At 58.0% G+C, this 115343-nt stretch carries 109 protein-coding genes, 3 tRNA genes and 1 riboswitch (1 of these 113 running past the window's edge); of the genes, 59 read left to right on the forward strand and 53 right to left on the reverse strand.

Features of this window, described 5'->3' with window-relative positions:
- The first annotated feature begins 743 nt into the window (after positions 1-743).
- From ACR0AG_RS12015 to ACR0AG_RS12035, 5 genes are all read left to right on the forward strand, one after another.
- On the forward strand, positions 744-1769 hold the full coding sequence (locus ACR0AG_RS12015) for a glycosyltransferase family 2 protein (RefSeq protein ID WP_480839122.1): 1026 nt from the start codon (positions 744-746) through the stop codon (positions 1767-1769).
- Entirely contained in the window at positions 1756-2772 is a 1017-nt protein-coding gene (locus tag ACR0AG_RS12020) for a lysylphosphatidylglycerol synthase transmembrane domain-containing protein (protein ID WP_480839124.1), read from the forward strand. Before ACR0AG_RS12015 ends, ACR0AG_RS12020 begins: the two co-directional genes overlap by 14 nt.
- Entirely contained in the window at positions 2769-4115 is a 1347-nt protein-coding gene (locus ACR0AG_RS12025; RefSeq protein ID WP_480839126.1) for an NAD(P)/FAD-dependent oxidoreductase, read from the forward strand. The genes ACR0AG_RS12020 and ACR0AG_RS12025 overlap by 4 nt, the downstream gene beginning before the upstream one ends.
- Complete coding sequence (locus tag ACR0AG_RS12030) at positions 4102-5937, forward strand: ArnT family glycosyltransferase (RefSeq protein ID WP_480839128.1); 1836 nt, start codon at positions 4102-4104, stop codon at positions 5935-5937. Before ACR0AG_RS12025 ends, ACR0AG_RS12030 begins: the two co-directional genes overlap by 14 nt.
- Before the next feature lie 189 nt (positions 5938-6126).
- Positions 6127-6249 (forward strand): hypothetical protein, encoded by a 123-nt coding sequence (locus tag ACR0AG_RS12035; protein ID WP_480839130.1) that lies wholly within the window; start codon positions 6127-6129, stop codon positions 6247-6249.
- Positions 6250-6532: 283 nt separating this feature from the next.
- Here the strand turns inward: ACR0AG_RS12035 and ACR0AG_RS12040 are convergent, their stop codons facing one another.
- Positions 6533-6994 (reverse strand): MarR family winged helix-turn-helix transcriptional regulator, encoded by a 462-nt coding sequence (locus ACR0AG_RS12040; RefSeq protein WP_480839132.1) that lies wholly within the window; start codon positions 6992-6994, stop codon positions 6533-6535.
- A gap of 103 nt (positions 6995-7097) precedes the next feature.
- On the opposite strand from ACR0AG_RS12040, the gene ACR0AG_RS12045 reads away from it, so the two are divergent.
- Both ACR0AG_RS12045 and ACR0AG_RS12050 read left to right on the forward strand, forming a co-directional pair.
- The gene (locus ACR0AG_RS12045; RefSeq protein ID WP_480839134.1) at positions 7098-7466 is read left to right on the forward strand and encodes an antibiotic biosynthesis monooxygenase family protein; all 369 of its coding nucleotides are present in this window, start codon (positions 7098-7100) and stop codon (positions 7464-7466) included.
- Between the two features lie 37 nt (positions 7467-7503).
- Positions 7504-7947: a hypothetical protein gene (locus ACR0AG_RS12050; protein WP_480839136.1), complete on the forward strand. Its 444-nt coding sequence runs from the start codon at positions 7504-7506 to the stop codon at positions 7945-7947.
- 245 nt (positions 7948-8192) lie between these two features.
- Here the strand turns inward: ACR0AG_RS12050 and ACR0AG_RS12055 are convergent.
- A tRNA-Lys gene (locus ACR0AG_RS12055) sits at positions 8193-8268 on the reverse strand.
- Positions 8269-8475: 207 nt separating this feature from the next.
- On the opposite strand from ACR0AG_RS12055, the gene dapF reads away from it, so the two are divergent.
- The gene (gene dapF, locus ACR0AG_RS12060) at positions 8476-9318 is read left to right on the forward strand and encodes a diaminopimelate epimerase (RefSeq protein WP_480839138.1); all 843 of its coding nucleotides are present in this window, start codon (positions 8476-8478) and stop codon (positions 9316-9318) included.
- The gene (mtaB, locus tag ACR0AG_RS12065) at positions 9315-10571 is read left to right on the forward strand and encodes a tRNA (N(6)-L-threonylcarbamoyladenosine(37)-C(2))-methylthiotransferase MtaB (RefSeq protein ID WP_480839140.1); all 1257 of its coding nucleotides are present in this window, start codon (positions 9315-9317) and stop codon (positions 10569-10571) included. The genes dapF and mtaB overlap by 4 nt, the downstream gene beginning before the upstream one ends.
- 108 nt (positions 10572-10679) lie before the next feature.
- On the opposite strand, the gene ACR0AG_RS12070 is transcribed toward mtaB, so the two are convergent.
- From ACR0AG_RS12070 to petA, 3 genes are read right to left on the reverse strand one after another with little or no spacing between them, the layout of a single operon-like run.
- Positions 10680-11471, reverse strand: a complete 792-nt coding sequence (locus ACR0AG_RS12070; RefSeq protein ID WP_480839142.1) for a cytochrome c1 — start codon at positions 11469-11471, stop codon at positions 10680-10682.
- Positions 11472-11488: 17 nt separating this feature from the next.
- On the reverse strand, positions 11489-12820 hold the full coding sequence (gene petB, locus ACR0AG_RS12075; protein ID WP_480839144.1) for a cytochrome b: 1332 nt from the start codon (positions 12818-12820) through the stop codon (positions 11489-11491).
- Positions 12821-12831: 11 nt separating this feature from the next.
- Complete coding sequence (gene petA / locus ACR0AG_RS12080) at positions 12832-13416, reverse strand: ubiquinol-cytochrome c reductase iron-sulfur subunit (RefSeq protein WP_170568561.1); 585 nt, start codon at positions 13414-13416, stop codon at positions 12832-12834.
- A gap of 453 nt (positions 13417-13869) precedes the next feature.
- On the opposite strand from petA, the gene ACR0AG_RS12085 reads away from it, so the two are divergent.
- Positions 13870-14313 (forward strand): c-type cytochrome, encoded by a 444-nt coding sequence (locus ACR0AG_RS12085; protein ID WP_480839147.1) that lies wholly within the window; start codon positions 13870-13872, stop codon positions 14311-14313.
- A 46-nt stretch (positions 14314-14359) separates the two neighbouring features.
- Here ACR0AG_RS12085 and ACR0AG_RS12090 read toward each other — a convergent pair whose 3' ends face one another.
- Both ACR0AG_RS12090 and ACR0AG_RS12095 read right to left on the reverse strand, forming a co-directional pair.
- Complete coding sequence (locus ACR0AG_RS12090) at positions 14360-14971, reverse strand: glutathione S-transferase (RefSeq protein WP_480839149.1); 612 nt, start codon at positions 14969-14971, stop codon at positions 14360-14362.
- 34 nt (positions 14972-15005) lie between these two features.
- Positions 15006-15629: an FMN-binding negative transcriptional regulator gene (locus ACR0AG_RS12095; RefSeq protein WP_480839151.1), complete on the reverse strand. Its 624-nt coding sequence runs from the start codon at positions 15627-15629 to the stop codon at positions 15006-15008.
- A 55-nt stretch (positions 15630-15684) separates the two neighbouring features.
- Positions 15685-15839: riboswitch (FMN riboswitch) on the forward strand.
- Positions 15840-15912: 73 nt separating this feature from the next.
- On the opposite strand from ACR0AG_RS12095, the gene ACR0AG_RS12100 reads away from it, so the two are divergent.
- From ACR0AG_RS12100 to cobO, 5 genes are all read left to right on the forward strand, one after another.
- Positions 15913-16353, forward strand: a complete 441-nt coding sequence (locus ACR0AG_RS12100) for a 6,7-dimethyl-8-ribityllumazine synthase (RefSeq protein WP_480839152.1) — start codon at positions 15913-15915, stop codon at positions 16351-16353.
- A gap of 127 nt (positions 16354-16480) precedes the next feature.
- Positions 16481-17581: a chorismate synthase gene (gene aroC, locus ACR0AG_RS12105; RefSeq protein WP_480839154.1), complete on the forward strand. Its 1101-nt coding sequence runs from the start codon at positions 16481-16483 to the stop codon at positions 17579-17581.
- Positions 17565-18227, forward strand: coding sequence for an HD domain-containing protein (locus ACR0AG_RS12110; protein ID WP_480839156.1), 663 nt, complete (start codon positions 17565-17567; stop codon positions 18225-18227). The genes aroC and ACR0AG_RS12110 overlap by 17 nt, the downstream gene beginning before the upstream one ends.
- Before the next feature lie 54 nt (positions 18228-18281).
- On the forward strand, positions 18282-19217 hold the full coding sequence (locus tag ACR0AG_RS12115; protein WP_480839158.1) for a DMT family transporter: 936 nt from the start codon (positions 18282-18284) through the stop codon (positions 19215-19217).
- Between the two features lie 57 nt (positions 19218-19274).
- On the forward strand, positions 19275-19874 hold the full coding sequence (gene cobO / locus ACR0AG_RS12120; protein WP_480839161.1) for a cob(I)yrinic acid a,c-diamide adenosyltransferase: 600 nt from the start codon (positions 19275-19277) through the stop codon (positions 19872-19874).
- On the opposite strand, the gene ACR0AG_RS12125 is transcribed toward cobO, so the two are convergent.
- From ACR0AG_RS12125 to ACR0AG_RS12140, 4 genes are all read right to left on the reverse strand, one after another.
- Positions 19871-20107: a hypothetical protein gene (locus ACR0AG_RS12125; RefSeq protein ID WP_480839163.1), complete on the reverse strand. Its 237-nt coding sequence runs from the start codon at positions 20105-20107 to the stop codon at positions 19871-19873. The genes cobO and ACR0AG_RS12125 overlap by 4 nt on opposite strands.
- Before the next feature lie 252 nt (positions 20108-20359).
- Positions 20360-20725, reverse strand: a complete 366-nt coding sequence (locus ACR0AG_RS12130) for an SPW repeat domain-containing protein (RefSeq protein ID WP_480839165.1) — start codon at positions 20723-20725, stop codon at positions 20360-20362.
- A gap of 109 nt (positions 20726-20834) precedes the next feature.
- On the reverse strand, positions 20835-21785 hold the full coding sequence (locus tag ACR0AG_RS12135) for an AraC family transcriptional regulator (RefSeq protein ID WP_480839167.1): 951 nt from the start codon (positions 21783-21785) through the stop codon (positions 20835-20837).
- A gap of 106 nt (positions 21786-21891) precedes the next feature.
- Positions 21892-22758 (reverse strand): branched-chain amino acid aminotransferase, encoded by an 867-nt coding sequence (locus ACR0AG_RS12140; protein WP_480839169.1) that lies wholly within the window; start codon positions 22756-22758, stop codon positions 21892-21894.
- Positions 22759-22915: 157 nt separating this feature from the next.
- Here ACR0AG_RS12140 and ACR0AG_RS12145 point away from each other — a divergent pair, with 157 nt between their 5' ends.
- From ACR0AG_RS12145 to ACR0AG_RS12200, 12 genes are all read left to right on the forward strand, one after another.
- Positions 22916-23428 carry a MarR family winged helix-turn-helix transcriptional regulator gene (locus tag ACR0AG_RS12145; protein ID WP_480839171.1) on the forward strand — a complete coding sequence of 171 codons (513 nt, stop codon included), beginning with the start codon at positions 22916-22918 and terminating at the stop codon, positions 23426-23428.
- Complete coding sequence (locus ACR0AG_RS12150) at positions 23425-24126, forward strand: response regulator (protein ID WP_480839173.1); 702 nt, start codon at positions 23425-23427, stop codon at positions 24124-24126. Before ACR0AG_RS12145 ends, ACR0AG_RS12150 begins: the two co-directional genes overlap by 4 nt.
- 67 nt (positions 24127-24193) lie before the next feature.
- Positions 24194-25120 carry a histone deacetylase family protein gene (locus ACR0AG_RS12155; protein ID WP_480839175.1) on the forward strand — a complete coding sequence of 309 codons (927 nt, stop codon included), beginning with the start codon at positions 24194-24196 and terminating at the stop codon, positions 25118-25120.
- Positions 25117-25359 carry an exodeoxyribonuclease VII small subunit gene (locus ACR0AG_RS12160; RefSeq protein ID WP_170521075.1) on the forward strand — a complete coding sequence of 81 codons (243 nt, stop codon included), beginning with the start codon at positions 25117-25119 and terminating at the stop codon, positions 25357-25359. Before ACR0AG_RS12155 ends, ACR0AG_RS12160 begins: the two co-directional genes overlap by 4 nt.
- The gene (locus ACR0AG_RS12165) at positions 25360-26226 is read left to right on the forward strand and encodes a polyprenyl synthetase family protein (protein ID WP_480839177.1); all 867 of its coding nucleotides are present in this window, start codon (positions 25360-25362) and stop codon (positions 26224-26226) included.
- Between the two features lie 22 nt (positions 26227-26248).
- Positions 26249-28150 (forward strand): 1-deoxy-D-xylulose-5-phosphate synthase, encoded by a 1902-nt coding sequence (dxs, locus tag ACR0AG_RS12170; protein ID WP_480839179.1) that lies wholly within the window; start codon positions 26249-26251, stop codon positions 28148-28150.
- A gap of 222 nt (positions 28151-28372) precedes the next feature.
- Positions 28373-28885, forward strand: a complete 513-nt coding sequence (gene napF / locus ACR0AG_RS12175; RefSeq protein ID WP_480839181.1) for a ferredoxin-type protein NapF — start codon at positions 28373-28375, stop codon at positions 28883-28885.
- Positions 28882-29175, forward strand: a complete 294-nt coding sequence (locus ACR0AG_RS12180) for a chaperone NapD (RefSeq protein WP_480839183.1) — start codon at positions 28882-28884, stop codon at positions 29173-29175. The genes napF and ACR0AG_RS12180 overlap by 4 nt, the downstream gene beginning before the upstream one ends.
- A complete protein-coding gene (gene napA, locus ACR0AG_RS12185; RefSeq protein ID WP_480839185.1) occupies positions 29172-31664 on the forward strand; it encodes a nitrate reductase catalytic subunit NapA in 2493 nt (830 codons plus the stop codon). The genes ACR0AG_RS12180 and napA overlap by 4 nt, the downstream gene beginning before the upstream one ends.
- A gap of 24 nt (positions 31665-31688) precedes the next feature.
- A complete protein-coding gene (locus ACR0AG_RS12190) occupies positions 31689-32117 on the forward strand; it encodes a nitrate reductase cytochrome c-type subunit (protein WP_480839187.1) in 429 nt (142 codons plus the stop codon).
- Between the two features lie 23 nt (positions 32118-32140).
- The gene (locus ACR0AG_RS12195) at positions 32141-32839 is read left to right on the forward strand and encodes a NapC/NirT family cytochrome c (protein ID WP_480839189.1); all 699 of its coding nucleotides are present in this window, start codon (positions 32141-32143) and stop codon (positions 32837-32839) included.
- A gap of 12 nt (positions 32840-32851) precedes the next feature.
- Positions 32852-33109: a hypothetical protein gene (locus ACR0AG_RS12200; RefSeq protein ID WP_170793838.1), complete on the forward strand. Its 258-nt coding sequence runs from the start codon at positions 32852-32854 to the stop codon at positions 33107-33109.
- Between the two features lie 15 nt (positions 33110-33124).
- On the opposite strand, the gene ACR0AG_RS12205 is transcribed toward ACR0AG_RS12200, so the two are convergent.
- The gene (locus tag ACR0AG_RS12205) at positions 33125-34072 is read right to left on the reverse strand and encodes a hypothetical protein (protein ID WP_480839191.1); all 948 of its coding nucleotides are present in this window, start codon (positions 34070-34072) and stop codon (positions 33125-33127) included.
- A 111-nt stretch (positions 34073-34183) separates the two neighbouring features.
- Positions 34184-34259 (reverse strand) — tRNA-Thr (locus tag ACR0AG_RS12210).
- A gap of 209 nt (positions 34260-34468) precedes the next feature.
- On the opposite strand from ACR0AG_RS12210, the gene ACR0AG_RS12215 reads away from it, so the two are divergent.
- From ACR0AG_RS12215 to ACR0AG_RS12230, 4 genes are all read left to right on the forward strand, one after another.
- Positions 34469-35671 (forward strand): YcaO-like family protein, encoded by a 1203-nt coding sequence (locus ACR0AG_RS12215; RefSeq protein WP_480839193.1) that lies wholly within the window; start codon positions 34469-34471, stop codon positions 35669-35671.
- Positions 35671-36993 carry a TfuA-like protein gene (locus ACR0AG_RS12220; protein WP_480839195.1) on the forward strand — a complete coding sequence of 441 codons (1323 nt, stop codon included), beginning with the start codon at positions 35671-35673 and terminating at the stop codon, positions 36991-36993. The genes ACR0AG_RS12215 and ACR0AG_RS12220 overlap by 1 nt, the downstream gene beginning before the upstream one ends.
- Positions 36994-37037: 44 nt before the next feature.
- Positions 37038-38333, forward strand: a complete 1296-nt coding sequence (locus tag ACR0AG_RS12225) for a gluzincin family metallopeptidase (RefSeq protein WP_480839197.1) — start codon at positions 37038-37040, stop codon at positions 38331-38333.
- 149 nt (positions 38334-38482) lie between these two features.
- Positions 38483-39412: a hypothetical protein gene (locus ACR0AG_RS12230; protein ID WP_480839199.1), complete on the forward strand. Its 930-nt coding sequence runs from the start codon at positions 38483-38485 to the stop codon at positions 39410-39412.
- A 53-nt stretch (positions 39413-39465) separates the two neighbouring features.
- Here ACR0AG_RS12230 and ACR0AG_RS12235 read toward each other — a convergent pair whose 3' ends face one another.
- From ACR0AG_RS12235 to ACR0AG_RS12265, 7 genes are all read right to left on the reverse strand, one after another.
- Entirely contained in the window at positions 39466-41244 is a 1779-nt protein-coding gene (locus tag ACR0AG_RS12235) for an adenylate/guanylate cyclase domain-containing protein (RefSeq protein WP_480839201.1), read from the reverse strand.
- A gap of 78 nt (positions 41245-41322) precedes the next feature.
- A complete protein-coding gene (locus tag ACR0AG_RS12240; RefSeq protein WP_480839203.1) occupies positions 41323-41967 on the reverse strand; it encodes a GNAT family N-acetyltransferase in 645 nt (214 codons plus the stop codon).
- Positions 41968-42136: 169 nt separating this feature from the next.
- The gene (locus ACR0AG_RS12245) at positions 42137-43138 is read right to left on the reverse strand and encodes a glycosyltransferase family 2 protein (protein WP_480839205.1); all 1002 of its coding nucleotides are present in this window, start codon (positions 43136-43138) and stop codon (positions 42137-42139) included.
- Complete coding sequence (locus ACR0AG_RS12250) at positions 43131-45500, reverse strand: sulfatase-like hydrolase/transferase (protein WP_480839207.1); 2370 nt, start codon at positions 45498-45500, stop codon at positions 43131-43133. Before ACR0AG_RS12250 ends, ACR0AG_RS12245 begins: the two co-directional genes overlap by 8 nt.
- Positions 45490-46281, reverse strand: a complete 792-nt coding sequence (locus tag ACR0AG_RS12255; RefSeq protein WP_480839209.1) for a hypothetical protein — start codon at positions 46279-46281, stop codon at positions 45490-45492. Before ACR0AG_RS12255 ends, ACR0AG_RS12250 begins: the two co-directional genes overlap by 11 nt.
- Positions 46281-47687 carry a hypothetical protein gene (locus ACR0AG_RS12260; protein ID WP_480839211.1) on the reverse strand — a complete coding sequence of 469 codons (1407 nt, stop codon included), beginning with the start codon at positions 47685-47687 and terminating at the stop codon, positions 46281-46283. Before ACR0AG_RS12260 ends, ACR0AG_RS12255 begins: the two co-directional genes overlap by 1 nt.
- 200 nt (positions 47688-47887) lie before the next feature.
- Positions 47888-48697: a hypothetical protein gene (locus ACR0AG_RS12265; RefSeq protein WP_480839213.1), complete on the reverse strand. Its 810-nt coding sequence runs from the start codon at positions 48695-48697 to the stop codon at positions 47888-47890.
- Positions 48698-49020: 323 nt separating this feature from the next.
- On the opposite strand from ACR0AG_RS12265, the gene ACR0AG_RS12270 reads away from it, so the two are divergent.
- Both ACR0AG_RS12270 and ACR0AG_RS12275 read left to right on the forward strand, forming a co-directional pair.
- Entirely contained in the window at positions 49021-50151 is a 1131-nt protein-coding gene (locus ACR0AG_RS12270; protein WP_480839215.1) for a glycosyltransferase 61 family protein, read from the forward strand.
- A gap of 192 nt (positions 50152-50343) precedes the next feature.
- Entirely contained in the window at positions 50344-50751 is a 408-nt protein-coding gene (locus ACR0AG_RS12275; RefSeq protein WP_480839217.1) for a hypothetical protein, read from the forward strand.
- 307 nt (positions 50752-51058) lie between these two features.
- Here ACR0AG_RS12275 and ACR0AG_RS12280 read toward each other — a convergent pair.
- A tRNA-Arg gene (locus ACR0AG_RS12280) sits at positions 51059-51135 on the reverse strand.
- A 100-nt stretch (positions 51136-51235) separates the two neighbouring features.
- Between ACR0AG_RS12280 and ACR0AG_RS12285 the strand changes: the two genes are divergently transcribed.
- On the forward strand, positions 51236-52276 hold the full coding sequence (locus ACR0AG_RS12285) for a LacI family DNA-binding transcriptional regulator (protein ID WP_480839219.1): 1041 nt from the start codon (positions 51236-51238) through the stop codon (positions 52274-52276).
- A gap of 2 nt (positions 52277-52278) precedes the next feature.
- Positions 52279-53493 carry a winged helix-turn-helix domain-containing protein gene (locus ACR0AG_RS12290; protein WP_480839221.1) on the forward strand — a complete coding sequence of 405 codons (1215 nt, stop codon included), beginning with the start codon at positions 52279-52281 and terminating at the stop codon, positions 53491-53493.
- Positions 53494-53507: 14 nt separating this feature from the next.
- Here ACR0AG_RS12290 and hpaR read toward each other — a convergent pair whose 3' ends face one another.
- Together hpaR and ACR0AG_RS12300 are read right to left on the reverse strand one after the other, a co-directional pair.
- Positions 53508-53942 (reverse strand): homoprotocatechuate degradation operon regulator HpaR, encoded by a 435-nt coding sequence (gene hpaR, locus ACR0AG_RS12295; RefSeq protein WP_480839223.1) that lies wholly within the window; start codon positions 53940-53942, stop codon positions 53508-53510.
- Positions 53943-54005: 63 nt separating this feature from the next.
- Complete coding sequence (locus ACR0AG_RS12300) at positions 54006-55154, reverse strand: DUF3095 domain-containing protein (protein WP_480839225.1); 1149 nt, start codon at positions 55152-55154, stop codon at positions 54006-54008.
- A gap of 129 nt (positions 55155-55283) precedes the next feature.
- On the opposite strand from ACR0AG_RS12300, the gene ACR0AG_RS12305 reads away from it, so the two are divergent.
- The 5 genes from ACR0AG_RS12305 to ACR0AG_RS12325 all read left to right on the forward strand — a co-directional run bounded on the left by ACR0AG_RS12305 (position 55284) and on the right by ACR0AG_RS12325 (position 61431).
- On the forward strand, positions 55284-56456 hold the full coding sequence (locus tag ACR0AG_RS12305) for an MFS transporter (RefSeq protein WP_480839227.1): 1173 nt from the start codon (positions 55284-55286) through the stop codon (positions 56454-56456).
- Positions 56457-56477: 21 nt separating this feature from the next.
- Positions 56478-57509 (forward strand): glycosyltransferase family 4 protein, encoded by a 1032-nt coding sequence (locus ACR0AG_RS12310; protein WP_480839229.1) that lies wholly within the window; start codon positions 56478-56480, stop codon positions 57507-57509.
- 105 nt (positions 57510-57614) lie between these two features.
- Complete coding sequence (locus ACR0AG_RS12315; RefSeq protein ID WP_480839231.1) at positions 57615-58637, forward strand: aspartate-semialdehyde dehydrogenase; 1023 nt, start codon at positions 57615-57617, stop codon at positions 58635-58637.
- Positions 58638-58764: 127 nt separating this feature from the next.
- The gene (locus tag ACR0AG_RS12320) at positions 58765-60399 is read left to right on the forward strand and encodes a DUF4139 domain-containing protein (protein WP_480839233.1); all 1635 of its coding nucleotides are present in this window, start codon (positions 58765-58767) and stop codon (positions 60397-60399) included.
- A 114-nt stretch (positions 60400-60513) separates the two neighbouring features.
- Positions 60514-61431, forward strand: a complete 918-nt coding sequence (locus ACR0AG_RS12325) for an endonuclease/exonuclease/phosphatase family protein (protein ID WP_480839235.1) — start codon at positions 60514-60516, stop codon at positions 61429-61431.
- A gap of 9 nt (positions 61432-61440) precedes the next feature.
- Here the strand turns inward: ACR0AG_RS12325 and ACR0AG_RS12330 are convergent, their stop codons facing one another.
- Both ACR0AG_RS12330 and ACR0AG_RS12335 read right to left on the reverse strand, forming a co-directional pair.
- Positions 61441-61977: an SRPBCC family protein gene (locus ACR0AG_RS12330; protein WP_480839237.1), complete on the reverse strand. Its 537-nt coding sequence runs from the start codon at positions 61975-61977 to the stop codon at positions 61441-61443.
- A 98-nt stretch (positions 61978-62075) separates the two neighbouring features.
- The gene (locus tag ACR0AG_RS12335; RefSeq protein WP_480839239.1) at positions 62076-62726 is read right to left on the reverse strand and encodes a carbonic anhydrase; all 651 of its coding nucleotides are present in this window, start codon (positions 62724-62726) and stop codon (positions 62076-62078) included.
- 144 nt (positions 62727-62870) lie between these two features.
- On the opposite strand from ACR0AG_RS12335, the gene ACR0AG_RS12340 reads away from it, so the two are divergent.
- The 3 genes from ACR0AG_RS12340 to ACR0AG_RS12350 all read left to right on the forward strand — a co-directional run bounded on the left by ACR0AG_RS12340 (position 62871) and on the right by ACR0AG_RS12350 (position 65440).
- Positions 62871-63260, forward strand: coding sequence for a hypothetical protein (locus tag ACR0AG_RS12340; RefSeq protein ID WP_480839241.1), 390 nt, complete (start codon positions 62871-62873; stop codon positions 63258-63260).
- Between the two features lie 63 nt (positions 63261-63323).
- Positions 63324-64706, forward strand: a complete 1383-nt coding sequence (locus tag ACR0AG_RS12345; protein ID WP_480839243.1) for a leucyl aminopeptidase family protein — start codon at positions 63324-63326, stop codon at positions 64704-64706.
- The gene (locus tag ACR0AG_RS12350; RefSeq protein WP_480839245.1) at positions 64703-65440 is read left to right on the forward strand and encodes a C40 family peptidase; all 738 of its coding nucleotides are present in this window, start codon (positions 64703-64705) and stop codon (positions 65438-65440) included. Before ACR0AG_RS12345 ends, ACR0AG_RS12350 begins: the two co-directional genes overlap by 4 nt.
- On the opposite strand, the gene ACR0AG_RS12355 is transcribed toward ACR0AG_RS12350, so the two are convergent.
- The 10 genes from ACR0AG_RS12355 to ACR0AG_RS12400 form a co-directional block, all read right to left on the reverse strand.
- The gene (locus tag ACR0AG_RS12355) at positions 65437-65787 is read right to left on the reverse strand and encodes a DUF2794 domain-containing protein (protein ID WP_480839247.1); all 351 of its coding nucleotides are present in this window, start codon (positions 65785-65787) and stop codon (positions 65437-65439) included. The genes ACR0AG_RS12350 and ACR0AG_RS12355 overlap by 4 nt on opposite strands.
- Positions 65788-65861: 74 nt before the next feature.
- Positions 65862-67526: an ABC transporter permease gene (locus ACR0AG_RS12360; protein WP_480839249.1), complete on the reverse strand. Its 1665-nt coding sequence runs from the start codon at positions 67524-67526 to the stop codon at positions 65862-65864.
- Positions 67527-67630: 104 nt separating this feature from the next.
- Complete coding sequence (locus ACR0AG_RS12365) at positions 67631-68866, reverse strand: phenylacetate--CoA ligase family protein (protein WP_480839486.1); 1236 nt, start codon at positions 68864-68866, stop codon at positions 67631-67633.
- A 4-nt stretch (positions 68867-68870) separates the two neighbouring features.
- Positions 68871-69704 (reverse strand): ABC transporter ATP-binding protein, encoded by an 834-nt coding sequence (locus tag ACR0AG_RS12370; protein ID WP_480839251.1) that lies wholly within the window; start codon positions 69702-69704, stop codon positions 68871-68873.
- 110 nt (positions 69705-69814) lie between these two features.
- Positions 69815-71098, reverse strand: coding sequence for an ABC transporter substrate-binding protein (locus ACR0AG_RS12375; RefSeq protein ID WP_480839253.1), 1284 nt, complete (start codon positions 71096-71098; stop codon positions 69815-69817).
- Positions 71099-71174: 76 nt separating this feature from the next.
- Positions 71175-72251 (reverse strand): branched-chain amino acid ABC transporter permease, encoded by a 1077-nt coding sequence (locus ACR0AG_RS12380; protein WP_480839255.1) that lies wholly within the window; start codon positions 72249-72251, stop codon positions 71175-71177.
- Positions 72252-72254: 3 nt separating this feature from the next.
- Positions 72255-72512, reverse strand: a complete 258-nt coding sequence (locus ACR0AG_RS12385; protein WP_480839257.1) for a hypothetical protein — start codon at positions 72510-72512, stop codon at positions 72255-72257.
- 1 nt (position 72513) lies between these two features.
- On the reverse strand, positions 72514-73500 hold the full coding sequence (locus tag ACR0AG_RS12390) for a branched-chain amino acid ABC transporter permease (RefSeq protein WP_480839259.1): 987 nt from the start codon (positions 73498-73500) through the stop codon (positions 72514-72516).
- A 29-nt stretch (positions 73501-73529) separates the two neighbouring features.
- Positions 73530-74348: an ABC transporter ATP-binding protein gene (locus ACR0AG_RS12395; RefSeq protein WP_480839261.1), complete on the reverse strand. Its 819-nt coding sequence runs from the start codon at positions 74346-74348 to the stop codon at positions 73530-73532.
- A gap of 79 nt (positions 74349-74427) precedes the next feature.
- Entirely contained in the window at positions 74428-76371 is a 1944-nt protein-coding gene (locus ACR0AG_RS12400) for an AMP-binding protein (protein ID WP_480839488.1), read from the reverse strand.
- Positions 76372-76605: 234 nt separating this feature from the next.
- Between ACR0AG_RS12400 and ACR0AG_RS12405 the strand changes: the two genes are divergently transcribed.
- On the forward strand, positions 76606-77715 hold the full coding sequence (locus tag ACR0AG_RS12405) for a sterol desaturase family protein (RefSeq protein ID WP_480839263.1): 1110 nt from the start codon (positions 76606-76608) through the stop codon (positions 77713-77715).
- 58 nt (positions 77716-77773) lie between these two features.
- On the opposite strand, the gene mutT is transcribed toward ACR0AG_RS12405, so the two are convergent.
- The 3 genes from mutT to ACR0AG_RS12420 are packed head-to-tail and all read right to left on the reverse strand — an operon-like array spanning position 77774 to position 80249.
- Positions 77774-78172: an 8-oxo-dGTP diphosphatase MutT gene (mutT, locus tag ACR0AG_RS12410; RefSeq protein WP_171171438.1), complete on the reverse strand. Its 399-nt coding sequence runs from the start codon at positions 78170-78172 to the stop codon at positions 77774-77776.
- Positions 78169-79395: a bifunctional glutamate N-acetyltransferase/amino-acid acetyltransferase ArgJ gene (gene argJ / locus ACR0AG_RS12415; RefSeq protein ID WP_480839265.1), complete on the reverse strand. Its 1227-nt coding sequence runs from the start codon at positions 79393-79395 to the stop codon at positions 78169-78171. The genes mutT and argJ overlap by 4 nt, the downstream gene beginning before the upstream one ends.
- 5 nt (positions 79396-79400) lie before the next feature.
- A complete protein-coding gene (locus ACR0AG_RS12420) occupies positions 79401-80249 on the reverse strand; it encodes a peptidylprolyl isomerase (protein ID WP_480839267.1) in 849 nt (282 codons plus the stop codon).
- Between the two features lie 176 nt (positions 80250-80425).
- On the opposite strand from ACR0AG_RS12420, the gene secA reads away from it, so the two are divergent.
- The 3 genes from secA (at position 80426) to ACR0AG_RS12435 (ending at position 85754) form a co-directional block, all read left to right on the forward strand.
- Positions 80426-83143 carry a preprotein translocase subunit SecA gene (gene secA, locus ACR0AG_RS12425; RefSeq protein WP_480839269.1) on the forward strand — a complete coding sequence of 906 codons (2718 nt, stop codon included), beginning with the start codon at positions 80426-80428 and terminating at the stop codon, positions 83141-83143.
- 183 nt (positions 83144-83326) lie between these two features.
- Positions 83327-84172, forward strand: a complete 846-nt coding sequence (locus tag ACR0AG_RS12430) for a hypothetical protein (protein ID WP_480839271.1) — start codon at positions 83327-83329, stop codon at positions 84170-84172.
- A 25-nt stretch (positions 84173-84197) separates the two neighbouring features.
- Positions 84198-85754: a phosphate ABC transporter substrate-binding/OmpA family protein gene (locus ACR0AG_RS12435; protein ID WP_480839273.1), complete on the forward strand. Its 1557-nt coding sequence runs from the start codon at positions 84198-84200 to the stop codon at positions 85752-85754.
- A gap of 19 nt (positions 85755-85773) precedes the next feature.
- Here the strand turns inward: ACR0AG_RS12435 and radC are convergent, their stop codons facing one another.
- The 3 genes from radC to dnaK all read right to left on the reverse strand — a co-directional run bounded on the left by radC (position 85774) and on the right by dnaK (position 89785).
- Complete coding sequence (gene radC, locus ACR0AG_RS12440) at positions 85774-86529, reverse strand: RadC family protein (protein WP_480839275.1); 756 nt, start codon at positions 86527-86529, stop codon at positions 85774-85776.
- 125 nt (positions 86530-86654) lie between these two features.
- Positions 86655-87803 carry a molecular chaperone DnaJ gene (dnaJ, locus tag ACR0AG_RS12445; RefSeq protein WP_170793760.1) on the reverse strand — a complete coding sequence of 383 codons (1149 nt, stop codon included), beginning with the start codon at positions 87801-87803 and terminating at the stop codon, positions 86655-86657.
- 74 nt (positions 87804-87877) lie between these two features.
- Positions 87878-89785 (reverse strand): molecular chaperone DnaK, encoded by a 1908-nt coding sequence (gene dnaK / locus ACR0AG_RS12450; protein WP_480839277.1) that lies wholly within the window; start codon positions 89783-89785, stop codon positions 87878-87880.
- Positions 89786-90001: 216 nt separating this feature from the next.
- On the opposite strand from dnaK, the gene ACR0AG_RS12455 reads away from it, so the two are divergent.
- A complete protein-coding gene (locus ACR0AG_RS12455) occupies positions 90002-90604 on the forward strand; it encodes an alpha-ketoglutarate-dependent dioxygenase AlkB family protein (RefSeq protein ID WP_480839279.1) in 603 nt (200 codons plus the stop codon).
- Here the strand turns inward: ACR0AG_RS12455 and ACR0AG_RS12460 are convergent.
- The gene (locus ACR0AG_RS12460) at positions 90601-91431 is read right to left on the reverse strand and encodes an ABC transporter permease (protein ID WP_480839281.1); all 831 of its coding nucleotides are present in this window, start codon (positions 91429-91431) and stop codon (positions 90601-90603) included. The two genes, ACR0AG_RS12455 and ACR0AG_RS12460, sit on opposite strands and share 4 nt — an antisense overlap.
- 122 nt (positions 91432-91553) lie before the next feature.
- Here ACR0AG_RS12460 and cysQ point away from each other — a divergent pair, with 122 nt between their 5' ends.
- The 6 genes from cysQ (at position 91554) to ACR0AG_RS12490 (ending at position 98578) form a co-directional block, all read left to right on the forward strand.
- A complete protein-coding gene (gene cysQ / locus ACR0AG_RS12465; RefSeq protein WP_480839283.1) occupies positions 91554-92351 on the forward strand; it encodes a 3'(2'),5'-bisphosphate nucleotidase CysQ in 798 nt (265 codons plus the stop codon).
- The gene (locus ACR0AG_RS12470; RefSeq protein ID WP_480839285.1) at positions 92351-93151 is read left to right on the forward strand and encodes a 3-deoxy-manno-octulosonate cytidylyltransferase family protein; all 801 of its coding nucleotides are present in this window, start codon (positions 92351-92353) and stop codon (positions 93149-93151) included. Before cysQ ends, ACR0AG_RS12470 begins: the two co-directional genes overlap by 1 nt.
- A 79-nt stretch (positions 93152-93230) precedes the next feature.
- Positions 93231-94268, forward strand: a complete 1038-nt coding sequence (locus ACR0AG_RS12475; protein ID WP_480839490.1) for a glycosyltransferase family 2 protein — start codon at positions 93231-93233, stop codon at positions 94266-94268.
- Between the two features lie 171 nt (positions 94269-94439).
- Complete coding sequence (locus ACR0AG_RS12480; protein WP_480839492.1) at positions 94440-95426, forward strand: glycosyltransferase family 2 protein; 987 nt, start codon at positions 94440-94442, stop codon at positions 95424-95426.
- Positions 95423-97123 (forward strand): DUF5927 domain-containing protein, encoded by a 1701-nt coding sequence (locus ACR0AG_RS12485; RefSeq protein WP_480839287.1) that lies wholly within the window; start codon positions 95423-95425, stop codon positions 97121-97123. The genes ACR0AG_RS12480 and ACR0AG_RS12485 overlap by 4 nt, the downstream gene beginning before the upstream one ends.
- Positions 97124-97129: 6 nt before the next feature.
- Positions 97130-98578, forward strand: coding sequence for a nodulation protein NodH (locus tag ACR0AG_RS12490; protein ID WP_480839289.1), 1449 nt, complete (start codon positions 97130-97132; stop codon positions 98576-98578).
- On the opposite strand, the gene ACR0AG_RS12495 is transcribed toward ACR0AG_RS12490, so the two are convergent.
- From ACR0AG_RS12495 to hslO, 8 genes are all read right to left on the reverse strand, one after another.
- Positions 98562-99080 carry a L,D-transpeptidase family protein gene (locus ACR0AG_RS12495; protein ID WP_480839291.1) on the reverse strand — a complete coding sequence of 173 codons (519 nt, stop codon included), beginning with the start codon at positions 99078-99080 and terminating at the stop codon, positions 98562-98564. The two genes, ACR0AG_RS12490 and ACR0AG_RS12495, sit on opposite strands and share 17 nt — an antisense overlap.
- A 75-nt stretch (positions 99081-99155) precedes the next feature.
- Complete coding sequence (locus ACR0AG_RS12500) at positions 99156-99941, reverse strand: ion transporter (RefSeq protein ID WP_480839494.1); 786 nt, start codon at positions 99939-99941, stop codon at positions 99156-99158.
- Between the two features lie 20 nt (positions 99942-99961).
- A complete protein-coding gene (locus ACR0AG_RS12505; protein WP_480839293.1) occupies positions 99962-101191 on the reverse strand; it encodes a class I SAM-dependent RNA methyltransferase in 1230 nt (409 codons plus the stop codon).
- Between the two features lie 49 nt (positions 101192-101240).
- Complete coding sequence (locus tag ACR0AG_RS12510) at positions 101241-103073, reverse strand: ABC transporter ATP-binding protein (RefSeq protein WP_480839295.1); 1833 nt, start codon at positions 103071-103073, stop codon at positions 101241-101243.
- Positions 103070-104908, reverse strand: a complete 1839-nt coding sequence (locus ACR0AG_RS12515) for an ABC transporter ATP-binding protein (RefSeq protein ID WP_480839297.1) — start codon at positions 104906-104908, stop codon at positions 103070-103072. Before ACR0AG_RS12515 ends, ACR0AG_RS12510 begins: the two co-directional genes overlap by 4 nt.
- A gap of 194 nt (positions 104909-105102) precedes the next feature.
- Positions 105103-106257 carry a CCA tRNA nucleotidyltransferase gene (locus ACR0AG_RS12520; protein ID WP_480839299.1) on the reverse strand — a complete coding sequence of 385 codons (1155 nt, stop codon included), beginning with the start codon at positions 106255-106257 and terminating at the stop codon, positions 105103-105105.
- Positions 106254-106850 carry a CoA pyrophosphatase gene (locus ACR0AG_RS12525; protein ID WP_480839301.1) on the reverse strand — a complete coding sequence of 199 codons (597 nt, stop codon included), beginning with the start codon at positions 106848-106850 and terminating at the stop codon, positions 106254-106256. The genes ACR0AG_RS12520 and ACR0AG_RS12525 overlap by 4 nt, the downstream gene beginning before the upstream one ends.
- Positions 106843-107829 carry an Hsp33 family molecular chaperone HslO gene (hslO, locus tag ACR0AG_RS12530; RefSeq protein ID WP_480839303.1) on the reverse strand — a complete coding sequence of 329 codons (987 nt, stop codon included), beginning with the start codon at positions 107827-107829 and terminating at the stop codon, positions 106843-106845. The genes ACR0AG_RS12525 and hslO overlap by 8 nt, the downstream gene beginning before the upstream one ends.
- 76 nt (positions 107830-107905) lie before the next feature.
- Between hslO and ACR0AG_RS12535 the strand changes: the two genes are divergently transcribed.
- Positions 107906-108370 (forward strand): NUDIX hydrolase, encoded by a 465-nt coding sequence (locus ACR0AG_RS12535; protein ID WP_480839305.1) that lies wholly within the window; start codon positions 107906-107908, stop codon positions 108368-108370.
- Here the strand turns inward: ACR0AG_RS12535 and ACR0AG_RS12540 are convergent.
- Positions 108346-109635 carry a PP2C family protein-serine/threonine phosphatase gene (locus tag ACR0AG_RS12540; protein WP_480839307.1) on the reverse strand — a complete coding sequence of 430 codons (1290 nt, stop codon included), beginning with the start codon at positions 109633-109635 and terminating at the stop codon, positions 108346-108348. The genes ACR0AG_RS12535 and ACR0AG_RS12540 overlap by 25 nt on opposite strands.
- A 127-nt stretch (positions 109636-109762) precedes the next feature.
- Here ACR0AG_RS12540 and ACR0AG_RS12545 point away from each other — a divergent pair, with 127 nt between their 5' ends.
- Entirely contained in the window at positions 109763-110089 is a 327-nt protein-coding gene (locus tag ACR0AG_RS12545) for an Hpt domain-containing protein (protein WP_480839309.1), read from the forward strand.
- Here the strand turns inward: ACR0AG_RS12545 and ilvA are convergent.
- Both ilvA and ACR0AG_RS12555 read right to left on the reverse strand, forming a co-directional pair.
- Positions 110086-111312 (reverse strand): threonine ammonia-lyase IlvA, encoded by a 1227-nt coding sequence (gene ilvA, locus ACR0AG_RS12550; protein ID WP_480839311.1) that lies wholly within the window; start codon positions 111310-111312, stop codon positions 110086-110088. The genes ACR0AG_RS12545 and ilvA overlap by 4 nt on opposite strands.
- Before the next feature lie 58 nt (positions 111313-111370).
- Positions 111371-111967 (reverse strand): hypothetical protein, encoded by a 597-nt coding sequence (locus ACR0AG_RS12555; RefSeq protein ID WP_480839313.1) that lies wholly within the window; start codon positions 111965-111967, stop codon positions 111371-111373.
- 263 nt (positions 111968-112230) lie between these two features.
- Here ACR0AG_RS12555 and ACR0AG_RS12560 point away from each other — a divergent pair, with 263 nt between their 5' ends.
- From ACR0AG_RS12560 to ACR0AG_RS12570, 3 genes are all read left to right on the forward strand, one after another.
- Complete coding sequence (locus tag ACR0AG_RS12560) at positions 112231-113454, forward strand: argininosuccinate synthase (RefSeq protein ID WP_170568657.1); 1224 nt, start codon at positions 112231-112233, stop codon at positions 113452-113454.
- Positions 113455-113583: 129 nt separating this feature from the next.
- Positions 113584-114651, forward strand: a complete 1068-nt coding sequence (locus ACR0AG_RS12565) for a YjgN family protein (protein WP_480839315.1) — start codon at positions 113584-113586, stop codon at positions 114649-114651.
- A 3-nt stretch (positions 114652-114654) separates the two neighbouring features.
- Positions 114655-115343 carry the 5' portion of a M48 family metallopeptidase gene (locus ACR0AG_RS12570; protein ID WP_480839317.1) on the forward strand. It continues 355 nt past the right edge of the window, so the window shows 689 of its 1044 coding nt (coding positions 1-689); its start codon is at positions 114655-114657; the stop codon falls past the right edge of the window.

The raw sequence follows: 115343 nt of genomic DNA on the forward strand, positions 1-115343 counted from the left end.
CTCATCTGCACATGCCCACCCATGTCAGAATACCAAGACGCCGCCGAATAAAACAAAACACAAAAACCCCGCCTAAAAAGACGGGGTTTTTTACAAAGAGTCTTTCAGATTTGTTGTTGAGTTAGATCAAAATAGGTTTGGTTCTTCGAATGAAGTACACCGCCACGAAAGAAGGCGTTCGAACGCAGATGATTCTGGACTGAATCGCCGAAGATCGTGTGCTTTCTCACCTCCACTTCTTGGCGGTCACAACGAGCCAGAAACCCTCTCTTATCAAATCAACTTAAACTGTCCCTTTGTTGTGAAGTCGGACAGATCACCATCGAGGGCGGGTTCCACGAACCGATGGACATTGATCTGTAAATTTAGCTCAAGCTCTCACCGAAGCAGCGGAGAACAATAACGCCAGCACTTACCGTCGCGGGGTCGATTTTTCTGGTTACGGCCTGCTCGATAGAGCAGGTTGGACTTGCTAGCCGATGAGCCAGGGTAGGCACAGGAGTTGGAAAGTGAGATCTAGTGGTCAAAAATAGTGACTGACTACCTAGTGTACAGCTAAATAATGAGATCTAGAGCGCACGTATTGGAGCATAACATGTGTTTAGCAGCGCCTGACCCAGAAGAACTGGGTGAAACGTCAGTACACACGGCATGCGAGATTAGAAGTACCCTTCTAACAGTATAGTTGATAAGAAGATTATGCTTTTGGGAGTTTTTCCGTAAATAACTAGTGAAACTGACTCATGTCTTCTCAAACAATAGATCCTGTAGGCTCCATTACAGAGTCTCGATCAATAATATCTGTTGTTGTTCCATGTTACAATGAAGAAGAAGTGATAAATCAAACTCTTAACGAGATAAATGATTTTGTACTTGGACAAGAAAATTATGAATTTGAAATCATATTTATTGATGATGGTAGCAGAGATCGAACTCTAGAAATTTTGAAAGATGCAGCAACAAGCAACCCATCGCTTAAGGTTTTGAGCTTTGCACGGAATTTTGGACATCAAATTGCGGTTACCGCGGGCATAGACGCGGCATCGGGCGATGCGGTGGCTCTTATTGATGCGGATTTGCAGGATCCTCCGGAAGTGCTGTCCGAGATGCTTCTTCATTGGGAAGAGGGTGTAGACGTCGTCTATGCGGTGCGCGCCAGCCGTGAAGGGGAGAGTGTCTTCAAGATCGCCACCGCGCGCTGGTTCTATCGATTGTTGAACCGGATGTCAGAGACCCCCATACCGCTTGATACCGGTGATTTCCGCCTGATGGACCGCAAGGTAGTGGATGTCCTGACCCAAATGCCTGAACGGCACCGGTTCGTGCGCGGGCTCGTGGCATGGGTGGGCTATCGCCAGATGGCCTTGCCCTATCACCGCAAGAAGCGGGCTGCGGGAACTTCGAAATATCCGCTGCGCAAGATGCTCCGCTTTGCAACAGATGGCATTCTGTCCTTCTCGTCCAAACCTCTTCAGATCGCGACCAATATGGGGCTTCTCGCTGCCACGTTCGCGCTGCTTGGTATTGTCTACGCCCTTGTTCTACGCTTGATGACAAACACCTGGGTGGAAGGCTGGACAGCGCTAATGATCGCAGTGCTGTTTTTGGGCGGCGTGCAGCTGATATCGCTGGGGATCATCGGGGAGTATATCGGGCGAATCTACGAAGAAGCCAAAGGGCGCCCGTTGTATATTGTCCGCGACCGCATCGGCTTTGATCAGGCGCCAGCAGCTACCGGCTCGAACGTGACCGCCCATGATCATTCGTAAGGCCTTAAGTCTTTCTTCTGGCGTCGCCGTATCTGGTGTTTTCCTGTGGTTGATTTTCCGCGCCCTTCCCCTGCAAGATCTTCTGGCCGCCATCAAAAGCGCCCAGTTGATGTGGATTGTGATCGCATTGGGGTGCTTTGGGTTGGGCTATTTCTGCCGCATCTGGCGGTGGCGACTGATGTTGGTGTCGTTCAATCCAGATCTGTCTTGGGGCCGCTGTTCGGTCCCTTTCATGGTGTCAATCGCGGCTAACAACGTGCTGCCGTTTCGGGCGGGTGACGTTCTTAGGGGTGTTGCATTCTCAAAATGGCTAGGAGTCCCCACCGCGCGTGTTCTGGCCACGCTGCTTGTGGAACGGCTGCTTGACCTGTTGTCCCTGATCATCGCACTGGCTGTAGCACTCGCCTTGTTCCGCGCCAGCGCCCTGGAAATGCAGTTGCTCTTGGGATGGAGTTCATGGGCTGTCTCTGCAGTGGCCTGCGCGATTGGCATTGTTTTGATCTTCCCCCGCGCCTTTGAACCTGCGGTTCTCAGGATGATCAACATGCTGCCCGGACGCAACGGAGGGATCGCCGAAAAGATCTCGGTGCAAGTGCGCCAAATCTTTCAAACTCTTGCGTCTCTTTCCGAACGCGCGCGCATGGCCATAATGATGGTCTGGTCTTTCCTGGCCTGGACTTTTGAGGCCTGTGTCTTTTATGCGATCGCGCGAGCGCTCCCCGACATCACCGCGCCTGTCGCAGCCTGGGTGGCGATGCCGATTGGGACCTTGTCGACCATGTTGCCCTCTACACCGGGCTATATCGGAACTTTCCACTATTTTGTCATGCAAGCTACAGAAGCGCTCGGGAACCCGGAAGTGGCCGCAGCGGCTTTCGCATTCCTCGTGCATCTTGCGCTGTTTGTTCCCGCAACGCTTTGGGGTGGCATCTGCTTTGTCTACTGGATCTTTAGGCGGCAGAGCGTTTCCAACTCCTTCGAAAAAGTGAAATCTGTACAATGATTACTTCTGACAGCACATCAAAACGCCCTCACACAGCGATAATCGGAGGAGGCTTTGCGGGATTGTCTTGCGCTTATGATCTCGTGCGGGCGGGCCATGACGTTACGGTTCTCGAAGCCAATCTCACCGTCGGTGGTCTTGCAGGAGCCTTTGAAACCAATGGTGAACGCTTGGATCGGTTTTATCATCACTGGTTCACAAACGACCTAGAGGTTATGGGACTGATCGACGACCTTGGCATGTCCGATCAGGTCGTCACGAACCCCACCAATACCGGGGTGTTTTATGCGAATAAAATCTTCAAACTCTCAACGCCAATGGATTTGTTGAAATTCACCGCTCTACCCTTCCTTGATCGGATCAAGCTGGGATTGTTGACGCTGCGCGCGAGGCGCGTGGACGATTGGATGGCCCTGGAAAACGAGACCGCTGCGGATTGGTTGCGCCGTCTGGGAGGAGAGAATGTGTTCCGAGTCGTGTGGGAACCCCTACTGCACGGCAAGTTCGGCCCTTATGCGGAAGATGTCTCCGCAGTGTGGTTCTGGAATAAGCTCAAGCTCCGTGGTGGCAGCCGTGGAAACGGCGGGGAAGAACGTTTGGCCTATCTGAAAGGCAGTTTCGCGCGCCTGGCGGAAGAAACCGCACGTCAGATTACGGCGCAGGGCGGGGTCGTTCGCACGGGAACACCCGTGGAAGCGGTTGAACAACTGGCGGATGGGTCCTGGGAGTGCAGAGGTGCCTGGGGCAGCCTGCAATCGGATCGGGTAGTGGCCACAACGGCTCTACCGCTCGTCGCGGACATGGTGCAGAACTGGGCCCCGGCAGACTATACGCAAAGCCTGCGGGCCATCAATTATCTGGCGAATATCTGTCTTGTGCTCCGCCTCGATCGCTCCCTATCATCCACCTATTGGTTGAATGTGAACGATCCATCTTTCCCCTATGTAGGCGTGATCGAACATACCAATTTTGAATCCACGGATTCCTATGGCGGAGATCACGTAGTATACCTGTCCAAATATCTGCCGCACACAGATGATTTGTACAACATGACCGATGAAGAGGTCATGGAATTCTCCATCCCGCACCTTCAGCGCATGTTCCCTGACTTTAAGCGTGAGTGGGTACGCAACCATCACGTTTGGCGTGCGCGTTGGTCGCAACCGGTTGTTGGCAAGCACTACTCAAGACTCATACCAAAGACAAACGGACCCAGCGAAGGATTTTACCTTTGTTCTATGGCACAAATCTATCCTGAAGATCGGGGGACGAACTACGCCGTTCGTGAAGGCAGGAAATTAGCTAAAGATTTAATCGGAGATCAATTGAGTGAAAATATCTGAAACGCTAATTCCTTATATCCCGTACGTTTATATATTTGCCGCTATCTGTGCAATGATTTCCATCATTGTTATCGGTGTTGTTCCGACCCCACTTGAGGGAATCGCAAGCTCTGGCGAGGCCGCTGGCTACCTAAGACAGTTGTTGACTCTGCCGATGCCATTTGCACTGGCTGTTTATTGCGGGTTCTCTCGGCGAAATAAAGAATTCTACGCGGTTGTGCTTCTGCTTGGAATCCTGATGGTCCTAACGGCTTCTCTTTTGGTCGCGTTGTTTTTCGCCATCGCCATCTATTCATTGGTTAGAGAACGGATCACTCACTATAAGCCAGTGCAGCCACCCTTGGCACAGAAGCAATTATATCTTTGGGTCGTTGGCATAACGATTTTTACATTTGCACTACGTCTCCTCGTTTTGAACGAACCATTTGAGCGCGATTTAATGGTTTACGCGATGGTTGCGAGCGGCTGGTTAGACGGATTGAAGCTCTACGCAGAAATTTGGGATCATAAACCACCAGCCATTTACGTTGTCTACGCTGCGGCCATCGGTCTATTGGGACAGACTTCCAGTGCAATTCTGACACTTGGGATGATTGCGTTCACTATGACTCTAATCGGCATCAAGACTGCCGCTGAACGCTTGTATGGCCATTCCGCCGCCGTGGTCGCAATGTTGATATGGGCTGTGTTCGGCAACGACGTCATTCTTCAAGCGCAGCAGCCAAACGTCGAAGTGTTCATGAATGCCTGTCTCATCTGGGCGTTGGTGTTTCTATTAGACTTTTCTGAAGATCAACGGCGATTCGGCTGTGTTCTTTTCGCGGGCATTCTGTTTTTTTGTGCATCGGCTTTAAAGCAGATCGCTGTTTTTCCAGCTTTTCTCACCGCAATATGGCTCATCTGGCTGAGCATCAAAAACCAAAATGAGCCTTTAGGTGCCAAATGCCTATCTGGATGTAAAACGGTTGCCTTGTTCGCAATCCCAGGGGTTGTTGGCTGGATTTCCATTCTTCTCTCTTTCCATTTTTATGGAAGTCTTGAAGAGTTCTTCTATGGTGCTTTTGGGTATAATCAGTCCTATGCCGGTTCCATATTTCTTAATTTTGTGAAAATGGCTCTGCGGGATATTGCCCATCCCTATTACATCGCGACCTTCATTCTGTTAGTTTTTTCGTTCCGGTTTCTCGGCAATCATGAGGTGAGTCTCCTGATGCTTGCGATGTATGTAGGTAATGCCATAATGGTTGCCGCTCCTGGAAACAACTTTCCGCATTACTTCCAATTACTCTTGCCGATCATGGCAGTTGGCTTGGGTGTGCACATCGCAAAAAGCGTTCTGGAAACGAAGCTCTTTGGCACGACGCTAATTTTGTTAGCGCCACTCTGGATCAGTTTCGGATACTTTACGTCGCCCGAACGTTTGGCTTTCATAAAGTATGGAGAACGCTATCACGGAGGGCAATCTTATGAGTCGCGCGAAATTGGTTGGTGGCTTGCTAAGAATACAACACCTGATGAGGGGGTTTTTCATTGGGGAGCTGAACCAGGGATTTACTTCTGGTCTGGAAGACCGACGAAGTATCGCTTTTCCTATAACTATCCGCTGTTTAACGGGCCCAGGCAACAGGAGTTCTCGGATCAACTAGTGCGCGAACTTCGGTGTGAGCCTCCAGAAATTGTAGTTATCAATACTCGAATGATCGACAATGATCATCCTGTCACAGTCTTTCTTGAAAGAACCTATTCGCGTGATTCCAATGCTCCCTCTTTCAACTTCTTTCAGATATGGGAACGTGGCACTGCGCAGCTTGATTGCCCTTAGTTCGATTTGACTTGCTAGGGCTTCAAACTTGCGGCCCACTAGCCAAAATAACGGCCAGAGCCATTTCTCCGAGTATCGTCAGTACTCGCTACACAAAAAACGAATCGAAAACAGATATTTACAATGATCACTACTACGCCCTGAATACATGACATACACCTGAATTTGCCGCATTTTGGATCCAAAAACATGCTGGAAGCAAGGAGTGTTCTGGATATGTTCAAACTGACCAAATGCGCGGTAGAGGGGCTTGCGGTCGATGCCAAGGAGTGCTTTGTCCGGGATCAGGGCATCCGCGGCTTTGGACTGTAGGCAGAGGCTCCGTGAGCTTTCAAAAACCAGCGGCGTTAACGTCAATGACCCGAACAACGTTGCAATAGAATTGCAAATTACACACGCCTAGATGTTTCAAAAACGAAGCCGGTTGTCTGGGCAAAACCAACCTTGCCACCAGTTAACCATCCTCTGAACCAAGGTAGACCAGATTATTCTCGACCTGGAGTGCTCTCATAACGGAAATCCCTACCTCTTGAGGCCAGAAAGACCAAGCTGCACTCTTTAAGAGTGTCTGTACTAAGCGGCGACTCTGATCTGTTCATTTTGAAGCTTCTTCGAGACGTGTCTGGAGTCGGTCAACAACATTTTGCGCTGATGCAATATCATCTGGCGACAAGCCTTCCGAGAGTTCATTCACCCATGGTATTTGCCTCGCAATCGCAGCTTCGTACAACTCCTGCCCCTTTCGAGTCATAACGACCAAGTGCGCCCTCTTGTGGTGTGGGTTCGGCTGAAACTCCACTATTCCTTCTTTATTCAATTCATTGACGATCCGTTGCACGCCTTGCCGGTGAACACCCATCGTCCGAGCATGCCAGGCAACGGATTCCGGCCGATCAGAATAGGCAATAGCGCCAAGGATTTGCCACCGGGCACTTGTCAAACCGAGTTCTGATACGAGGCGATCACCGGCAAGCTGCAATCGACCGTTCAGCCGAAACACGTCCAGTATCAACGCTGTCACGGCTTCTCCTTCTTTGGTCCTTCGTTCATCCGGCATGTCGATTCCTCATTTCATTTGACAACGTGTTGTCAATGTGTTTGATGCTTTCTAAATATGACAACATGACACCAAAATGAAGCTACTTTCAAGGAGCACCGAAATGGTCAGTTTCAAACCCCTCGATCCGGAGTTTCCCATTGAACGGCAATTGGGCATCGACGCTGGACCCGTCGTTCTCGTCAATCTCTTCACAGTCGATCCTCTTGACCAAGACGCCCTGGTTGAAGCTTGGAAGAGCGATGCCGAATGGATGAAAAAGCAGCCGGGTTACATTAGTACCCAACTGCATAAGGCAATTGGCGAGGGCAGCATGTACCTGAACTACGCGGTCTGGGAGTATGTTGCAGACTTCCGCGTCGCGTTTTCAAACCCCGAGTTTCAGCAGCAACTCAGCCATTATCCCTCAAGCGCTGTGACCGCCCCCCATCTGTTCGAGAAGGTTGCGGTGCCGAATTGCTATACGGCCTGACGTAATCCTTTCCAAAAGCCAATTTGAGTGAACCGCTATGAAAACAAAGATTCACGCCATCGCGGGCGGCATCGGCTTTGTGACGATCCTCCTCTTTTGGACATCAACGGCCACCAGCGAACTCCTTGCGAGCCACGAAACAGTCGCAACCGTCAAGGCATTGATCCTGAAAGGCATGTTCATCCTCATCCCGGCAATGGCAATTGCTGGCGGATCGGGCATGGCAATGGGTCGGAAACGCAAAGATGCGCTCACGAAAGCCAAGAAAAACCGAATGCCTGTCATCGCGCTGAACGGCTTGTTGATCCTCGTGCCGGCCGCTTGGTTTCTAGCGGGCAAGGCCGCCGCTGGCGAATTCGACAGCACATTTTATACGGTACAGGTGATTGAATTGATCGCTGGGGCAACCAATCTCACGATGATGGGACTGAACATTCGTGATGGCTTGCGAATGACCGGCAAAATTCGGCGCTCACGATGAACGCATTGTTCTAATCCAAGCACAAGCGAAACTACGAACGTTCGAGCAAACGCAGCGAGTTGGTGTTAAGTACGGGTGAAGCTGAAATTCGCAAAGAGGACCATTAAGTTAGACTCGTGAATTCACAATGTGTCTGCGCGATGCAAGTAGGGATCTTTGCGACCGTGTTTGAAAAACGTTTGAAAAAACCGAAAACCGCCAAGCTATCGCTCGGCGGTTTTTCGTTTCCAGTCAATCGGTTAAGGTGGTGAGCCGTGCAGGATTCGAACCTGCGACCCACTGATTAAAAGTCAGTTGCTCTACCAACTGAGCTAACGGCCCACTCTTTTTGGATCTCTTGGATCCGTGACGCTCTGTAAAGGAAATCCCCAGGAAGGTTCAAGCCCTTAGTTTGCGTCTCGTTTCGCGCGAATTCGGTTCATCCGGCGTCCCGATAGGCGGCCTAATTAGGCAGGTGACGCGGGGGGGTCAAGCCCTTTTTTCGGGAATCTTTGCGACGGGGTGGATTCATTTCAAAGCCGGGGTTATATGCCCGCCATGCAACGCTCGAACGATATCGGTTTGCCCTTCATGAAGATGCACGGGCTGGGCAATGACTTTGTCATTGTAGACGCGCGCGCGCATCCACATCCGATTACGAAAGAGCTGGCAAAAGGAATCGGACACCGCCATTTCGGCGTGGGGTTTGATCAACTGGCTGTGATCGAAAACGGTCCTGCCGACGCGCATCTGGTGTTTTACAACGCGGACGGATCGACCTCGGCTGCGTGCGGCAATGCCACCCGCTGTATCGCGCGGTTCCTGATGGATGAAAGCGGGAAACCTGATCTGACCCTGACCACCGAACGGGGCACTCTGGCTGCGCAGGACGCGGGCGATGGGCTTACATCGATCAACATGGGTCAACCGCAACTGGACTGGCAAGATATTCCTTTAGCGCGGAACCTGGATACGCTTGAGTTGCCCATCGAAGGGCGGCCGACCGCAACAGGTATGGGCAATCCGCATTGCACGTTCTTCGTCGAGGACGTCGAGGCAGTGGATCTGCCCACATTCGGTGCCAAGATCGAACACCACGACCTCTATCCAGAACGCACCAATGTTCAGATCGCGCAGATCGTTGGTCCGAACTACATCCGCATGCGTGTGTGGGAACGAGGCGTGGGGATCACCCTGGCCTCCGGGTCCTCTTCCTGCGCGACCGCCGTAGCCGCCGCGCGCCGGGGCCTGACCGGACGCAAGGTGCAAATCGAACTGGACGGTGGCACCATCTGGATCGACTGGCGCGAGGGCGGTGTCTGGATGACCGGACCGACACGTCACGTGTTCTCTGGCACATTGACGCCTGAATTCCTGAGGTCGCTGGGATGAACCCGCCCAAATTCACGACATTGGGCTGCCGGTTGAACGCCTATGAAACCGAGGCAATGAAAGAGCTGTCGCAACAGGCAGGGCTGGACAATGCCGTTGTGGTCAATACCTGCGCCGTAACCGCCGAGGCGGTGCGCAAAGCGCGGCAGGAAATTCGCAAGCTGCGGCGGGAAAACCCCGATGCGCGCCTTATCGTTACAGGATGCGCGGCGCAGACCGAACCCGAAACCTTTGCCAATATGGACGAGGTTGATGCGGTTATCGGCAATACCGAAAAGATGCAGCCGGACACCTGGAAAGGGCTGGCTGCCGACTTCATCGGCCAGACCGAGGCGGTGCAGGTCGATGACATCATGTCCGTCACCGAAACCGCGGGGCATTTGATTGACGGCTTTGGCACCCGCTCGCGCGCCTATGTGCAAGTCCAGAACGGCTGCGATCACCGCTGTACCTTCTGTATTATCCCCTATGGTCGCGGCAATTCACGCAGCGTTCCGGCAGGCGTGGTGGTGGATCAGATCAAGCGGTTGGTGGACAAAGGCTATAACGAGGTCGTCCTGACCGGTGTTGACCTGACCTCGTGGGGTGCCGACCTGCCCGCACAGCCCAAGCTGGGCGATCTGGTGATGCGGATCCTCAAGCTGGTCCCTGACCTGAGGCGCCTTCGGATCAGCTCGATCGACTCGATCGAGGTTGATGAGAACCTGATGCAGGCGATCGCGACCGAGCCCCGGTTGATGCCGCATCTGCATTTGTCGCTGCAGCATGGCGACGATCTGATACTGAAACGGATGAAACGCCGCCACCTGCGCGACGACGCCATCCGCTTTACAGAAGAGGCGCGCAAGCTGCGCCCGGATATGACGTTCGGTGCCGATATCATCGCGGGCTTCCCGACCGAGTCCGAGGCGTATTTTGACAACTCGCTAAAGCTGGTCACCGATTGTGATCTGACCTGGCTCCATGTCTTCCCCTATTCCAAGCGCGAAGGCACTCCGGCGGCGCGCATCCCACAGCAGATCAATGGCGCTGTCATCAAGGACCGCGCGGCGCGACTGCGGGCCGCGGGTCAGGCGCAGGTCTTAAAGCACCTGAGTGCGCAGATCGGCCGAACACATCAGATCCTGATGGAAAATCCCCACATGGGTCGAACCGAACAATTCACCGAGGTTACATTCGACGCGCCCCAAACCGAAGGCCAGATTGTAACTGCCGCCATCCGGGGTGCTACGAACTCTCAACTCACGGCCTGATCCGCGTCTCGATCTGGTCCAAATGGGCCAGCCTATGTTGTGCGGACTCCGAACAAAAAACCCCGCAGCCATCAGGTGCGGGGTTTTCAAATCTTGATTGTGAACAGATCAGTGCTGGCGCTTGCCTTTGACTGGCGCCCACAGGCGTTTGTTCACCAGATACAGGATCACGGACAGCATGGTCAGGAACAGAACCCCAACCAGGCCCGAATTCTTGCGGTCCATCATCTTGGGCTCTGCCGTCCACATCAGGAACGCAGCAACATCCTGGGCCATGGCTTCGACAGTGTTCTCGTGGCCATCTGCAAATTCGACCTGCTCATCCGACAAAGGCGGAGCCATCGAAATCCAGCCACCCGGGAAGGCGGTGTTTTCATAGAGAACGGCACCGGCCTCTTCTTTTTCCTTACCGGTATAGCCATGCAGCAGCGAGGCGATGTATTCCGCGCCACCCATACCTTTGACCAGTTGGTTGATCCCCAGACCGTAAGGTCCATGGAACCCGGCACGGGCCTTGGCCATCAGGCTCAGGTCCGGTGCGTTTTCCAGGTTGGACTCGGGAAAGTGGTCCGTTGGGATTGCCGGGCGGAAATCATCCAGCTCGGGGTCGAAAACCTCAAAGTTTTGCGCCGCATAGGCCCGAACCTGATCATCAGGCATACCAACACCGTCGTCGTCCGACAGCGTCCGCAGCGGCACGTATTTCAGGCCGTGACAGGCCGCGCAAACCTCAGTGTAGATCTGAAGGCCGCGCTGCAGCTGGTTCCGGTCATAGGTGCCGAACGGACCCTCGAACGAGAAGTGGAAGTCTTCGATGTGCCCTTCGCCACCTGCCGCAAAGGTCGAGGCAGGTGCAAGGGCCAGAGCAAACGCAGCACCGATTGCAAGTTTCTTGAACATGTTTCCGGTCCCTCTTCTTACTCGGCCGGCGTGGCGTCGGCGTCAGCCTTGCCATAATGCGCGTTGAAGTCTTCCTCGATCGTCTCTGGCGGGGTCAGCGGTTTTTCGATGACACCCAGCAGCGGCAGGATCACGAAGAAATAGGCGAACCAATAGGCCGATGCGATCAGCGAGAAGGTTGCATAGGGTTCTTCCGCAGGCATCGCACCCAGCCACATCAGGGCAAAGAAGTCGATGATCAGCAGGTAGAACCACCATTTCAGCATCGGGCGGTATTTGCCCGAACGCACGCTCGACGTGTCCAGCCAGGGCGCCAGCGCCATCGCCAGGATCGCACCGAACATCGCAATCACACCAAAGAACTTGGCGTCGATGATGCCACCGGTGATGAAGCTGGCAAACTGCACAACCCAAACCTCGCCGGTGAAGGCGCGCAGGATCGCGTAGAACGGCAGGAAGTACCATTCGGGCACGATATGCGCAGGCGTCACAAGCGGGTTGGCCTCGATATAGTTGTCGGGGTGGCCCAGGTAGTTCGGCATGAAGCCGACGATTGCCCAGAACACGACCAGGATTACGGCCAGCGCGAACAGGTCCTTGATCACAAAGTAGGGCCAGAAGGGCAGCGTGTCTTTCTCGGCATCGGCTTTCGAACCGCGGCGAACCTCAACACCCGTGGGGTTGTTGTTGCCGGTGGTGTGGAAAGCCCAGATGTGCACAACAACCAGCGCCGCAATGATGAACGGCAGCAGGTAGTGCAGCGAGAAGAAGCGGTTCAGCGTGGCGTTGTCCACCGCCGGTCCGCCCAACAGCCAGGTTTGGATCGCTTCACCAATGAACGGGATGGCGCCAAACAGGCCGGTGATCACGGTCGCACCCCAGAAGGACATCTGACCCCAAGGCAAAACGTAACCCATAAAGGCCGTGCCCATCATCATCAGGTAAATCAACATCCCGATGATCCACGTGATCTCACGCGGGGCTTTGTACGAGCCATAATAAAGGCCGCGGAACATGTGGATATAGACCGCCACAAAGAACAGCGACGCTCCGTTCATGTGCAGGTAGCGGATCATATAACCGCCATTCACGTTACGCATGATATGTTCGACGCTGGCAAAGGCCAGATCAACATGCGGCGTGTAATGCATCACCAGAACGATGCCGGTGACGATCTGCAAAGCGAGGCAGAACGCAAGCACGATACCCCAAATCCACCACCAGTTCAGGTTCTTGGGGGTGGGGATCATGATGGTGTCGTACACCAGTCCGACGATGGGCAGACGGCTGTTGAGCCATTTCTCGCCCTGGGTCTTCGGCTCATAGTGGTCGTGGGGAATGCCTGACATCTGGGTCTCCCTTAGCCGAGCTTGATTGTTGTGGCGTCCACCCATTCAACGGGCGGAATGGGCAGGTTCTCGGGCGCGGGACCTTTGCGGATACGGCCCGCAAGGTCGTAATGCGAACCGTGGCAGGGGCAGAACCAGCCGCCAAACTCGCCCGCATCGCCCAATGGCACACAGCCCAGATGCGTACATACGCCCATCTGAACGATCCAGGCCCCTTCGGCTTCGCCTTCGGGCGAAGGCATCACTCGGTTTGCGTCTGTTGCAGGCGCATCCGCATTCAGGTTGAAGTTTCTGGCCAGCGGATCCGGCAGGTTGCCAACAGCTTCTTCGTCCTGCTGCTGCGCTTCGGCGATCTCGGCGCCGGTGCGGTGACGGATAAAGACAGGTTTACCCAGCCATTTCACGGTCAGCTGCGTGCCCGGCTCAACCCCGCTCACGTCGGTCCGGATCGAGGACAGCGCCTGAACATCCGCCGACGGGTTCATCTGGTTAACAAGGGGCCAAACAACTGCACCCGTCGCAACGACACCTGCGCCGCCTGCGACGTAATACAGGAAATCTCTGCGGGTGCCTTCGTCGTCTTCTACGTGGGACACGAGTTTATCTCCGATTTTCTGGCGCCCGGGAACGGGCAAATAGCTCGCGCACCGCACAAAGGCGGTGTCTTAACCGCGCTGTCTATCGGGGAGAATAGGGTTCGTCTAGCGGTCATAAACGCGCAATACGCCGCATTTGCGAAATTTGTCACTACGTTCCGGGTTTTTTTCATGATTCTCGACCGCTCCCCGATCCGATTGACCGAATCGATGCGACGTGATTCGACCACAACACCCGCCAGTGACCCGCTTTCACCCTCCACCCCAAGAAGGCGGCGATTCCGGCTGAGCGCGAGTGCAGATCGTTTCCCCAAACTTGCCCGGCGCTACCTGTAAATCACGCAGCCAAAATAGATATTTTCATTTCAGGGTTGAGTCGTTGTTTCTAGTTGCACTTGTCTTGCGTGGGGCGCAATGCGCCAGATGCGCGAACTCCTCATTCGGAGACATAACATGCCCAAAACACCCCTCATCGCAGCGGCACTGACACTTGCCCTGTCCACTCATGCCGTTGCCGCGGGCGATCCAGCCAAGGGTAAAGCCTTGTTTAATCGCTGTTCTGCCTGCCATGCGATCATCAAGGATGGCGAAGTTCTGGAAAAAGGCGGCATCACCGGGCCGAATCTATATGGCGTAATCGGGCGCGTCGCCGGGTCCGAATACGATTACCGTTATGGCAGTGAACGGCTGCCGATCGGGATGTTCACCGATGACATGATCCGCGCAGGCGAACAGGGCTTGGTCTGGAATGAAGAGACCATCGCCGCCTATTCCAAAGACCCGATCGGCTTTATTCGGGAATTTCTGAACGATGACACCGCGCGCCCGAACATGAGCGTCAAACTCAGGAAAGGCGCAGACGATATTGCCGCCTATCTTGCAACCTTCACCGAATAAGAAAGCGTCAGGTGCCGGGCACACAATTGCTCCGGCACCTGCCGTGTTATTGGCTTGGCGGCCGGGTCGCGACCATGCTGGGACGTTCACTGAACTCGTCATACCAGGCGGCAAGCGCATCGTTTCCATTGCGCCATCCGCGCGCATCATGCCGCAGGTCAAGATAGCCCAGCGCGCACCCCACGGCCACCTGCCCCATATCCAGAGGCCCGGACAGGTTGGCCATCCAACGTTGATTCAGCACTGCACAGGCGCGGTCAATCTTGACCCATTGCGAATCGACCCAGTCCGCCCACTGCTTGTCGTCGGGGCGCAACCGCGCCTCATAGGTCATCAGCAGTGCCGCATCCAGAATCCCGTCTGACAAGGCCTCAAGCGTCAGGATATCCCATCGCCTGCCCCCCGAGGAATAAAGCCCGGCCTGCGCCCGATCATCCAGAAACGCACAGATCACCCGGCTGTCGAACAAGGTCGGCCCGTCCGGACGCTCCAGCGCAGGTACCTTGGTCAGGGGCGTCTTACCCATCAACTGCTCAGCCGGCGCAATCGGCGTGCCTGCCACCGTCTCAAGTTCGACATCCGCCAACTGGCCGGTTTCGTGCAACAGCACCATGACTTTGCGCACATAAGGCGAGGTTGTGCTGTGATAGAGTTTCATGTCCTGTCTCCTTGCTGGTCTGCCCCCAGATCCGTTAGTCGTCCGTTGCACTATCACGCATCAGCCGCTCCAGATCGCTCAATTCCGATCCGAACCCGCCTGCCACATGGTCCGCCGCACCCTGGCGTGCGGTACTGTCCTTGTTTTGGCTCAGTTTCCAAGTGCCCTGTATATCGTCAACCCGCATTCGGCAGGGCACGATCATGCGCATCATCTTTACCAACGCCTCCTTCGACATCTTGGACGTCATCCAGGGCGGCTTGGGCAACAGTCGCGCCTCATAAAACGCCGACTGCCGATCCAGCAGATCCAACAACGCGTCGGCAGGCAATGCCTCAAGCAAACCGGTCAGGTGGACGGCGACGTAGTTCCACGTAGGCACCTGATCTGCCACGCCATACCAATCGGGTGAGATGTACCCATCCGGCCCCGACACCGCGATGCGGGCCGCCTGCGGTTGGCTAAGGGCCCGCAAAATTGGGTTCGACCGCACCAGATGCAGCTCAACCATGGATCCCTCGGGGTCCAGCAGGAACGGGACATGGCTCAACAACGGGGCGTCCTGCGTGGAAACAGCCAACACGCCAAACGCACGCTCACGCGCAAATTCGATCTGTCGGGCACGTGCCTCGGCCCGAAAAGCGGGATTCGGATGCATATTGGTCCTCCTCGTGAAACCCCTTGCAGAGATCGCCCTCTCTTGGCAAGCTCTGCGGTGTTCTCAGGGCGGGGCGAAATTCCCCACCGGCGGTATGCGGGCCATGACCCGTCAGCCCGCGAGCGGCCCCGCAGTGTCAACGAAGGGGTGTCAGCAGATCTGGTGAGAGGCCAGAGCCGACGGTTACAGTCCGGATGGAAGAGAACGTGCAGCGTGCCCGCATTGTGGCGCGACTGCTCGTGATCGCCTTGGGTGACGTGTCTGTCTTACGAAGGAGGTCATGATGACACACACCCGCTATGCTTTTGTAAAAGCCAACTGGCATTCCGATATTGTCGACCGCACATTGGACGGGTTCCTCGAACGCATCCCCGCCGATCAGGTGGATGTCTTCGACGTCCCCGGCGCGTTCGAAATGCCGCTTCTGGCCCGCGATCTGGCCCAGACTGGCCAATACGCCGCTGTCGCCTGCGCCGCTTTCGTGGTCGATGGAGGTATCTACCGGCACGACTTCGTGGCGCAAGCCGTCGTCGATGGTCTGATGCGCGCGGGCCTTGAGACCGGCGTGCCGGTTCTGTCCGTGTCCCTGACCCCCCATCAATATCAAGAGACGGATCACCACAACGCCATTTACCGCGCGCATTTTGTGGAAAAGGGACGCGAGGCTGCACAGGCTGCGCTAAAGATCACCGAGGCCCGCGCGGGTCTTTCGCGCGCGGCTTGATCTTCATCTTTTCAAAAATACTCAAACGCGCTGCCCATCGGGCAGCGCCTCTGTCCCGTCAAATCGCAAATCCGCTTGAGGCCAAGGCCTGCGCCCGCTAATCACGACCCGCAAAGGAGCACGCCTCATGTCGATGAACAGCTTTGGTCATCTTTTCCGCGTCACCACCTGGGGTGAAAGCCACGGACCCGCTCTGGGCGCCACGGTCGATGGCTGCCCGCCGGGCGTGACAATCGACGAAGCGATGATCCAGCATTGGCTGGACAAGCGCAAACCGGGGCAGAACAAATTCACCACCCAGCGCCGCGAGCCCGATCAGGTCAAAATCCTGTCTGGCGTCTTCGAAGGCCAGACAACAGGCACACCCGTTCAGTTGATGATCGAAAACACCGATCAACGCTCGAAAGACTACAGCGATATCATGGACAAGTTCCGCCCGGGCCATGCCGATATCACCTATTGGCAGAAATACGGCATCCGCGACTATCGGGGCGGCGGGCGCAGCTCGGCGCGCGAAACCGCCTCGCGCGTGGCCGCAGGCGGTTTGGCCCGCGAGGCCATCAAACAGATCGCCCCGAATGTGCAGATCACCGGCTACATGACCCAGATCGGACCCCACAAGATCAACCGAGGTAATTTCGACTGGTCCCAAGTCGAACAGAACCCGTTCTGGACGCCCGATGCCAAGGCTGCCGACGACTGGGCCACATATCTGGACGAACTGCGCAAATCCGGCAACTCGGTCGGTGCCGTTGTCGAAGTGGTCGCGCGCGGCGTGCCTGCTGGGCTGGGCGCGCCGATTTACGCCAAGTTAGACACTGATCTGGCCGCAGCGATGATGTCGATCAACGCCGTCAAAGGCGTTGAGATCGGCGAGGGCATGGCCGCGGCCGAACTGACCGGCGAAGCCAACGCCGATGAGATCTTCATGGGTCAGAACGGCCCTCAATACAGCTCGAACCACGCAGGTGGCATTCTGGGTGGTATCTCGACCGGACAGGACATCGTCGTGCGGTTCGCCGTCAAACCGACCTCGTCCATCCTAACCACGCGCAAGACCATCACCAAATCCGGCGAGGAAACCGAGATCATCACAAAAGGCCGCCACGACCCCTGCGTCGGCATTCGCGCGGTACCCGTGGGCGAGGCGATGATGGCATGCGTGATCCTGGATCACCTGCTGCTGCATCGCGGACAGATTGGCGAGAACCGTGGACACATCGGCTGAGCTACGCCACCGCCTGCGCGCTATCATTGCGCAGCGGATGCAGACCGATCCCGCCCATGATCTGGCGCATCTGGACCGGGTCTGGCGAAACGCACAGACCATCACGGATGATCGGGCCGACCTGCGGGTCCTGCTGGCCGCTTGCTATCTGCATGATTTGATCAACTTACCAAAAGACCACCCGGATCGGCATCTTGCCTCTCGCAAATCCGCACAGGAATCAGAGTCTATTCTGAGAGAATTGGGCTTTGATGAAGCAGCAATTCGCGCAACAAGACATGCCATTGAGGCGCATAGCTATTCGGCCAAGATCGCGCCGACTACGGTTGAGGCCCGGATCCTGCGCGATGCAGATCGGCTGGACGCGCTAGGTGCAATCGGCATTGCCCGATGTTTCGCTGTGTCCGGCGCCCTGGGTCGGACGCTTTATGATCTGGAGGATCCCTTCGCCGAAACCCGTGACCTGGACGACCGGGCATTTGCGTTGGACCACTGGAAGGTCAAACTGCTGAACTTGCCAGCAGATATGCTGACCGAAAGCGGGCGGGAATTGGCGCAAAAGCGGGTGGCCCGGATGCTCGACTTTCTGGACGCGCTTGGCGAAGAGGTCGGCCATCCCGTCCCGAACCACTGGAAATCCGCCTGATTGGTACAATCCCGCCGTTGATCTTTGCGCCGCAAAGGCGCAGGGTCCCGGCACATGGCACAATCCTTAACATCGCATCGACCTATGCTGGCCGTAGGTCTGAAACTGGCTGCGCTGACGCTGTTCACTACGATGGCGGCGGTGGTCAAAGCAATGTCCGAGGATTTTCCGCCCGGCGAGTTGGTTTTCTTCCGCTCGTTCTTTGCGATCCCTGTGATCATCATCTGGCTGATCTCTCGCGGAGAGCTGGCGCAGGGCTTTGTGGTCAAGAAGCCGATGGGCCATTTCTGGCGCGGGGTTCTGGGCACTTCGGCCATGGCGCTGACCTTTACCGGACTCAGCCTGCTTCCGCTGCCCGAGGTGACGGCGATTGGCTACGCCACTCCGATTTTCACCCTGGTTCTGGCCGCTGTGATTCTGGGTGAACGCATTCGCATGATCCGGATCGGCGCCGTGGCGATTGGATTGCTGGGAGTGCTGGTCATGATCTGGCCCCGTCTTGGCAGCACGCAGATGGAGGTGACGGCCACCATCGGCGCACTATGCGTCCTCACCGCGACCGTCGCCCGGGCATTTGTACAGATCCATATCCGACAATTGGTCAAGGTCGATCACCCGGCGGCCATCGTGTTCTATTTCTCTGTGACCGCGACACTTCTGTCGTTACTCACCGCGTTCTGGGGTTGGACCATGCCGACACCAAAACAGGCTCTGATATTGGTCTCTATGGGCCTGATCGGGGGCGTCGCCCAAATCTTCGTTACCTCTGCCTATCGCTTTGGTCAGGCCTCGATGCTGGCGCCCTATGACTATACGACCATGTTGATTGCGTTGGTCATTAGCTATATCTGGTTCGACGAGCTGCCGACACTCGCTATCCTTTTGGGCGCGGCGCTGGTCATTTCGGGCAATGTGGTCGTCATCTGGCGCGAACATCAGCTGGGGCTCGAACGTGGCAAGGCCCGCTCGCTCACCGATACCAAATCCTGATCTTTACCTTTCGCGATTCTCGCCTAGGTTGGGCCGGGCAAGCAATGAGGTGCCCCGATGAGCGACGCGCAGGATCACAAGGAAAAAATGCAGAAGGTGCAGGCCAAGCACCGCAAGAAAGTGTCCGAGGCGGTTGACCCGGGTCGCGGTCTGGTGCTGATCAACACCGGCAAGGGCAAGGGCAAATCCTCGGCCGCGTTTGGCGTGGTCATCCGAGCGCTGGGTTGGGGCCAGAAGGTTGCCGTGGTTCAGTTCATCAAGGGAAAGTGGAAAACCGGCGAGCGCCGCTTTTTCGAAGAGCGGGACCTTGTGACATGGCACACCATGGGCGAAGGCTTTACCTGGGACACGCAGGATCGCGAACGCGATATTGCAGCCGCCAATGCTGCCTTTGACAAAGCCTGCGCCCTTATGGCAAGCGGCGATTATGATCTGGTCGTGCTGGACGAGATCAACATCGCGTTGCGCTATGAATATCTGTCGGTCGAACAGGTGATCGAAGGGTTGGAGGCGCGGTCCGACAAGACCAGCGTCTTCCTCACCGGTCGCGACGCTCCGCAGGCGCTGCGGGACTATGCCGATCTGGTGACCGAAATGACCGAAGAGAAACACCCGTTCCAAGCTGGTATCAAAGCCCAGCGCGGCGTGGATTTCTAACCCCGCGCCGCCCGTTCAGAATACGTGTCCGACAGGCCGCATTCATATCTTGCACGCATGGACACACTGCCATCAAAGCGCTGACCCGGTTTTGGCACAGTTTTTTGATGGTCGGTCGTCAGTGGATCAATTGTGGTCCGGTCCACATATGTTGCCATATCGGCGTTGGACTCTGCGGTGCAATCGCAGGCCGAATTCTGGCAGCAGACCAAGTCATCGATCTTATCCCGCATCGCATTCCACTCCTTTTCGTTTCCGGGACGGTGGCAGGCCTTCGCTTTTGCGTCGCTGATCCTGCGGACCGCCCCGAAACCCGTGGCTTGATGAGCACCATCTGGCGTCATCTCTTATCTGACTATTTTGATCGGAAAATTCAAGGATAAAACCTGACCATAATAATGCGCGAAATTCCCCAAATTAGAGACAAAATCAGGTCACACCGCATGGCATGACCTGTTTTGCCTTTTGCTAAGTCACCTGTCTGTCTAAGCGACCTGCGATTCTTCGGACGCGCTCAGCGAGATGACCAGAACAACGGCAGCGCCGTTCAGCCAATAGAACGCGGCATCCAAGCCAGTGAAACCGAAAAGGCCGGGCGCCAGCAAAAAGGTGACACCGACCAGCAAGTCCACTGCCAAGTGAAGCTTGTAGGGCAGAACCCTCCAGACCCCCAGATGGTGGTCGGTCAGGACAGTCAGAACAAAGGCGGCAGCACCGGTTGCCACCGAAAGCCAAAGCGCCAGCGGATTGGATTGCCCCAGCCCCAGCACAAATGGCAGGATCATCAGGGCCAAAGCCACAGGGTAATCCAGATAGGCGTGGATATTGCGGGTTACGAAACGAATGGACATGAAGGGTTTCCTTTCCAAAGCTGATGAAAGGAACCTAAGCGGGGCAGGCCGTGCGTTGAATTTCAGGTCGTCCCCGATATCTTGCAGATCGTTCAGTTCAACCGGCGGATCAGTGCATGGCCCGATAAGCCGCAGGTGACAGGCCGACCTGTTTCTTGAACACGCGCGAAAACGCTGCTTCTGAAGCATAGCCAACCTCGGCCGCCGCATCCGCCACGTTCCAACGCGCCTCGGTCAACCCGTGGCATGCGATCTGCATGCGCCAGTCGGTCAGGTATTGCATCGGGGTCGTGCCCATCTTGTCCGTGAAAAGCTGTGCGAAAGCGGTCCGCGACATCCCGGCCTCGCGGGCCAGGGTGGCAACGCTCCAATCCTGGGCGGGCGATTGGTGAAAAGCCGTCAGCGCGCGGGATATCCGTGTATCCGCAAACCCGGCCAGCGCCGCAGCATCCGGGCTTTGACGCTCCAAATAGGCGCGGATGGCCTGGGCAAACAGCACTTCGGACAGTTTCAGCGCGATCAGATCACCACCAATGCGGGCCGCTCCGACCTCGGATCCGATCATGCGCAACGTGGATTCGACCCAAAAACCCGCTTCTTCTCCGTAATTCTCGATCAGGATATAAGGCGGTAGACGGTCGATCAGCATATGCCCGCTGTTGTTGCGGCCCGCTGGCCCGGTAAAGGAAAAATGCCCGCAGATCAGCTGCGTATCGCGTTCTTCCTCGGTGCCGCCATAGACCAGAACGCCATCGCCTTTGTACCCCGCAAGCTCCAGCACCTGCTCAAGCGGCAGCGCGTTCAACGGCTTGACCTCATTGCACAGCAACATGTGTGGCGCGCCGTGCGGGATCAGGATCAGATCACCTTGGCGCAGCCGCAGCGTTTCACCCGTTGAGGGCACATGCACATTCAACTCACCGCGTTGAACAAAGTGAAATCGGGCAACGTTTTCATAGCCCGGCACCTGAATGCCGAAGGGCGGCGTGAACGAGGTGCGGAAATACAATGTCCCGCGCAGAGACAGACGGGTGAGAATATCGCTGAGAAGATCCAACATGGCGCTAAAGTTACGCCATTTTGCCAGACCGTCCAGTCAGCGGGACGATCTGCAAGGTATTTTGCACGATCTGCAAACAGGCCCTCACCGAAGTGGGGCTTTGAAATCAGGCGCGGACCAGGTTTTCGTAATCTTCCGCGATCTCGCGGGTCAGGTCGCCCACTTCGAACGTGTAATCGCCGATTTGCCCGACCGGCGTGACCTCGGCCGCGGTGCCGGTCAGCCAGCACTGTTCGAAATCGGCCATTTCCTCGGGCTTGATGCGGCGTTCATGGACGGTGATGCCCTTGTCTTTCAGCATCCCGATCACCGTCTGACGCGTGATCCCGTTCAGGAAGCAATCGGCCAGCGGAGTATGGACCTCACCATCCTTGACGAAAAACACGTTGGCCCCGGTCGCTTCGGCCACGTTGCCCTGATAGTCCATGAACAACGCATCCGAACAGCCCTTGGCCTCGGCCTTGTGCTTGGAGATGGTGCAGATCATGTAAAGGCCCGCCGCCTTGGCGTGCACCGGAATGGTCTCCGGGCTGGGACGTTTCCATTCGGCGATATCCAGCTTGGCACCCTGCATCTTGGCGTCACCGTAATAGGCACCCCACGGCCAGACGGCCACGGCCATGCGAACCGGGTTTTTGGCAGAGGCCACGCCCATATCCTCGCCCGAACCACGCCAGACCAGCACGCGTACATAGGCGTCTTTCAAGCCGCTGGCTGTCAGCGCCTCTTCCTTGGCGGCTTCGATCTCGTCCACCGAATAGGGCATGGGCATGTCCAGCGCATCTGCCGAGGCGATCAGACGCTCGGAATGTTCGCGGCTTTTGAATATCTTGCCATTATAGGCGCGTTCGCCTTCGAACACCGATGACGCGTAGTGCATCGCATGGGTCAGGATGTGCACATTGGCGTCGCGCCAGGGCACCATTTTTCCGTCCAGCCAGATGGTGCCATCACGATCATCATACCCCGCCATGCGAAACCTCCTGCCTGGGTCAAAATTCCGAATATTGCGCAGATTAGGTCCGATGCGGACATATTGTTGCGCAAAAACTGCGACTCGATACCTCTGCGCCCTTGGAATGTCAATAACGCTGACATAAACTCGAACGGCGTAACTTGTGAGGCCCGTCATGTCCGACACCCGTCCCGCCCCGATTTTTGGCGGAGAAAGCCTGTTATTTCTGACGGATGAGCAATTGCGGCAGGGGATCGAAGCGATGTTTTTTGCCTATCGCGGTTTCACCGCAGATCCCGACCGCATTCTTGGCGAGATGGCCTTTGGGCGGGCGCATCACCGGGCCATTCACTTTATCAATCGCGCTCCGGGAACAACCGTCAACAACCTGCTCACGATCCTTGGGGTCACGAAACAGTCTCTGAACCGGGTTCTTCGCACCCTGATCGAGGACGGGTTGGTCGAAAGCCGGGTTGGAAAGGTGGACAAACGCGAACGTCACCTATTTCTGACAGAGAAGGGCAAAGCGCTGGAGGCGAAACTGTCCGACGCCCAGCGCGCCCGGATGCGGGCCGCCTACAAGGATGCCGGCCCCGAGGCGGTGGCCGGATTTCGTAAAGTGCTTGAAGCAATGATGGATGCTGATATGCGTCGTGCATACACCAAACTGCGGGATACGACCTCATGAGTGATTTGGACGCCCATCTTCTGATTATCGATGATGACGAGCGTATTCGTGATCTGCTCAAGAAATTCCTGATGCGTAACGGGTTTCTGGTGACCTCTGCCCGCGACGCGGCCCATGCGCGGCGGGTTTTGTCGGGGCTGGATTTCGACCTGATTGTCATGGATGTGATGATGCCCGGCGAAGATGGCGTCAGCCTGACCCGGGCGTTGCGCGAAACGCATACGACCCCCATCCTGCTGTTGACCGCCAAGGGCGAGACGGAACACCGGATCGCCGGGCTTGAGGCCGGGGCGGATGATTATCTGGCCAAACCATTTGAGCCAAAGGAACTGCTGTTGCGGATCAATGCGATCCTGCGGCGGATGCCTGAAACCGCCGCACAGGATACCGCCGCCAAGATCCTGCATCTGGGCCCGATCCGCTATGACATCGAACGCGGCGAGATGTGGCAGGGTGAAGAGCCGGTGCGCCTGACGGCGACCGAGAGCCAGTTGATGAAGATCTTCTCGGCCCAGCCGGGTGAACCCATAAGCCGCGCCAAACTGGTCGAGGATCTGGGCCGCGACAAGGGTCAGGCGCAGGAGCGGGCGGTGGACGTGCAAATCACGCGGCTTCGGCGCAAGATCGAGCAGGACCCCAAACAGCCCCGCTATTTGCAGACCGTTCGGGGCGCCGGCTACATGCTGGCCCCGGATTGATCCGCCTGCTGCGCAGTGACGATATGCCTTCGGCAAGGAAAACGAGCCAGATGAGATTGGGATCCCGATGAAAACCGCCCTATTGACCCATGCCGATTGTCTTGGCCACGTAACGCCCGACGGACACCCCGAACGTGTGGCGCGGCTGGAACATATCCTTCATGCGCTAGAGAGCCTGGACTTGAACCGCGTGACGGCACCTTTAGCGGCTGACGATGATCTGCTGCGCGTCCACCCGGAAAGCCATATCAGTGATATTCGCGAAAGCAGGCCAGTCGAGGGGTTTACCCAGATTGACGGTGACACGTTCATGTCTCCGGGTTCGGTCGACGCGGCGTATCGCGCCGCAGGGGCCGTGGTGCGGGCGGTTGATCTGGTTGTGGGCGGCGAGGCCCCGAATGCGTTTTGCGCCATCCGACCGCCGGGGCACCATGCTGAAACCGAAAAAGCCATGGGGTTTTGCCTGTTCGGCAATGCAGCGCTGGCCGCAAAACACGCGCTGGATTTCCATGGGCTGGACCGTGTGGCGGTTGTGGATTTTGACGTCCATCACGGCAACGGCACGCAGGACCTGCTCTGGGATGAACGCCGCGCGCTGGTGATTACAAGCCAACAGATGCCTTTGTGGCCGGGATCGGGGCGGCCCGATGAAACCGGGGCCTATGAGACCGTGCTGAACATCCCGCTGGCACCCGGAACAGGTGGTGCCGAGATGCGCGTGACCTATGAGGCGCAAGCCTTTCCGAGGCTGCGGGCGTTCAAACCGCAACTGATCATCATCTCGGCTGGGTTTGACGCACATCAGGATGACCCTCTGGCCAATCTGAACTGGTCCACCGGAGATTTTGCCTGGGTCACGGCCGAATTGTGCAAGATCGCCGATGAGCTATGCGAGGGACGTATCGTCTCGACTCTGGAGGGCGGGTATGATCTGAACGCATTGGCCGAGGCAACACGCGCCCATGTGGAAGAATTGATGAAGGCAGCCCAATGACCGATACCCCAGTTGATCAAATGACGTTCGAACAGGCGATGAAAGAGCTTGAGGCCGTGGTCGGGCAATTGGAGCGCGGTGATGTGGCGCTGGACCAGTCGATCGCCCTCTATGAACGTGGCGCAGCGCTGAAGAAACGCTGCGAGGATGAGTTGAAGCGCGCCGAGGAAAAAGTCGCCGCGATTACACTGGACGCAGGTGGGCAACCCACCGGGACGACGCCTGTCGAAGGTCAGTAGATGTTTCGCGAAATTCTGGCGCAGGATGCGGTGCGGATTCAGGATCACTTTGATCAGGTACTGAGCGCGCTGAGCGATCTGAATGTGGTTCAGGCAATGGCCTATGCCACGCGCGGTGGCAAACGACTGCGCGGGTTTCTGGTTCTGGAAACTGCGCGTCTGCACGGGGTTGATCCGGCGCAGGCCATCTGGCCCGCCACCGGGATCGAGGCGATGCATGCCTATTCACTGGTGCATGACGATCTGCCCTGCATGGATGATGACGATCTGCGGCGCGGGCAGCCGACGGTACACAAAAGGTGGAATGACGCCACAGCCGTGCTTGCAGGCGATGCGTTACAGGCCTTGGCCTTTGAACTTGTGGCGCGGCCCGAGGTTGGGTCGGAACCGGTGCGTGCGGAATTGACCCTGTCCCTGGCACAAGCCAGCGGCGCGCAGGGCATGGTTCTGGGGCAGGCGCTGGACATGGCAGCAGAAACCGCCGCAACGCCTTTGACCCTGTCCGAAATCACGCGCCTGCAAGCGGGAAAGACGGGGGCCTTGTTTGACTGGGCCAGCTGTGCGGGCGCACGTATGGCGCAGGCGGATATTGCGCCGTTTCGAACCTACGCGCAGGCAATTGGTCTTGCCTTTCAGATCGCGGACGACATCATGGATGTCGAAGGCGATGCGGAAAAGGCCGGAAAGCGTCTGCAAAAGGACACAAGCGCGGGCAAGGCAACCTTTGTGTCGCTTTTGGGTCTGGACGCAGCCAAAGTGCGTGCTGCTGAGCTGGTGGATCAGGCCTGCGATGCCCTTGACGGGTTTGGCGCATCAGCCGACACCTTAAGGGACGCCGCCCGCTTCACGATTGCCCGAGACAGCTAAGACGCGAGGAACGCTTCGGAACATGACCGCCGACCGGCCGCATACCCCCTTGTTGGATCTTGTCAGCAGCCCCGCCGATCTGAAACAGTTCTCGGATGCACAGCTGCGGCAGTTGGCGGATGAATTGCGGGCCGAGACGATCTCGGCCGTATCGGTGACCGGAGGTCATCTGGGTGCCGGGCTTGGGGTGGTTGAACTGACAACTGCGCTGCATGCGGTGTTCGACACACCGCGCGACAAGATCGTCTGGGACGTCGGGCATCAATGCTACCCGCACAAGATCCTGACCGGACGGCGCGACCGCATCCGCACCCTGCGCCAAAAGGGCGGGCTGAGCGGCTTCACCAAACGCAGTGAAAGCCCTTATGATCCCTTTGGTACGGCGCACAGCTCCACCTCGATCAGCGCTGCATTGGGCTTCAAGGTGGCCCACGACCTTGGCGGCGAAACCCTCGAAGGCTTAGGCGATGCGATTGCCGTGATCGGTGATGGCGCGATGTCTGCGGGCATGGCGTTTGAGGCCATGAACAACGCGGGCCACCTGAAAAAGCGCCTGATTGTCATCCTCAACGACAACGGGATGAGCATTGCGCCTCCGGTTGGGGCCCTGTCGAACTACCTGTCGCAGTTTTACACCGATGAGCCTTTCCACAATCTGCGCGCTGCCGCGGATGGTGCAGTTTCGATGTTGCCCGAACCCTTTCAGACTGGTGCAAAACGCGCCAAGGACATGCTGAAGACCATGGCCTTTGGCGGTACGTTGTTCGAAGAACTGGGCTTTGCCTATGTCGGGCCGGTGGACGGGCATGACATGGATCAGCTTTTACCGGTTTTGCGCACTGTGAAAGAGCGGGCGGACGGGCCGGTTCTGATCCACGCGCTGACCAAAAAAGGCAAAGGCTACGGCCCGGCGGAACAAGCCCATGACCGGGGCCATGCGACGGAAAAGTTCAATGTCGCAACAGGAGAGCAAACCAGAACACCTTCGAACGCGCCGTCCTATTCATCGGTCTTTGGTAAGACGCTGGCGGATGAGGCCGGGCGCGATGACAAGATCGTGGCTGTGACAGCTGCGATGCCGGATGGAACAGGCCTCAAGCTCTTTGCAGATCGCTACCCGTCTCGGTTCTTTGATGTGGCAATTGCTGAACAGCACGGGGTGACATTCTCGGCGGCATTGGCGGCAGGCGGGATGAAACCCTTCTGCGCGATTTACTCGACCTTTCTGCAGCGGGGCTATGATCAGGTAGTCCATGATGTGGCCATTCAGGGCCTGCCCGTGCGTTTTGCTATCGACCGGGCCGGGCTGGTGGGCGCAGATGGTGCAACCCATGCCGGATCGTTCGACATCGCCTATCTGGCCAACCTTCCGGGGATGGTGGTGATGGCCGCTGCGGATGAGGCCGAGTTGATGCATATGGTGGCCACCGCCATTGCCCATGACGAAGGGCCAATTGCGTTTCGCTATCCACGCGGCGAAGGCGTCGGTGTGGATTTGCCGAACCGCGGCAAAGTGCTGGATATTGGCAAAGGCCGCATCGTTCGGGACGGTGCACGCGTTGCGTTGCTGTCCTTCGGCACCCGATTGGCCGAGGTCCAGAAGGCAGCCGAAGCGCTGGCGGCCCATGGCATCACACCGACGGTGGCTGATGCCCGTTTTGCCAAACCTTTGGACAGTGACCTGATCCTGGATCTGGCTGCGCGTCATGAGGCGCTGGTGACGGTCGAAGAGGGAGTGATTGGCGGCTTCGGCAGCCATGTCGCGCAGCTATTGGCCGAAGAGGGCGTGTTCGATACCGGGCTCAAATACCGGTCGATGGTTCTGCCGGATGTTTTCATCGATCAGGCCAGCCCCGCCGACATGTATGCCCAGGCCGGTCTAGACGCCCGGCAGATCGAGGCCAAGGTTCTCTCGATTCTCTGACCCAAGTTTCCCGAAAATAGACTCTATCGCGCGCGTTGATTGCGTGCGCGTTGCTGATGCAATCGGGCGGGTTGCTGGGATCGATTGGGCATAAGTTATTCATTTTAAACAATATAAGAATTTTTGATTTGATCTGCGTCAAATCTGGAATCTCCGTGCTAGAGTAGCTTTCAGGCAAGGACCGCAATTGTAGAAGTCCGCAAAACCGCAGGGCGCAAGCGAATGAACAAGCTAGCCAGCCGAAGAGCCTTTTTAACTGGTCGTGCATTGCGCGACACAAATGCCGCGATGCATCCGCCTGGTGCGCTGGGCCAGAGTTTCGTTGATCTCTGCAACAAATGCGGAGATTGCATCCGGTCCTGCCCCGAGCGCATCCTTTCAGAGAATGAAGACGGGCTGCCTGTTGTCTCATTCGAAACAGGGGCCTGCACCTTTTGCGGAGATTGCGCACAGGCCTGCCCGACAGGCGCACTGATGCCGGACCGATTGGCGGAATGGCCATGGCGCGCGCAGATCGCGCCCACATGCCTGTCGATGACAGGTGTGACCTGCCGCACCTGTCAGGATACCTGTGATCAGAACGCCATCCGGTTCCAGCTGCAAACCCGGGGACGTGCGATGCCGATTCTGGATCTTGCTGCCTGCACCGGTTGCGGTGCCTGCGCCGCCAGTTGCCCGGTTGAAGCTGTGAAATTCGCCGCAATAGAGCCTGATCTGTCCGAGGTGACCTCATGAATATCTGCGGCTGTCTGATCCATGTGTCGCCACAGTCGACCGGTGACACACAGCAAAAAATCGATGCCGTGGACGGAGCCGAGGTTCACGCCGCCACCGATGACGGCCGTTTGGTTGTCGTGGTCGAGGATACAAAACAGCGACTGGCCTCGGAAACGATCATGGATCTGCACCAGATACCGGGCGTGATCTCGGTTTCGCTGACCTACCACCATTTTGAAGACCCCGCAGAATCGCACCCGCGACCGGGCGCGCCTGACCAGATGCAAAGCCGGAGGCCCTTATCATGACCATCTCGGAATCCCGCCGGACATTCTTGAAATCAACCGCTGCGGCTGCCACCGCGTCCGCGGCGGGTCTGCCGCTTGCGACCGGGCAGGCCAACGCTCAGATCGGCACGCCCGACATCAAGTGGGACAAAGCCCCCTGCCGGTTCTGCGGCACCGGCTGCACCGTTCTGGTCGGTACCAAGAACGGGCGCGTGGTGGCCACACAAGGCGACCCCCAGGCCGAGGTCAACCGAGGCCTCAACTGTGTCAAAGGCTATTTCCTGTCCAAGATCATGTACGGCAAGGACCGACTGACCCAGCCGATGCTGCGCATGCGGGATGGCCAATACGCCAAGGACGGTGACTTTGAACCGATCACCTGGGATGCGGCCTTCGACATCATGGCCGAAAAGTGGAAAGAAACCCTGAAAGCCAAAGGTCCCGAAGGCGTCGGCATGTTTGGGTCCGGACAATGGACCGTTTGGGAGGGCTATGCGGCCTCAAAGCTGATGAAGGCAGGGTTCCGGTCCAACAATATAGACCCTAATGCGAGGCATTGCATGGCTTCGGCGGTTGTGGGCTTCATGCGCAGCTTTGGCGTGGACGAGCCCATGGGTTGCTATGACGACCTTGAGGCGGCGGATACGTTTGTGCTGTGGGGCTCGAACATGGCCGAGATGCACCCGATCTTGTGGTCGCGCCTGACCGATACGCGCCTGACCAAAGAAGATTGCGAAGTGCATGTGCTGTCGACCTTCGAGCACCGCTCATTCGAGCTGGCCGATAATGGTATGGTGTTCAACCCGCAGACCGATCTGGCTATCCTGAACTACATCGCCAATTACATCATCGAAACCGGCGCGGTGAACGAAGAGTTCCTGGCCAAACACGTCAACATCACCAAGACCGCCACGGATATCGGATACGGCCTGCGCGATGACAATCCGTTGCAAACGGCTGCGGCCAACCCGAACTCGGGCGAACTGACGCCCATCAGCTTTCAGGAATACGCCGAATCCGTCAAACCCTATACCCGCAAATATGTGTCCGAGCTGTCGGGTGTAACGGAAGAACAGCTGGAGCGCCTGGCCCAGCAATATGCCGACCCTAACCGCAAGGTCATGAGCCTTTGGACCATGGGGTTCAACCAGCACACGCGCGGGTCCTGGGTCAACTCGCTGATGTATAATGTGCATTTGCTGGTCGGTAAGATCTCGGAACCCGGGAACTCGCCGTTTTCGCTGACGGGTCAGCCCTCGGCCTGCGGTACGGCGCGCGAGGTCGGGACTTTCGCCCACCGCCTGCCTGCGGATTACGTGGTGACCAACCCCGAACACCGCGCCAAGGCTGAAAAGATCTGGAAACTGCCCGAAGGTACGATCCCCGACAAGGTGGGCTTTCACGCGGTGCTGCAGAACCGGATGCTGAACGACGGGGTGCTGAACGCCTATTGGGTGCAGTGCAACAACAACATGCAGGCCGCGCCCAACATGAACGAAGAAGGCTGGCCCGGCTATCGCAACCCCGACAACTTTGTCACGGTGTCAGACCCCTACCCGACGGTCACGGCCCTGTCTGCGGATCTGATCCTGCCCACCGCGATGTGGGTCGAGAAAGAAGGCTGCTACGGCAACGCCGAACGCCGCACCCAGATGTGGCGGCAGCAGGTCCATGCCCCGGGCGAGGCCAAGTCGGACCTGTGGCAGTTGATGGAGTTTTCCAAACGGTTCACTGTCGAAGAAGCCTGGGGCGCTGATTTTCTGTCGACGGCGCCCGAGATGGCCGGGAAGACTCTGTACGAGGTTCTGTTCACCAATGGCAATGTCGATCAATTCCCGCTGAGTGAAATTCAGCATGGCCACCCAAACGACGATGCCAACCACTTTGGCTTCTATGTGCAAAAGGGTCTGTTCGAAGAATACGCCCAGTTCGGGCGCGGCCATGGCCACGATCTGGCGCCGTTCGAACGGTATCACGAAGAACGCGGCCTGCGGTGGCCGGTCGTTGACGGCAAGGAAACCCGCTGGCGATACCGCGAAGGCCACGATCCTTACGTCGAGGCCGGGTCAGAGCTGCAGTTCTATGGCTTCCCCGACAATAAGGCCAAGATCATCTTTGCCCCTTATGAGGCCCCGCCAGAGGTTCCGGATGATGAATACGACCTTTGGTTTTGCACCGGGCGGGTTCTTGAGCACTGGCATTCAGGTTCGATGACGCGCCGCGTGCCCGAGCTGCACCGGTCCTTCCCGCTGGCGGTTGTCTATATGCATCCCGATGATGCCGCCGACCGCGAACTGCGGCACGGCCAGGAAATAAAGGTCAAAACCCGGCGCGGCGAGGTTACCAGCCGGATCTCGACCAAAGGGCGCAACAAGATGCCGCGTGGATTGGTGTTCATGCCCTGGTTCGACGAAGGGCAATTGACCAACAAACTGACGCTCGATGCGACCTGTCCGCTGTCGAAACAGACCGATTTCAAGAAATGCGCCTGCAAGGTGGAACGCGCCTGATCAGCCAGCAAAGGAGCCCGCAAAATGAACCGGATCACGACCGCATTGGCTGCCCTGCTCATCGCCCTTGGCAGCATCGCCATGGCGCAGGAATTGCGCGACCTGCGCGGCGCCGCCCCTGACGCCCCGAGTGTGGTGAACATGAACCTGCAATGGGAAGGGCGCGAGGGGCGGATGGTGCGCAATTATCGCCAGCAGCCGCCGCTTATTCCGCACTCGATCACCCAGTACCAGATCGATCTGCGCACCAATCAGTGCCTGTCCTGCCATGACTGGACCAAGGCCGGGGAGCGCAATGCCCCGACCCTGTCGATGACCCACTATCTGGACCGTGAAGGCAATGAGTTGGATCACATCGCGGGCACCAGATACTTCTGCAACCAGTGCCACGTGCCACAGGCCGACACGCCACCGCTGGTCGAAAACGTCTTTGTTCCCTCTCACGAGAACTGATCCCGACTAAAGGAGGACACGCGATGGCAGATCCCCAAGACACCCGTGGCAAGCTCCGCCGGCTTTGGGACTGGTTCTGGAGCCCGGTGCCCGCTCTGAGTTTCGGCTTTACCCTGATCGCCGGGTTTCTGGCCGGTATCCTGTTCTGGGGCGGCTTTCACTGGACACTGGAGCTGACCAATACCGAGGAATTCTGTACCTCGTGCCACACAATGGAGGTCAATCTGGGCGAGTATCGCGAGACGATACACTACAACAACCATTCCGGCGTGCGCGCGATCTGTTCCGACTGTCACGTTCCGCACGAATGGAACCACAAGATCAAGGCCAAGGTCATGGCGGTCAAGGATATCTATCACGAGGTGGTCGGCACCATAGGAACGCCCGAGAAATACGAGGAACATCGCCTGCATCTGGCAGCGACGGTCTGGAAAAAGATGAAAGCCTCGGACAGTCGCGAATGCCGGAATTGCCACAACTTCGACTACATGGACTTCACCATTCAAGAGGCCCGCGCCGCATCCGAACATCAGCGCGCCATCGACAATGACATGACCTGCATCGATTGCCATCAGGGCATCGCGCACAACTTGCCGCCCGGTTACCTTGAGGAATACCAGCGGGTTACCGAATCGCTGAGCGCGCAGGCAGGCGAGCCCTTGCAAAAGCATGCCGCCGCCGGCGATGACATTCGCGCCTTCCTGAAAACGCGCACCGACTAGGACGAGGGTACCATGCTGGATTTACTTGGAACTATTGGCGGAAACGTCCTTGGCCTTCCCGGCATTCTCGGTGTTGCGTTGGGCATGATGACCCGCAAGCTGTGGCTCGGGGCCCTCATGGGGGGCGTGGTCGGCGTGCTGGAGACACTGATTTTTGCGGGCTGGCAATTTGCCCATGTCGAAACACTGGAACTGATCGTCGCGATTGTCGTTGGCCTGTGCGCAGGTACGGTGGGCACCGCCATCCGGCTGAAAGGTGCCACCGTTTAGCGAGGTGCTAAAAGCTCAGCTTGCCTCGTCCCTGATCCAGTTCCCGACCGTCGCCAGATCACCGTCAACTGCGTCCAGTGACTGCAGAACCTTGTCCCAGCCATGGCTCGGGCTGAGCGCGCCTTTTTCAAACGCGTAAGTCAACAACGCCCCAACCTCAGCAACCAGGTGGTACTGCGTCGATTTATATAGCTGGCTGTCCATCTGATCGTGAACGTTTCTGATGTTGAAGATCAGTGCATCCAACGCCTCGCAGAACCCTGGCCACTTGGCGGCATAGGCGCGATCATCGCCTGCCTCTTTGGACATTTCTGCAACTTTGCGCAGCACTTTGGCCTGTTTGGTGGACATCTTGTGGTTCTGCTTCAGCTTGCCGAAATCGACCTCGGACAGGGTGCTGACCTTGACAACCGGCGCAGCGGGCGCGGCCCCTTGCGGAGCGCTGGCTTGCGGGATGGGCTGGCTTGGCTGCGCGCGCGGCGGTGGCTGTGTGGCCCCAGGTTGCTGATTCAGATCCTCTCGCTTGGCATAGGCCTGCGCGTCTGCATCGTCCTGACCCAAACCGGGTATCGGCTGGTAATGGCTCTCTTCCTCGGGCGCATCCTCACCCAAGTTTGGGATCTTCTGATAGTGATCCGAATCCGCCGAGTTAGAGAAGAATTCGATCCCCGAGGCCTGCGCTTTCGCAGCCCCCTTGTTCAGTTCTTTGATCTGTGTCGTGGTCAGCTTGGCGCCCGGTTTCGGTTCGAGGTAGATATTGTCGGCCGCGCGCCGCATCGTGCCATGCACCGCCTTTGTGACATTCAACTTCGTTTTCGAGTAGATCAGGATCGGTATCCCATCCTTGCCCGCAGGCAGCAGGGCGAAATTCAGCTCTTGCCCGTCCTTCAGCTTGCGCTTGACTGCCTTAAGCCGGTCCTTCGCGCTTTCACCCATCAGCGCTTTCTTCAGATCAAATGCCATGAACATATCCCCTCGTTAACTTTGAGGTCATGTTACACCGGAGAAGGCCTGCATCAGTGAGTTTTTTCACACATGCATAATAAATATTTTGCCTGTTTGCATGGGGGGGGGTGGTGCCTCAAGAGGGACTCGAACCCCCGACCTTGTCCTTACGAAGGACCTGCTCTACCAGCTGAGCTATTGAGGCGGCGCGGGGTTCATTTACCCGCTGGGCCTAAGACGCGCAAGTGGCGAAACGTGGTTCGGGTTTGGGCGTCTTGCGTGGACCTCGGGTGCGCCGGGGCTGTTGACCCGCCCGGGCCGTTCCCGCATCTTTGTGGCGATCGGTACAACCCTCGGGACGCTGACGCCCCTGCAACGGGGTCGGAATTTCTATTGAGATACAAAGGCGGGCGCATGTCATCAAGGTCGCAGAAAGCCTATCTGCATGATACGCACCGGCTTAGATCACCGGAAGAAACGCTGGCCATTGTCGCGCCATTTCTGCGGGATATGGGCATCACACGGATCGCCAACCTGACAGGGCTGGATCGGGTGGGATTGCCGACTGTCATGGTCACGCGGCCCAACTCCCGCTCGGTTGCGGTGTCCCTTGGAAAGGGTCTTTCGCTGAGTGCTGCGCGGGCCTCGGGCGTGATGGAGGCGGTTGAATCCTGGCATGCGGAACGCGTCGAGCTGCCTTTGCGGCTGTCCAGCCATGCCGATCTGGTGGCTGACCAGACCGTGGTTGCGGTTGACCGTCTGCCCCGGGTGACAGGCGGCGCGTTTGATCCGCACAGCGCGATGCTGTGGGTGCAGGGCCAGGATCTGATCAGCGATCAGCCATGTTGGGTGCCCTATGAGATGGTCGATACGGACTACACGACCTCACCCGTTGGTGCGCAGCGGGCTTTTCCACGCACCACGAACGGGTTGGCTTCGGGCAACAATCTGACCGAGGCCAGTTGCCACGCCATCTGCGAGGTGATCGAAAGGGACGCGACCACCCTGTGGCATCAACGCTCTCCGACCACGCGGATCGATCCGGCGTCGGTTGATGACGCGCGGTGTCAGGAGGCCATGGAAATGATTGCCCGGGCCGGGCTGCATCTGGGCATTTGGAATACCACCTCGGATACCGGCATTGCCGCCTTCCGATGCGCGATCTGTGATGCGGGCAGCACGCTGGGCCATATCGGCATCGGCGATGGTTGCCACCCGGATCGCGCCATAGCGCTGTTGCGCGCGCTGACCGAGGCAGCGCAGACCCGGCTGACCTATATCTCGGGCGCGCGCGACGATCTGGACCCCGCAGAATTCACCGACGATGCGCGCAGCTGGCGCGGTGACTATGTGCAGACCCTGATCGCCACTTGCGCGCCGTCCGATGATTTTCAGAACTGCCCAACACATGTCACTGGCGATTTCGATCAGGACCTCAAGCTGCTGCTGGCCCAATTATCAGCGGTCGGCGTACCGCAAGTGGTCATTGTCGATCTGTCACGTCCGGAATTTGATATCGCCGTTGCGCGCGCCGTGATCCCGGAGCTTGAAGCTCCGCATGATGACCCGGACTTTATCCCCGGCGCGCGTGCCCGCCACGCAGCGGAGGCCGGCTGATGAACGTTGTCATCTTTGTTGGTCCCACCTTGCCCGCCTCGGTCGTTGCAGATCATCTGGACGCCACCCAATTGCCGCCGGTACAGCAAGGCGATGTCTATCGCGCAGCCCAAGACAAACCCGACGCGATCGGGATCATCGATGGCTATTTCGACGGTGTGCCCTCGGTTTGGCACAAGGAAATCCTGTGGGCGATGGAACAGGGTATTCCAGTCTATGGCAGCGCCAGCATGGGCGCGCTGAGGGCGGCAGAGCTGGCGCAATTCGGCATGATCGGCGTCGGGCGGGTGTTTGAGGACTACCTGAGCGGCCGCATTCAGGATGATGATGAGGTTGCAGTATTGCACAGCCCGGCAGAGCTTGGGTTCCAGCCGCTGAGCGAGCCCTTGGTGTCGATCCGTGCAACGGTCGCGGCGGCGCGGGATCAGGGCGTTCTGGCCCCGGAACGGGCCGCCAAATTGATCGACCATGCCAAGGCGTTGAATTACCGCGAACGGGATTGGGACAGGATCGTCCGTGAGACGTTAGAGGGGGAGACCTCGGACCCGTTCAAACACTGGCTGGCAAATGGCAAAGTTGACGCGAAACGCGATGATGCCATTGAGATGCTGAAACGCATGGCGCGCGATCTGAGCACGTCTCGCCCGGATCAAACCTCGCCTGTACGGGTCGAACGCACGCTGGCCTGGCGCGAGTTATGTGCGCGTGTCGATGCAGAAACACCCGCTGCGCCGCACGTGTTTCGGGGGCTTGTGGACGAGCTGCGGCTTGATCCCGCGCACTATGCCCGTTTGCGTGAAAGCGCGGCGCTCAGGCTTTTGGCACGGGAAGAGGCGCGGCGCTCGGGCCACAGCCCGGATCGCGATGATCTGATGCGTCAGATGACATTGCACCGGTCAGAAACGCGGCTGGCGCGCCATGCCGATCTTCTGCAATGGCTTGAAGACAACGACCTGACCCTGCCGCAATATGAAACCTGGCTGGCGGATCAGAACAAGACCGAGGTTGCGATTGCCCAGCGTGGCGATCAACTGGACGCTGCGTTGCTGGATGAGCTGCGGCGGACGGGGCACTACCCCGCGTTTCGGGATCGGGCGGCGGACAAGGCGCTTGTTCTGGAAACCCGCACCACGTCCGATGATCCGACCCGACATATCCGAATGCTGATCTGGTATTTTGAAACGCGTCTTGACCAGACGGTGCCGGATGATCTTGAATCCCATGCAACCGCGCTTGGGCTGAACGGGCGCGACGCGTTGATTGAGCTGATCGAAACCGAGTTTTTGTATTGCCACGCAAAGGATAGTTCTGCCGCGGAATGAACCTCCGAAACCGCGCAGCCGCATAGTCATTCAAGGAACAACAGATGAGCTGGCCCGAACCCAATCAGGACGAACCGCCCGGAACACGGTTCCTGCTGTATCCGCAAGCACCTTACCTTGCGCAGGACATACGGCCGGAACTGGTGGAAATCTCGGCGCCGCAGGGCAGCATTGGTCCCGGCCCCTCGGGGCCGCGCATGTATGTGTTGAATCCGGTCGACAAAGCCACCCCTTATGGTGCGATGATCCCCGGCCCGGAGGGGCCCGAGATGTATCTGCCACCTTGGGACGGCTATATCCAATCCCCTGCGGTCCCGGATGAATTCGGCAACTTCATTCATATCGATCCCGACGATCCCGCGTTCGAGGCCGCGCATCTGTTTGGTTCGGCGCATTTCACCATGGACGTGTGGGAGGGGTATTTCGGCCGTCCCATTCCTTGGCATTTCGCAGATGATTTCGATCGGCTTGAGCTGTCGCTGCTTCCAACGCTCGACAATGCGCATATCGGCTGGGGATTTCTGGAAACCGGCGGCACCTGGAAACACGGGAATGAGTATCGCCCTTACAGCCTGAATTTCGACGTGGTCGCGCATGAGATCGGTCATGCGCTGATCTACAGCGTCATCGGCCTGCCTTCGGACGGTCAGGGCACGGGTGAGTTCTATGGGTTTCACGAATCCGCAGCCGATCTTGTTGCCTTGCTGGCCTCGCTGCATTTCGGCTCGGTTGTTGAAGAGCTTTTGGAAAGCACACACGGGAACCTCTATACCTTCAACCGGCTCAGCCGGTTTGCCGAATTGTCCAAGAACGGACAGATCCGGATGGCGGCCAATGACCGCGTGCTGTCGGATTTCGCCCATGGCTGGACCAGCGAACATGATTTGTCGGAACCGCTGACCGGGGCGATGTTCGATATTCTGGTCGACATCTATCATGAACGGCTTCTGGTGCATGACGTGATCACCCGCGAGGAAGAGGATCTGTCGGACCGCCTGGAAGGCTCGGACGACTACACCGCGATCATGCAGGACACGTTTGACGAACGATATGCGGACGACCCCGAAGGGTTTCGCCTAGCCCTGGTTGAGGCGCGGGATTTCCTTGGGTCTTATCTGGCAGATGCCTGGAGCATGCTGGACGCCGACATGCTGAGCTATTTCGGTGTGGAACGGGCGCTGGTTGCGGTCGATCAGGACATAACCGGCGGCGCATTCCGTCAGATCATCGAAGGCAATTTTCGCATGCGCGAGATCGGTTTGGTTGAACCGGGGCCCCGGCTGAGCCTGCCTGACGGCTCCAGCCACGCCGCCTCGGTCCGGACGCTTACGCCCGAGTAAATCCGGCTAAAAGTCTTTGTTTTTCTGCTGATTTATGGCAGGTTACGGCCACGGGGTGATATTTGTGAAATTGGTCGCGCCATCTGAGCGCTAGGATGGGATTGATGCGGATTGAACCGCCTGAAATCCCCCCATAGGGAGAAAGTGATATGTCTGAGTCCTTACTCAGTTTTTCCGAAGTATTATTGTTTGGGCGAGAGTTAAGCGATCTAAAACTGCAACAGCGTGCCGTGCGTCTGGTCTGTGATCTGACCGACGAAGACGAAAACAGCGCGTTACCCTCCGGCTTCAAGAAAATTGACGGCGTCAAGGTCAAGCGCGGCGACCGTGTGCTGGTTCAGTTGGGCGATGAAGCTAACGACAAATCCGGCATCTACAAAGTTGTCAAAGACGGCGACGACACGTTCAAGTTCGACAAGCGCAAGAAGGCCCCGTTCGACTCTTTCGTCTATATCACCCAGGGCCGTCAGTATAAGCACACGTTCTGGAAACAGACGGCCAACAGCCATCGGCTTCAACTGTTCGAAGAACAGGATTCGCGCCGCCGTGGAAATGGCGTGAACAATTTCATCGGCGACCAGTTCGGCGGCGATGCCCGTCTGGCCCGGATCTATGGGTTCACCTATGACGGCACCTACTACGAACTGCCCGAACCGACCGTGTTCCTGGTTCATGGCGAAGGAAAAAGCGCCACAGGTGGCAACCTGCCCCATGGTTTGAAACTGCAGACCGATGAGGTGGGCGCAGCGGATACTTCTGCGCAATCCTCGCGCGCACCGCTTGACCCATCTGTCTCGGGTGTTGCGGCGGCCGACTATCAGATGGCCAACGACATTCGCGTCTGGACCTATGATCAGGCCGATTACACGCTGCGGCTGGACATTTCGGCAGGCCAGATCGAAGACGTCCTGCTGGATGTCTATTTCGAATATGACGCACCCGTCATGGCCGGTGCCAAAGTCAGCGGCGCGAAAGTCAGCGGGGCCAAGGTTTCAGGCGCGAAGGTCAGTGGCGCAAAAGTCAGCGGAGCGAAGGTGAGCGGGGCCAAGGTTTCGGGCGCGAAAGCACGCGGCGAATAAACCTAATCTCGGAAACGATCGAAGGGCGCGTGCTGGACGCGCCCTTTTTTGTGTCAGAATCCCGCTTTTCTCAGGCCTTCGACAAAGTGTTGTGTGTCATCCTCTAGCCGGTCGGGCAAGACCTTGGCCCATCTGGACAATGAGAAATTCGGATGCGCCACGCGGTGCTTGTCGGCGATCTGCCGCGCCAGATCCATGTTGCCCAACTGGGCATGGCTGGCGGCCAGCATTCTCTGCCCCTCGGTCGGGTTGTTCATCTTGTTCACGGCCTCGATCACATCGTCGTAGCGCTTGAGGTTGTAATAGGCGCCGCCCAGATGCCACAGGTACTGATCGGGGAAATAGGGGTTTAGGCGCATGGCCTGTTTCAGATGCTTGATCGCGGTTTCGTTGTCACCCGAATGCGCCAGAGCATCCGCGTAGTCCGAATGCATATCCGCGTCATTTGGGTTCAACGCCAACGCGCGCTTATAGGATTCCAGGGCGGTATCGTGCTCTTTCCGATAAAGCTGAACATATCCCAGCTCACCGAACCCGCGCGCATCGGTCGGGTCCAGCTCGACCGCGCGCTGCGCATAAGACAGTGCCTGATCCAGGGCGCTGGCGGGGTCTTCGGTCCACGAATACCGCCAGTCGATGTTCAACGTTCGGGACAATGCAGCCGCCGCGCGCGCATACCCTTCGTCGCGCTGCAACGCGGATTCATAGCAATTCTGCGCCATCCGGTTGTCGTTGCGCGTGTATTTGAAAATATGATGCTGGCCCTGCAGAACCGATCCATAGGCCTGCAGATCAGACGGCGTATATTGCGCCATGCGCTGCTTTTCATGCGACTCGATCATCACAGCGGTGGCGGCAACGATGCACTCGGTGACCTCATCCAGAATATCGAATATGTCATCGATATCCCGGTCAAAGCGTTCACCCCAGATGGTACGCTCGCTGTTGGCATCAATCAGCTCGGCCGTGATCCGAATACGGGTTCGCGACCTGCGGATGTTCCCCCGCGCAATATAGCGCACGTTCAACCGCCGGGCCGCTTCAGCCGGGGAAATCGTCTCGGCGTTCAGAAAAAAGGTCGAGTTGCGCGCAATGATGAACAGGTTCCGAAACTTCGACAGGTTCAGAATGATGTCATCGGTCAACCCTTCGGCGATCCAATTGTCATTCTCATCACCACCGGGGCTGGAGAACGGCAATACAGCCACCGACGGAATATCGGGACGTTCCATCACCTCAAGCTGCATGTCAGGGCGCAAAGCGGCGGCCATTGTGGCGCCTTCGACCTCGCTGCGCACGCAATAGGTTGCCACCGGGGACAGGATGTTTTTCAGCTGCTTAGGACCCAAAAACTCGTACCCATAACGCAGCCGATTGCGGATCTGTTCATAGACCGCCGAGCTGACATAGACACGCTCGGGCTCGGCGATTTCCTGCAGCCGCGCGGCAATGTTCACGTTGTCACCGTGAATGCCGCGGTCATCGATCAGCACCTCGCCCAGGTGAACGCCGGCGCGAAACTTGATCTGCTGAGCTGCGTCCCGGCCCTGATTATGTGATGCGGCGATGCGATGCAGTTCGACGGAAAACTCAACAGCGCTGGTTGCGGTCTCAAACAGGGCCAGAACCCCGTCCCCGCGCACCTCGATTATCTCGCCACCATATTTGGTGCAAATTTGTTCAAGCTGAGCCAGCAAGGATTTCAACGCATTATACGTATCAATTTCATTCTCGCTCATCAGGCGCGAATATCCGACAACATCGGCAAACAGGACGGCGCCCAGCTTTTGTTTAGGTGTTAAATCCGAACGGGTACTTTTCAATGGAGACACTCAGTTCATAATTCGCGCCGAATCCGTCCGCTTTGGTATATCAGGTTTTGCCCGGACCGGCGTGCAACAATTTAAAGGTCATGCAGATGGAACAGGGCTTGGCGGCCATGTCCACAAGGGGGAATGCCCCGGGCTGAGCGAGACCGTTGTGCCCCCGCTCAATTCCGAGATCAGAGCTTCTCGCCGTTCAAACCAATCATCCTTGAGAACCCCGACAACAGCCATGTCGCGGAACTGTCCATCTGCAAACCAGGCCTGCCGCATGGTGCCTTCGACACAGAACCCCAGCCGCGCCACCAGATCCCGAGTGCTGCAGTTGTCCGACCGGTAGAACGACGTCACCCGGTTCAACCCAAGCTGACGAAACGCAAGATCCAGCATCAGCGCCGCCGTTCGTATGCCAACGCCGTGCCGCCGGACCGACTTGTCCACGAAAAGCGGGATCACCGCGTCCCGGTTGATGCTGGAGATCCCGTCCAACCCGGCCAGGCCCACCGATTGACCGGCTTGCGTTTCAACCACAAACCAGCACTTCCCCTCATCCCGGGATTGGCAAACGGCATCATTCCAGATCTCTTCGGTCTGCAAATTGTTCAGCGGGATACGGGATTTGCGGTCAAAAAGCGCAAGATCATCAATGTCGCGGAACCACGTGGCGATTGTTGCAAGATCCTCTTTTTCCAATGGTCTTAAAGCAAATTGGTTCTTTGGCGTATCGGACAAAATAGTCCTCCAAACAAATAGTCATCAAACTCGTCCGGAGATCATAGCACAAAAGAAGGTCGAACCAGAAACGGGTAATTGCCGCTCAAAAACAAGCAAGTTGTCGCCCATGGCGGATGAGCGTGAGGGCAAGAAGCCAAAGCTATCCATCGCGGTGTTCAATTTCGACTCAGTCAAAATACCCGATCTGTTCCGCCAATTGCCGCCCTTCTTCAGTGTCTAATATGCGGGCCACTTTTTCGCGATGGCTGGCACATGCCACCGCATGCCACTCTGCCAACTCGGCATCGTCGGCAAATCTATTACGGATATCCTGAGCAGCGGGGGAAAGTTCGACATACCGGTCGTCGTCGTCACCGGCTGTGTTGTAGTTGTCCCAGTATTTTCGAGCTTGCTCAAGTCGAGCCGCAATGACTGCATCGCCTCGTTCAGCCTTGATCAGAAAGGCTTCGGCGCTGCGAATGGCATAGTGGTTCAGCTGGGCCAGGGTCACAGTCGCCAGTGAATCCAGCGCCTTGCTTCTTGTGTCCGTGAAATCGGCGCCCAATTCATGGCCCGAGCCATCGCGCCAGATGTAATCGGTCTTTGAAAAGTTTTCCATCACCGGGCGATGATTGCGGCGCATGCGGAACGGCACACTGTTTCGATGCATGGACTTACAAGCGGTCAATGCAGAAGCACCGGTTCTGATCATCTCGGAATAGGGCCTGTTGCGCTGGGTGAATTGGCTGGGAACCGGTGTGTCGACCAGCGTCTTTTGCCCGTTGCTGTTATAGGGGATCGAGGTGAACGAGACCACATCACTGTGTCCCACTTGATCCAAAAAAGCGTCCAGCGTGGGCGTGGGCAGGTTGATCTGCAGATACTCATCGACATCCGAATACAGCGCCCATTCGGCGTCACGGTATATGTTGAACAGATGCGCATACCGCAAGGCCATAACATGCCAGTTGCCCTGATTGCGCCGCAACATCTTGGGGTTTGGAACGTGGGTAACATGGCCCAGCTCTGCCAGCCGGTCGAGGATACGATCCGTGCCATCATCACAGTCATTGGTGACCACAATGAAATGTTCGATCCCGATCGACATGTGATGCGCCACCCAGTCGAGGATATAGGGCCCCTCATTTTTCATGGGTGTGACGATCAGATAGCGCGGTTTCTTAGCCATCTTGTATGCTCCGATCACCGTCTTGCGCAGGTTTGGATGGGTCGGGAGGGGAGGTCAACGTGGTCCGGACTGCATCCATATCCGCAATCCCTTCCAGTATCACAAAGCTGCCCCCGAGCGAGATGACGATATCCCCGTCGCGTAGCCGGATTGCGGGTGGGCGAGGCCAGGCCGAAACGTCGATGCTCACCCCCGGATGCCAGTCGGTGATCCGGGTCACCCCGCCATATGCGATGCGGTAGCAGGTGTTGCCCGGCCCACCGGTCAGGACGTTGTCTCCGGTGCCCACGGTGATGACGTCGTCACCGCCGCCCGAGGTTACCCGATTTTTCCCCGGGCCTGTGTCGATCTGCGAATTTCCCGGACCATCGATGATCACATCGTTGCCGTGGCCACCGATCAGCGTGTTGTTGCCCGCGTTGCCATGGATTTCGTCATCGCCGGTGCCACCGTCCAGATAATCCGAGCCGCGCCCGCCCACCAGCACGTCATGACCCGCGCCGCCAAAGAACCGGTTACGGTCCTTGCCTCGTTTCGAGCGGGCAATCAGCCTGTCATTCCCCGCGCCGCCGTGAAATTCTGCCCCCGAGTATTTGGGGCCGATCATGATGTCGTCGCCTAACGAGCCCTGCACTTCGATGGTCACCCGTTCCGAGGTTTCGAATTCGATGGGGCTTTCGGGATGGGCCACGATACGCAGCCGCTTGCCCGGGCGGCTGCCATCGGGGGCCGCCACCTCGTTGCGGGACACCACCGTGGCAATGCGGATTTTCTCAACGTTGGCGGGCGCATGCAAAACGTGATCGTCTGGGCCTGCCATATACCACAGAGTATCGGTGCCGCCGTCTTTGTCCTCGCGGATCTTCTCTGCGTCTGCACCGTAGGCCCAGTAGTCGTTGTTGCCCTTGCCGCCCGCCATCACCACGGTGCCATCCACTGCCATCATCGCATTGACCCCATCGGCCGGGTTTTCGAACCCGCGCAGGTCCAGACCCAGATCCAGCGCACCGCGGACCAGTTCCGCGCGCAGCTCCTCCAGAGGCGCAGTCTGCGCCAGATTGGTTGTTTCACCAGGGTCAGCGACGACGTCGTAAACCTGCTCTTCGCCATTCGGATAGCGGAAGTAGCGATACTGGCTCAGCCCTGCAACCGAAGGGCGTACGCTGAGCGTTCCGAAGACGCAAGTGACCGGCGATTTGCTGTCATCAAATTCACCAAAGCTGGGATCGATCAACGGCAACAGGCTTTGCCCCGAAACCCAGTTGGGCCGATAGGGCAACCCGGCCAGGTCCATGATCGTCTTGGGCAAGTTATGCAACGAAACAGGCAGTGCGATGTCCGGGCCCTGCTGCTCATCCTCTTCCATCCGCGCCGACCAGATGCCCAGCGGTACATGGGCAGCGCTGTCCCACTGACTCATCTTGTGGAAACTGTCGTGATTGCCAAGGTTGAACCCGTTATCCGACAGCAGCAGCACAGTGGTCGAACCGCCGATGGGCGATGCTTCGAGCGCGTCCAGAAAACGGCCGATTTCGTAATCTACGTGAGAGCAAGCGGCGAAATAGGCGCGAACCACCTGACGCCAGGCCTCATCCCCGGCCTTTTCCGGGGTCCAGTTGCCATTGACGATATAGGCCAGCTCATAAACCGCCATGCCGGGTTGCGGGCCGTGGTAATCCTCTGGCGCGGCGATCTCTGGCCAAGTAATCCGCGACACATCATACATCTGATAAAACCGATCAGGCGTGACAAGGTTGTAATGCGGGTGCTTGAATCCAAGCTGGATCAGATGGCGCCGGCTGGGGTCGATCCGTTGCAGGTGGTCAATTGCGTTTTGGGCCACCCAGAAATCATAGAACCTGTCATCCTGCGATCCATCGTCGTCAGGATGATTGACCCCTGCCACACCCGGACCCTTGCCCAGATAATCATGCACACCTTTGCGCCCACCCTTGTCCCGGGCTTCGATATCATGATGGAACAGAAGCCGCTTGTAATCCTCGGGCATCGGCTTGTAATTGCCGTCGGTCTTGCCGGTGGTGAATGTCTCGAACCCTGCGCGGCGCAGATCATATTGCCAGGCGGCTGTCGGCGGCAGCACGTCGCGCCACAGCCGGTTGAGGTCCACCAACCCAGTGCGAAACGGAGAGAGCCCGGTCGCCAATTCCGCTCGGCACGGCGCGCAGAGCGGCACGGTTGCATAGGCATTGCGAAACTGCGCGCCACGCGCCATGAGCCGATCAATATTGGGGGTTTGGATCTCAACCCCGAAGGCATTGCGCCAGGTAAAGATGTCGATCATGTCATCGATCCAGATGACGCAGATATTGTCCTGGCGGACGCTGTCGCGATCAAAGCCCATGCCGGGGTCTCATCTGAGCAGGATTGGTTTCGATCCCGCGCCAGACAGCGGTCAGCGCGGCATGGGTGGTGTCGGCAAAGATGTCCCGATCCGGCCACAGCCAGACCCGGGCGATCTGCGCAGCGCCCAGCGTCTTGATGATGCCTGCCCGGTCACTGCGGCAACCAATGAAAAGATCATGCGCACCTGCCTGCAGCCCGCTGGTCTCAGTCATCTGCAAGGGCAGAAGATTATTCACTGCAAGCGTCATATCCGGTCCGCGGATCGCAGCACAGGCAAGAATGAAATCACCCCGGGGCGCTGCGGACGCGCCCGGTTGCACAGGGCAGGTCAGCGGGTCGCCACCATCGCGAAACTTTAGCGTCACCTGCCCTTCTGCCGCAGCGAGAAACAGGTAATTGCGCCCCTCGCACGGGTTCAGCGTTAATAATGTACCAGCAGGCTCGGCAGGGGCGGCAAACAACACGGCCATGCTGCAAGCCCCGTGGTTTAGCATGATGTCTTCCAGAGCGAACCCGCAATTCACCCCGTTCGTCAGACACAGAATCGGCCTGTTTTGGACCGATCCGACCCGCGCATTTCCCGTATTGGGACCCGCCGGGCGCGCCAAATGAACGCCCTGCGTATCCGGCCACTGGTCGGGGTGCTCGTCGGCCCCTTCCAGATCGGCAGCGTCCAGGCTGATGCCGTCAAAATCGCCGTAGCCGCCTGCCGCTTCGGGTGCGGGTGGCGGGTCGGACAACAAGGCGCCAACCGGCAGATCAAGGTCAACATAAAGCATCAGCCAAAGACCTCCAGCTTGCAGGGCAGCGCCCAACGGCGCACGTCCGCTTGGTAAGGATGCGACCACTCATCGCGCAGCGCACCAGGGCCATCCCACGCGTAAGTCAGGTGCATGCCGTTGGTCGGCAAAGTGCAACCCACTTCAATAAGCAGGTCGCGCGGTTCATGAGGGTCGACCTGCACTGCGGTGATGTCCACAGGCCCCTGTGGCCCGGTCAGGCGAAACCCATGCATCGGCCCGGCCCTGAATGGGTCCGTGGCGTCGATCTCCAGCGGTGCCTGCGCGTTGCTGCGCAAGCGGATGCTGGTTTTCCCTTCGCGTTCGGCCAGCAGGAACAACGGGCATTGCCAGCCACGCCCTGCTTCGATCTCGGACAACGCTGCTGCCTCGGTCGCCGCGCGGCGTTGCATCGCTTTGGGCGTCAGGCGGGCGTTGTTGTCGTGTTCCAGCGCATAGCTCGGCAGTGAAAACAGCAGGTTCAGATCGGTCTGGTGCAGCGCCAGTTCCCATTGCGGCGCCCGCAATGCGGCGACTGTGGCGTCAAACACCATCAGTACCGGCACCGGAGGCAGATCATGCGACCAAAGCGCCTGAAACAGCTCTTGCAAGAGAGCTAACAGGTCCTGGATGTAGTCCTCGGGTGGGGTCAGAACATCCTCAAGCGTAAAATCCAGGCTGAGCGCGGCAAGTCGGGCGCGTTTCCCCAGGCTCTGGCCAATGGCCTGAAGGTTCTCCGCGGCCTGCACGAGGTTTTTGAACGCGAGCCCAGCGCCCAATTGTTTCAAACTTGCGGCCTCATCGCTTTCGCAACGCGCAACCATCAACGGCAGCGCACGCCCGGCCTGCTGACGCAGGGCCAGGATTTCCGCTGCCAGCAATGCGTCCTGAGTTTGTTCTCGCAGCCGTTCGGCTTGGCCGTTTTGTTCGGCCGCCTCAACCCCGGACATCCCTACCGCGCCGATATCGTCGGCTGGCGCGACCACGTGATAGGGGAATGCGCCCCTGCCCGGCAAGGCCCGGGCCCTCCGGGCACCGCCCAAGCTTAGCACCCCCAGAACCGGACCGGGCGTTTCTGCGATAATGTCGCCGCCTCGAACCGGACGGCGATACCCGCGAGGCGCGATTGTGCCCGGAAGGTTGGCATCGAACAGGTACCAGTCGCCATCCCGGCGCAGGTTCCAGGCATCAACATCACCCAGACACTCCGCATCCAGTGAATCAGCTGACCCGGGGGTCGCAGGCGCTGGCTGGCCTGCCAGCCGGGCACGCAGATCCTCGACCACCACATCCGAGAGTTTCAGGATCAACCCGCTGTCGTCATAACGGATGACATCGCCGTTGCGAGCCCGCAACAACACATTACCCGCATCATCGCGCCAGATTTCCCTTTCCTCAGAAGACATTACCTGTCCTTTGTTCTCTTACCGTCGTGACTATAGACCAGAATTGGAACCTGTGTGACGAAAGATTGAGGTCGCTGAAAGGAACGGCAAATGTCGATTTGCCAGTAACTCTCATCATCGTAACTGCGGGCATCAGTCACTATCCTCGGCAATGGATCGGGTGCGATCAGACACCAGCATACCCGCCGCAGGGCGGATGCTCATTCCAGCGCCAGGGCCGGGTCGATGCCCACTTTGTGGCACATGCGCGCGGCATAGGAGTTTTCCAGCGGCACGTTCTTTCGCCACCACGGTTTGGTGCCGTTGGTATAAAGATGCACGCTGACGGTGTTGTCGGTGAACCAGCCTTCGACATGCCCGTGAGGGTCATAGAAAATGTCATTGAGCTGGAAAGGCACCGGATAGAGCACATCGTTACTCATTGCCCGGGCAAAGTCGCCAGTCTGCTGAGCGAAATAGGTGAATGCCTGCGGGCCAAAAGCGGTGCGCTCGGTCTTGTAGATGCGCACCGGAAGGGGGATCGACGGGTCAAGCCGATCCATCTTTTTGCGCTGGTTCTTGTTCCACCAAGCCGGATAGTCGGGAAGGTTCTCATAGTAATCCAGCAGCCGGTCGATCAGTTCACCCTGTTGCGGAATGCCGACGACACCGCAGTTCAGGGCACCGCGCATGCCGTGACCGGCATAAATATGGTCCCATTCATCGGGAAAGGGTTTGTGGCAAAAGGCGTCGCAATCGATCCAGACAGCGCCGGTCATTTGTATCATCTTGTAGCGAAAGACATTCGACAGGAATGAGGCCGAGGTTTTCTCGACCAGGTGCGTATCAATATCCATGATGTCCGACGCGGGGCGGATATCGACGCCGTCTGGTGCGTTTGTTACGTTGTCGGTGCAATACAGCGTGGTGGGATGGCCTTGCACCAGGTGCGATTTGAGGCATAGCTGATTGAGATATTGCAGCTTCTCTCCGATCCACAGAGATGCCACGGGTCGACGGTTCAATTGCATATGTTCCTGCTCTGACCTGGTTGACCGCGCCTGACAGATCCTGATCCCGGTATTGCGCACCGGTTATCACGACCTGACGTCGGTGCTGCGCTGGTCTGCTTTCATTTGCAAAAACCTATCGCAAACCCGTCACGCCGTGCAAGCGGCTAGAACACGCCTCGCTGGCATAGAGGCAAGGGTCAGCAGTCGCAGATCAAATACGCAAAAGTTGATCGGAGCAGAGAGGGCATGTTGACCCCCGTTCACGGGTTATGTCATCGTTCGCAAAAAGATTGTCTGTTGCCGCTTGCAGGTCTTGTGGGAACGCCGACCCAACGGGATTTATGAGCTTACCTGTGTTTGACCCGCAAAAGCCGCTGCGCGACGATATCATCATCCTGAACAATGCTCTGATCGTCCCGCATGGCAGGGGACGCAAACGCGGGATTTCCCGTCCCGCCGGCATCTATGACGAACAAGGTCAATATCAGCCGCTTGGCCAATGTCTGCGCGACGCACGGCTGCCTACAACCACCCGACCCCAGGACGACCCGTTGCCCACCGCCGAAGCCGAGATGAAAGGCGCGTGGCTGTTTGGCGGGATGCTCTATCAGCATTTCGGTCACGCTCTGCTTGAGTCGACCGCACGGCTCTGGGCCCGCAGTGTTCTGCCCGAGGTCAGCAATGTCGCGTTTCTGATGAAAAAGCAGATGACATGGCCCAACAAGTTCACCCGCCCCATGCGGCCGATGATGGAAATGATGAGCGGCGGTATCGGAGAATTGGCGGGCCTGAAGGTGCCCACCCGGATCGAGCGCCTGGTGGTTCCACCACAGGCGTTTGGCACCGGCAAGATGATTGCCGGAAGCCCCGATTTCCGGGCCCATGTGCAAGCCGTCCTGCCGCAGCAGGTCAAACCAGAGGGCGCCGAGAAAATCTATATCTCCCGCTCCAAGCTGTATTCCAAGCGGGGGCGCTATTTTGCTGAGGCTCAAATCGAGGCGCTGTTGGCGGCGGAAGGTTACCGTATTTACCATCCTCAGACTGAGGGTCTGGCGGCACAAGCAGCGCAATATGCGGCGGCCCGTGTGATCATATCCAGCGACAGCTCAGCCCTGCATCTTGCCGCGCTCTTTGCGCGCCCCGACAGCCGCATTGCAATCGTTCTACGCCGTCCTGGAACGGTTCTCGGGGATTATCTGACCCAGTACAAATGGTTCGCCCAGGTCATGCCAGATGTGATGGATGCTTTGAACGGTCGTTTCTATCATTTCGAGTCCGCCAAGCTGAAGCAATTCAGCGAGCTTTATGCTGAATTAGATTTCCCCCGACTGGGCGGCATGCTTGCGTCGAAGGGTTTTGTTAAACATCCCAAGCTCTGGGTCCAGCCCGACCCCGACGACATCGCGGCTGAAAGGCGCAGGCTGAGTGAGAGTCTCGGCAGTGAGATACTCATCGCGGACGCTCTGTGCTAGTGATTGATCCTGCGGCTGACAGTCCCGAAGCCGCCCTATAACTTACCCGCGAACTTGACCCGAGCCGAGTTTGCGACCCAGCTGAGGCCATGCCTACGCATGGCATGGCCAAACCAGCGAAAACAGAGTGCAACAATTGCACACAAACCATTCATGAGGCCGCCGGGCCAATAACGGTCAGAGAGGCAAAGCATGAGCGAACAGGATAACTCTGCTACCGAAACAGAGCTTCCAGAAGATGGATTAGAGCAATCCCCCGAAGTCGTGGCCACGCTGCGTGGGGTCGACGTTTTGCAGGCCCCCCATCTCAGACCCCGGATCCTCCGAGCCATTCGCAGCGGGGAATACGAAAAACCCGAGATAGAGATCGGCCTTGCCAACCTGCGACCCGGAGATCGCATTCTGGAAATGGGAACCGGTGCGGGCATTGTTGGCTCGATCTTCGCAAAAAACGTCCGCGACGTTACTGTTCGTTCCTTCAAGCGTCTGAATCTGCGCGAGATCAATAAGGTAGACGGCGGTCAACTGTTTTTTTGCACTCACGCGCACCGGTCTCGACTAGGATACCTCCCTTTTGAATTTCCCAGATCACCCGCTTGACGACGGTCTCACCCAAAAAAAATTTTCGCTCGATGGTTCCCTCCAAACACCAAATGCGCGTGCAATCTTCCGGTCCGTGTCTGCCAAGAACATGATTTTCAGCTTGTGGGGCGCATTCCCGGACTTCCGCTCAGCATGAGCGTTTGCTACCCGCTAACTCATTTGCCGGGCCTACAAACTGTAAAGACCCGTGAATTTTGTACAGATTTTACACGAGTATCCAGTCGTCTTCGGGGGATTCGGCAGAAGACCAAACGGGCGTTCCTGCAGAACCCCTTGCAAACAAGTCGTATTTCTCAAGCGCTTTTGGCGACCCCGGCAGGATTCGAACCTGCAACCTGCCCCTTAGGAGGGGGCTGCTCTATCCAGTTGAGCCACGGGGCCGTCCGGGGTTCTCTCTAGCGTGGAAATTCGGGCTTGTCATGCGGTTTGCTCGGCAGTTGAACAGCTTGCCCCGTTTACGCTACCATCGGACAAAACAACGATGCAGGTATCTTCGGTGAAAACAGAAACAAAACGTCCGCTCACCCTTCGTGATGTCTCGGAAGCGTCCGGAGTGTCCGAGATGACGGTCAGCAGGGTCCTGCGCAATCGTGGCGATGTCTCGGACGCAACGCGCACGCGTGTTCTGGCCGCCGCCAAGGATCTGGGATATGTGCCCAACAAGATCGCCGGGGCTTTGGCATCCAGCCGTGTGAACCTTGTGGCGGTGATTATCCCGTCGCTTTCGAACATGGTGTTCCCCGAAGTGCTGACCGGCATCAATCAGGTCCTGGAAGATACCGAGCTTCAGCCTGTGGTTGGGGTCACCGATTATTTGCCTGAAAAAGAAGAAAAAGTACTGTACGAGATGCTGTCCTGGCGGCCGTCCGGGGTCATCATTGCGGGATTGGAGCATACCGATGCCGCGCGTGCAATGCTGGATTCTGCCGGCATTCCGGTGGTCGAAATCATGGATACCGACGGCAAACCGGTGGACGCGATGGTGGGGATTTCGCACCGGCGCGCGGGGCGTGAAATGGCACAGGCGATCCTGAAGGCCGGGTATCAGCATATCGGCTTCATGGGCACGAAAATGCCCCTGGATCACCGGGCGCGCAAACGGTTCGAGGGGTTCACCGAGGTTCTGGGCAAACACGGGATCGAGATCGAAGATCGCGAGTTCTATTCGGGCGGCTCGGCTCTTGCCAAGGGGCGCGAGATGACAAAGGCGATGCTGGATCGCTCACCCGAGTTGGATTTTCTATATTATTCCAACGATATGATTGGTGCAGGCGGGTTGCTCTATCTGCTGGATCAGGGCATCGACATTCCCGGCCAGATCGGGCTTGCGGGGTTCAACAACGTTGAGTTGCTGCAGGGCTTACCGCGCAAGCTGGCCACGATGGATGCCTGCCGACTGGAGATCGGGCGCATGGCGGCTGAGATCATTTCGGGTCAGCTGCAAAACCCCGAAGCCGAGATTGATACGCGGGTAACACTGACCCCGAAGATCAGCTATGGCGATACACTTAAGCGGCGGTAAGCATGGCCCGGCAGCGTCTGAACAACAGCTCTGCGCGGGCCCTTTTCATGCAGCGCCATGCATTGCTGGAACCCCCCTCGGGCGCCGGGTCGGGCGCGGACCTGATGGACCTCATTCATCGGCTGGGTTTTGTGCAATTGGACAGTATCAACACTGTTGCCCGCGCCCATGACATGATCCTGTTTTCCCGGCGGCCCAGATATCGATCTGGCAATCTGAAAAGGCTCTATGAAATGGATCGGGCTCTGTTTGAGCATTGGACGCATGATGCAGCTGTCATTCCGATGGAGTTCTACAGGCACTGGCATCTGCGGTTTCAACGCGACGCATCCGTTCTGAAAGCGCGGTGGAAAAACTGGCGACGCGACGGGTTTGAGGAGAAATTCGCCTCGGTCCTGGATCACATTCGCGATCATGGCCCTGTCTGCTCGGCCGATCTGGGCGAGGGCGAGAAAAAGGGATCGGGCGGCTGGTGGGATTGGCATCCCTCAAAAACCGCGTTGGAATATCTATGGCGGTCAGGTGCGTTGACGGTGATTGGCCGGGACGGGTTCCAGAAACGCTATGACCTGACCGAACGCGTGATCGACACCGCGCTTTGCCCCGGAAACTCAGAATGTGACGAACCCGGAACGTTGGATTGGCTGTGTAACGCCGCCCTGGATCGGTTGGGTTTTGCAACCTCAGGAGAGCTCGCAGCATTCTGGGACACGGTCAGCGCGCCCGAGGCCAAAGACTGGTGTGCGCGGGCTCTGGCAAAGGGCGAGATCGAAGAGATTGACGTCGAATGTACGGACGGTCAGCTGCGCAAGCTTTTTGCCCGCCCGGATATCGCCGAGCAAGCGGAGGCGCTACCCAATCCGCCGGGGCGGATAAGGGTGCTTAGCCCGTTTGATCCGATGCTGCGCGATCGCAAACGGGCCGAGCGTCTGTTTGGGTTTCACTACCGGATCGAGGTATTTGTACCGGCGCCAAAGCGGACCTATGGCTATTACGTCTTCCCGCTGCTGGAAGGCGACAAGCTGATCGGGCGCATCGATATGAAAGGCCATCGCGACAGCGGCACGCTGCGTGTCAAAAGCCTGTGGCCCGAGCGCAAAACGCGCTGGTCCAAGGCCCGGACATCTCGCTTGGAATCCGAGCTGGATCGGGTGCGCAGGTTCACCGGGCTGGACAATGTCGAATTCGAACCGGATTGGTTGAAATCCCCGGTTTAGTGTCTGTTTAAACGCTAAACATCCAATTCGTGCAGATCCGCCAGCAGGTCCAAAAGCTGTTCATAGCGTTCAGGGCCCATCATGTCGCGAATGCGTTCCGCCTGCTGCATGGTCGTGGGCATATTTGCGTGAATGATCTTGGCACCACCCTCTGTGATCTCGACAATCTGCCGTCTTCGGTCAACTGGGTCTTGCCGGCGCGAGATCAGCGCCTTGTCCTCAAGCTTTTGCAGAATGCGTGTCAAGCTGGGCAAAAGCAGACAGGCCCGTTCCGCGATCTGGGTGGGTTCTTGCGGGCCTTCCTCTTTCAGAATGCGCAGGACACGCCATTGCTGTTCGGTTACGCCCGCATCCGCAAGCATGGCTCGGATCGGCCCCATGACCCTTTCGCGCGCGCGCAAAAGCGAAATGGGTAGCGATCGTGATGTGAGTGGGAGTTCTTCTGACATATTTAAGTTTCGCTGAATTTACTTCACCATGCAACCAACGTGGCATTAACAGCAATTTCGCCTTTATTCGGCTCGATTCTCACGCATCATTGCCGCGGCTTGTGCGTATCCGCCAGAGGCACCGTCGACAAAATGTACGTGATCGTCATGCATGGCCGAAGGTACGAAACAGGTCATCATCGCCTCTTTCTGGGCGTGTAGGCCATAGCGGATCTTTCCTTGATCAACCGCTTCGTCCAGCAAGGCAACGATCCGCGACAAGGTCTCGGCGTCACAATCAAGGGTCATCTTCAGACCATCGTCGAATTTTCGGAAATCGGCGTTTCGGCTGACCATACGCTGGTAGTGACCGGGTTCGAAGTTGCCCAGTCGCATCCCGGTTTTGAACAATATCCCGATCAGCGAGTTTTCGAACAGAAGGCGCATCTTTTGCAGGAACAGGTTGCGTCCGGCGCGCGAGACATGCGCGTCGATATCCACGCCCGGTGGCGGCCAACCCATGGGCGGGCCGTCTGCGGGCACCGGGTGACCGCCTCGGTCCAGCGCCTCGGATTCGGCCAGAACGGATCGGGCCAGTTGGGCAAATTCGGCCTCGTTAGAGCCTGAAGTTGGCTGGATCACCAATGACACGATCTGACCACGTTGGGCGATGCTGTTTGACCACCGGCACGACAGGCCGGTCAGATCGGGTTGCGCGTCCGGTGCGGCCATGGGCAGCACATTGTCCCCGGCCTTCATCCGCGCCTCGGCCCAGGCCAGGCCACCACCGGAAAACATCGCATAATCAACACCTGAGGACGGCGCATATCGTGCGACCCGCAGGTCAAACCCCGCAGCCCGGATCCGGGACAGCGGGGTCAGGGCCGCACGCAACGAGATATCAAACTCGGCCGTCGCCCAACTGCGCAAATCCGATAAGGTGGCCGCTGCGGTATCAGCATCTTCTGCTGAGATCGCAAAGGCGGCCCCATCGCCGCCGAACACATAGGGAAAGGCGCGCCCGGCCAGCGCGTTGATCATGCCCGAGATAACGGCGGCACCCACCATATTGACGGTCTTGTACCGGCCACGCGCAATCTCGCCCGTTGAATCGACGATGTCGGCGACCCCCAGAACCCAGTCACCAGGCAGCGGCACGAATTGTGCGGGGTCGCTGAGATCAAGGAAATTGTCATTAATCGCGACGGTCGAATAGAAATCTGTATCTGTCATCTCGGTTCTGAATCGATTTTGCAGGGCTAAGATAGCCTGATTGTGAAGCATTTCCTGCCATTTCCGAAAAGCACATGCGCTTGTACCTGCGTTAAGGACATGTAAAGCAGTCGTGCGAGGAGGACCCCAATGCAGGCAGGGCTGATCGTTTTATGTCTGGCTTATGTTCTAAGTCAGTTTTTTCGCGCGTTTCTGGCTGTGCTTACACTGGATCTCGAACGCGATCTGGGGGCCACACCCGAGGATCTGGCCTTTGCGTCCGGTCTTTGGTTTCTGATCTTTGCCGCGATGCAAATCCCGGTGGGCTGGGCGCTGGACCGGATCGGACCGCGGCTGACATCAGCCAATCTGTTGCTGATCGGGGGGGCTGGTGGCGCTGCGGTGTTTGCCTTTGCGTCGACCCCTTTGCACATCAGCATTGCCATGGCGTTGATCGGGGTCGGGTGCTCACCGGTTTTGATGGCGTCATATTTCATCTTTGCTCGGGAATATCCCCCTGCGAAATTTGCCACTCTGGCGGCAGTGATGCTGGGCGTCGGGTCCGTGGGCAATCTGGTTGCATCCTATCCAACTGCCTTGGCCGTTGACCTGATGGGCTGGCGCGCGACACTGTTTGGGTTGGCCGTGATCTCGGGCATCACCGCAGTCGGCATCTGGTTTTCCGTTCGCGATCCCGAGCCGGTAAAAACCGATCACAGGGGATCGCTGCTGGATTTGCTGAAAGAGCCACTATTGTGGACCATTCTGCCGCTGATGCTGGTGGCCTATGCCCCGTCGGCGGCGCTGCGCGGGCTTTGGGCGGGGCCTTATCTGAACGACGCCTTTGCGCTCAGCACTGCGCAGATCGGGCAGGCAACGCTGATCATGGGGGCCGCGATGATCGCGGGCACGTTCGCCTATGGACCCATGGACCGGCTGCTGGGCACGCGGAAATGGGTGATCTTCGGCGGGAACGTTCTGGGGCTGGGTGGCTTGGCCCTGCTGTGTCTGTGGGTCGATGAAGCGATCTGGCTGTCGGTTTCTCTGATGGCCGTGATCGGGTTTTTCGGGGCCAGCTTTCCGGTCATCATGGCGCATGGGCGCGCGTTCATTCCGCCGCATCTGGTCGGGCGCGGCGTGACGCTTCTGAACCTCTTTGGCATTGGCGGCGTCGGTGTGGCGCAGTTCCTGACCGGGCGTATTCACGCGGCCACGGCAGAGATCAGCCTAACCGCGCCCTACACGGCGATTTTCGGCTTTTTCGCCATTTGCCTTGCTATCGGCTGCGTGATCTACCTATTCAGCCGGGACAGCGTGGACTGAGTCCACCAGCAGGAGAACCAAGTGAAAGACCCCGTCGTCATTGCCCCCAACCTCAAACGCAGGCTTTCCGGCGTGACGGCTACAATTGCGCGGCTGGTGCCATTGCAAGCTCAATCGATCGATATCGCGGCAACCGGGCCCGGATTGCCCGATGATATCCCGCATATCCCATTGGTTCGCCTGCCGTTTCTATCGCGCAAGACCCTGCGGGTCTGGCACGCGCGCCGCAATACCGAGATGTTGTTGGGCCTATTCCTGCGCAATGTCCTGAGGCTTAGGTTGAAACTGCTGTTCACCAGCGCCTCACAACGGGCCCATACCGGCTATACCAAATGGCTGATCGGCAAGATGGACGCAATTGTCGCAACCTCGCGCAAGACGGCAGGCTATCTGGATAGCGACGCACAGGTGATCATGCATGGGATCAACCTGCAGGATTTCACCCCATCGCCTGACAAACCCGCCGTTCGGGCGCGCTTGGGTCTGCCGGATGGGATGTTGCTGGGCTGTTATGGCCGTATCCGGCACCAAAAGGGAACGGACGCCTTTGTCGATGCGATGATCGACCTCTGTGGCCGCTTTGACGATGTGCACGGCATCGTCATGGGCCGCGCGACCGAGAAACACGTGGGCTTCCTGAACGGGCTCAAGGACAAGGTGGCCAAAGCCGGCCTGTCAGATCGCATCCTCTTCATGCCCGAAGTGACCGTGGATCAGATCGCCGAATGGTATCAGGTGCTGGATCTCTTCATCGCCCCCCAAAGGTGGGAGGGGTTCGGCCTGACCCCGCTGGAGGCGATGGCCTGCGGGGTGCCCGTGGTTGCCACGGATGTGGGTGCGTTTTCCGAGATCGTGACTGACCCGTCATTGGGTCGGGTGGTTGAACCCGGTGACATTCAAGCCCTGGCTGACGCAGCCGCCAAAATGCTTGAGACCCGTGATTCCCTGATGCAATCCAGCAATGCCGCGCGCGCCCATGTCGAGGCGCATTTTGACATCAACGGCGAAGCCAAGACGCTGGTCGCGCTCTATGAACGGCTTTTGAACGGGTGATGCGCCCTCAAATCGGCGTCAAAGGCTGAAATAAGCCTCATATAGCCCTTTTTTCTTTGCTGCATCGCGGCTATGAACGCGCGTCCTTAACTTTGGAGACATGAAATGGGCTATCGCGTCGTAGTCGTCGGCGCCACGGGTAACGTGGGCCGCGAAATGCTGAACATCCTGGCGGAACGCCAATTCCCGGTCGATGAACTTGCCGCTCTGGCAAGCCGTCGTTCGCTGGGCACGGAGGTGACATTTGGCGACAAGACGCTCACGACCAAAGACTTGGACACATTCGATTTCACCGGCTGGGACATGGCGCTGTTTGCCGTGGGGTCCGAGGCGACCAAGGTTTACGCCCCCAAGGCAGCCGCAGCTGGCTGTGTCGTGATCGATAACAGCTCGCTCTATCGTTATGACCCGGACATTCCGCTGATCGTACCGGAATGTAACCCGCAAGCGATCCACGACTACAAGAACAAGAACATCATCGCGAACCCCAACTGCTCGACCGCGCAGATGGTGGTTGCACTGAAGCCGCTGCATGACCGCGCCAAGATCAAGCGCGTGGTCGTTTCGACCTATCAATCGGTGTCGGGTGCGGGCAAAGAGGGGATGGATGAGCTTTGGGATCAGACCAAAGCGGTCTACAACCCCACCACCGAGGTTGAGCCGAAGAAGTTCCAGAAACAGATCGCCTTCAACGTCATCCCTCAGATCGACGTCTTCATGGAAGACGGCTCGACCAAGGAAGAATGGAAGATGGTGGTTGAGACTAAAAAGATCGTCGACCCGTCGATCAAGGTCACAGCCACCTGCGTGCGCGTGCCGGTCTTTGTTGGTCATTCCGAAGCCGTGAATATCGAGTTCGAGGAATTCCTCGACGAAGACGAAGCCCGCGACATCCTGCGCGAGGCCCCGGGCATCATGGTGATCGACAAGCGCGAGGCCGGAGGCTACGTTTCGCCCATCGAATGCGCCGGTGATTTCGCCACGTTCATCAGCCGCATCCGTCAGGATTCGACCATCGAAAACGGTCTGAACCTGTGGTGCGTCAGCGACAACCTGCGCAAGGGCGCCGCCCTGAACGCGGTGCAGATCGCAGAACTGCTGGGCCGTGAGGTTCTGAAAAAGGGCTGAGGTCACACAAATCAAATCTGACAGAGGCCGCTTCAGATCGAGGTGGCCTTTTTCTTTTGCGCTTGCCAGCGGCGATCAGAGTTGCAACCCTTGCGGGAAGTTCAGAACAATTTCCATGCGAGCGATTATGAAAAAACTGCTTTTTCTCCTGACCTTGGTGCCAAGCATCACACAGGCCGAAACCTTTGTCATCGACACCAAAGTCAGCGAAGTCACCGTCTACCCCGAAGGGGCAGAAATCACCCGCACGGGCACCTTTGATATTCCTGCCGGGCGCCACCGCTTGGTTCTATTGGGCATCCCTATCGTAGATTTCGGGGAACAGCTTGCCACTATGAAAATTCAGGCCGATGGACTGACCAAAACAGCGGTTGTTTTGCGCGAAGACGATGTGCCATGGCATGATTATGTCAGTACCGACGTCAAAGCGGCAGAAGACCGGTTCGAGGAGATTGAAACTCAGATCACGGCGGTAGAAGATCGTGCAAATGCGGCTCTAACAAAGGCAAGCGCTGCGGAAACCAAAAGGGATTTCCTTGCCGACCTGGGCGGGAACGAAGGGCTGGCTGGGGCCGACGCAGGTACATTGCGCGACATTGCCCAGATGATCGGTCAGGAAAGCCAATCCGCGGATGCCGCCATTCAGGCCGCCGAGATCGAAGCCCGCAATATCCGGAAAGAACGGGACGCGCTGGAACAGGAACTTGAAGCGGCCAAGGCCGATCTGGCGGCTCTGCTTCCTGAAACCGAAGACCGTTTGTTTCTGGCTGTGGACGTTTCAGCGCAGTCTGATGCCAGTGGCCCGATCACGGTGTCATACCTGAATTTCTACAATGCCAGTTGGAACCCGATCTACGAATTCGATCTGACCACCGGCGACACCCCGGAAGTCGCGATCAGGCGCAATGTGATCCTCAACCAGACAACCGGGGAAAACTGGAAGGACATCGTTTTAAACGTATCGACCTTGCGGCCCGGCGATCAGAACAGTGCGACACAACTGCACCCGAAACGAAACTCTATCCAGGAAAAACGGCAGCCTTTAGAAAGAGCAGCCATTGCCTCTTCGGCTGGCGTAGCACTTGAGGCGCCTGTGGTGGTTGAAGAAACACAAGGTTGGACACCAGGCGAGGCAGTAGATGGCACGGGATTTACCTACACTTTTTCCGATCCCGTTTCGATTGCAAGCGACGAGTATGAAGTTGCGGAATTTCAAATGGACGGCATGACCCAAACGGCCAAGGTCTATGCGCTGGCCACGCCCTCGCGCGACAGTGTTGCATATCGCACGGCGCGCTTTACCAACCCCTATTCGCAAAACCTTCAGGCCTCTCCTATTACGAAATGGCTTGTAGATGGCGTGCTGGTTGCAGTTGGCTATATCGACGAAATCGGCCCGTCGGAAGAGGTCGAGATGGGCTTTGGCCCGATCCATGGGCTTACTTTGGATCGAGTTATCCTGGATCGCAGCAGTGGTGACACCGGGCTTATTTCGCGCTCGAACCAGCGGGTCGAGCGTGCCGAGATTCAGGTGGAAAACCTCACCGAGGAAACATGGCCGCTGCGGATCTATGATCAGGTCCCCTATTCCGAGCAGGAAGATCTGGCGATCACCTGGGCTGCCAAGCCCCGGCCAACGGAAGAGAATGTAAACAATCAGCGCGGCATTCTGGCCTGGGATGTCGAACTGGCACCGGGCCAGTCACAGGTTATCTCGCTCGACACCACGCTCAACTGGCCCGAGGATATGGATTTGAGATAAGCGCAGCCCCTTGCGCCCACGTTGAATAAATCAGCCCCGCGCCCCACATGAGGCACAGGGCGCGCATAACACATCCTCGCGGCGAAATTCCAAGTGGGGCAATTGAGGCAGTACATGACGGTTTTGGCTGGACATAGCTGGTGGCGCATCCTGCTTGCCCTGAGCTGCGTTCTGCTGAGCGTGCTGGTTGCGGCGGGGTTCACCGGTCAGTTCCTGAGCATCGGGGATTCGCTTGCGATCTTGCGCCCACAGGCCGGATTCCTGCTGCTGCTCTGCGCCATCGGGCTCCTGTTTTTGCGGGCCAAGCGAATGGCCCTCTGTGCGGCGGTGTTTTCTGCCATCGCATTTGGCACGATCGCGTGGGGTTTTGTCGGCCCGTCCCGTGACTGCAACGAAAATTGCATAACGCTCTACCAGAAGAACCTGTTGCAACATGGCTGGCCGCGTTCACCGTTGGCCGAGGATATATTGGCGTCAAACGCCGACATCGTGACCTTGCAAGAGGTATCGGCCCACAACCAGGATCATATGGCCGACATGTTTGCGGCCTTTCCAAATCAGGTGGTCTGCCGCTTTGGCCGCGATCAGAATGTTGCGGTCCTGACCCGGCTTGCGGTGGTCGAGGGATCGGAACTCTGCATCAAGGGACGCGGAATAACCGGGGTAAAGGTGTTTGCCCCGGATGGTCAACAAATCTGGGTCGTTTCGCTGCTCCTGCTTTGGCCCTACCCCTACGCACAATCCCGGCAGGCTGAGAAAATTAGCGCCACCCTTGCAGAGCTTGACGCCCCCGTCCTGATCGCTGGGGATTTCAACATGGTGCCTTGGGGGTCCAGTGTGCAACAGATCGCGCAGGCCGTCGGGAATGAGCCGTTCGGCACCATCGAAAACACCCACAGCATCGGAAACTGGGCGGTGCCCTTGTCGATCGACAATCTGCTACTGCCGAAAGGGACACAAGGCACGGTCGAACTGCGTCCCTATCTGGGGTCAGATCACCTGGGAAAGCTTGCGCGTTTTCAACTGAACTAGGTTCGTGGCTCAGCTCTGGCCTTCAACCAAAGTCTTAAGGTTTTCCAACCCGCGCTCGTAGTCGCCGCCAACCCAGTTGTCCATCATCAACCCCATCCAGCGTGACATGGGATTCATACCCAGATCGCTTTCAAACCCCCAGGTCACCTGCGTTTCGCCGCCTTCGGGTTTCAGATCAAAGAGCGCGGTCGCGGTGCCCATGGGTCCAAAATCCAGCGCGGTTCGTACCGTTTGGTTGTCCACGCTTTCGATGATTTCCTGCGACCCGGTACCAACCTGCGGGTTGTCCGAGCTCCAGTTCAACGTGTTGCCAACACCCGCATCCGGGCCCGAATAGGACAGTTTGGTTTCAGGATCACGTGACAGCCAGGGCGACCATTTTTCGGTCTCTTGCATCGAGTTCACGTAGGGAAAGATCGCCTCGGCCGGTGCATTTATGGTGATGCTGCGTGAAACCTCGGCCTTGCCGGGCAGCAGATAAGAGACGCCCACAAGCACAACGATGAGAACCAAAAGAGTGACGAAAATGCGTTTAACAAGCTTCATGGCGCGCTCCGATTCCAAAATCAATGCGCCAAGTCTAACAAAAAACGGCGCAAAATCAGAGCCCTGATCCGCGCCGTCGCAAAATTCGCGTTGTCGGTCTACACCGCGACAAATCTCTTTTCTGCAGGGTCATAGCATTCCAGCCCACCCTCACCGATGTCGGTCCACAGCCCATGCAAGCTGAGCGAGCCGTTTTTCACCGCGTCTGAGACAAAGGGAAAGGTCATCAAATTCTCAAGCGAGGCGACAACGGCCTGCCGCTCGAACTGGCGCGCCTGCTCGGCACTGTCTTCGACATCTGACACAAGCTCGAATTTCGGCTTGAGAATGTCCATCCAGCGGCCAACAAAGCTTTCTTTTGCTTCTAGCTGCGGCGCCTGACCCTTGCACATGTCGATGCAGCCCTGCACGCCGCCGCATTGCGAATGGCCCAACACGATCAGATGCGCGACATTCAGCGCTGTGACCGCGTATTCAATCGCCGCACTTGTGCCATGGTGATCGCCATCTGGGGCATATGGGGGAACAAGGTTGGCGATGTTTCGGTGAATGAAGAACTCACCCTGGTCGGCGCCGAAAATCGAGGTCACATGCACACGGCTGTCACAGCAGGAAATGACCATCGCACGCGGGCGCTGACCCTCGGTTGCCAGACGCCTGTACCAGACTTGATTCTCTGAATAAGTCGTGGCCTTCCAGCCATGATACCGCTGTGTCAGGTAAGCTGGCAAAGGTTTGGCAAAATCCATTCTTTTTGTCCCCGTGTTTCGTCCTGAGCGCCGCTGTAAACTGAATTCACGAAAAATTCGAGACATTATACCACTGGGCGGCAAGGATTTGACAAGGGATAGACTTCAATACTCGGTGCACGCCGTGGGGGCGGATGAATTGGGGTGAACGTGGTGGAGAAGATAACAACACTCGAACAGAAAGAGGCTGTGCGGCTGGATCCGGACCGTCTCAGGGGGCTGTACCAGCAGTTGGGCGATGCCAACGCGATGGATGTGCTGTGCCGTTCGATCGAAGAACTGGCCGTCCGCTTGTCCAATTGCGAGCGGTTCTGGCGGCAACGGGACTGGGACGGGTTGCGCAAATGCGCAAGGTCACTGGTCGAGATGTCGGATCAGGTCGGGATGACCCTTCTGGCCCGCGTGGCGCAGGATGTGGCGCATTCGGTGGATGCCGGCGACATCGTTGCGACCGGCGCGATTCTGGGGCGGTTGATCCGGGTTGGCGAACGATCGTTGACCGTGATCTGGGATCAACACGATCTGTCGGTCTGACAGGGGTTGCGGGCAGAGTCTGGCAGGTTAGTCTTAGCCAGGCCCGACCAAACCGAGACTGTCATGACGCTAACCTTTGCCCTGCCCGATGAACCCACGCTTGCTTTGCATGTGATCGAACAGCCTGATCTTGAGGGGTGGTTGGAGGGTCAGCCCGATGCGGTCAAAAGCTGGGTGGCCGCCAGCGACTTCACCGGTGCCTTGGGGCAGACGCTGTTGCTGCCCGGACCGGATGGCAGGCCCACGGCGGCACTGGCCGGGTATGGCACCGCATCAAAACGTGCGCGCAAACGGTTTCCGCTGGCTGCAGCGGCCGAGGCTCTGCCCGAAGGCGTCTATCACATCGCCTCTGGGTTGGCCGATGAAACGATGGAGATGGAGTGTCTGGGCTGGCTTTTGACTGGCTACGCATTTGACCGGTATGCGACCCAAACAAAGGGAAAAGCCTTTTTGATGGCCCCGGATGGCGTGGATGCAGATCGCGTTGAGACGCTGGCAAATGCCGAAGCCCTGACCCGCGATCTGGTCAATACACCGGCGGCGGATATGGGTCCGGACCAATTGCAAGCCGCGTGCGAGGATCTGGCCCGCGATTTCGGCGCTTCTTGCACCGTGATAGCCGGTGAAGACCTGCTGACACAGAATTTCCCCATGATCCACGCTGTTGGCCGCGCCGCTGAACAAGCCCCGCGGTTGATTGAACTGAACTGGGGCGGTACGGGTCCTGCCCTGACCCTGGTGGGCAAAGGCGTCTGTTTCGATACCGGCGGACTTGACCTCAAACCAGCTGCAGCCATGGGGCTGATGAAAAAGGACATGGGCGGCGCAGCCAATGTGCTGGGGCTGGCCCGGATGATCATGGCCTTGGGGATGGAAATCCGGCTGCGGGTCCTCATCCCAGCCGTTGAAAATGCAGTGGCGGGCAACGCGTTTCGCCCCGGTGACATCCTGACCGCACGCAACGGGTTGACGGTTGAGATCAACAACACCGACGCCGAAGGCCGTTTGGTTCTGGCGGATGCGCTGGCGTTGGCAACCGAGGCAGAACCGGACCTCGTGATCTCGATGGCCACACTCACTGGCGCAGCGCGTGTGGCGGTGGGGCCTGATTTGGCGCCCTTTTATGCAACAGACGATGCCACAGCGGCGGCGGTTCAAAAGGCGGCCCCGCAGGCTGCGGACCCGGTCTGGAGGCTGCCGTTTCACACCCCTTATGAGGCCATGATCGAACCGGGCATTGCCGATCTGGACAATGCCCCGTCCGGTGGCTTTGCAGGATCGATCACAGCTGCACTGTTCCTGCGCCGGTTTGTCGGAGACAGCCGGTACTTGCATTTCGACATCTATGCTTGGCAACGCAGCAAGGAACCCGGGCGCAGCAAAGGCGGATTGGGGCAAGGCCCGCGCGCGTTGCTGGCTGCTCTGCCCGAGATGCTGAACCTATGAGCCAGCGGCGCGTGATACACCCCGTTGTCGACCTGCGGCGCAAACCGAATGGTCCGCGTGCACGGCAAGTGCTGTACGGCGACACCGTAACACTGAACACCCAAGAGGATGACTGGGGTCAGGTCACCTCGGAAAAGGACGGCTATCAGGGCTGGGTCAAGCTTGAGCATCTGGGTCAGATTTCCCCGCAAACCCACTGGATCATTGCACCCGCCTCTCATGTATATGAGCAGGCGGATCTCAAAAGCCCCGATCTGGCCGCGCTGAGTTTTGGAAGCAAGATCAGAGCCTTGTCCGAACAGGATGGGTATCTGGAAACCGAGTTGGGCTTTGTGCCGCGGGTGCACACTGTTCCGGCCTATGCCCGGTTGACCGATCCGGTTGCGATTGCCGAGCAGATGATCGGGACACCGTATTTATGGGGCGGAAACAGCCGGTTTGGCATAGATTGCTCGGGCCTTGTGCAGGCGGGCCTGTTGGCCTGCGGCATCCCTTGCCCCGGCGATAGCGCCGAACAGGAACAGGCCCTTGGGCAGGACATTCCCGCAGGGACACCGTTTCAGCGGGGGGATTTGCTGTTCTGGAAAGGGCATGTGGCCTGGGTCGCCGGGGATAACCTGTTGCTTCACGCAAATGCCCATCACATGGCCGTCGCGTTCGAACAGATGGATCAGGCGATCGAGCGGATCGAGGCACAAGGCGACGGTCCGGTCACGGCGCGCAAACGACTTTAGTCCGGGTCGACCGCCCGGATCAGTTTGCGTTCCAGCACGCGCAGCACCGCGCGCAGATCATGGCCTCGTTTCAGGATGCGCCCGTCCATGCCGACCACGGAATACATGCCCTGCCGCAGGCGCAGGCGTGGATGCTTTTCCACACGGTAGATCGGATGTTCGGCCGTGCGTCTGAAGATCGAAAAAATGGCCACCTCACGCAGGTTCGAAATTCCATAGTCGCGCCATTCCCCGGCGGCGACCATCCGGCCGTATACGGATAGAATTTGAGACATCTCGCGCCGGTCAAAGGCCACCGGCATCTGGGCCGATTGTGAGGGAAACCGGCTGGGAGGCTGCATATTCATAATTTCAGCCTTGCCGGATTTTTCGGATTAATCAAGCCTGCGATGGGTCGAAGGCACCGATTTGGGACAACCCGTTACCGTCGTCCAACTTGCTTGCAGATCAGGATGACCGGCAAAAGCCCGACCGCAAGAATGACCAATGACGGCACCGCCGCCCCCTCAAGCCGCTCGTCCGAGGCCAGCCGGTAGGCCTGTACCGCCAGCGTATCAAAGTTGAAGGGCCGCATGATCAGGGTCGCGGGCAGCTCTTTCATCACGTCGACAAAAACGATCAATAGCGCCGTCAGCAGCGATGGTGTCAGGATTGGAAGGTGTACGCGGCGCAAGGTGCCCAGCGGCGTCTGACCCAGGGACCGGGCGGCAGCATCCATATTTGCGTGAACCGTGCTCTGCCCGCCCTCATAGGCGCTGAGCGCGGCGGCCAGAAACCGCACCATATAGGCGGCCACCAGCAGCCAAATTGAGCCGGTGACCAGCAGCCCGGTCGAGATGTCGAAGGTTTCGCGCATCCAGGCATCCAGCGCATTGTCGAACCCGGCGAAGGGAACGATCAGGCCAACGGCAATTACCCCACCCGGCACGGCATATCCAAGTCGTGCCAGATACCCGGCGGTGGCAGAGCCCCGCCCGGGCCGCAGACGTTGAAAGAACCCCACGCAAATCGCGGCCAGAACGGTGATCACAGCCGCGGTTCCAGCCAGGGTCAGCGAATTGCGAATGAACCCCAGGTATCGCGGCGACAGCAGGTTTTGTTCCGACTCCAGCCCCATCTCGACCAGAATGACAACCGGTAGAAGAAAGCCCAAAACCACAGGCACCGCGCACAGGGTGACCGCGATGACGGCCCAGACGCCCTGCAATTTCGGAGCAGATTGCGCGGGCCCGCGTTTGCCCGCCTGATAATACCGCGCCTTGCCGCGTTGCGACCGCTCGCTGACGGCAAGGATCAGGGCAAAGGCCAACAGGCACAGGGCTAGCTGCGCCGCCGCAGCGCGATCTGCCATGGAAAACCAACTGGTGTAGATCCCGGTGGCAAAGGTTTGCACCCCGAAATAGGCAACGGTACCGAAATCGGCGATCGTCTCCATCACCGCCAGCAGAACCCCACCGGCAATCGCCGGGCGCGCCATCGGCAGGGATACGCGCCAGAAGGCCGACCATGGGCCGTTGCCCAGTGCCCGCGCCGCCAGAAAAGCGGTCGCGCTTTGCTGCAGGAACGCCGCGCGCGCCAGCAGGTAGACATAAGGGTAGAGCACCAGGATCAGCATAACCGCGGCGCCCCCGGTCGACCGGATCTCGGGGAACCAGTAGTCGCGCGGCCCCCAGCCGGTTACATCCCGCAATGTCGCCTGAACGATGCCCGGGTGATCCAGTATGAATGTATAGGCATAGGCAAGCACATAGGCCGGAAAGGCCAGCGGCAAAACCAGCATGATCTCGAACAGTCGAACCCCGGGAAAGCGGGTCATCGTCACCAGCCATGCGGCCCCGACACCGATGGCAAAGGTTCCCGCCGCGACCAGAACCACCAGAACCAGCGTTGTCCACGCATAGCCCGGCAGCACCGTCGCCAAAAGGTGCGAAACCGTATCCGTTCCCCCTGTGACAGCCGCCAGCACGACCGCCACCATGGGCAACACGCAAGCAGCAGCAACCACATAGGCCGCACCCGCGACCAGGCGGGTTCCCATTGCACCGCGATTGCGGGTTCCGTTCTCTGCGTATTCGATATCGGCCATGTGCCCAAGCTGACGCGTTCAGATGACTGCGCCTTTAATCGACCAAATCGCTCGGAAACACCAGTGGCCTGCGCAACAAAGTGATGGGCAGGCCCCCGCGCCGGTTATTCGTAGACGCGCTGATCCTCGATCACCAACCCGTCCTTGGGCAAGGAACCGGGGGCCACGACCTCGATCGCGCCTTTCAGTTTCAGCACCTCAATCACCGATTTGGCATAGGTCATGTCATCGCCGCCCGGGCTTTCGATCTGAACCGTCATGGTGTCCATTTCACCGTGCCGTGCCGCGATGACGCGCGCTTTGACGATCTCGTCATGCTTGTCGACCAGTGCCGCCACCTGTTCAGGACGCACGAACATGCCCTTGATCTTGGTGGTCTGATCCGCGCGGCCCATCCACCCCCGGATGCGCATATTTGTGCGGCCACAGGGCGACTGACCCGGCATGATTGCCGAAAGATCGCCGGTCGCGAACCGGATCAGCGGGTAGTCCGGGTTGAGCGACGTCACCACGACCTCGCCCACATCGCCCGGCGCTACGGGCGTGCCGGTGCCCGGGGTAACGATCTCGACGATGACATGCTCATCAATGATCATCCCCTCCATCGCCGGACTTTCATAGGCGATATTGCCCAGATCGGCGGTTGCATAACATTGCAGGCAGGCAATGCCCCGGTCGGCATAGTCCTGCCGCAGCGACGGAAACAGCGCCCCGCCGCCCACGACCGCGTTGGTGAAACCAAGCGAAACGCCCATCTCCTCGGCCTTGTCGAGGATGATCTTCAGATAGTCCGGTGTCCCTGCATAAGCGGTGCATCCGACATCCCGCGCAGCGGTCACCTGCAGCTCGGTCTGGCCTGTACCCGCGGGCAGAACAGCCGCCCCCACGGCGCGCGCGCCGCTTTCGAAGATCATGCCCGCAGGGGTCAAGTGATAGCCAAAGCAGTTCTGAACGATATCCCCGGGGCCAACACCTGCGGCGTGAAGGAACCGCCCCATGCGCCACCAGTCATGATCGGTGCTGCCCGGCTCATAGATCGGACCGGGCGACTGAAACACATGGTGGAAATGCCGCGCGGGTTTGACGGTAAAACCGCCAAAAGGCGGACGCGCGGCCTGTGCGGCAACCAAGTCTGACTTTCGGATCACCGGCAGATCGACCAGATCTTCGATGGATTTGACAGCATCCACATCGACCTGCGCCATAAAGCTGGCAAACCCGGGGGCCGATTTCGCCTGTGTCAGCTGGGTGCCCAATGCCCGCGCCTGATCTTCGGCACGCTGATCGGCCGAGCGGGTTTCAAGCGTATCAAAATAATTGCTCATCGCCAGATCCTCCATCCGGTTACAGCCACCTTTTGCGGCGACGGTATGAGCGCACATCGCGAAAGCTTTTTCGGCCTTCGTCGGACATGCCAAGGTAAAATTCTTTAACGTCCGGGTTTTCGCGCAGTTCTGCGGCGGGGCCGTCCATCACAACGCGGCCCGATTCCAGAATGTATCCGTAGTGCGCGAACCTCAGCGCCACATTGGTGTTCTGTTCCGCCAGCAGGAACGACACGCCTTCTTTCTCGTTCAGGTCCTTCACGATGCCAAAGATCTCTTCGACCAGTTGCGGGGCCAGACCCATCGAGGGTTCGTCCAATAGGATCGTTTCAGGCCGTGACATCAGCGCACGTCCCATCGCGACCATCTGCTGTTCCCCGCCCGAGGTATAGCCGGCCTGACTTTTGCGGCGTTCCTTGAGGCGTGGGAAATAGGTGTAGACCAGTTCAAGATCCTGCTGGATCGCCGCCGCCCCGTCCTTGCGGGTATAGGCCCCGGTCAGCAGGTTTTCCTCGACCGTGAGGTGTTCGAAACAGTGACGACCTTCCATCACCTGGATCACGCCCTTTTCCACCAGATCAGCCGGGTCGCTTTCGTGTACATTGGCCCCGCGATATTTGATCGACCCTTTGGTGACCTCACCGCGTTCGGAATGCAGCAGGTTCGACACCGCCTTGAGCGTCGTCGTTTTGCCCGCGCCGTTGCCCCCCAGTAGGGCCGTGATACCGCCTTTCGGCACAGTCAGGCTGACACCTTTCAGCACAAGGATCACATGGTTGTAGATCACCTCGATATTGTTGACCTCAAGCAGGGTTTCCGCCTGCACGTCAGTGGTTTGTGCCGCATCCAGCATCAGCGTGTGTCCTCATGCCTGCCCGTTTCGGGCCGTTGGAGAGGAGCGGCGTATTCCGCCGCCCCGAAGGGTTATGTGCTGCCCCGGATCACACCGGGACAGGCCATAGTTTATTCGCAGCGGGACGAGATGTTGTTCTCGGCCGCGTAAGCTGCGGAGTCTTCTTCGATCAGCGCGTTGATCACTTCGGCGTCTGTCGGCTTGAAGTCCTGCACAGGGTTCCAGGTGCCTGCTGCGGCATCCCACTGCACAACACCCACAAGGCCAGGGCCACCGTGGTTTTCACACGAGACGCTGAACTCAGGACCAAACCCGGACATGCCGAGCCCTTCCATCTTGGCGTTGGTCATCTCCAGCGCTTCCATGCCGTCCCGCATCATCGACGCGTCGATGTCTGCGGTACCGTGCATTTCCTGCGCGGTCTTCACCGCTTCGGCAGCCAGCATCGCCGCGTAGAGACCGCGGTTGTACTGAACCGACCCCAGCTGATCACCGGCGCCAGCGGCCTTGCCCGCGTCAACAACGTATTTCTGCAGTTCGTCATAGACAGGGTAATCCATGCCCAGCCCGGTGAAGGTCAGCGCCTTGTAACCGGTTGCCTTTTCACCTGCAGGTTCGACGTCAAATTCGGCACCTGACCACCAGACACCCAGGAAGTTTTCCATCGGGAAGCGGATGTTGGCGGCCTCTTGCACGGCAACCTGATTCATCACACCCCAACCCCACATGATCACATAGTCGGGCTTTTCGCGGCGGATCTGCAGCCACTGCGACTTTTGCTCCTGACCCGGGTGGTCAACCGGCAAAAGGGTCAGGTCATAGCCGTGCTTTTCAGCCAGCGTTTCCAGCGTGCGGATCGGCTCTTTGCCATAGGCCGAGTTGTGATAGACCAGCGCGATTTTCTTGCCGTTCAGGTCTCCGCCGTTTTCATCCAGCAGATAGTTGATCGCGCCAGATGCACCGTTCCAGTAGTTGGCCGGATAGTTGAACACATGGCTGAACACGTCGCCATTTGCCGCCGATGTCCGCCCATAGCCCATCGTGTGCAACGGAATGCCATCTGCGGTCACTTTGGGGATCAGCTGATAGGTGATGCCGGTCGACAGCGGCTGATAGACCAGCGCGCCCTCGCCCTTGGTCGATTCATAGCATTCCACACCTTTTTCAGTGTTATAGCCCGTCTCGCATTCGATCACCCGCGCTGGAACGCCGCCGATACCACCGTCGCGCTCGTTCAGCAGGGTGAAATAATCCGCATACCCATCCGCAAACGGGATGCCACCTGCCGCATAAGGCCCGGTTCTGTAGCTGAGCGATGGGAACACGAGGTCGGCCATCGCCGGGCCTGCGGCCATCAGGGCGCCCAGCGCCAGGGTTGCCATTTTCGTTTTCATCGGGTGTCTCCTCCCTTGGTTGGTCCGATGTTGGGATTCGGGCTTTCGCCGCCCGTCTTTTCTTTGGGCCCGCCCGCTAGTGCGGGAATGGCCAGAGTCTGAGTTTTTCTTTCGCCACGCGCCAAAGCTGCGCCAGCCCGTGCGGTTCGAGGATCAGGAACATGATGATCAGGGCACCAACGATCACAAGGTTCAGGTGCGCCACGATATCCGTGGGCCAGCCCAGAAGGTCCACGCCAAGCAGTTTCAAAACCACCGGCAGCAGAACAAGGAAAGCGGCCCCGGCAAATGAACCAAAGATCGACCCCAGCCCGCCGATGATCACCATGAACAACACCAGGAACGATTTCTGGATACCGAACACTTCGCCCACCTCGACTGCGCCCAGATAGACTGCAAAGAACAGCGCGCCAGATACGCCGACAAAGAACGAACTAACGGCAAAAGCGGTCAGTTTCGCCTTGAGCGGATTGACCCCGATAATCTCGGCCGCGATATCCATGTCCCGGATCGCCATCCATGTGCGCCCTGTGGTGCCACGGGTCAGGTTGCGCGCAATGATGGCGCAGAGGGTCAAGAAGATCAGACAGAACAGATACGTGGCCCATGCCGGTGCGTTCGGCCCGGTGATAATGATGCCAAACACATCTCGTTCCGGCGCGTTGATCTGGCCCGAGGCGGAATAGTTGTAGAACCACGGCACTCGGTTAAACAGCCAGATCAGGAAGAACTGCGCTGCCAGTGTCGCCACCGCAAGATAGAACCCCTTGATCCGTAACGAAGGCAGGCCGAACAGCACGCCGACAAAGGCGGTGATGCCCCCGGCCAGGATCACGTGAATGAACATGCTGACATCCGGGAAGGCTGTCATCAGCTTGTAGCAGGCATAGGCCCCCACGGCCATGAAACCGCCGGTGCCCAGCGAGACCTGCCCGCAATAGCCCACCAGAATGTTCAAGCCGATCGCCGCAATGGCGTAGATCAGAAACGGCAACAGCAGCGCATTCGCCCAGTAGTCATTGATCAGGAATGGAATGACCCCGAACGCCACGGCCAGCACGACGTAATACCGATACCGGTCAAACTTGATCGGAAAAGTCTGGTTGTCGGCGATGTACGAGGTTTTGAAATCCCCGGCCTCACGATAGAACATCTCTTACTTTCCCCATTCTTCCTGCGCCCGGCTTCGGGCGGCTGCATCCAGTTGGTTCGAGCCCTTGGCATATCCGCTCGCCTCGGACGCGCGCACAAGTTTCAGATAGGCCAGCACGCCCATGATCAGCCCGGCAAAGGCCAGGATCGCGGCGACGGTCAGTTGGCCATCGGTCAGATCGTCCGACGTGAGCGCGATATACCCAAAAGCCCAGAACCCGGCCCAGGCAACCACGTTGATGATGGCGATCAGCTTGGTCACGTCACACCCTTTCGATGATCTTCTCGCCGAACAGGCCCTGCGGCCGGAACACCAGGAAAATCAGCGCCAGCACATAGGCAAACCAGTTCTCGGTCGCACCGCCCAGCGCGGGGCCCAACGCGAATTCGAACAGTTTCTCACCCACGCCGATGATCAACCCGCCCACGATGGCTCCGGGGATCGACGTGAACCCGCCCAGCATCAGCACCGGCAACGCCTTGAGCGCGATGAGCGACAATGAGAACTGAACTCCCGACTTGGCGCCCCACATGATGCCTGCAACCAGCGCGACAAACCCCGCGACCGACCAGACCATGATCCAGATGAAGTTCAGCGAAATGCCAACCGACAATGCCGCCTGATGGTCATCGGCCACCGCACGCATGGCCCGGCCCTGCTTGGTGTATTGGCTGAATGCAACGAGCGCTGCCACCAAAAGCGCCGCAATGATCGTCGCGACAATATCCAGGTTGTCGATGAAGAACCCGTAGTCAAAGATCTGGAGCGTGGTTTCATCGATCCAAAGGTTGATCCCTTGCGGCAGACCCACATCCAGCGTTTTGATCTCGGACCCCCACATCAGGTCGGCCACGCCCTCCAGGAAAAACGCCAGACCGATGGTTGCCATGAACAGAATGATCGGCTCTTGCCCGACCAGATGCCGCATGACGAACCGCTGCACGGCCCAGGCCATCAGCACCATCACCGCCATGGTCAGGATGATTGCCAGAAAGGCGGGCACGTTCCAGCCGAAGTAGTGGATATGAGTTCCAAAGATCGCGTTGATCAGATGGGCAAACGGCACCTGCCCGTTCATGATCCCCACCAGCGTCATCGCCGCAAACAGGGCCATAACCCCTTGGGCATAATTGAATATCCCCGAGGCCTTGTAGATCAGAACAAAGCCCAGCGCGACCAACGCATACAGCACACCGGCCATCAGACCGTTAAGGATAACCTCCATCGCGTAGATAAGTTGTTCAGGCATGGATGCCTCCCCAGATTTCTGCCCCGGACTCAATCATGACTGACCCCCAGATAGGCGTCGATGACTTCCTGATTGCTGCGCACTTCGTCCGGCGTGCCGTCGCCGATCTTGCGGCCATAATCCATGACGACCACCCGGTCGCTCAGGTCCATGACCACGCCCATGTCGTGTTCGATCAGCGCAATCGTGGTGCCGAACTCGTCATTCACGTCGAGGATAAAGCGGCTCATGTCCTCTTTCTCTTCGACATTCATCCCGGCCATCGGTTCGTCCAGCAGCAGCAGCTTGGGTTCCGCCGCCAGTGCGCGCGCCAGCTCAACACGTTTCTTCAACCCATAAGGCAGACGCGACACCGGAGTTTTACGGATATGCTGGATTTCCAGGAAATCGATAATCCTCTCAACGGCTTCGCGGTTCTCGGTCTCTTCCGCCTCGGCTTTACCACGCCAGATCGCCTGTTGGATGAAGTTGGTCTTCATAAAGCTCAAACGCCCGGTCATGACGTTGTCGAGAACACTCATCCCCTCAAACAGCGCGATGTTTTGAAACGTCCGGGCAATCCCCTGCTGCGCCACCTCATAAGGCCGCATCGGAGGGCGTTTTGCGCCGTGAAACCAAACCTCTCCCTCTTGTGGGACATAGAACCCTGAAATCACGTTCAGCATCGAGGACTTACCAGCCCCGTTGGGCCCGATAATGGCGCGAATCTCGCCCTCGCGGATGTCGAACGAGATATCCTTGATCGCCACCACACCGCCGAAGCGCAGAGTGATGTTCTTCATCTCCATCACCACACCGCCGATCTTGCGGCCGTCTTCGGTGACATATCCTTCGGAGTTATCCAGCATCAGCCTCTCCCAGACTTACGCAAAAACGGGACGGCGGGCGGGGCGATGACCGCAAGGTCGAGCGGCGCTCGGTGACCCCTCATTCCGCCGCAACCTTGTGCTGAACCGCAGCCACCACAGGTGCATCCACGATCTCAAGCGTCGCCGAGATTGAACCCTTGCGACCGTCCTCATAAGTCACTTCGGTTGTGGTCGAAACCGTGTCCGAGCCATCATAGAGCGCATCAATGATGTCCTGGAATTTCTCTTCCACGAACCGGCGGCGCACCTTCCGGGTCCGGGTCATCTCACCATCATCTGCATCCAGTTCCTTGTGCAGAACCACAAAGCGATGCACCTGACAGCCCGACAGCATTTCGTCCGCCGCAACAGACTTGTTGACCTCTTCCACATGAGACTTAATCGTCTCTAACACTCGGGGATTTGCGGTCAGCTCCTGATAGGACGCATACGCCACATTGTTGCGTTCCGCCCAGTTCCCCACCGCCGTCAGGTCGATATTGATAAAGGCCACGCAACGGTCCTTGCCGTTCCCGAACAGCACGACCTCAAGAATGTCAGGATAGAACTTCAGTTTGTTCTCGACATATTTGGGCGCAAACATCGACCCATCGGCCATCTTGCCCACATCCTTGGCGCGGTCGATGATCCGCAGATGGCCCGAGCCTTCCTCGATAAACCCGGCGTCCCCGGTGGCCACCCAGCCTTCGGCATCCTTGGTCGAAGCGGTCGAATCCGGGTTGTTGTAATACTCGACAAACACACCGGGTGAGCGATAGTGAATCTCGCCACTGTCATCGATTTTTAACTCAACATCCGGTGCCGGGACACCAACCGTATCGGCGCGGACCTCACCATCCGGCTGCACGGTGATAAACACCGTGGCCTCGGTCTGACCATAGAGCTGCTTCAGGTTGATGCCGAGCGAGCGATAGAAATCGAAAATCTCGGGCCCGATGGCCTCACCCGCGGTGTAACCGACGCGGAACCGGCCATAACCCAGCGTATCCTTGAGCGGCCCGTAAACCAGCAGATTGCCCAGCGCGTATTTCATTTTGTCGCCAAACCCAACCGGCTTACCGTCCAACAGCAAACCGCCCACTTTCTTGGCATGGGCCATGAAGTAGTGGAACATGCGCTGCTTTAGCTTGCCTGCATCCTCCATCCGGATCATCACGTTGGTCAGCTGCGTTTCAAACACGCGCGGCGGAGCGAAGAAATAGGTCGGCCCGATCTCACGCAGGTCGGTCATCATCGTATCGGCGCTTTCGGGGCAGTTCACGCAGAAGCCGCACCAATAGGCCTGACCGATAGAAAAGATGAAATCGCCCACCCAGGCCATCGGCAGATAAGACAGGATGTCCTCGTTGCGGCTCAGATGATCGAACTCCGCCGAGTTCTTGGCACTTTCGATCACGTTCCGGTTCGACAGAACCACACCCTTGGGCTTGCCCGTGGTGCCCGAGGTATAAAGCATCACGCAGGTATCGTCATATGTGATCGCCGCGATCCGCTGATCCAGTTCGGCATCAAACCGTGCATGACCGGCGCTGCCCTCGGCCATGATGTCATCCAGCGCGTTCATCTGGCTGTGGTCGTATTTCCGCATCCCGCGCTTGTCGGTGTAGAGAATGTGTTTGACCTGATGTAGGTTCTCCTGAATCTCGATGACTTTGTCGACTTGCTCCTGATCGCCGCAAACCACGTATTTCGCGCCGCAATGTTCCAGCACATAGGCCATCTCTTCGGCGACCGAGTCCTGATACAGAGGCACTGGCACCGCGCCCACCATTTGCGCCGCGACCATCGACCAGTAATGCGCCGGGCGGTTGCGGCCTATGACGGCGATGTGGTCGCCCTTCTCAACGCCCAGTTCCAGAAAGCCCAGCGCTATCGCGCGGATTTCCTTGGCCGCTTCGGCCCAGGTCCAGCATTGCCAGATCCCGAATTCCTTTTCCCGATAGGCCGGGGCATCCCCGAACTGCGTCGCATTGCGGTGTAACAGCGCCGGAAGGGACTGCATCCCTTCAGCGCCCGACTGCGTCTGAGCCAATCTCTCTCTCCTCCCCACCCGACCCCTCCCTTGGGCCGGAAATGGCGGGTCCGGGATGGTGCCCGAACGCCAATGCCCCGATAAGGGACGCGGCAAAGATCAACGTCAAGTTTTGCCTGATGTTTTCTCAATTCTTACGAATTGTAACAGCGGCCGAGGTACTGTCGCGAAACCGCCGAAATGCTGAGTATGCCCAAAGCCCACGTGATCACGATCCAGGTCCAGCGCGCCATCAAAGCTGAGGCTGATGGTCGCCGACCTTGTGTTGCCAAAACACCAAAAACCACTGGAATCAGCAAGAATGGCGTCATATTTCCGCCGCGTTTTTGTGGAAATGAGCCCATGTTGGAAACCTCATACAGGCGCAGGAAATTGGAACTCTCTGAACTGGCTCAAGTTGGCCTTTCCAAACTCTCGGGTATTACCGACAATGCCAACCTGCGGCATTTCTGGGTCTATGTGCTCTGCGGCATGACGATCGCGTTTGCAGCTCATCGGATTGGGGGCGACGACCGTCGATTCCTGTCCGTTTTCTTCAGAAAAGAGGTTTGGAGCTCGCGCTCGGCCTTCATCGACTATGTGCTTATCATCGCGAACCCAATCATCTTCGTACTGGCGCTCGATTGGACGATAAATTCCCTGTGGAAACTGTCTCCGGTCATCGCCGATGGTATAAGATCATTGGGGGCAGACCTTCAAAGCGAAGGCGGATCGGTCTGGGTCGCCGTTGCGTTGACCATTACCCTCTACGTGGTCAACGACTTCATGCGCTGGTGGTTGCACTACATGCAGCACAAGGTTCCTTTTCTGTGGGAGTTTCACAAAGTTCATCACTCGGCTGAACACTTAAACTTTGCCACGGCCGAGCGTCACCACCCCTTTGACATCGTGTTTTTCTCTTTCGGCACGGTCGGAGCGGCAGCAATCGTAAATGGCGTCTTTTTGGGCTTCTTTGGAAACAACCTGACGCTCTACCAGGTTGGTGGAGCAAACGTCATATTTTTTGGCTCAAACCTGATTGGCGGCGTTCTGCGTCACAGCCCGATCTGGGTGAGTTACGGACCCAAATTTGAAAAGTGGCTGATATCGCCGGCAATGCACCACATCCATCATTCCAGCGATCCCAAACACTGGGATAAAAACATGGGTGGCGGGTTGGCGATCTGGGACCGGATGGGCGGGACACTTTATGTGCCAAAAGGCCGCGAAGAGCTTAATTTTGGTATCGGTGATGAAACCAAGGACTTCCGGACCCTGTACGGTGTTTATGTCGAGCCCGTAATCAAGGCAGCCCGGATTTTTCAACGCGGCTGACGACAGTTTCAGACGCGCATGGCAATCACGGGCCGCTACGCATTACCTGCCTCTACCCTTACAACCAATCCCGCAAAATCGGGATCAGCGGAACATCCGCCGCGGGCATAGGATAGTTACGCAGATCGTTCGCCCGCACCCATTTCAGCGCCTGACCTTCTTTCGACTGCGGTATGCCGTCCCATTTGCGGCAGGCAAAGAGCGGCATCAGCAGGTGGAAATCATCATAGCTGTGGCTGGCGAAGGTCAGCGGCGCAAGGCACGAGGCCCAGGTGTCGATGCCCAGCTCCTCGTGCAATTCGCGGATCAAAGCGGCCTCGGGGGTTTCGCCGGGTTCGATTTTGCCACCCGGAAATTCCCAAAGACCAGCCATGGATTTGCCTTCCGGGCGTTGGGCCAGCAGCACACGGCCCTCGATGTCGATCAGAGCCACGGCAGACACTAATACAGTCTTCATGACCGATAATCCGCGTTGATCTCGATATAGCCATGGGTCAGATCGCAGGTCCAGACGGTGGATTTGCCCTCACCCAACCCCAGATCGACCGAGATCACAAGATCTTGGCCCTTCATATAAGCGGCGGCGTCTTCTTCGCGATAATCGGCATTAACCCAGCCTTTTTCGGCCACCAGGATGTCTCCGAACGAGATGCTCAGACGATCGCGGTCTGCGGCGGCGCCGGACTTACCGATGGCCATAACCACACGGCCCCAGTTGGGGTCTTCGCCCGCAATCGCCGTTTTCACCAGCGGAGAGTTGGCGATGGCCAGCCCGTGAGTCTTGGCATCGGCATCCGTAGCAGCGCCCGTCACGCGGATTTCTACGAATTTCGTGGCTCCCTCACCGTCGCGCACCACTTGTTGCGCGAGGTTCAGCATCACCAATTCCAAAGCGTCGGCAAACGCCGCATTGCCTGTGGCATCCACGCCCGACGCCCCGGTGGCGCACAAAAGCAGTGTGTCCGAGGTCGATGTGTCGCTGTCAACAGTGATGCAGTTGAATGTGCGGTCGGTCTGCGCGCCCAGCATGGTTTGCAAAGCGGATTGATCGACCACAGCATCGGTGAAGATATAGACCAGCATGGTCGCCATATCGGGCGCAATCATACCGGATCCTTTGGCAATCCCCGCAATAGAGACTGTTTTGCCCTCAATCTCGACCTGAGCCGAGGCCCCTTTCGGGAAAGTATCGGTGGTCATGATCGCCCGCGCGGCGTCTTCGATAGCGTGGCGGCTGAGACCGGCCTTGAGTGTCTCAAGCTTGGCCACGATGCGGTCATGCGCCAGCGGCTCACCAATGACGCCGGTGGATGAGGTAAAGACACGCTCCACCGCCACTCCGGTCGCGGTTGCAACGGCCTGCGTCACCTCTGCCACCGAGGTCTGGCCGTAATGGCCAGTAAAGGCATTGGCATTGCCCGAGTTCACAAGGATCGCCGCAGGTCCGCCATTGGACCCGCCGATCTTGTCCTGACAGTCCAGAACGGGCGCGGCGCGGGTCGCCGAACGGGTAAAGACCCCCGCCACGGATGTGCCGGGATCCAGCACGGCAAGCATGACATCCGTGCGCCCCTGATACCGCACGCCTGCCTCGACCGTGGCAAAGCGCACGCCGTCGATGGCGGGCAAGTCAGGGAATGCCGCGGGAGCCAGCGGCGAGACCTTGGTGATCGTGGCCACGGGGATTACTCCTGAAACAGATCGATTTGCCGAATGACCGACAGGTCTGTGCCCTCAAGATCCGGGCGTTCGATCTGTGCCTGCTCGGTCAGTTCATCGATGCGGGCTTGGATCGCGTCCTGCTGCAGGGTCTGTGCCAATTCCCCACGCACCGCCTCCAGCGCGGGCGCCTGGGATTTGCGCTTGTCGTTCAGGATCACCAGATGCCATCCGAACTGGGTTTGAACCGGGTCCGATACCTGACCCTTTTCCAGTTCCACAACGGCAGCTTCAAATTCCGGAACCATGCGACCTTTGCCAAACCATCCCAGCGCGCCCCCGTTCGGGCCGGACGGTCCGGTGGAATGTTCCTTGGCGAGCTCTGCGAAATCCGCGCCGTCGTCCAGTTGCGCCTTGATGGCTTTGGCCTCGTCTTCCGTTTCTACTAGAATGTGGCTGGCGTCGAATTCGTCATCGCCCTCGAAATCGGCATATTGCGCGTCATAGGCTGCCTGAATCGCCTCATCAGTCACTTCGGCCCTGGTGATCGCATTTACCGTCTGAACGGCCTGCAAAGACCGCGCCTCATTCTCGATCGCCAGTGTGTTCAGCGATGACAGGCCATCCTGCTGCTGGCTCAGCAATTGCTGCTGTACCAGTTGTTCAAGGATGAAATCATACAGAACATCGTCTTCCAGCTGCTGATATTGCGCCGGAAGGGCGGCAACCGTCGCGATGACGTGACCCAATGTGATCTCAGCCCCGTTCACGCGCGCCACCACTGTGCCGGTGTCCGGCGCGGTCTGGGCCGAAAGCGGCAGCGCCATCATGGCTGCAAACGCCAGCGATGGCAGAAAAGTGAGGCCTTTGGGCATGGAATCATCCTATTTCTTTGCCGCGACAGGGCGCGGCGTTGACACTTCAGAACCTGCCGCTTACATCGCTTTGAAGCCTTGGACAGGGCCGCCTTTCACCCCCCGTATCTATGGGTTGCGCGCAAGGTGGGCAAGCCTGTCGCAACCAAGACAAGAACAGATCCGCTGGAGTGAACATGCTGGGACTCGGAACGCTCGCCAAAAAGGTGTTCGGAACACCGAACGACCGCAAGATCAAGGCGACCCGCCCCCTGATCGAAAAGATCAACGCGCTGGAGCCTGAGTTCGAGAAATTGTCGGATGAGGGTCTGATCGAAAAGACCGCCGAGCTGCGCAAACGCGCGCTGGATGGCGAAAGCCTGGACGATCTGCTGCCCGAAGCCTTTGCCAACGTGCGCGAGGGCGCCAAACGCGCGCTGGGTCTGCGTGCCTTTGATGTGCAGTTGATGGGCGGTGCCTTCCTGCATCAGGGCAATATCTCGGAAATGAAGACGGGCGAGGGCAAAACGCTGGTTGCCACCTTCCCCGCCTATCTGAACGCACTGACCGGCAAGGGCGTGCATGTGGTTACGGTGAACGAATACCTGGCCAAGCGAGACTCGGAGTGGATGGGCAAGGTATTTGGGGCCGTAGGCATGACCACCGGTGTCATCTGGTCCGGACAACCCGATGCGGAGAAGATGGCCGCTTACAAATGCGACATCACCTATGCCACCAATAACGAGCTTGGGTTCGATTACCTGCGCGACAATATGAAAGCGGATCTTGAGCAGGTCTATCAGAAGCACCACAATTTCGCGATTGTGGATGAGGTCGACTCGATCCTGATCGATGAGGCGCGAACGCCGCTGATCATTTCGGGCCCGGCGCAGGACCGCTCGGATCTTTATACCGCGATTGATGCGGTGATCCCGCTGCTGAGCGATGATCACTATACTCTGGACGAAAAAAGCCGCAGCGTGACCTTTACCGACGAAGGGAACGAATTCCTTGAACAGCAATTGCTGGCGGCCAATCTGATCCCCGAAGGACATTCCCTTTATGACCCGGAAAGCACCACCGTGGTGCACCATGTCAATCAGGGCCTTCGTGCGCACAAGCTGTTCCAGCGCGACAAGGACTATATCGTCCGTGACGGCAACGTGGTTCTGATCGACGAATTTACTGGCCGCATGATGGCGGGTCGTCGCCTGTCCGAAGGCCTGCACCAGGCGATTGAAGCGAAAGAAGGCGTACAGATTCAGCCCGAGAACGTGACGCTGGCCAGTGTGACCTTCCAGAACTATTTCCGCCTTTATGACAAGTTGGGTGGCATGACTGGTACAGCCCTGACCGAGGCCGAAGAATTCATGGAAATCTATGGCCTGGGCGTGGTCGAAGTGCCAACCAACCGCCCAATCGCGCGCGAAGACAGGGACGATCAGGTCTATCGCACAGCCATCGAGAAATACGGCGCGATGATCAAGCAGACCAAAAAGGCCACCGAAAAGGGTCAGCCGGTTCTGCTGGGCACAACCTCGATTGAAAAGTCTGAGCTGCTGAGCCAGATGCTGACCAAGGAAGGCATCGAACACAACGTTCTGAACGCCCGCCAGCACGAGCAAGAGGCGCAGATCGTCGCAGATGCGGGCCGTCTGGGCGCGGTGACCATCGCCACCAATATGGCCGGACGTGGCACCGATATTCAGCTTGGCGGCAATGTCGAGATGAAAGTGCTGCAGGCGCTGGCCGAAAACCCCGAAGCCGACCCGGCTGAGTTGCGCGAGGCGGAAGAGGCCAAGCACGCAGAAGAAAAACAAAAGGTTCTGGACGCAGGGGGCCTCTATGTCATGGCCTCGGAACGCCATGAAAGCCGTCGTATCGACAACCAGCTGCGCGGCCGTTCGGGCCGTCAGGGTGACCCGGGGCGCACCGTGTTCTACCTGAGCCTCGAAGACGACCTTATGCGCATCTTCGGCTCGGAACGGCTGGACAAGGTTCTGACCACACTGGGCATGAAAGAAGGCGAAGCGATCATTCACCCCTGGGTCAACAAATCGCTTGAACGGGCGCAGTCCAAGGTTGAAGGCCGCAACTTTGACATGCGTAAAAACGTTCTGAAATTCGACGATGTGATGAATGATCAGCGTAAGGTGATCTTTAGCCAGCGTCGTGAAATCATGTCATCCGAGGATCTGTCGGATGTTGTGTCAGATATGCGCGAGCAGGTCATCGATGATCTGATCGACGAATATATACCGCCGAAATCCTATGCAGATCAATGGGATACAGACGGTCTGCACGAGGCGGTCAAAGACAGGCTGACCATCGATGCCCCGGTTCAGGACTGGGCCGCCGAGGAAGGCGTGGATGACGAACAGATCCGCGAACGGCTGGTTAAGTCGTCCGATGAGATGATGGCGCAAAAGGCCGCAGCCTTTGGCCCCGAAAACATGCGCAACATCGAAAAGCAGGTACTGCTGCAGACCATCGACAGCAAATGGCGCGAGCATCTGCTGACGCTGGAACACCTGCGCTCGGTCGTTGGTTTCCGCGGCTATGCCCAGCGCGACCCGTTGAACGAATACAAGACCGAAAGCTTTCAGTTGTTCGAAGGCATGCTGGATTCCTTGCGCGAAACAGTCACGCAACAATTGTCGCGTGTACGTCCGCTGAGCGAAGAGGAACAGCGCGAAATGCTGGCGCAGATGCAGGCCCAACAGGCGCAGGCGCAGAAAACAGTTGAAGACGCAACCCATCAGGCCGAGGCAGAAGCCGAGGCCAAAGCGTCGGGCGATCCGCTGCCGGGCTTTGTAGAAGATGATCCGAGCACCTGGGGTAATCCATCGCGCAATGATCCCTGCCCCTGCGGATCTGGCAAAAAGTTCAAACACTGCCACGGGCGTCTGGCCTGACGCCAGACCCCTGCGGCGCCCCATTCAAAACACAATGACTCCGCCCTGCGGCCACATATAAGCCGCGTTTGCAAACGAAAGTACGACTCGCTCCTGAGATTGGGGGAACGAGTTTTGTTTGTAGTTCGAAATTATGTGACCACGGGCGGCACAATCGCGTGTGCTCTGGCCATTGGGTATTTGATGCAGAACGGATCCGCGGCTGCGCCCGAGGCGGAGCCGGCTCCCAAACGTGTGGCCTCAAACGTCAACCAGGGCTCAGTCCTGGCTGGTCTCGAAGATATTACGCTGACCTCGTCGTCCCCGGCGGCACCCGAAACCGTGCCTGATCTGTCAACCGGGTCGCGAGCCCACCCTGGTCGTCATACCGATTGCAAGCTTAGCGCACGTGCTTATACCACTTCGAATGCCAGCGCCCGACTGACCCTGAAGGCTCCCTGCCACGTTGAAGATCGGGTCGAGGTCCATCACAGTGGGTTGGTTTTTTCCGCCACCACGGACGAGAAAGGCGCCTTGAGCCTGACCATGCCCGTCATGTCGGAATACGCCATCTTCCTGTTCTCGTTTGATGACGAAAAGGGTGCGGTTGCCACAACCCACGTGCCCGAACTGAACCATTATCACCGGATCGCTCTGCAATGGCAGGGCAGCTCTGATCTACAGCTCCATGCGTTGGAATTTGGGGCGGCCTACGGTCAGGCAGGTCATGTCTGGTCCGGCCCCAATGCGGGGGGCGAAGGCAGCGTTGTCCACTTTGGACTGGCTGGTACGGACCTGTCCCGCAACGTTGAGATTTATTCTTTCCCGTCGCATGCGACCCAAAATGCAGGCGCGGTGGCGCTCAGCGTTGAAGCCGAGGTTACAGCAACCAATTGCGGGCAGGCACTGGACGTTCAGGCGCTTGAGTGGCGCGGCGACAAGCGTCTGCGGTCGCGTGACCTGACGGTCGATTTTCCGACCTGCGATGGCGTTGGTGACTTTCTTGTGTTGAATAATCTGTTCCAAGACCTGACAATCGCCGCCAAATAAACGACAGGCGGATCAACAGTCTCAGATGACATTTCTACGCGGGGTCTGCGCCGCGCTGGTCGGCATGATGGCCGCATCAGGCGTGGGCGCACAGGACATCACTCTGACCTCTCATGATGGCAAGGTCGAAGTAGTCGGCAACTTTTTGGGTTTTGACGGAGAGTTCTATCGCGTCGAAACCCAGTTCGGCGTGTTGACGGTGGATGGCTCAGGCGTGACCTGCGACGGACCGGCCTGCCCCAGCCTGATGGATTTTGTGGCCGAAGTTGTCTTTTCCGGCTCGTCCACAATGGGTGAAGTCTTGTTGCCCGCCCTTGTTAAGGGGTTTGCCCAACAGGAAAACCTGACCGCCGTGCAGGAACAGAGCAACGGCTCCGCACTGGTTTACGCGCTCTATCAGGCCGACCGAACAGCACCAATGGCGCGTTTTGTCTTCCTGACCTCTAACACAGGCCAAGGATTTGATGATCTCGTGTCGGGTCAGGCAGACATTGTCATGGCGCAGCGGGAAATCCGGCCGACCGAACAAGAAGCCGCTTTGGCCGCTGGTCTGGGAGATCTGTCAAACCCCCGCAGGTCCCGCGTTCTTGCCCTTGACGCCATGGTCCCGGTGGTTGCAATCGATAACCCTGTCGGACAGATTTCACCCGCAGATCTGGCGCGGCTGTTTTCTGGCGAGATCACGAACTGGTCCGCGCTGGGCGGACCGGATGCGCCTGTCGCCCTGCACCTGACGGATCAGGGCTCGGGCTTGGCTCAGGCGGTCGAAGACCAATTACTGACCCCCGCCAAGGCCACAATGTCGGATGCGATCTTGCGGCACACGCGCAGCGGCGCGCTGGTTACGGCCGTGGGCGCAGATGCGTTCTCGATCGGGATCGCCAGCCATGCCGAGGCTGCGTCGGCCCGCGCGCTACCATTGGCCGGAGGGTGCGGCCACGCGCTGACCGCAACCCGACAGTCAGTGAAAACCGAAGACTACCCTCTGACCGCACCGATGTTTCTGTACCTGCCACCCCACCGGTTGCCGCGGGTCGCGCGTCAGTTCCTGGCCTATTCGCTGGGGGAAGCGGCGCAAATGGTCATTCGCGACGCCGGCTTTGTCGATCAGGCCCCGGAAACGGTGCGCGTTGGTCTGCAGGGGGATCGTCTGGCCAATGCCATCGTTGCGGGCGGGGCCGAGGTGGGTCTGGATGAGCTTCAACGCATGGTCGATATCCTGCGCCCGATGGAGCGGCTGTCCTTTTCGTTTCGGTTCGAGCCGGGCTCATCGCGCCCTGACGCCCAGTCCCGGTCGAATATTTTGCAGCTGGCGAATGCGCTGCAAACCGGAGTGTACGATGCGCGCGAATTGGCATTTGTGGGCTTCAGCGACGGCAACGGCCCTGCAAGTTCAAACGCGCGTATAGCGCTCTTGCGGGCAAAAACGGTGCGAAACGCTGTGCTGGCCGCCATCGAAACCTCGGTTCCGGAGAACGTCGATATCACCGTGGAAGGGTTCGGAGAGGCGATGCCAATGGCCTGCGACGACTCGGAATGGGGCCGCAAGATAAATCGCCGGGTTGAGGTTTGGGTCCGGTAGACCGTTCGAGAGGCGCGGCCTAAAGGTACCCTTCCGCGCGAAAGCTCAACTCGGTCGATTTTCCGATGATCAGATGATCGTGCAGGGTCAGCCCAAGCGCCGAACACGCATCCTGAATGCGGGTCGTCATGTCGATATCTGATTGCGACGGGGTCGGATCGCCTGACGGATGGTTATGCACCAGGATCAAAGCCGACGCATTCAGCTCCAACGCGCGCTTGGCCACCTCACGCGGATAAACCGGCACATGGTCTACGGTACCTTTGGCGTGTTCCTCATCTGCGATCAGAACGTTCTTGCGGTCCAGATAGAACACGCGAAACTGCTCGATCTCCCGATGCGCCATGGTGGTATGACAATAATCCAGCAGCGCATCCCATCCCGATATGACATGCCGCTGCATCACCCGCGCCCGTGCCATCCGATGAGCGCAAGCTTCGAGGATCTTGAGATCGGTAATGACCGTATCGCCCACGCCCTTGATTTGACGCAACCGTTCCTCTGGCGCCGTCAACACGCGGTTGAAATCCCCAAACGCATCCATCAGCGCCCGCGCCAAAGGTTTCACGTCCTGTCGCGGAATCGACCGAAACAGTGCCAGTTCCAAAAGCTCATAATCCGGCATCGCCGCCGAACCGCCTGACATAAACCGTTCGCGCAGCCGCTTGCGATGGTCTTTGATGTAGGAGGGTAACCGACCACCGGGCAGCGGCTGCGCTGGCGCTTCGTCCGTTTCAAACAGCATGGGGGCTTCGGCAAAGGCGTCCTGTGTCATGGACTCACCTTGGCTCAGAATCGGTTTCCAAAGGGTTAATACGGATTAAGGGCAGGGCGCGGAGCGTATCCGCGCTTCATCTGACCAAGATATCCCCGGGCGGGCACTGTTAGAAACAGCGCTCGTTACCCTTTCATCCCATCCCAAAAGGATTTTACTGACGAGAAAAAGCTTTTGGATTCCGGATGGTTGTCTTCACCCAGATCGTCAAATTCGCGCAACAGCTCTTTCTGTCGGCTGGTCAGGTTGACCGGTGTTTCCACCGCAAGCTCGATGAACATGTCGCCCACGCCACCGCCACGCAAGGCAGGCATTCCTTTGCTGCGCAGACGCATCTGACGGCCCGACTGGCTGCCCGCCGGAATTTGCACGCGGCCCCGACCGCCATCAATGGTCGGCACTTCGATGGACCCGCCCAGCGCGGCTTTGGCCATACTGACAGGGACGCGGCAATAGAGGTTCACGCTGTCGCGTTCGAAAAGTTTATGTTCGGACACTTCGACAAAAATATAGAGATCACCCGGAGGGCCACCGCGCATTCCGGCCTCGCCCTCGCCCGCCAGACGAATCCGGGTTCCGGTTTCGACGCCGGCGGGGATGTTGACCGACAGCGCACGCTCTTTCTCGACGCGGCCCGCGCCATTGCAAGATTTACACGGGTTCTTGATGATCTGACCCAGCCCCGAACAGGTCGGACAGGTGCGTTCAACGGTAAAGAACCCCTGCTGCGCACGGACCTTGCCCATGCCCGAACAGGTGGGGCAGGTTGTCGGCTCTACGCCGCCCTCGGCGCCCGTGCCTTCACAGGACGAACAGGCCACGGCGGTGGGCACATTGATGGTTTTCTGAAGACCGGCATAGGCCTCTTCCAGCGTTACCCGCAGGTTATAGCGCAGGTCGGATCCGCGCGCTGCACGACGTCCGCCACCGCCTCCGCGCTGGCCGCCCATGAAATCGCCGAACAGATCGTCAAAGACATCAGAGAACGCGCTTGAGAAATCGCCCTGACCAAATCCGCCGCCCGGGCGGCCGCCGCCGCCCATGCCGTTTTCAAAGGCCGCGTGGCCAAACCGGTCATATGCGGCCTTTTTGTCAGCATCGCGCAGCACATCATAGGCCTCGTTGGCCTCTTTGAACTGCGACTCGGCGTCCGGATTGTCCTTGTTGCGATCGGGATGCAGTTCCTTGGCCTTCCGGCGGAAACCTTTTTTGATCTCATCCGCAGAAGCGCCCTTGGACACGCCGAGCACTTCGTAATAGTCGCGTTTGGACATCAGTTTTTCCTTCTGCCTCAACGTAAATGGGCCGGCCCGGTATCCGGACCGGCCCCAATTGGCCCGGTAACCCGTTAGCTGCGCTTGTCGTCGTCCAGATCTTCGAATTCGGCGTCGACGATGTCATCTTCACCCGGCGCTGCATCTGCGGCTGCGGGCTCTTCTTCGCCCTCTTCCGCCTGCGCCTTATAGATGGCCTCGCCCAGCTTCATGGCGGCCTCGGTCACGTTCTGGATCCCTGCCTTGATCTTGTCGGCATTGTCTGTTTCCAGCTCATCCTTGAGCGCGGCAACGGCCAGTTCGATCGCCTCAACCGTCGACGGATCGACCTTGTCGCCGTGTTCCTCGATCGATTTCTCGGTCGCGTGGACAAGGCTTTCGGCCTGGTTCTTGGCTTCGACCAGCTCTTTGCGGGCCTTGTCTGCCTCGGCGTTTTCTTCGGCGTCCTTGACCATCTTTTCGATGTCGTCATCCGACAGACCGCCAGAGGCCTGAATGGTGATCTTCTGCTCTTTGCCGGTGCCTTTGTCCTTGGCCGAAACCGAGACAATGCCGTTGGCGTCGATGTCAAACGTCACCTCGATCTGAGGCATGCCGCGCGGTGCGGGCGGGATCTCTTCGAGGTTGAACTGACCCAGGATCTTGTTGTCCGCGGCCATTTCACGCTCACCCTGGAACACGCGGATGGTTACGGCGTTCTGGTTGTCCTCGGCGGTCGAGAAGACCTGAGACTTTTTGGTCGGAATGGTCGTGTTGCGGTCGATCAGACGGGTGAACACGCCACCGAGCGTCTCGATACCCAAGCTGAGCGGGGTCACGTCCAGCAGAACCACATCCTTGACGTCGCCCTGCAGAACACCGGCCTGAATGGCAGCGCCCATGGCGACAACTTCGTCCGGGTTCACACCTTTGTGCGGCTCTTTACCGAAGAACTTGGTGACCTCTTCGATCACTTTCGGCATCCGGGTCATACCGCCGACCAGAACAACCTCATCCACGTCGCCAGCCGACAGGCCCGCGTCTTTCAGAGCGGCCTGGCAGGGTTTCATCGACTTCTTGATCAGGTCCGAAACCAGCGATTCCAGCTTGGCACGGGTCAGCTTCATGACCATGTGCAGCGGCTGGCCGTTCGAGCCCATCGAGATGAACGGCTGGTTGATCTCGGTCTGCGAGGTCGAGGACAGCTCAATCTTGGCTTTTTCAGCGGCTTCTTTCAGACGCTGCAATGCCATCTTGTCCGCAGACAGATCGACGCCGTGTTCCTTTTTGAACTCATCCGCCAGGTAGTTGACGATGCGCATGTCAAAGTCTTCACCACCCAGGAAGGTGTCGCCGTTGGTCGATTTCACCTCGAACAACCCGTCGTCGATTTCCAGGATGGTCACGTCGAAGGTACCACCACCCAGGTCATAGACCGCGATGGTTTGGGTTTCTTCCTTGTCCAGACCATAAGCCAGAGCAGCAGCTGTCGGTTCGTTGATGATCCGCAGCACTTCCAGACCGGCGATTTTACCGGCATCTTTTGTGGCCTGACGCTGAGCATCGTTGAAGTATGCAGGAACGGTGATAACCGCCTGTGTGACGTCCTCACCCAGATAGCTCTCGGCGGTTTCCTTCATCTTGCCCAGAGTGAAGGCCGAGATCTGGCTGGGCGAGTACTTTTCACCGCGGGCCTCAACCCACGCATCGCCATTGCCGCCATCAACGATGGCGTAGGGCACCATTTTCTTGTCTTTTTCGACTTCGGCATCATCCACGCGACGGCCGATCAGGCGCTTGACGCCAAAGATCGTATTGTCGGGGTTGGTGACCGCCTGACGTTTTGCAGGCTGACCGACCAGACGCTCATCTTCTGTAAAAGCGACGATCGAGGGCGTGGTCCGCGCCCCTTCGGCGTTTTCGATGACCTTCGGCTGCGAGCCGTCCATGATGGCCACACAAGAGTTTGTGGTTCCGAGGTCAATCCCGATTACTTTTCCCATTTTTGCAATCCCTTTTCTATTTAAGGCGATGTCCCGAGGCCGGGACCCGTTATGGCATCCCTGCCCCGATCTCATGTGCACGAATGGTCCTACACCATCGCGCGTCCCGGCGTATATAAGGGCGTGATCAGGGGCCTGCAAGCGTTCAGAAATGCAGTATTTATGGAATTTGGGGCCTTTTTTGGCAACGTGATGGAAAGGAATGGGGATTCGGGGATGACTCGATTGCTGCTGCGGGGTTTCGACATCAGGAAAGGCTATCTGGATGGCCAGGCACAGACAGCGCTGGTCGAGGCGTTACGGCCGATTCTGAAAGCCGCGCCATTGTTTCACCCCACCACACCCTCGGGCAAGAAGATGTCGGTCAGAATGACCTCTGCCGGGGATCTTGGCTGGGTCTCGGACAAAGCCGGTTATCGTTATCAGGAAACGCACCCAAAGGGCCCTGCCTGGCCTGCGATCCCGACCAATATCCTCGAAATCTGGCGCGCGGTCACACAGGCCGAACGCGATCCCGATTGCTGCCTGATCAACTATTACGCCGAAGGCACACGTATGGGATTGCATCAGGACAAGGACGAGGCCGATTTCTCCTGGCCCGTCCTGTCAATCTCGCTGGGGGATGATGCGCTGTTTCGCATCGGGAACACCACGCGTGGGGGCAAAACGGATTCGATCTGGCTGGGATCGGGTGATGTGGTGGTCATGGGTGGCCCGGCACGGCTGATCTATCACGGGGTGGATCGCATCCGGTTCGGATCCTCCAAGCTGCTGCCCAAAGGTGGGCGCATCAACCTGACACTGCGTGTTGCCCGCTAGCGGCGCGCGTCCCAGCTTTTGGAAACATGCTTGCGGGTGTAGAATTCGGCCAGCAGACCAAGCATGGTCAGCGTAACCCCAACCCAGAACGCATATTCCCAACTGGTGTTCCGGGGGAAATAGTTCCTGAACACAAAGCCCCGGCACTGATCAATGATGTGAAACAGCGGGTTCCATGCAAACAGAAACAGCATGGTTGATCCTAACGCGTTGGCAACAAACATCTTTCCGGAAAAGATCATGTTGAGGCGACGATAGACAGTCTCCATTATCATAGCGGACCTAGGAAACCAGGGCTTTAGTGCCAGGAAAAACAACCCGACCGCACATCCCGTGAACCACGCAAGAATGAGCATCATGAAGGCGCCCGCGGGCTCTTGTATTTCCAGTGGCGCGATTGTGACGCTGTAGACGAACAAAATGACCAGGATCGAGATGATTTGCGTATAAAGCGCCCCCATCGCAGCAGCGACCAGCATGATCGAGACATTGATGGGTGAATGCAGCATCATCGGGTTGTTGCCGTTACCAACACCGGAAATCGCAGTGACCGATTTGTTATGCGTCATGAACAGGAACACGCCTGACAGCAAATACAGGATGAATTCGCCGCGGATCTTGGCGATGGGCGCCCCCACCCGACCCAGGAAGGTCAGCATCAAATAGAAAACCATTAGGATTATGATCATCTGAACGATGTTGATAATGACCGCCAAAACCGCATTGGAATGCTGAGATCGGATGTTCCGCACAATCGCATGGAAAACCAGTTCCGCGGTTGTGAAGGCACTACCCAGTAGTGTCTGATTTCGCTTGTACTGAAACACTCGGTTTCTCTTTCCTGCTGCGTCGGACCTAATCTCGCACGAAATTCTTGCTGTTCCGTATCCAGCGCATCATAAGGCCGTCAAAGACTTGGTTCAACAAACCACAGGAACGGAGCTATTTTGTGACCTATGACGCCCTCATTCCCGTTATTCGCCGTCTTGCCCTGGAGGCAGGTGACAAGATCATGCAGATCTATGAGGCGGATGATTTCGACGTGAAGGTCAAATCCGATGCCAGCCCGGTTACCGAAGCGGATGAAGCAGCGGATGCGCTGATCTCGGCCGGGCTGCGCGCCGCGTTTCCCGATGAGCTGTTGGTGACCGAAGAACAGGCCGCCTCGCACAGCGAAAAGGGCGACACGTTCCTGATCGTCGATCCGCTGGATGGAACGAAAGAATTCATCAACCGCCGCGGCGATTTCACTGTGAATATCGCGCTGGTGGAAAACGGCGTTCCCACCCGTGGTGTGGTTTACGCACCTGCGAAGGGGCGCATTTTCTACACGCAGGCTGATGGACAATCGGTTGAGGAAACCGGGGATCTGGACAAGGAAAACCCGGGTGCAGTGACAGCAATTTCAGTCTCTAAACCGGACAATTCCGCGCTTTTGATCGTAGCATCAAAGTCGCATCGGGATCAGGCGACCGAGGATTACATCAATAAATATCAGGTCAAAGACAGCAAAAGCGCCGGGTCCTCGCTGAAGTTCTGTCTTGTGGCCACGGGTGAGGCGGACCTTTACCCTCGTGTGGGCCGAACGATGGAATGGGACACCGCCGCCGGTCACGCAGTTCTGGCCGGTGCGGGAGGCAATGTGGTGCGGTTTGATAACCATTCGCCGCTGACCTACGGCAAAGACGGCTATGCAAACCCGTTCTTCATCGCCTACGCTCCGGGTGTTGATCTTAAGGAAGCCTGATGTCTGTTCTGATCGCAATTCCCGCCCGTTATCCATCTACCCGCTATCCGGGCAAGCCGCTGGTGCCGTTGACCGGGGCCACGGGCAAATCGATGACCTTGATCGAACGGTCGTGGCGCGCGGCAATGTCTGTTTCGGGCGTGGATCGCGTGGTTGTTGCCACGGATGATGACCGCATTCGCGAGGTGGCCGAGGGTTTTGGCGCCGAGGTTGTCATGACCTCGGACACCTGCCGCAATGGCACGGAACGTTGTGCGGAAACCCATGCGGCGCTGGGTGAAGGGTTTGACATCATCGTCAACCTGCAGGGCGATGCCCCGCTGACGCCGCGTTGGTTTGTCGAAGATCTGATCAACGGTCTGCGCAATGCACCCGAAGCCGGGGTCGCGACACCCGTTTTGCGCTGCGACGGGGATGCGTTGAACAGCCTCTTGAACGACCGCAAGCACGGGCGCGTTGGCGGCACGACAGCCGTGTTCGGCAACGACAACAGCGCGATGTATTTCTCGAAAGAGGTGATCCCCTTCACCTCAGAGACCTATGCCAGCGATGCGGATACGCCGGTGTTTCACCATGTCGGCGTCTATGCCTATCGCCCCGATGCGCTTGCGGCCTATCCCACCTGGTCCAGCGGACCATTGGAGTCGCTGGAAGGGTTGGAACAGCTTCGGTTCATGGAAAACGGGCGCAAGGTTCTGTGCGTCGAGGTCGAGGCCCGGGGCCGTCAGTTTTGGGAGCTGAACAACCCGCAGGATGTGCCAAAGATCGAGGAGATGATGGCCGCCATGGGTCTGGAATGACCCTAACACGGGGCATTTGCACGGTTTTGATCGGATTGGCACGGGCCTGTGGTGGCGATCCCGGATTGGCGACGGTCGGATGAATGGGCCTCAGCCTTCGAAACTGAGACCGATGGGCAAACTGCGTTTGCGCCTGCGGCGGCAACGCCTGTTGTGGCGATCTTTTCGCAGCCGTCATCAGTTGACCAGGCTGGCGGATCGCACCGGTCAGATCTCTCCGGACGCGATCCTTTGCTTTTCCACCATGCGCAATGAGATCACGCGCCTTCCGTGGTTCCTGAAACACTATCGTCGTTTGGGCATCGACCACTTTCTGGTCGTCGACAATGACAGCGACGACGGTACGGTCGCATATTTGCTGAACCAGCCGGATGTTTCGGTCTGGCAAACCAAGGACAGCTATCGCCAGTCCCGGTTCGGGGTCGATTGGCTGACATGGCTGCAAATCCGGTACGGGCATGGGCATTGGTGCCTGACGGCAGATGCAGATGAATTGCTGATCTATGCCCATCACGAGACCCGAGGCCTGCACGATCTGACCGCTTGGCTGGACACACAAGGCCAGCAGGCCTTTGGTGCGCTTTTGCTGGACCTGTATCCCAAAGGCCCGCTTGCGGGGCAGTCCTATGCCCCCGACCAAGAGCCGACCGAAATCTTAAGCTGGTTTGACCCTGGCCCATATCGCGCACAGCGGCAGGAACCACTGGGAAATCTATGGGTGCAGGGCGGCGTGCGCGAACGGGCGTTTTTTGCAGACACCCCGCGCCGGTCACCAACATTGAACAAGATCCCGCTGGTCAAATGGTCTCGGCGCTATGCCTATGTGAATTCAAGCCATTCGGCGCTGCCGCGGCGGCTCAATTTCTGCTATGATGGGCCGGAAGGCCGCGCCCCGTCCGGGGTGATCCTGCATACCAAATTCCTGCCGGAAATCGTCGACAAATCCGGGATCGAAAAGTCTCGGCAACAGCACTTTCACGCCCCATCCGAGTTTGCCCATTACTATGACGCAATCGCGCAAAGCCCCAACCTTTGGAGCCCGGCATCCGTGCACCTAACCGGGTGGAGGCAACTGGAAAAGCTGGGGCTGATGACCGCGGGCGGGTGGCAGGGCTAGCGGCATCTGGCGAAGGGGGGAAATAAACCGATTTTAAACCCGTTGCCTCCCATGGTTCGAAAATGCCATAAAACGTTACTTGTCCAGCACCACACAGCCTTTGGCCACTCACGGACAAGCTTGCGGTAAAAACAGATGGGTCTGCGCGTGAGCCTATTGGATTCCTATCGCATGAGATTGCGGCGCAAGCGCCGCCTTTTGCGTTGCCTGCGCAAACGCCGCGAGCTGGAATGCGTCAGCGACAATACCAAGGCCATTCGCAAATCCGATATGCTGCTGGTCAGCGTGGTGCGGAATGAGGAAATCCGCCTGCCCTATTTCCTAAGTTACTACAGGAAACTGGGTGTCAATCATTTCCTGTTTGTGGACAATCACAGCGATGATGGGACGTTCGACTATCTGTCGAAACAAACGGATGTATCCATATGGAAAGCGAACGCCAGCTACAAACGCGCCACTTTTGGCGTGGATTGGACCAACTATCTGCTGCGCCGATACGCCCATGGCCACTGGGTGCTGACCGTTGATCCGGATGAGTTTTTTATCTACCCGTTCTGCGACACCCGTCCGATCCAGGCCCTGACCGATTGGCTGGACGATTCCGGGGTGCGCAGCTTTGGCACCATGCTGATCGACATGTACCCGCAAGGTCCAATCGAAGAAGCAGTATATAGCCCGGGCCAAAACCCGTTCGACATCGCACCCTGGTTCGATGCCGGAAATTACATGATTTCGCGCAACCCGACCTATGGAAACCTGTGGATCCAGGGCGGGCCGCGCAGCCGCGTGTTCTTTGGCGACAATCCCAAAAAAGCCCCGGCCCTGAACAAAATTCCGCTGGTCAAGTGGAACAGGCGCTATGTCTATGTCAGCTCGACCCATTCACTTTTGCCGCGTGGATTGAACCATGTGTACGAAGAAAATGGCGGCGAAAAGGCCAGCGGCGCGCTGATGCACGCCAAGCTGATCAACACTTTGGGTGAAAAGACGCGCGAGGAAATGGTGCGGGGCCAGCACTATAGGGCCTCGGACGAGTACAAGGCCTATGCCGAGCAGTTGGAGAACCAGCCGGTTTTCTGGAACGAATGGTCCGAGAAATACATCAACTGGCGCCAGCTTGAAATTCTCGGGCTGATGTCCAAAGGAAATTGGGCATGAGCGGGCTTGGCATTGTCATGTTGGTCCACACGGCGCTGGATCGGGTCGAACAGGTCGCCCGCCATTGGGCATCGGCCGGATGCCCGGTTGTCATCCATGTCGACCGCAAAGTCCCCAGATCAGAGTTCAACGCCCTCAAAACCGCCTGTGCCGATGAACCCCAGATCCGGTTTTCCGAACGGCATGTTTGTGAATGGGGCGGTTGGGGCATCGTTGCGGCGTCAAAATCAGCCTCGGCGAAAATGCTGCAGGAATTCCCGCATGTCCGGCATGTGTTCCTGTCTTCGGGCGCTTGCCTGCCTCTGCGCCCGGTGACCGAGCTGATCGGCTATTTGTCTGAACGGCAACGTGTGGACTTTATCGAAAGCGCCACAACGGAGGATGTGTCCTGGACCGTAGGTGGCCTGGATTACGAGCGGTTTACCCTGCGCTTTCCATTCTCATGGCGAAAAAACCGAAGGCTGTTTGATTTTTACGTCAACCTGCAGCGCAGGCTGAGGATGCGCAGGTCTATTCCTGTCGGCATAATGCCACATATGGGCAGCCAGTGGTGGTGTCTGACACGCCAGACCTTGTCTGCGATTTTACAGGACCCCAAGCACAAGGTTTATGATCGGTATTTCAAAAAGGTCTGGATACCGGATGAGTGCTATTTTCAGACCCTTGCGCGGCTTTATTCGACCCATATCGAAAGCCGGTCGCTGACCCTGTCAAAATTCGACTATCAAGGCCGACCCCACGTTTTCTATGACGATCATTTGCAGCTGCTGCGCCGGTCGGATTGCTTTGTCGCACGCAAGATATGGCCCCGGGCCGATGGTCTCTACCGCGCGTTCCTGACGGATCAGAAAGGCGCGATGAAACCTGCAGAACCAAACCCCGCCAAAATCGACCGCGTGTTCGCGAAAGCCGTGGAACGACGCACTCAGGGCCGCGAAGGCCTGTACATGCAGAGCCGCTTTCCACGGTTGGACCGAAGCCGGGCTTTGACAGCCTTTCCCTATTCCGTGTTTCAGGGGTTCGCGGACGTTCTGGAGGATTTCGAAAGATGGCTTGCCAATGCGACCGGCGCACGGGTGCACGGACATCTATTTGACACGCAAAAAGCCCGCTATCAGGGCGGCCAGGCAATGACGAACGGCGCCTTGCCCGACAGCGCCGTGCTGCGCGACTACAATCCCGCAGCGTTCCTGTCGAACCTGATCTGGAACACCAGAGGGGAAAGGCAGTGCTTTCAGTTTGGCCCCACGGATTCGCAGGGCATTGTCGAGTTTCTCGCCCGGGACAAAAACGCACAGATGTCGATCGTTACGGGTGCGTGGGCTGTTCCCCTGTTCCGATCAAACAAGGACTTCTGCGATGTCCGGGCCGAGGCCGCGCGCCTGCAACAGATCGAAACCAAGCAGATGCGGTTGCTGCAAACCATTCAAGCCAACGCCAATCTGCGCATATGGTCGATTGCGGATTTCGTGGAATCCCCGATGGAGCCGATGAAAACCATTGTCGAGGAAATCGGTCTGGCACAGCCCGGCCCCATGTTCGAGGCGCCAAAACTGGTTGATCTGACCGGGTTCGGGAAGTTTCTGCAAAACCTCAAAAATCAGGGGATGCACCCCAATCTGGTGGGAGACTTTCCGGTGGATGATATCTTCGGCGGCAAGGCGAAACCTTTCCGCAAGCCTTATCTGGTGAAATAGTACGGCATGACTTCACGCTTCGACTATTTCATCGTGCTGGCTGATATGCGAACCGGCTCGAACCTGCTGGAACAGCACCTGAACGCGCTGGACGGGGTGACTTGCCATGGCGAGGCGTTCAACCCCTATTTTGTTGGTCTGCCCAAATGGGATGACCTTCTGGGATTTACCGCAGAACAGCGTGATCGGGATCCGATGGCTCTGGTCGCTGCTATTCGTGAGGCGCCGGGGGTGTTGAACGGGTTTCGGTTTTTCAGCACCCATGATCAACGTGTCCTGCGACCCGCGCTGGATGATCCGCGCTGCGCCAAGATCATCCTGACCCGCAACCTGCTGGACAGCTATATCTCACTCAGTATCGCGCTTGAGACCAGCCAGTGGAAACTGGTCAACATAAAGCAGCGCCGCGAAGCACCGATCCGGTTCGATGCCGAGGCGTTTTATGACTTGGTCGAACAGCGGCAGGGCTTTTTGACCGCCGTTCAAGGGCATTTGCAAAGAACCGGCCAAACCCCGTTTCACATCAATTATGACGATCTGAACGACGTGGGGGTCATAAACGGTCTGGCCCAGTGGTTGGGCGTGGACGCGCGGCTTGAGGAACTTGACCAAAAACTAAAGCGGCAAAACCCCGGCAGTTCCTTTAGCAAAGTCACCAATCCCGGTGATATGGAAAAAGCCGTGGCGGGGGTTGATCTGTTCAACCTGCAACACACACCCAGTTTTGAGCCTGCGCGCAGGCCGGCTGTTTCCCGCTATGTCGCGGCCCCTAAAACTGCGTTGATGTTTCTGCCCATCCGAGGCGCGCCTGAAGACGAAATCAAAGCCTGGATGGCCGATCTGGACGGGGTGGCACAGGATGAACTGGTGACCGACCGCAACCGCAGGCAGGTGCGCAGTTGGTTCGAAACCAATCCCGGCCACCGAAAATTCACCGTTTTGCGGCATCCACTGGCGCGTGCGCACAGCGTGTTCTGCCACCGCATCCTTGGCACCGGTCCAGAGGCGTTCGCCCGCATTCGCAACATGATGCGCGGGCGGTACAACTTGCCGATCCCTGCGAAAGAAGACATGGATGCCTATACGCTGGATCAGCATCACGCGGCGTTTTCATCCTTTGTTGTCTTCCTGCGCAGCGTTCTTGCGGGGCAGACACCCATCCGCGTGGACGCCGCGTTGGGCACGCAGGCCAAAATACTTGAGGGGATCGCGTCTTTTGCGTCACCCGATCTGATCCTGCGCGAAGAGGATCTGCAGACCGACCTTCCTGATCTGGCCAGAAAACTGGGCCATGCTGATCCGGTGATCCCCGAACCAGGTCCGCCCGATACGCCCTTCACACTGGACCAGGTCTACACGCCAGAGCTGGAGGCGCTGGCAGCAGAAACCTACCAGCGCGATTATGTACAGTTTGGGTTTAGCGACTGGAAGTCGACCCTCAGGGGCGCAATGTGATCAGCGTGCCTTCGTTGACCATCGCATAGATCTCTTCGATCTCTTCGTTTTTGACGGCGATACAACCGGCTGTCCAATCCGGGGTCTTTTTGGCCCGCTTGAATTCTGATCGCAGGTTGGGCTGACCGTGGATAAAAATGTCTCCACCCGGATCCACACCCGCCGCCTTGGCCTGCGCGATATCCTGGGAATTCGGATAGGAAATGCCCAAAGACAGATGATACCGACTGCGTGGATTGCGCCGGTCGATCAGGTAGGTGCCCTCCGGGGTGCGCCCGTCGCCCCGTTTGGTCTTGGTCCCGTTCGGGGCAAAGCCAAGATCCACCTCATATTCCTTGAGGATCTGCTCATGATGCAGAAGGTACATCTTGCGCGCGCCCTTGTTGATGACAAGCGATGTCACCTCGGGGCCGTTGTAAGTCAGAAATTTGGGATTTGCTGAGGCACAGGCCGAAAGGCTCATCGTAGCCATTGCACCCAATCCAAATGCTCGACGATCCATGTTTACACTGCCTACTGTTTTTTTGTCGTACTGCTTTTTTGGAAAGCATTATGCCAGAACGCCTGAAAACTGAAATCACTTTTTGCTGTTTTCCTGTTCGACCAGTCGGCGTTCGATGCTTTCCAGCCGCTCTAGCACCTGATCGCGGTACGCATCGGTCTTGATCTCATCCTCAGCGTGGTGTGCGTCCTGCATCGAATTTACGATCAGACCGACCAACAGGTTCACCACGGCAAAGGTGGTGACCATGATAAACGGCACGAAGAACATCCAGGCATAAGGGTACACTTCCATGACCGGTCGGACGATGCCCATCGACCAGCTTTCCAGCGTCATGATCTGAAACAGCGTATAGGCCGACAGCCCCAGATCGCCGAACCAATCCGGGAAGGACTGCGAGAACAGCTTGGTCGAGATCACCGCGCCGATATAGAACAGGATCGCCATCAGCAAAAACACACTCGCCATACCGGGCAGGGCCGAGATAAAGCCCTCGACCACCCGGCGCAGACGCGGCGCGACCGAGATGACGCGCAGCACCCGCAGAATCCGCAGGGCCCGCAACACCGACAGCCCGGCCCCGCCGGGAACGAGGGCGATCCCGACGATGACAAAATCGAAGATATTCCAACCATTGAGAAAATAACGGCGGCCGCTGGCCACCAGCTTCATCAGAATCTCGATCACAAAGATGGCCAGGCAGATCGAATCCAGAAAGACGATCACACCTCCAAAACGGTCCATCAGACTGGGCGCGGTTTCCATCCCCAGCAGCACCGCGTTCACCAAAATGACGCCAGTGATAAAGCGCGAGAATCCCGGCTTCTCCACGAAGTTCTGCAAGGTCTGCCTGATACCCATTGTCGCGCCGCTCTGTTCGTTCATTTCTTTGTTGGCCCCGTAAAGCTTGCCGCCAGTTCCGTGTGTGACGACCATCTAAATTGGTCAACCACCTGTATCCAATCAAGGGCGTAACCGGCATTAACAAGATGTCTGGCGTCGCGGGCAAAACTGACCGGGTTGCACGAAACATAGGCAATCACCGGCGGTTTGGCCTGTGCCAGTTCCAAGACCTGCGCTTCGGCCCCGGCCCTTGGCGGGTCTAACACAACAGCATCAAAAGATTTCAGCTCATCCGGCATGAGCGGGCGACGGAAGAGATCACGCGCCTCGGTCGTGACACGCTTGAGATCGGGTGTCTTGCGCCACCCCTGATCCAGCGCGCGGGTCATCTCTGCCTCGCCTTCAACCGCGTGCACTTCGGCGGTTTTAGCCAGCGGCAAGGAAAAGGTTCCGCAGCCGGCAAACAGGTCTACCACTGTCTTTGCGTTTTCTACTATTTCCAAGGCAGCCTGTGTTAGAGCCTGTTCTCCGTCCTTCGTTGCCTGCAGAAACGCGCCGGGGGGCGGGGTGACGGCGGCCGATCCAAATCGCTGAGCTGGTGGTTGGCGCATGGCAATGACCTCGCCATCCCAGGCCAGACGCGCCAGCCCGTGCTGTTCGGTCGCTTGCGCCAGAGACAGTTCCAAAGGTCCGTCCAGCGGTTTGCCCCCAGTGACCGAGACGTCCAGCCCGACTTCGGACAGGGTCAGCGTCACCGCCAACACGCCCTTGCGGCTGCTGCCCAGAACCGCCAATGCTTCGGCCACAGGGATGCCCTTGATCAGAGCGGGATCCAGCAGATGGCAATCGGGAATTTCGGTGATCGTATCCGAGGCGCGGCCATGAAATCCGGCCAGCGTCCCTTTCTTGGTACGGCGAACAGCGATGGTTGCTCTGCGGCGCGAGCGTTCGCGCGAGGTGTGGATCGGACGCATCGGCGCGTCGAGCCCCTGCGCGGCCAGCGCTTTGCGCACCACCTCAACCTTCCAATTCGCCACAAACGCGCCCGAGGCGTGCTGTAACTGACAACCACCGCAGGCTTTGTAGTGTCGACAGGGTGCCTTGACGCGATGCTCGGACGGGGTGATCACCCGAATATCGCCCAGCTGCGATCCGGTCAGGATGCCGCTCACCACCTCATTTGGCAGCGTGCGGGGGGCATAAATCGGTCCGTCGGCGATACCGTCACCCTGATGTCCAAGGCGAAGAATGGTGTGTTCCTGCGTCATGGCTGGCCTGATACAAGGGCCGGGGCGGTAACAAAACCCCTTGGGGCCCTTATTCAGCAGCTTCGGTCTGGATAAACCCACCGGACTGACGATGCCAGAACCGGGCATACAAGCCGTTTTGCGCCAGCAACGCATCATGCGTGCCGTTTTCGACAATCCGCCCCTCGTCCAGCACGATGATCCGATCCATCTCGCTGAGTGTGGACAGGCGGTGCGCGATGGCTAGAACGGTCTTACCCTCCATCACGCGATGCAGCGCAGTTTGAATTGCCGCCTCAACCTCGGAATCCAGGGCCGAGGTTGCCTCATCCAACACAAGAATGGGCGCATCTTTCAGAATGGCGCGCGCCAAAGCGATCCGCTGCCGCTGCCCGCCGCTCAGTTTGACGCCACGCTCGCCCAGATGGGCGTCATAGCCTGTTCGGCCCTGCGCGTCTTCCAGACCAAGAATGAACTCATGCGCCTCGGCCTTGTGCGCGGCGGCGATCATAGCGTCCTCAGACGCATTGGGGTTGCCGTACAGAATATTGTCGCGGGCCGAGCGATTGAACATCGCGGTTTCCTGCGTCACCATGCCGATCTGCTGGCGCAGGCTGTCCTGCGTTACAAGGGACACGTCCTGACCGTCGATCAAAACTGCGCCTTTTTCCCTGTCATAGAGCCGAAGCAGCAGCGAAACCAAGGTTGACTTACCGGCCCCCGATGCACCAACGATGCCTAGTTTTTCCCCGGGGGCGACAACAAGGCTCAGGTCGGCAACGCCGCCCACATTGCGCCCATAGGCAAAGGTGACGTTATCGAAAGCGATCTCTCCGTTGGTCACGTTCAGAGGCTGCGCAGAGGGCGCATCCTCAACCCGTTCGCGGCGGGTGAGGGTTTTCATGCCGTTCTCGATCTCGCCAACATTGGCATAGAGCGCCATGAGCGTGAAACTGACCCAGCCGGTCATCTGCGAGATTCGAACAGATACCGCACCGGCAGCCACGATATCGCCGGTTGTTGCATTCCCGGCCTGCCACAGCAGCACGGTGGCGCCAATCAGCAATACCGGCAGCACACCGGCCAATGTCATCAGGACAAACCGGAACCAGGCAGAAAGTTTACCGAAGTCCAAAGACCTTTCCCGCAACGTCACCATCGAATTCCGCGCGGCCTGATCCTCAAAGCTGGAATGGGCGAAAAGCTTTACCGTTTTGATATTGGTGATCGTGTCGACAACCTGACCCGTCACCATCGCGCGTGCGCCAGCCCTTGCGGCCGACTTTTTTCGAATGCGCGGCAGATACCAGCGGATCAGAACGAAATAGACGGTCAGCCAGGCTGCAAAAGGCAGCATAACCAGCGGGTGAATAGACCCTAACAAAAGCAAAGAACCCGCAAGCGAGGCCATGGCGAACACAATCGCACTGATCGTTTCGGACACAACCTGCGTCATCGCCGTTGAGGTTTGCATCTGCTTTTGCGCGATGCGCCCGGCAAAATCATCGTCAAAATAGGTGACCGACTGGCCCAGCGTCCAACGGTTCAGCTTGGCCAAAACAAGCGGCGGCAAGTTCGGCATGACGATATAGTTGTTCGACACCGAGGACAGCCCGAACAGAACCGGACGCAGCAGCATGAAAAAGGCAACGGCGCCCAGGATCATCCACAGATTGCCGCCCGAAAAGAATTGCTCGGGCCCGCTTGCTGTTGCGATGTCGACAACGCGGCCCAGTATCCAAGCGGTCCCTGCCTCCATCGCGCCCGCAATCGCCGAGAAAAAGGCCGCGATGAACAGCATCGGCCATGCACCGGACAGACACCAACGGATGAACGCCCCCAACGTTTGTGGCGGGGGCGTTTCGGTGGATCTGAAAGGTTGGATCAGATCGGCTATTTTCATTCAGCTGCCTCCGGATTCATGAAGCCCCCCGATTGCCGCGCCCAGAATTGGGCGTAAAGACCGCCCTGAGCCAAAAGGTCGGCATGTGCGCCCTCTTCCACGATGCGGCCCCCATCCATCACCAGAATGCGGTCCATTTGCGCAATGGTGCTGAGCCTGTGGGCAATCGCGATCACTGTCTTGCCTTGCATCATACCGTAGAGCGTTTCCTGAATCGAAGCTTCGACCTCGGAATCTAGGGCGGATGTCGCCTCGTCCAACAACAAGATCGGCGCGTCCTTGAGGATGACCCGCGCCAGCGTCACACGCTGCCTTTGACCACCACTCAGCTTCACGCCCCGTTCCCCCACATGGGCATCATAGCCGGTGCGCCCCTGCGGGTCTTGCAGGTCCAGAATGAACTCATGCGCCTCGGCCTGTTTGGCGGCGGCGATCATCTGTTCCTCGGACGCTTCGGGACGGCCATATAGAATGTTGTCGCGGACCGACCGATGCAGCAATGCGCTGTCCTGCTGCACCATGCCGATATGGCTGCGCAAACTGTCCTGCGTCACGCCTGCGATGTCCTGACCATCGATCAGGATCGCGCCTTGTTCGACGTCATAAAACCGCAAAAGTAACTTTACTAGGGTCGATTTTCCGGCACCGGATCGTCCGATCAGGCCAATCTTCTCGCCCGGTTGGATCACCATGTTGATATGATCCAGACCCCCGGTTTTCCGCCCATAGTGGTGCGACAGATCGCGGATTTCGAGGCGCCCGTCGCTCAGCTGCAGCGGTTTCGCCGCGGGTGCGTCCAGCAAAGTGATGGGCTGGGCAATGGTCTGCATCCCTTCGGCCACGATGCCAAGTTGACGGAAAAAGCTGGTCAGGGCCCACATGATCCACCCGGTCATCGCGTTCAGGCGCAGGGTCAGGGCGGTTGCCGCCGCCACGACCCCGACCGAGGCGCTGCCTTGCATCCACAAGGCAATGGCCCAGCCGACAACACCAACAATCAGCACCCCGTTCAGGGTGACAAGAGCGGAATCCATTATGGTGAAAATCCGCATCTCGACCTGAAAAGTGCGCCGGGTTTCCTCGATCGCCTCACGCGCATAGTCCAGCTCCTGATCGGCGTGGGCGAACATCTTGACAGAATGGATGTTGGTATAGCTGTCAACAACCCGCCCAGTCACAGCTGACCGCGCATCGGATGCCGCCTGCGAGGCCGGGCCAACTCGTTTGACAGTCCAGCGAACCAACAGACCATAAAGCGCAAACCAGATCAGCAGCGGCAGCAAAAGCCGCGGATCCGCAGCCATCAGCAATATGGCGGCCCCGATCAGGTAGGCAATCGAGAAGGAAATGGCATCAAAGACCTGAAACACGGCCTCGCCCGCTGCCGGTGGCGTTTGCATGATCCGATTGGCAATGCGGCCCGCAAAGTCGTTTTCGAACCAGCCAACTGACTGGCGCAGAACATGTTTATGCGCCCGCCAGCGGATCAAAGTGCCAAAGTTGGGCAGGATCGTGTTGTTCAGCAACAACACGTCCACGATATGCAAAATCGGCCGCAGCAACAGCACGAAAACGGCCATCAGTATCAACTCGGTCCCATGCGCCTGCCAGACCTCGGCCGGAGGCCCCGACAGCAGGTCAACTACACGGCCCATGTAATAGATCAGACCAACCTCAACCGCGGCCACAAAAACCGAGATCAGGCCCGCCCAGAAAAAGACGCGGAAAAAGGGCCGGGAATAGTCCAGCATGAAAGGCCACAGCCGCGTCGGCGGCGTGTCGGTTTCCCGATACGTGACAAAAGGGTCAACAAGATTCTCGAAATAGCGAAACATGGAGAGTGCTCCGATTGAGCAGTAGATAGGTCATGCGAAGAAAGATGGCGCCAGAACACCACCCCTACGGGTCACGTGTTCCGGGCTTTAGCCGAACCAGATCCCGTAATACATTCGCATTCCTCCCTCCATCATGAGACAGGCGCACCCTGCCAAATCAAATCGGGTTTGTCATCCCCTTTTGAGACTTCAATTCAATCGGCTAGCAAATCTTCGCGGCTCAGCGCAAAACCCGAGGCGATCCAGCGCGCCTCAAGCTCGGCCAGTTTCCGGCCCAGCGCCGCGCCGGAATAGTCGGGGATCAGGTCCCTGGCTTTGATGGGAAAATCAGCTTTGGCCCCTTGTTTCAAGGCCGCGCGCATGTCGTCCGACCAGGGCTGTTCCAGAAACGCACAGCGCAGCAGGGTTTCGTGCAATCCGCCCTCGGCGCCATAGCGAAAACCAAGTTCGGCGATGCTGGCGGACCCTGCCGCCTCATCCCGCATCCGCGTCAAACGTTGCAACTGCGCCTTGCTGAGACGCAGTGTCCCGGCCACATCCGCAGGCGCAATCGCCGCCAGCCGTCGAATCGGATCGGGCGTGGCGTGGGCCTCGTGCTCCAGGTGGATTAGGATGGGCAGAGATCGGTCGTCGGCCCCCGGCAAAACCTGCGCCAGAACCCCGGCTTGCCGCATCGCCGCCACAGAAGGCGCCGGATCAGGCGCGGCAAGCAGCTTCAACAACTCGGCCCCAACGCGTTCGCGGGACAGAGCAGTCAGACCATCCAAATTCGCGGAAATTGCCGACAGCGCCTCGGCGTCGAAACCCGCATCGGGATCGCCGTACCAGGCGTGAAACCGGAAATACCGAAGCGACCTCAGGTAATCTTCGCGGATACGGTCCCCGGCATGTCCGATAAACCGCACGCGGCGGGCCTGCAGGTCCTTGAGCCCACCCAAAGGGTCCAGGATCGATCCGTCCGGACGCGCATAAAGCGCATTCATCGTAAAATCGCGGCGGGCGGCATCCTCTTCGACATGGGTTGAAAACGCCACCACGGCACGCCGGCCATCGGTTTCGACATCCCGGCGAAAGGTGGTGATCTCATGCGGGATGCCGCCACTTAGCACGGTGACCGTACCGTGATCTATGCCGGTCGGAATGGCCTTGAGGCCCGCAGCCCGCGCCAATTCCATGACCTTTTCGGGCCGCGCATCGGTTGAGATATCAATGTCCGAGGCAGGTTCGCCCAGCAGTGCATTGCGCACGCAGCCGCCAACAAACAAAGCCTGCGCGCCCGCCTCCGTCAGGGTTGCACACACTTTCTGTGTCACGTCAGCCGTGATCCAGTCATCGGTAATGCGCTTCATTCGCTCATCCGCGCTGCAAGCCCTCGTAAGATCCGTGCCGTCGCGCCCCAGATGTAATACGGTCCAAATGGCACAACAAAGTATCGGCGTCGCTGCCCCTGCCAGCGGCGCGACTCGACAATATAATTCGCCGGGTCCAGCACATGCGCAAGAGGAACCAAAAAGACCTCGTCAACTTCGCCGGGTTCGGGAATCGGGTCAAACCCGTGCTCAAGGATCGACACAACCGGGGTTACGGAAAAGGACGTCACCGTTTCATGCGTGGGCAAATGACCCAGAATACGGGGCAGATCGACGGGCAGACCAATCTCTTCCCGCGCCTCACGCAGAGCCGTGGCAGTCACATCCCGGTCGCCTTCGTCCTGTTTTCCGCCGGGAAAAGCGATCTGACCCGGGTGATGTTTCAGGGCCGAAGACCGCTTGGTCAGAATGATCTGCGGCACATCCCCCGTCAGAGAGATCGGTACAAGAACACCGGCGGGACGCAGTTTACGCCCCGCCGGCAGTTGAACATCGGGGTTCAGGTCAAAATCGCTCGACCCGTCGCCGGGACGGTCCAGCGCCGCCCTGAGGTCTGCGATCGTGTCACGCACGGTCCGAATCTTGGGCCTCGAATCCGACGGTCTTTGGATCCAGCACGTAATGGGCGCCGCAGAACTGACAATCGGCCGTGACCTCGCCGTCATCGGTTGTCATCGTGGCGATATCTTGCGCGGAATAAATCGACAGGCTTTGTCGAACGCGTTCTTCCGAGCAAGTGCACCCGAATTGAACCGGCTGCGCGTCATAGACACGGGGCTGTTCCTCGTGAAACAGGCGCACCAGCAGATCGGTCGGTGCCACAGTGGGTCCGATCATCTCAAGGTCATCCACCGTATCCAGCAGGATGTTGACGCGATCCCAGTTTTCACCTTCCTCGCCATCCACCAGATCCGAGGCCGACAAGATATCCCCACTGCCTTCGCCGGACGCCGCAAAGGGCGAGGCTTTGGGCATGTGCTGCAACATGATGCCACCGGCGCGCCAGTGCTCACCCACGCCCGGTTCGGTCGACTTGCCAAAGCTCAGCGAGAACCGGGTCGGCAGCTGTTCGGACTGGGCAAAATAGGCCTCGGCACAGGCGCTGAGCGAGCCGCCCGCCAAAGGTGTGATCCCCTGATACGGGTGCGTCCCTTCGCCCTGATCGATCATGATCGCGAAATAGCCTTCGCCGACCTGATCAAAGGGTGCGCTGTCGGTCAGCCGATCGCGGTCGAAACTGGCATAGGCCCGGATCTTTGCGGGCTGCCCCTCTTCCTGAGGCGCATAGTAATCGGTCGCGATCATCCGCACCGCGCCCTTGGACTGCACCTGCAGCGACAGCTTCCAGCGCAGCGAAACGGTCTGGCCGATCAGTGCGGTCAGCAAAGCCATCTCGGCCACCAGCGCCTCAACCCGCTCGGGGTAGTCGTGCTGTTTCAGGATGCCGTCCAACACGCCATCCAGCCGCGCCACGCGGCCACGCATGTCGGACAGATCGAGTTGAAAGGGCAGGACGGTATCGTCCCACGCGATTTTTGTTCCAATAGACATGGGGTTTCCTTACACGCCACAGGTTGGCATACCGGCACCATATAGGTCGCAGAGCTTGGGTTGTAAGGGGCCATACATGATCAGACGATTTGGGGAAAGCCCCGTTCCCGGTCAGAAATACACCCGACGCCCCGGTGTGTACGCAATTTTGCCGCGAGGTGCGCAATTGTTGCTGACCTGTCAGACACAGCCACACCCGGATCTGCAATTGCCCGGCGGCGGCATCGACCCCGGAGAATCACCCATTTCCGCCCTGCACCGCGAGGTGTTTGAAGAAACCGGGTGGCTGATCTCATCCCCACGACGCATCGGCACGTTTCGCCGCTTTGCCTATATGCCGGAATATGACCTCTGGGCCGAGAAGATCTGCATGATCTACCGCGCCCGCCCGATCCGACAGGTCGGCCCCCCGTCCGAAGAATTTCACGAAGCGCTCTGGATGAATTCCGCAGACGCGGCCCATCTTTTGGGCAATGCCGGTGACCGCCATTTTGCGATGCAACACACACAGCAGCATCAAGGCCCGTTATATTCGAAATAGACGGCCGAGACGTCGTCCTCCATCCCGCCGCCGGGGGGCATGGCCTGCGTCAGCCGCCAGAACATATCGTCCAGAAACTCGGACCCGCCCTGATCGGCTGCGCAATCGCGGGCCATGCGCACCAGCCCGTCATCTTCCAGCATCGAGCCGTCCGCCATGCGGCATTCTGTGAACCCGTCGGAATACAAAAGCAGTTTGTCGCCCGGTTTCATATAGGTCTCGGTTTGCTGAAAGCTGACATCGGGCAGCAAGCCGATCGGCATCCCCCCTTCGCCCAGAAACTCTGCTTCGCCAGTCTGGCGCAACAAAAGCGGATGCGGGTGCCCTGCCTGTACCATTTTCAGATGCCCGTTGCGCAGATCGACAATGGCATAAACCATCGTGAAATACTCTTCGATACCGGAATCCGCCATCAGGCGATTGTTCAGGGATGCGGCCACCTCCTCGGGCGGAAGCAAGGCGTAGAACTTGTTGAATCGCCGCTCCATTGCGATGTTCTGATCGAAATGTGTGCTGGACAGGTAACCGCCCAGCCGCGCTGTCATCATGGCCGAAGTGATACCATGCCCCGACACATCAATGCTGTAAAAGCCCAGACGGTTCACACCGGGCGAGAACATGCCCACCAGATCCCCGCCGATATGCCCGCAGGGTTTCAGCAAAAGGCTGACCCGGGAATTGCCAAAGGTCCGGTGCAGTTCCGGCACAAGTGATTCCTGGATCTTGCGCGCCTGCATCAGGTCCTTGTCGATCGCGTCATGGGCCAATTTCAGCTCTTCCAGCGCGTCTTCAATCATCCGGTTCTTGTCTGACAGCTCGCGCTGCATCACCAGAATGCGCGCACCGGCCGAGATGCGCGCGCGCAGTTCATCCGCCTCAAGCGGTTTGATCAGGAAATCATCGGCCCCGGCGTCCAGACCGCGGGCGACCTCCTGCTTTTCGCTTTTGGAGGTCAGCAGAATGAAATAGCTGTACTGATCATTATCCAGCGCCCTGAACTTCTGGCAAAACTCCAGACCGCTCATCCCCGGCATCACCCAATCGCTGAGGACAAGGTCAGGCAGGCTGGTGCTGCATATTTCAATCGCATCTTCGCCATTGTCGGCTTCGAGAACCTCGAACCCCCATTTCTTGAGGGATGCGGCAAGGATGCGCCGCTGCAGACGGCTGTCGTCAACGATCAGAACCCGCTGGATCGCGCCAAAATCCAGCGCGACCTTGGCCTCGGCTTGACTGGTATCTTGCACGCTGGAATCCCTGTCCATTTTCGACCCCTCAAACTTACGACTCGCTGGTTTAACATCCGGTGAAGACGCAAAATCAGCCGTGACTTAAGCCGCCGTTTACGAATGGGGCCTAACACTTGATCCAGTTTCCAATCGGAGGGCGGCCATGATTCACTGGCCCAGAGTCAGACAATTGCGGGATGAAGTTGGTGCCGACGAATTCGACGAAGTCGTCGAGATTTTTTTGGACGAAGTGCACGAGGCCATAACCCGCGTGAAACAGGACGCCCAGCGCGTACAGCTGGAACAGAATCTGCACTTTTTGAAAGGCAGCGCGCTCAGTCTGGGTTTTGATCAGTTCTCGCGCCTGTGCCAGGATGGCGAACGCAAGGCCGCCGCCGGTCAGGGGGACGAAGTCGATCTGACCGAAATCCTGGCATCCTTTGATACCTCCAAATCGGTCTTCCAATCAGAGCTTGCGCAGAACCTCTAAATTACAAACTGCGCCAGGGTCTCATCTTCGGTGATGTCGGTATAGGTAAAACCGGCGTCATCCAGATGCGCAAACAGGCGCGCGAAATTCTCTGGCTTACGGGTTTCGATTCCGATCAGGACCGAGCCGAAATTGCGCGCCGATTTCTTCATGTATTCAAACCGGGCGATGTCGTCCTCGGGGCCGAGGATATTCAGAAACTCTTTCAACGCGCCGGGGCGCTGCGGCAGGCGCAGAATGAAGTATTTCTTGACGCCGGAATAGCGCTGCGCCCGTTCCTTGACTTCGGGCAGGCGTTCAAAGTCGAAATTGCCGCCGGACGTCACACAAACGACGGTTTTGCCGCGGATAAAGCTCTGCACATCGCCGATTGCTTCGATGGCCAGCGCACCTGCGGGTTCAAGCACAATACCTTCGACATTCAGCATCTCGATCATCGTGGTGCAGATGCGGTCTTCGGACAGGACCAGCACGTCAGACAGATGCCGATCCTTAAGCAGTTCGAACGGCTTGGCCCCGATCTTGCCCACCGCCGCACCGTCCACGAAATTGTCCACGTGGTCCAAAGCTACCGGATGCCCCGCCGCCATCGCCGCATGCAGGCAGGCCCCGCCCCTGGGTTCGACAAACAGGCAATGGGTCCGATCCCCGAACCAGGTCGCGACGCCCGAAGACATGCCACCGCCACCCACCGGCAGCAGCACATGATCCGGCACCTTGCCCAGCTGTTCCTCGATCTCGACCGCCAATGAGGCCTGGCCCTCGATCACATCCGCATCATCGAAGGGCGACAGAAAATGCCCACCTTGCTCGGCGCACCAAGCCTGCGCCGCAGCCAGAGTGTCATCGAAATAGTCGCCGGTCAGGTGAACCTCGATATTATCGCCGCCGAAAATGCGGGTCTTCTGGATTTTCTGCTGCGGCGTTGTCACCGGCATGAAAATCACGCCCTTCACGTCCAGATGCTTGCACATATAGGCCACGCCCTGCGCGTGATTGCCCGCACTGGCGCAGACGAACAGGTCCTGCCCCTGCTGTTTGCGCATCGCATTGAACGCGCCGCGGATTTTGTAGGACCGCACCGGGCTCAGGTCTTCACGCTTGAGCCAGATATCAGCCCCGTAGCGATCGGACAGATGCGCATTCCGCTGCAACGGCGTCGCCGGAAAAACAGAGCGCATCGCCTGTTCGGCAGCGCGGGCGCGGGTCATGAAATCGCTCATGCCCGAGTCAGTGGCCTATCCTGACCAAAAGGGCAAGGAATACATATGTGTACGGCGCTCAGGAGAGTTCGCGCTTTTCGATGCAAAAGCCATAAAGCGTAGTCAAAATGCTCAAACCGATCATGGTCACAATCCACTGCACAACAGCATTCATCAGGAGCCCCACAGTGGCCGACAGCACGCCGAACAACCCGGCAACAAAGCCTATGACAAAGGAAAAGGCGAAGAAAACGACAAAGGTTAGCAATATTGCCCCGGCAATCGGTGCCGTCGCACGCCACGAGTCACCAAGTGTCATCCTATTGTCTAACGCGCATGACGGAAGAACCAAACTGAGGCGTTGCAAAACCCAAAGCGCGAAAATGAACCCGAAGGCTGCAATGGCTCCGCCAATTGGCCAGCCAAAAGCAATAACCAGACCGGCAACGATGCCGAACATGACCACAGCCAATAGTCCCAACAACAATGCCCAACCAAAATAAGCCAATATCCGTGAGCCGTTGAACGCGGGTACCGCGCCTTGCGGGTATTCTTCCAATAGACAGTAGCGATGCCATGACACCGCAACCCATAGCGCCGCGACATAATTCAAAACCGCTAAAAGAAAAACACCGCCGACATTGCCCTGTTGGCCTGTCACAAAGTCTGGACCCACCGCAAAAAAAATATCACGCCCAACAAAGCTACGGCGATAATCGGTGACGACACTCGCAGAGCTGTGTTCAAATCATGGAAAACCATCCGCACCGAATGTACAAAAATCTGCCAGCCCAACATCTTGAAATCGCCCTCTCAACCAATCCTTGTTCTCTATCCGCCCGTTTCACCCCAATTCCTAGCCTGCGTCAACGCACATAACTTGCCCCCGGTTCCAAAACCCGCTAGGGGCCAGTCGTTCTACGCACAAAGGGAAATCAGATGTCCGCGCCCAAGAAAGTTGTTCTGGCCTATTCCGGTGGCCTTGATACCTCGATCATCCTGAAATGGCTGCAGACCGAGTATGGTTGTGAGGTTGTGACCTTTACCGCCGATCTGGGTCAGGGTGAGGAACTGGAACCCGCCCGCAAAAAAGCCGAGCTGCTGGGGATCAAGCCCGAGAACATCTATATTGAGGACATCCGCGAAGAATTTGTCCGCGATTTCGTCTTCCCGATGTTCCGCGCCAACGCGCAGTACGAAGGTCTCTACCTGTTGGGTACCTCGATCGCGCGGCCTTTGATTTCGAAACGACTGGTTGAGATTGCCGAAGAAACCGGTGCCGATGCCGTGGCCCATGGCGCAACCGGCAAAGGCAATGATCAGGTGCGGTTCGAACTGGCGGCTTACGCGCTGAACCCCGATATCAAGGTCATTGCGCCGTGGCGTGAATGGGACCTGACCAGCCGCACCAAACTGCTGGAATTTGCCGAAGCAAATCAGATCCCGATAGCCAAGGACAAACGCGGCGAGGCCCCGTTCTCGGTCGATGCGAACCTGTTGCACACCTCGTCCGAGGGTAAGGTTCTGGAAGATCCCGCCGATATGGCGCCGGACTATGTCTATCAGCGCACGGTGCATCCCGAGGACGCACCGAATGAGCCCGAATTCATCGAGATCGGTTTCGAGAAAGGCGATGCGGTCAGCATCAATGGCGAGGCGATGAGCCCCGCAACCATTCTGACCAAACTGAACGAATATGGCGGCAAACACGGCATCGGTCGTCTGGATCTGGTCGAAGGCCGTTTCGTCGGAATGAAATCGCGCGGTATCTACGAAACTCCGGGCGGCACCATCCTGCTGGAAGCGCATCGTGGGATCGAGTCCATCACCATGGACCGTGGCGCGATGCATCTGAAAGACCAGCTGATGCCGCAATATGCCGAGCTGATCTATAACGGGTTCTGGTATTCGCCCGAGCGCGAAATGCTGCAGGCTGCCATCGACCGCTCGCAAGAGCATGTCACCGGCACCGTCCGCGTGAAACTCTACAAAGGTCTGGCCTCGACCGTGGGCCGCTGGTCGGATCATTCGCTCTATTCCGAGGCGCATGTGACGTTCGAAGAAGACGCGGGTGCATACGATCAGAAAGACGCGGCGGGCTTTATTCAGCTGAACGCGCTGCGCCTGAAGCTGCTGGCAGCACGGGACAAGCGGTTGAAATAACCACACGGAAAGGTTGCGAACCACCCTCGGGCCGCAACTTCGCCGCATAAATGCCCGTTTGATCTTGCATCCAGGGCGGGCTGATCCAGAACGGATCGGCTCGTTTTTTTATTTGTGATTGAGGCAATCATGGAATCTGAAACCCAACAAGGCACCCCGACAGAATTTGAATTCCGGGGGTCCGCTGGTGAGTTTTTCGGCATCTGGATCGTCAACCTGTTGTTGTCGATTGTCACCCTTGGCATCTACAGCGCCTGGGCAAAGGTGCGGACTAAGAAGTATTTCTATCAGAACACCTATGTCGCCGGGCGCAGTTTTGACTACCACGCGACGGGGCTGCAGATTCTGATCGGGCGGGGAATCGTTGTGGCCGGGATCATCGCCTACACGATACTGGCGGCCATTCCATTGGTCGGACTAATCCTGCTGCTAGGCCTGCTGGTCCTGATTCCCTATCTGCTGGTGCGGTCCTTGCGGTTCAACGCACGGATGTCCAGCTGGTCGAATGTGCGGTTCAACTTTCACGGAAAAACCGGAACGGCGGCAGCGAATTACTTCCTCTACCCCTTCATCGCGGCGCTAACACTCTACACCACTTGGCCTTTTGTGACGCGGTCAATTCAGCGGTTTCACGTGAACGGCCACACGTTTGGTCAGACGCCAATGCATTTCGACAGCCCAATTGGGCCGTTCTACAAGGCGATGTTTGCGGCAATCGCATGGGTTGTGGTTGCAATGATCCTATCCCTTGCGGTTTTTGGCGGGAGCGCATCGACACTAAGTGCATTTCAAACATTGGAGGACGATCCGCAGAACGTCGCGGCGCTGCTGTCGGTGATATCGCTCTACGGCTTCCTTCTGTTCGCCATTATTCCCGCCACGATCATCTATCACGCGATGGTGCGCAACACGGTCTACAATTACACCGATCTGGGTGGCAAACACCGGTTTTACTCCAACGTTTCAGCCCTGCGTCTGTTGTGGATTTCAGTCTCGAACTTTGTGGTTATCGGCTTGTCGCTGGGGCTTTTGCTGCCCTGGGCGCATGTGCGGCGGGTTCGGTATCTGGCGGCGCACACGATCTTTATTCCGGGCGGTCCGCTGGATGAGTTCGTGGACGAGGTCACCGCAAATGTCAGTGCCATCGGCGACGCTTATGGTGATATAGAAGGGTTCGACATCGGCATCGCGGTTTGATCCTTGGCTGACCAACCTAACGACATCAGCGCGTCCGTCACCGGGCGCGCGTATCCTCCGCTCAGCTCACGCGAGGTGCCGGTACGGTTCGCGCTGGGTACAAATACCGCGTGGCTGATCGGCCATGACAACAAGGTTCTGACCCGCTCTGACCCGGCCGCGCTGAAAATTGAGCCCCGCGTTGGCCAGACCGAGCGGCGGGTGAACTTTCCCGACGGCACCCTGTTTCTGACCAACAATCATGACGCGTTGGAACATTTGATCCGGGATTCCAGCGGCTCGGACCTGCATCGGTACGAACAGCTTCATCCGCGTCTCTTTGTTGTTGTGCTGGCCTGCCTGGTCGGGGCCTGGGGGGCATGGAAATATGGGCTGACGATTCTGGTTGCTCTGGCCGTCTGGATGACACCGCCCACGTTGACATCGGCAATTGAAGCGGGCGTCATGCAGGTCGTCGATCAGATCATGGCCGAGCCCAGCACGCTGGCAGAGGAAACCAAAGACAATGTGCGCCGCGATTTTGAACGTTTGCTGTTAGCCATGGGCCCCGAGGCGGAATCGCATGTGTATCATCTGGAATTCCGCCACCTGCCGGGTATGGGCCCAAACGCTTTCGCTTTGCCCAACGGAACCATCGTCATCAGCGATGCACTTGTGGATATGGCCCCGCCGGATGCCGTGGCGGGCGTTCT

This window comes from Ruegeria sp. H6, assembly GCF_056532975.1.

Coding starts and splice junctions, on each gene's coding strand:
- ACR0AG_RS12325 (WP_480839235.1), top strand. CDS start 60,514: ATGACGGTTTTGGCTGGACATAGCTGGTGGCGCATCCTGCTTGCCCTG.
- ACR0AG_RS12155 (WP_480839175.1), top strand. CDS start 24,194: ATGAAAACCGCCCTATTGACCCATGCCGATTGTCTTGGCCACGTAACG.
- ACR0AG_RS12335 (WP_480839239.1), bottom strand. CDS start 62,726: ATGGATTTTGCCAAACCTTTGCCAGCTTACCTGACACAGCGGTATCAT.
- ACR0AG_RS12365 (WP_480839486.1), bottom strand. CDS start 68,866: ATGGAGGATCTGGCGATGAGCAATTATTTTGATACGCTTGAAACCCGC.
- dxs (WP_480839179.1), top strand. CDS start 26,249: ATGACCGCCGACCGGCCGCATACCCCCTTGTTGGATCTTGTCAGCAGC.
- ACR0AG_RS12270 (WP_480839215.1), top strand. CDS start 49,021: ATGAGCTTACCTGTGTTTGACCCGCAAAAGCCGCTGCGCGACGATATC.
- ACR0AG_RS12230 (WP_480839199.1), top strand. CDS start 38,483: ATGTCTGAGTCCTTACTCAGTTTTTCCGAAGTATTATTGTTTGGGCGA.
- radC (WP_480839275.1), bottom strand. CDS start 86,529: ATGACACAGGACGCCTTTGCCGAAGCCCCCATGCTGTTTGAAACGGAC.
- ACR0AG_RS12540 (WP_480839307.1), bottom strand. CDS start 109,635: ATGGACAGGGATTCCAGCGTGCAAGATACCAGTCAAGCCGAGGCCAAG.
- ACR0AG_RS12330 (WP_480839237.1), bottom strand. CDS start 61,977: ATGAAGCTTGTTAAACGCATTTTCGTCACTCTTTTGGTTCTCATCGTT.
- mutT (WP_171171438.1), bottom strand. CDS start 78,172: ATGAAGACTGTATTAGTGTCTGCCGTGGCTCTGATCGACATCGAGGGC.
- ACR0AG_RS12195 (WP_480839189.1), top strand. CDS start 32,141: ATGGCAGATCCCCAAGACACCCGTGGCAAGCTCCGCCGGCTTTGGGAC.
- ACR0AG_RS12045 (WP_480839134.1), top strand. CDS start 7,098: ATGGTCAGTTTCAAACCCCTCGATCCGGAGTTTCCCATTGAACGGCAA.
- ACR0AG_RS12400 (WP_480839488.1), bottom strand. CDS start 76,371: ATGCAGTCCCTTCCGGCGCTGTTACACCGCAATGCGACGCAGTTCGGG.
- ACR0AG_RS12145 (WP_480839171.1), top strand. CDS start 22,916: ATGTCCGACACCCGTCCCGCCCCGATTTTTGGCGGAGAAAGCCTGTTA.
- ACR0AG_RS12300 (WP_480839225.1), bottom strand. CDS start 55,154: ATGACAGATACAGATTTCTATTCGACCGTCGCGATTAATGACAATTTC.
- ACR0AG_RS12345 (WP_480839243.1), top strand. CDS start 63,324: ATGACGCTAACCTTTGCCCTGCCCGATGAACCCACGCTTGCTTTGCAT.
- napF (WP_480839181.1), top strand. CDS start 28,373: ATGAACAAGCTAGCCAGCCGAAGAGCCTTTTTAACTGGTCGTGCATTG.
- ACR0AG_RS12395 (WP_480839261.1), bottom strand. CDS start 74,348: ATGCTGGATAACTCCGAAGGATATGTCACCGAAGACGGCCGCAAGATC.
- ACR0AG_RS12130 (WP_480839165.1), bottom strand. CDS start 20,725: ATGTCCATTCGTTTCGTAACCCGCAATATCCACGCCTATCTGGATTAC.
- aroC (WP_480839154.1), top strand. CDS start 16,481: ATGTCGATGAACAGCTTTGGTCATCTTTTCCGCGTCACCACCTGGGGT.
- ACR0AG_RS12250 (WP_480839207.1), bottom strand. CDS start 45,500: ATGGGCTTTGATCGCGACAGCGTCCGCCAGGACAATATCTGCGTCATC.
- ACR0AG_RS12205 (WP_480839191.1), bottom strand. CDS start 34,072: ATGGCATTTGATCTGAAGAAAGCGCTGATGGGTGAAAGCGCGAAGGAC.
- ACR0AG_RS12375 (WP_480839253.1), bottom strand. CDS start 71,098: ATGAAAACGAAAATGGCAACCCTGGCGCTGGGCGCCCTGATGGCCGCA.
- ACR0AG_RS12545 (WP_480839309.1), top strand. CDS start 109,763: ATGATTCACTGGCCCAGAGTCAGACAATTGCGGGATGAAGTTGGTGCC.
- ACR0AG_RS12420 (WP_480839267.1), bottom strand. CDS start 80,249: ATGCCCAAAGGCCTCACTTTTCTGCCATCGCTGGCGTTTGCAGCCATG.
- ACR0AG_RS12490 (WP_480839289.1), top strand. CDS start 97,130: ATGACTTCACGCTTCGACTATTTCATCGTGCTGGCTGATATGCGAACC.
- ACR0AG_RS12275 (WP_480839217.1), top strand. CDS start 50,344: ATGAGCGAACAGGATAACTCTGCTACCGAAACAGAGCTTCCAGAAGAT.
- ACR0AG_RS12505 (WP_480839293.1), bottom strand. CDS start 101,191: ATGACGCAGGAACACACCATTCTTCGCCTTGGACATCAGGGTGACGGT.
- ACR0AG_RS12040 (WP_480839132.1), bottom strand. CDS start 6,994: ATGCCGGATGAACGAAGGACCAAAGAAGGAGAAGCCGTGACAGCGTTG.
- ACR0AG_RS12085 (WP_480839147.1), top strand. CDS start 13,870: ATGCCCAAAACACCCCTCATCGCAGCGGCACTGACACTTGCCCTGTCC.
- mtaB (WP_480839140.1), top strand. CDS start 9,315: ATGAACCCGCCCAAATTCACGACATTGGGCTGCCGGTTGAACGCCTAT.
- ACR0AG_RS12560 (WP_170568657.1), top strand. CDS start 112,231: ATGTCCGCGCCCAAGAAAGTTGTTCTGGCCTATTCCGGTGGCCTTGAT.
- ACR0AG_RS12315 (WP_480839231.1), top strand. CDS start 57,615: ATGGGCTATCGCGTCGTAGTCGTCGGCGCCACGGGTAACGTGGGCCGC.
- ACR0AG_RS12485 (WP_480839287.1), top strand. CDS start 95,423: ATGAGCGGGCTTGGCATTGTCATGTTGGTCCACACGGCGCTGGATCGG.
- ACR0AG_RS12125 (WP_480839163.1), bottom strand. CDS start 20,107: ATGCGGGATAAGATCGATGACTTGGTCTGCTGCCAGAATTCGGCCTGC.
- ACR0AG_RS12520 (WP_480839299.1), bottom strand. CDS start 106,257: ATGAAGCGCATTACCGATGACTGGATCACGGCTGACGTGACACAGAAA.
- ACR0AG_RS12430 (WP_480839271.1), top strand. CDS start 83,327: ATGCAGAACGGATCCGCGGCTGCGCCCGAGGCGGAGCCGGCTCCCAAA.
- ACR0AG_RS12115 (WP_480839158.1), top strand. CDS start 18,282: ATGGCACAATCCTTAACATCGCATCGACCTATGCTGGCCGTAGGTCTG.
- ACR0AG_RS12565 (WP_480839315.1), top strand. CDS start 113,584: ATGGAATCTGAAACCCAACAAGGCACCCCGACAGAATTTGAATTCCGG.
- ACR0AG_RS12290 (WP_480839221.1), top strand. CDS start 52,279: ATGGCCCGGCAGCGTCTGAACAACAGCTCTGCGCGGGCCCTTTTCATG.
- ACR0AG_RS12225 (WP_480839197.1), top strand. CDS start 37,038: ATGAGCTGGCCCGAACCCAATCAGGACGAACCGCCCGGAACACGGTTC.
- ACR0AG_RS12020 (WP_480839124.1), top strand. CDS start 1,756: ATGATCATTCGTAAGGCCTTAAGTCTTTCTTCTGGCGTCGCCGTATCT.
- ACR0AG_RS12200 (WP_170793838.1), top strand. CDS start 32,852: ATGCTGGATTTACTTGGAACTATTGGCGGAAACGTCCTTGGCCTTCCC.
- ACR0AG_RS12370 (WP_480839251.1), bottom strand. CDS start 69,704: ATGCTGGATGCGGCACAAACCACTGACGTGCAGGCGGAAACCCTGCTT.
- ACR0AG_RS12050 (WP_480839136.1), top strand. CDS start 7,504: ATGAAAACAAAGATTCACGCCATCGCGGGCGGCATCGGCTTTGTGACG.
- ACR0AG_RS12070 (WP_480839142.1), bottom strand. CDS start 11,471: ATGTTCAAGAAACTTGCAATCGGTGCTGCGTTTGCTCTGGCCCTTGCA.
- ACR0AG_RS12480 (WP_480839492.1), top strand. CDS start 94,440: ATGAGATTGCGGCGCAAGCGCCGCCTTTTGCGTTGCCTGCGCAAACGC.
- ACR0AG_RS12305 (WP_480839227.1), top strand. CDS start 55,284: ATGCAGGCAGGGCTGATCGTTTTATGTCTGGCTTATGTTCTAAGTCAG.
- dnaK (WP_480839277.1), bottom strand. CDS start 89,785: ATGGGAAAAGTAATCGGGATTGACCTCGGAACCACAAACTCTTGTGTG.
- petB (WP_480839144.1), bottom strand. CDS start 12,820: ATGTCAGGCATTCCCCACGACCACTATGAGCCGAAGACCCAGGGCGAG.
- ACR0AG_RS12160 (WP_170521075.1), top strand. CDS start 25,117: ATGACCGATACCCCAGTTGATCAAATGACGTTCGAACAGGCGATGAAA.
- ACR0AG_RS12140 (WP_480839169.1), bottom strand. CDS start 22,758: ATGGCGGGGTATGATGATCGTGATGGCACCATCTGGCTGGACGGAAAA.
- hpaR (WP_480839223.1), bottom strand. CDS start 53,942: ATGTCAGAAGAACTCCCACTCACATCACGATCGCTACCCATTTCGCTT.
- ACR0AG_RS12035 (WP_480839130.1), top strand. CDS start 6,127: ATGCTGGAAGCAAGGAGTGTTCTGGATATGTTCAAACTGACCAAATGC.
- ilvA (WP_480839311.1), bottom strand. CDS start 111,312: ATGAGCGATTTCATGACCCGCGCCCGCGCTGCCGAACAGGCGATGCGC.
- dnaJ (WP_170793760.1), bottom strand. CDS start 87,803: ATGTCCAAACGCGACTATTACGAAGTGCTCGGCGTGTCCAAGGGCGCT.
- cobO (WP_480839161.1), top strand. CDS start 19,275: ATGAGCGACGCGCAGGATCACAAGGAAAAAATGCAGAAGGTGCAGGCC.
- ACR0AG_RS12380 (WP_480839255.1), bottom strand. CDS start 72,251: ATGTTCTATCGTGAGGCCGGGGATTTCAAAACCTCGTACATCGCCGAC.
- ACR0AG_RS12510 (WP_480839295.1), bottom strand. CDS start 103,073: ATGAAAATAGCCGATCTGATCCAACCTTTCAGATCCACCGAAACGCCC.
- ACR0AG_RS12255 (WP_480839209.1), bottom strand. CDS start 46,281: ATGCTTTATGTTGACCTTGATCTGCCGGTTGGCGCCTTGTTGTCCGAC.
- ACR0AG_RS12260 (WP_480839211.1), bottom strand. CDS start 47,687: ATGTCTTCTGAGGAAAGGGAAATCTGGCGCGATGATGCGGGTAATGTG.
- ACR0AG_RS12470 (WP_480839285.1), top strand. CDS start 92,351: ATGTCTGTTCTGATCGCAATTCCCGCCCGTTATCCATCTACCCGCTAT.
- ACR0AG_RS12180 (WP_480839183.1), top strand. CDS start 28,882: ATGAATATCTGCGGCTGTCTGATCCATGTGTCGCCACAGTCGACCGGT.
- ACR0AG_RS12350 (WP_480839245.1), top strand. CDS start 64,703: ATGAGCCAGCGGCGCGTGATACACCCCGTTGTCGACCTGCGGCGCAAA.
- ACR0AG_RS12355 (WP_480839247.1), bottom strand. CDS start 65,787: ATGAATATGCAGCCTCCCAGCCGGTTTCCCTCACAATCGGCCCAGATG.
- ACR0AG_RS12025 (WP_480839126.1), top strand. CDS start 2,769: ATGATTACTTCTGACAGCACATCAAAACGCCCTCACACAGCGATAATC.
- ACR0AG_RS12150 (WP_480839173.1), top strand. CDS start 23,425: ATGAGTGATTTGGACGCCCATCTTCTGATTATCGATGATGACGAGCGT.
- napA (WP_480839185.1), top strand. CDS start 29,172: ATGACCATCTCGGAATCCCGCCGGACATTCTTGAAATCAACCGCTGCG.
- ACR0AG_RS12095 (WP_480839151.1), bottom strand. CDS start 15,629: ATGCATCCGAATCCCGCTTTTCGGGCCGAGGCACGTGCCCGACAGATC.
- ACR0AG_RS12165 (WP_480839177.1), top strand. CDS start 25,360: ATGTTTCGCGAAATTCTGGCGCAGGATGCGGTGCGGATTCAGGATCAC.
- ACR0AG_RS12220 (WP_480839195.1), top strand. CDS start 35,671: ATGAACGTTGTCATCTTTGTTGGTCCCACCTTGCCCGCCTCGGTCGTT.
- hslO (WP_480839303.1), bottom strand. CDS start 107,829: ATGTCTATTGGAACAAAAATCGCGTGGGACGATACCGTCCTGCCCTTT.
- ACR0AG_RS12390 (WP_480839259.1), bottom strand. CDS start 73,500: ATGCCTGAACAACTTATCTACGCGATGGAGGTTATCCTTAACGGTCTG.
- ACR0AG_RS12360 (WP_480839249.1), bottom strand. CDS start 67,526: ATGGCCGATATCGAATACGCAGAGAACGGAACCCGCAATCGCGGTGCA.
- ACR0AG_RS12475 (WP_480839490.1), top strand. CDS start 93,231: ATGAATGGGCCTCAGCCTTCGAAACTGAGACCGATGGGCAAACTGCGT.
- ACR0AG_RS12535 (WP_480839305.1), top strand. CDS start 107,906: ATGATCAGACGATTTGGGGAAAGCCCCGTTCCCGGTCAGAAATACACC.
- ACR0AG_RS12320 (WP_480839233.1), top strand. CDS start 58,765: ATGAAAAAACTGCTTTTTCTCCTGACCTTGGTGCCAAGCATCACACAG.
- ACR0AG_RS12245 (WP_480839205.1), bottom strand. CDS start 43,138: ATGGCTAAGAAACCGCGCTATCTGATCGTCACACCCATGAAAAATGAG.
- ACR0AG_RS12015 (WP_480839122.1), top strand. CDS start 744: ATGTCTTCTCAAACAATAGATCCTGTAGGCTCCATTACAGAGTCTCGA.
- ACR0AG_RS12135 (WP_480839167.1), bottom strand. CDS start 21,785: ATGTTGGATCTTCTCAGCGATATTCTCACCCGTCTGTCTCTGCGCGGG.
- ACR0AG_RS12090 (WP_480839149.1), bottom strand. CDS start 14,971: ATGAAACTCTATCACAGCACAACCTCGCCTTATGTGCGCAAAGTCATG.
- ACR0AG_RS12285 (WP_480839219.1), top strand. CDS start 51,236: ATGCAGGTATCTTCGGTGAAAACAGAAACAAAACGTCCGCTCACCCTT.
- dapF (WP_480839138.1), top strand. CDS start 8,476: ATGCCCGCCATGCAACGCTCGAACGATATCGGTTTGCCCTTCATGAAG.
- ACR0AG_RS12100 (WP_480839152.1), top strand. CDS start 15,913: ATGACACACACCCGCTATGCTTTTGTAAAAGCCAACTGGCATTCCGAT.
- ACR0AG_RS12500 (WP_480839494.1), bottom strand. CDS start 99,941: ATGGGTATCAGGCAGACCTTGCAGAACTTCGTGGAGAAGCCGGGATTC.
- ACR0AG_RS12265 (WP_480839213.1), bottom strand. CDS start 48,697: ATGCAATTGAACCGTCGACCCGTGGCATCTCTGTGGATCGGAGAGAAG.
- ACR0AG_RS12455 (WP_480839279.1), top strand. CDS start 90,002: ATGACTCGATTGCTGCTGCGGGGTTTCGACATCAGGAAAGGCTATCTG.
- ACR0AG_RS12215 (WP_480839193.1), top strand. CDS start 34,469: ATGTCATCAAGGTCGCAGAAAGCCTATCTGCATGATACGCACCGGCTT.
- secA (WP_480839269.1), top strand. CDS start 80,426: ATGCTGGGACTCGGAACGCTCGCCAAAAAGGTGTTCGGAACACCGAAC.
- ACR0AG_RS12515 (WP_480839297.1), bottom strand. CDS start 104,908: ATGTTTCGCTATTTCGAGAATCTTGTTGACCCTTTTGTCACGTATCGG.
- ACR0AG_RS12435 (WP_480839273.1), top strand. CDS start 84,198: ATGACATTTCTACGCGGGGTCTGCGCCGCGCTGGTCGGCATGATGGCC.
- ACR0AG_RS12190 (WP_480839187.1), top strand. CDS start 31,689: ATGAACCGGATCACGACCGCATTGGCTGCCCTGCTCATCGCCCTTGGC.
- ACR0AG_RS12495 (WP_480839291.1), bottom strand. CDS start 99,080: ATGGATCGTCGAGCATTTGGATTGGGTGCAATGGCTACGATGAGCCTT.